Source organism: Streptomyces sp. yr375 (assembly GCF_900110755.1).
GTDB lineage: Bacteria > Actinomycetota > Actinomycetes > Streptomycetales > Streptomycetaceae > Streptomyces.
Map to the genome: position 1 here is coordinate 113,266 of NZ_FOFF01000006.1, position 113,706 is coordinate 226,971.

Here is a 113,706-nt window from a genome sequence, read left to right on the forward strand (position 1 = left end):
CGCCGAGTGGGTCGGCATCGCCGGCACCTCCACCAACTGCGCGGGCGGCAGCACCCCTTGGGACACCTGGCTCACCTGCGAGGAGACCGAGGACAAGGCCGGCCAGAACGGCATGACCAAGGACCACGGCTACGTCTTCGAGGTCGACCCAGCCGACCGTCGCGCGGGCCAGAGCCCCAAGCCCATTAAAGCGCTGGGCCGGTACGCCCACGAGGCCGTCGTCATCGACCCCCGGCGCGGCCACGCCTACCTCACCGAGGACGCCTCCGACCCCAACGGCCTGCTCTACCGCTGGACTCCGCCGGCCGGCTTCCACCACGGGCCCGGCAAGCTGCGCACCCTCGCCGACGACGCGGGCGTCCTGGAAGCCTTCAAGTGCTTCGACTCCGGCGGCAAGTTCGTCGACGACCTCTCCCGCGCCACCAGGATCGGCACGGTGTACGGCGTGGACTGGGTGACCGTCCCCGACCGCGACGCGAGGACCGTGTCCGTCCGCAAGCAGTTCGCCGCCGGGCAGGTCACTCGCGCCCGCAAACTGGAGGGCATGTGGTGGGCCGACGGCGGCACCTACATCGTCTCCTCGTACGCCCGCGCGGAGAGCCCCGGCGCGCAGCACGACGGCGCTGTCTGGTTCTACGACCCGGGGCGCCGCACCCTGACCCTGAAGGTGCTGCTCGGCGTGAACCCCGACCCGTCCGCCGACGGCGCGTTCGACGGCCCCGACAACATCACCGTCTCCCCGTACGGCGGGCTCGTCATCGCCGAGGACGGCGAGGGCGTCCAGCATCTGTTCGGCGCCACCGACAGCGGCCGCACCTACCCCATCGCCCGCAACGAACTCGACATCGGCACCGAACAGAAGCCGGAGTACAGCGAGTTCACCGGCGTCACCTTCTCTCCCGACGGCCACACCCTGTTCGCCAACATCCAGACGCCGGGCATCATGGTCGCGATCACCGGCCCCTGGAAGCGCCAGCGGCGGTAGGCGCTGCGGGCGTCGTTAATTCGCTCGCCCGCGCGATGCGGCGCCTCCTAGAGTGAGATCACGAACAGCGCACCTCCCGGTGCGAAGGCAGCGGCTACTTCTTTGCAACAGAAATCCACGCCGCCGCCGTACTTGATCTCGGGAGGCGCAGCATGCGGTGGGTGCCCGGTGCGCAGGCAACGGTTACTTCATTGGATCGGACGGTCGCGGGTTCGAGTCCCGTCATCGACTCAGGGTCGATGTAGCTCAGTTGGGTAGAGCATCTGGCTTAGTCCGTCGCCGACTCCCGATCTCGGGCACCTTCCCTCTGCTGCGCCTCCCCTTCGGAATCACCATGAATTCGGGGGAATTCACCATGGCACGCTTCAACACCCGTACCGCCAAGGCCAAGACGCAGCCCACCTCGCCCGTGACCACCACGGGCCGGGTGCTCCGTACCCACCAGGGCGGCCGAGGCCATGAGCGGGACGCCCGCTCCGAGCTGTTCCTGCTGGCCGTCGCCAACTTCGTCTCCCAGCAGACCTTTTACGAGTCCGGCGCCGCCCGCGACGACCGTTTCGCGAACCTCGTGCGGGAACTCGCCGTCAGCGACCCGTCCTGGACGGCCGGCCTGCTCGGCTGGCTGCGCGGCGAGGGCAACCTCCGGACCGCCGCGATCGTCGGCGCCGCCGAGTACGTACACGCCCGGCTGGCGGCCGGCGCCACGGACGGCCCGTCGAACCGGCAGGTCGTGGACTCCGTGCTGCGCCGTCCCGACGAGCCCGGCGAGCTGCTCGGGTACTGGACGGCGACGTACGGCCGTACTGTCCCCAAGCCCGTCAAGCGCGGGATCGCCGACGCCGTACGGCGGCTCTACGGTGGGAAGTCGCTGCTGAAGTACGACACCGCGTCCAAGGGCTACCGCTTCGGCGACATCCTCAACCTGGTGCACGCGGCGCCGGACCCGGACAAGCCGTGGCAGGGCGAGCTGTTCCAGTACGCCCTCGACCGCCGGCACAACCCGGACACCGCCGTGCCGCCCGCCTCCAGCAGCGTCCTGACCGCGCACCGCGAGCTGATGGCGCTGCCGGTGGGGGAGCGGCGCGCGGTGGTGACGTCGGCGGGCGGCGCCGAGCGGCTCGCGGCGGCCGGGATGACGTGGGAGGCGCTCGCGGGCTGGTTGCAGGGGCCGATGGACAAGGCGGCCTGGGAGGCCGTGATTCCGTCCATGGGGCCGATGGCGCTCGTCCGCAACCTGCGCAACTTCGACGAGGCCGGGGTCTCGGACGAGGTGGCCGCGCGGGTGGCGGCGAAGATCAGCGACCCCGCCGAGGTCGCGCGCTCGCGGCAGTTCCCGTTCCGCTACCTCGCCGCGTACCGGCACGCGCCGTCGCTGCGCTGGGCGTACCCGCTGGAGCGGGCGCTCGGTCACTCGCTGGCCAACGTGCCCGCGCTGCCCGGCCGCACGCTGGTGCTCGTCGACCGCTCGGGCTCGATGTTCTACTCCCGGCTGTCGGAGCGCTCCGAGCTGAACCGGGCCGACGCGGCGGCGGTCTTCGGCACGGCGCTCGCGCTGCGGGCGGCCGACGCGGACCTCGTCGAGTTCGGCACCACGAACAAGCGCCTGGAGTTCGGCGCGGGCGAGTCGGTGCTGAAGATCCTGGAGCGCTTCGGCGACCTCGGCGGCACCGACACCACGTCGGCGATCCGCGCGCACTACCGGGGGCAGGACCGCGTCCTGATCGTCACCGACGAGCAGTACGCATACCACCACCACGGCGACCCGACCGAGCAGATCCCGGCGAACGTGCCGGTCTACACCTGGAACCTGGCCGGGTACCGCGCGGGCCACGGCCCGTCGGGGGAGACGAACCGCCACACCTTCGGCGGCCTCTCGGACGCGGCGTTCCGGATGGTGCCCCTGCTGGAAGCGGGCCGGGACGCCGACTGGCCGTGGGCCGGGGCCTGAGGATCGACCTGCTGAACCGGATCGGCGGCCGTTGACGTAACGGTGGGTATTGCCGATGTGACGGCTTTCCGCGGTGAGGAACATGGGCGAATCGGAGGAGCCTGTGGAACTCACTGTCAGGCCCTCCGGGGCCCGTCGGAAAGCCTACGGAAGGTCCTATGTCCAGAGCGCGTAATTCATCGACATCCTCCGGTAAACGGCGCATCGGGAAATCGGTCGCACAGGCCGCTCCGATCGCCACGGCGACCGTCGCCTTCTCCTTGTTCCTGGGTGGTTCGGCGGTCGCCGCTCCGGTGACCGAGCAATGGACGGGGAGTTCGTCTCTTTTCAGTCAGACGTGGGCTCCCGGCGGGACGACGCAGGTCGTTTCCGCGTCGGGCGCGAGCGACGGAAAAGCATTGCAACTCCGGCTCAACGCCCGCCCCGGCACCAGTCCCGGCAACGGGGTGGAGATCAGCAGCAATGCCGACACCTACCGTTACGGCACCTACGGCACCCGCATCAAGACGGCGGACTGCACGGGACTGGGCCGGGTGGGCGTCGTCACCGGTACCTTCACCTACTCCAACGACCACGCGGACGGCAACGGTAACGGCTCCCGGACAACGACGAGATCGACGTCGAAATCCTGTGCGCCCAGCCGAACGTCGTCTGGCTGTCGTTGTGGACGGACTACGCCCCCGACGACCCCGACGGCGCGGTCCGGAAGATCTCCCGCGCGATCGACATGCGCAGCGGCCAGGTCCTCTACAACTGCTACAACGTCCAATTGGGCGGTGACTGCGCACCGGCCCAGTCGGGTGAGAACAGCCCGGCAAGCGTGACTCCCAGTCCGGGATTCAATTCCGCCACGCAGTTCCATACGTTCATGTTCGAGTGGCAGCCGAACTCCGTCAGTTTCTGGTCGTACGACGACAGCGGGAACAAGAACGTGCTGTGGAACTACACGGGGCCGAGTTCCCGTATCCCCAAGAAACCGGGCGCGTTCATGCAGAACGTCTGGCACACCCCTGACTGGGACCCGCTGGACGGCCCGGCCCACGACCAGCCGCAGACGGCTGTCTCCGCCTTCATCGACTCGACGACTCTGCCGAACTAGCGCATTCCATGCGTCACGTACCAACCGAACTCTTCGATCACTCGGGAGTAAACGTGGTAAGAAAACGCATCACTGCCTTATTGGTGGCCGTATTCGCCATCGTGGGCACGATATTGCTCGGACCGGCCCCGACGGCCGGTGCCGCAGGCCTCTGTGACACCGCCCCCAACTGGGCGGCCGGTACCACCTACACCACCGGAACCGTCGTGCGGTACACCGACGGCCAGTACTACATCGCCGAGCACGACAATCCCGGCTACGACCCCGTCGTCAGCACCTGGTACTGGGACCCGTACACGTGCGGCGGCTCCAGCGGCGGCGACGCCTGTGCCACCGCGCCCAACTGGACGGCCGGTACGGCCTACACGACCGGGACCGTCGTGCGGTACACCGACGGCCAGTACTACATCGCCGAGCACGACAATCCCGGCTACGACCCTGTCATCAGCACCTGGTACTGGGACCCCTACACCTGCACCGGCGGCGGTGACCAACCGCCCCCCTCCGGATTCGTGGTCAGCGAGGCCCAGTTCAACCAGATGTTCCCCGGCCGCAACTCCTTCTACACGTACAGCGGGCTGGTCTCGGCGCTCAGCGCCTACCCCGCTTTCGCCACCACGGGCAGCGACACGGTGAAGCGGCAGGAGGCTGCCGCCTTCCTGGCCAACGTCAGCCACGAGACGGGCGGTCTGGTCTACATCGTGGAGCAGGACACGTCCCAGTACCCGAACTACTGCGACCGGAACCAGCCCTACGGCTGCCCGGCCGGCCAGTCGGCGTACTACGGCCGTGGTCCGATCCAGTTGAGCTGGAACTTCAACTACAAGGCGGCCGGTGACGCGTTGGGCATCGACCTGCTCAACAACCCGTCCCTCGTGCAGAACAACGCGGCCGTCGCCTGGAAGACCGGGCTCTGGTACTGGAACACCCAGAAGGGGCCGGGCACTTACACCGGCCACAACGCCATGGTCAGCGGTGCGGGATTCGGCCAGACCATCCGCTCGATCAACGGCGCACTCGAATGCGACGGGCACAACCCGGCGCAGGTGCAGAGCCGGGTCGACAAGTACCGCAGCTTCGCCCAGATCCTGGGCGCCACGCCGGGCAACAACCTGTCCTGCTGACGACGCCTCGCCGATCGAGCAAGCACATCCCCACCACCGTACGGGAGGAAGCTTGACCACCAGCTCGAACACCAGCTCGAACACCCGCAGACGCATACTCCACTGGGCGACGGCCGCACTCAGCCTGGTCCTGTTCACCGTGCTCGGCATGGAATCGGCCTTCGCCGCGATCCCCATCGGTCAGTCCCGCACCGGCAAGGCGACCTACTACAACGACGCGGGCTACGGAGCCTGCGGAACACCCATCAACGCCTCCACCGACATGCTCGTCGCGGTGTCGTACCAGTGGTGGACGGCCCCCAACCCCAACAACGACGAGCTCTGTCAGGGCATCTCCGTCGAGGTCTCCTACAACGGCCGGACGATCACCGTCCCGGTCAAGGACAAGTGCATGGGCTGCACGTCGGAGCACATCGACCTCAGCCTGCCGGCGATCCGGTCACTGGGGACGGGCGACGTCCTCAACGGGATCACCTGGAAGTTCGTCCGCAGCGGCGGAGGCGGCGGCGCCTGCGCCACCGCGCGGAACTGGGCGGCCGGCACGCCCTACACCGCCGGAACCGTCGTGCGGTACACCGACGGCCGCTACTACATCGCCGAGCACGACAACCCCGGCTACGACCCCATCATCAGCACCTGGTACTGGGACCCCTACGCCTGCTAGACGGCGGCGCGGGACCACGGTGAACGGGGGCACCGCCGACGGCGGTGCCCCCTCCGGTCTTGTTCGCGGAGCCACTGATATCTAACATTTCAGTTTGTGGAGCCTCTACGACCCGTCCGCCGCACCCTCCTGCGGGACCGCGCCTACGAGACCATCCGGGACGCCATCGTCGCCGGGGACATCGCACCCGGCGCGGTGGTGCGCGACGCCGAACTCGCGGAGCGGCTCGGGCTGTCCCGGGCGCCCGTGCGGGAGGCGTTCACGCGGCTGGTGGACGAGGGGCTGCTCGAGAGCAAGCCGCAGAGCTACACGCGGGTGACCCCGGTCGTGGCCGCCGACGTACGGGACGCTGCGGCCGTGGTCGGGGCGATGCACGAGCTGGCCACCCGGGTCGCGGTGCCCCGGCTGTTCGCGGCGGACGTCGAGGCGATGCGCACGGCCAACGAACGCTTCACCGCCGCCGTCACCGCCGGGGACGTCGACACCGCGCTGCGCGCCGACGACGAACTGCACGACATCCTCGTCCGGGCCGCAGGCAACCGCGCGGCCGCCGCCACCATCGCCCGCTACACCCCCCTCATCCGGCGGCTGGAGCGACGGCGCTTCGGCGAGGGCGGCACCTGCCGTTCGGCCGGACTGCACGGACGGCTGATCGAGGCGTGCGCCGACGGTGACACGACCGAGGCGGTCCGCGTCACGGCCGAGATCTGGCGCACGCTGGCCGAACTGGCCGACCTTGAAGACCTTGAAGACCTCGCAGACCTCGAATGAGCCTGGAGGCGTCATGGCCGTGAAGTCCCTTTCCTCGTACGCGCGTTACCCCCTCCTCTTCGGGCCCTCGCCCGTCCACCCGCTGGAACGGCTCACCGCCCACCTCGGCGGAGCCGCCCTCTGGGCCAAGCGGGAGGACTGCAACTCCGGGATCGCGTACGGCGGGAACAAGACGCGCAAGCTGGAGTACCTGATCGCCGACGCCCTCGCGCAGGGGTGCGACACGCTCGTGTCGATCGGCGGGGTGCAGTCCAACCACACCCGTCAGGTCGCCGCCTGCGCCGCCCGCGCCGGGCTCAAGTGCGTGCTCGTGCAGGAGAGTTGGGTGGAGTGGCCCGACTCCGGGTACGACAAGGTCGGCAACATCCTGATCAGCCGGCTCGCCGGAGCCGACGTACGGCTCGTGCGGGCCGGGTTCGGGATCGGCTTCAAGGAGAGCTGGGAGCAGGCGCTCAGGGAGGTCGAGGAGTCGGGCGGGAAGCCGTACGCCATCCCGGCCGGGGCCTCCGACCATCCGCTCGGCGGGCTCGGGTTCGCCGGGTGGGCCCGCGAAGTCGCCGAGCAGGAACGGGAGTCGGGCGTCTTCTTCGACACCGTGATCGTGTGCTCGGTGACCGGGTCCACCCAGGCCGGCATGGTCGCCGGGTTCGCCGCGCTGGCGGAGGCGGGCGGGAGGCCCCGGCGCGTCATCGGGATCGACGCCTCCGCCAAGCCCGCCGAGACCCGCGAGCAGATCGCCCGCATCGCGCACCGCACCGGACAACTGATCGGTGTGAAGCGGGAGTTGACCGTCGAGGACGTCGAACTCGACGAGCGCTACCACGCCGGCGTCTACGGAGTGCCGGACGAGACGACCCTCGCGGCGATGCGGCTCGCCGCGCGGACCGAGGGCATGATCACCGACCCCGTCTACGAGGGGAAGTCGATGGCCGGGCTCGTCGACCTGGTCGCACGCGGCGAGATCGGCCGCGACGCCACCGTGCTGTACGCGCACCTGGGCGGACAGCCCGCGCTGAACGCGTACAGCGCCCTGTTCTAGACGCCGCAGGGCGTCCGGTCCGGGTGCCCGTCTGGTGTCGCCGCGTGATGTGGTGGACCATGCGGGCAGCACGACGTCGGCGCGAGGAGTAACTGGATGACGCAGGTCAGGGCCATGCGCGCGGACGCCCGCCGCAACTACGAGCGCTTGCTGAAGGCGGCGGCGGAGGCCTTCGCCGCGCATGGGGAGGGGGCCTCCCTCGACGACATAGCCAAGCGGGCGGGCGTCGGATCCGGCACGCTGTACCGGCACTTCCCGACCCGTCAGGCGCTGCTGGAGGCGGCCTACCTCGACCGGATCGAGGCGCTCGCCGCGCGGGCCGGCGAACTCGGCGGGGAACTCCCGCCGGGCGAGGCGCTGGTGGCCTGGCTCAACGAGCTGTGCGTCGGCACGATCCAGGTGCGCGGCATGAAGTCGCTGCTGGGCTCCGCCGTCACGGACGGCGGCGCGGTCGCGGTCACCGCCTGCGGCACCTCCGTGAAGGACGCGGCGGCCCGGTTGGTGGCGGCGGCCCAGCGGGAGGGCACCCTGCGGGCGGACGTCGAGCCGATCGACGTACTGCGCCTCGCGCACGGGGTGGCGACGGCGTCGGAGCTGGCGAAGGACGACGGCAGCTCGATCCGCCGGTATGTGTCGCTGCTGACGGAGGGCCTGCGCCCGCCCGCGCGGTGACGGCGGCGGGCGCCCCCTTGGTGGCGGGCGCCCGGCAGCGGACCGGCTATGTCTACGTCTATGAGCGTCGGGGACGTCTAAAGGCGTCGGGGGCGCGGTTACAGGGCCTGGGCGCCCGGCTTCACCATGTTCCGTACCGTGCGGGCCTTCACGAAGTCGCCCATGGCCGTCATCTCCCACTCACCGGAGAACTGCCGGATCAGCTTGGCCATCAGCACGCCCGTCTGCGGTTCGGCGCCGGTGAGGTCGAAGCGGACGAGTTCCTCGCCGGTCGCGGCGTCCAGCAGCCGGCAGTAGGCCTTGGCGACCTCCGTGAACTTCTGGCCGGAGAACGAGTTCACCGTGAAGACCAGCCCCGACACCTCCTGCGGGAGCCGGCCGAGGTCGACGACGATCACCTCGTCATCGCCCCCGCCCTCGCCGGTGAGGTTGTCCCCGGAGTGCTTGATCGCGCCGTTCACGATGGACAGCTTGCCGAAGTAGCAACTGTCGATGTGGTTGCGCTGCGGGCCGTAGGCGATGACCGAGGCGTCCAGGTCGATGTCCTTGCCGCGGAACGCGGGCTCCCAGCCGAGGCCCATCTTGACCTGCGAGAGCAGCGGGCTGCCGCCCTTCACGAGAGAGACGGTCTGGTTCTTCTGGAGGCTGACGCGGCCCTTGTCCAGGTTGATCTTCCCGGTGCCCGGCGCGGCGGCGGGCGGGGCCGGGGGAGCGGCGGGCGGCGCGGGCGCGGCGAGCCGCGGGTCCATGGGCGGGGCCGGCGGCGCGGGCGGGACGACCGGCTGGGCCGGGGCCGCGGCCGGCGCCGGTTCCTCCACCGTCACGCCGAAGTCGGTGGCGATGCCGGCCAGCCCGTTGGCGTACCCCTGGCCGACCGCGCGGGCCTTCCACGCGCCGTTGCGGAGATAGATCTCCACGACCACGAGCGCCGTCTCGCCGCCGAGCTGCGGGGGTGTGAAGGTGGCCAGGACGCTGTTGTCGTCCGCGCCGCGGATCGTCGCCGTCGGTTCGACGCCCTGGAACGTCTGCCCCGCGCCGTCCGGACTCGCGGTGACGACGATCTTCTCGATGCCGGGCGGGAGCGCGGCGGTGTCGACGACGATCGCGTCGGGCGCCGTACCCCCGCCTGAGCGGTAGGTCACACCGGGGCCGGTGGGCTGGTTGTAGAAGATGAAGTCGTCGTCGGAGCGCACCTTGCCGTCTGCGGTGAGCAGCAGGCCCGAAACGTCGAGCCGCACCGGGGCGGCGACGTCCACCGTCACGCGGGCGACGGGGAGAGGGATGTTCGAGCCGGGGGTCATAGCTGTCATGCCGGGTGAACGAACGACATCACTTTGCCGTTCCCTTACCTGGGCCCGAAGCTGTCGGAGCCGTCGAACCTGCTGCCGAAGCCGCTGTCGGAGCCGTCAGGGCACCACGACGATCTTCCGGCCGACCCCCGCCGCGAACTGCTCCAGCGCCTGCGGGTAGCGCTCCAGCGGGATCCGGTCGCTGATGAAGACGTCCGGGTCCAGGACGCCGTTCGCGAACAGTTCGGCCGCCCGTTCGAAGCTGTGCAGGACCGCCATCGACCCGGTGATGGTGATCTCCTGGTGGTAGATCCGGTACGGGTCGATCGTCACCCGGGTCGCGTAGTCCGCCACCCCGAACTGCAGGAACATGCCCGCCTTCGCCACCCGGTCCAGGCCGTCCTGGATCGCCGCCGCGTTGCCCGTGGCGTCCACGACCAGGTCCCAGCCCTGTGGCCGCTCCAGCTCGTCGGGGTTCGCCGCCGCCCCGGAGACGCCCAGCCGCCGGGCCGTCGCCAGGCGCGCGGGGTTGACGTCCACGACGTCGACGCTCGCCGCCCCTGTGCGCTTCGCCAGCTCCAGCATCATCAGGCCCATCGTCCCGGAGCCGTAGATCAGCACATGGGCGCCCAGGCGTGCACGGAGCACGTCGTAGCCGCGTACCGCGCACGACAGGGGCTCCACCAGCGCCGTGTCCTGGGTGCGGACGTGCTCGGGCAGCCGTGCGCAGTTCGCCACCGGGGCCACCGCGTACTGGGCGGCCCCGCCCGCCGTGGTGACGCCGATCGCGGCCCACCGTTCGCAGAGGTTGTTGTGGCCGGTGCGGCAGTAGCGGCACTCGTGGCAGCACAGGGAGGGGTCGACGGCCACCCGGTCGCCGGCCGACACCTCCGTGACCCGGGTGCCGACCCCGACCACCGTGCCCGCGAACTCATGCCCGGGGACGAGGGGCAGTTCGGGCGCGAACTCGCCCTGGAGGATGTGCAGATCGGTGCCGCACAGCCCGCAGGCGGCGACCTCGACGACGACCTCGCGCGGCCCGGGGGTGGGGTCGGGGACCTCGGTGACGGCGGCGCGGCCCTCGGACTCGATGACGGCGGCCTTCATTTCACGGCTCCCAGGGACAGGCCCTGGACCAGTTTGTCCTGGGCGGCGAACCCCGCGGCGAGCACCGGCAGGGAGACGACGAGCGACGCGGCGCACACCTTCGCCAGGAACAGGCCCTGGCTGGTGATGAAGCCGGTCAGGAAGACGGGGGCGGTCTCGGCGACCACGCCGGTGAGCACGCGCGCGAAGAGGAGTTCGTTCCAACTGAAGATGAAGCAGATGAGGGCCGTCGCCGCGATGCCGGGCAGGGCGATCGGGGCGACCACGCGCGCGAGGATCGTCGGCAGCCGTGCCCCGTCCACCCGCGCGGCCTCGATGATCGCCACCGGGACCTCGGACAGGAACGACTGCATCATCCACACCGCGATCGGCAGGTTCATGGAGGTGTAGAGGACGACCAGCAGCCAGATGTTGTCGAGCAGCCCCGCGTTCTTCGCGAACAGGTAGATCGGCAGCAGGCCCGCCACCACCGGCAGCATCTTCGTCGACAGGAAGAAGAACAGGACGTCCGTCCACTTGCGCACCGGGCGGATCGACAGCGCGTAGGCCGACGGGAGGGCGAGCAGCAGCACCAGGACGGTCGAACCGGCCGACGCCACCGTCGAGTTGACCAGTGCCGGCCACGGGCTCGCGCCGCCGCCGGCGCCGAAGAACTCGCGGTAGCCGTCGAGGGTGAGCGACGCGGTGAAGGACGGCGGGTTGGTCGCCGCGTCCTGCTCGGAGTGCAGGGACGTCAGGGCCATCCAGGCCACGGGCAGGAAGAACACGATCCCGGCCACCCAGGCCAGCAGCCCGAGACCGCCTCGGCGTACGACGTTCATGCGCGGGACACCTCCTCGCGGAACAGCGACGAGACGACCCGCAGGGCGAAGGTCGCGATGACGATCGAGCCGATGACCACCAGGACGCCGGCGGCCGAGGCGAGACCGTTCTCGTGGGCCTGGTAGAAGCTCTGGTAGACGGTGTAGGGGAGGTTCGCGGTGCCCAGGCCGCCGGAGGTGAGGGTGAACACCGCGTCGAAGTTCTGCACGATGTAGATCGAGCCGAGCAGGGCGCCGAGTTCGAGGTAGCGGCGCAGGTGGGGGAGGGTGAGGTGGCGGAAGATCTGCCAGTCGCCCGCGCCGTCCACCCGGGCCGCCTCGATCTGCTGCTGGTCCCGGCCCTGCAGCCCGGCCAGCAGGATCAGCATCATGAACGGCGTCCACTGCCAGACGAGGGAGGCCTCGACTGCGAGCAGCGGGGTGTCGGAGATCCAGTCGGGCTGGGGGCCGCCCACGTAGTGCAACAGCCCGTTGAGCAGGCCGTATTCGGGGTTGTAGAGGACGTGTTTCCAGAGCAGGGCGGCGGCCACCGGGACCACCAGGAAGGGCGCGATCAGCAGCGTGCGGACCACGCCCCGGCCGCGGAAGCGGCGGTCCAGGAGCAGTGCCAGGGCCAGCCCGAGCACCAGGCTGACCAGCACCACGGTCGCCGTCAGCAGGATGGTCGTCCACACCGAGTGGCGCAGGTCGGCGTCGGTCAGGACCTGGTGGTAGTTGTCGAGGCCGGTGAAGCGGCGGGCCTTGGGGTAGAGGGCGTTCCAGTCGAAGAAGGAGATCACCAGCGTGGCCACGAAGGGGAGTTGGGTGACCACGATCATGAAGACCAGAGCGGGGAGCAGCGGGGCGCGGGTCGCCCAGCCGCGCAGCCGGGCGGGGGGCTGCCGCAGGGGGCGTACAGGGGTGGGGGCCGGTGGTGGGGCCGCCGTCGTCGCGGTCATCGTCCCTCGTACTCCTCGGAGATCCGCTCGGCGATCTTCTGGGACTTGCTCAGGGCCGACTCGACGGACTGGCGTCCGGCGATGGCCGCGCTGATCTCCTGGGAGACCTTGGTGCCGAGGTCGGTGAACTCGGGGATGCCGACGAACTGGATGCCGGGCGCGGGCCGCGGTTGCACGCCGGGGTCGTTGGGTTCGGCTTCAGGATGTCCTGCTCGTCGTACGCCGGGTCGGCGGCGACGTAGGAGTCCATCTCGTGCAGCCAGCCGTTGCGGGCGTAGATCGGGATCTCGTAGTTCGACAGGGTCGCCACGTCGTACTGGCCCGCCTGGTTGGCGAAGTCCTGGCTGATCTTGTCGCGGACGTCGTTCTCGGGGAGGACGGTGAAGCTCACCTTGATGCCGGTCTCCTTGGTGAAGTGGTCGGCGGTGAGCTTCTGCAACTCCGTCATCTGCGGGTTGTTGACCATGAGGACGTTGATGGAGTCGCCGCCGGAACCAGCCCCGCCGGCCCCGGCCCAGCAGCCGGAGAGCAGCGGGGCGAGCAGCGTCCCTGCGGCGACCGCGGCGAGCGTGGCTCGCGGCCTCCGTCGGCTCTGGGTTCGCATGGATCGCTCCTGGACGTAAGGGTGCAGGGAGGGACGTATCGTGCGGGTCGGGGCATGGAGGTGCCCCTAGGGTGAGCGAGTTGGTTTTTCAAACCCGGATGACCTGTGGTCCCAGCAGGGAGTACCGGTGGGCCTCGGCCGTTGGGAGCAGGGTGCTCGTCACGATCGTCTCCAGGACGCCGACCTCGGCGAACCGGCAGAAGTTGACCGCGCCGAACTTGGTGTACACGCCCGCGAAGACCACGCGGCGCGCCGCCCGCACCGCCTGTGCCTTGACCTCGCCGACGGCCGGGTCCGGGGTGGTCAGGCCGTGCTCGCGGGAGATGCCGTTGGCGCCGAGGTAGGCGAGGTCGAGGACGAAGCCGGCCAGCATCTTCGTCGTCCAGTGGTCGACGGTGGCCAGCGTGCCGGAGCGGACCCGGCCGCCGAGCAGCAGCACCGACATGTTCGCGGCCGTGGCGAGCGCGCCCGCGACGGGCAGGGACGCGGTGACAACGGTCAGCGGCCGGTCCCTGGGCAGTGCCTCGGCGATGAGCTGCGGGGTGAAGCCCTCGTCGACGAAGACGGTCTCGGCGTCCCCGAGCAGCCCGGCCGCCGCGGCCGCGATCCGGCGCTTCTCGGGGACGTGGCTGGTGGCGCGGAAGGCGAGCGTGGTCTCGAAACCGGCGCTCTCCACGGGGTAGGCGCCGCCGTGCGTACGGCGCACCAGCCCGTGGTCCTCCAGGGCGCGCAGATCCCGCCGTACGGTCTCCTTGGCCACGCCCAGAGCGGTGGCGAGCGTGGCGACGTCGACCGAGCCGGTGGCGCGTGCGGTGCGGACGATCTCGCGCTGCCGGTCCTCCGCCGTTCTCGGGGTCATGCCGTCCCCTCGCTTCCCTGCCCGTTCGGGCCCGTGGCGGCCCGGTCGCGGTCCCTGGGGGAAGTTCTACAGCGGGTGTGCGGCACTGAACAGGCCTGTCGTGGGCCTGTCGGTGCCCGTCTCGGCCCGTTTCCGGAACCGGTCGCCCGCCTCGGACCTGCGGTGCGGGCGCGCGGTGGGTGGGTTCGGGCAGCGCGGCTGCCCGGATGTGGTGCCCGGCGGGCCCGTTCGGTGCCCGCGCGCGTCCCGGACGGACCCTGCGGGCGGGTCAGTACGGCCAGATCGGCGGGTCGTTGACGAAGTGGCCGCCCAGGTGGGCGTGGGCGATGTTCTCCGGGTCCAGTGCGCCCTGCTCGGCGATCAGCTTCTCGGCGTACGGCTCGGAGTCGTCCTGCGGCTCGTAGCCGAGCGACCGCGCGGAGCCGAGGTCCCACCACAGGCGGGTGTTGGCGGAGGAGCCGTAGACGATCGAGTGGCCGACGTCCGGGGCGGTCAGCGCCGCGTGGAAGAGGCGGGCGCCGTCGGCCGGGCTCATCCACAGCGACAGCATGCGCACGTTGGTCGGCTCGGGGAAGCAGGAGCCGATGCGCACCGACACCGTCTCCAGGCCGTGCCGGTCCCAGTAGAGCTGCGCGAGGTCCTCGCCGAAGGCCTTGGACAGGCCGTAGAAGGTGTCCGGGCGGTGCGGGGTGTCGATGGGGATGAGCGCGGCGGCGTCCAGGGGCGCGTCGCCCCGGGGGCGGGGGGCGTAGCCGACCGCGTGGTTGGAGGAGGCGAAGACGATCCGGCCGACGCCCTCCTCGCGGGCGGCCTCGTACAGGTGGTAGGTGCCCTCGATGTTCGCCTTGAGGATCTGGTCGAACGGGGCTTCCAGGGAGATGCCCGCGAGGTGCAGGACCGCGTCGACGCCCCGCACGGCCTCCCGGACCGCCGCCCGGTCGGCCAGGTCCGCGACGATCGCCTCCGGCTCGCCCTCGATCGGGCGCAGGTCGAACAGGCGCAGCTCGTAGCCGTAGGCCGGCAGCAGGTCCCGCATCAGGGTGCCGAGGCCGCCTGCGGCGCCGGTGAGCAGAACGGTGCGGGGAGCGGGCATCCTCGGTCTCCTTGGGGCGACGGCCTCATCTATGGACGGTATTCATATGCGTGGACAAGCTAGGGATCCCTCACCGTGCCCGTCAAGTGTGGCGCGGACCTGCGAGATCCGCCGCCCTGTCGGCCATTTGCCTGCTTGACCCGGCGCGAGGCGGCTCCTTAGGGTGAGCGTGTTCAGAAATGTGGACGCGGATCAGAAGAACGTACGCGCCAGTTCAAGGGAGAGCCCGTGACGCCAGCCCCTCTCGCCGCCCGGCTCGGTATCCCCAGCGGGCCGCTGTTCTTCCCCGTCACCGCGTACGGACCCGACGGCTCGGTCGATCTCGACGTCTACCGCGCGCATGTGCGCCAGGGCGTCGAAGCGGGCGCGGCGGCCGTCTTCGCGTGCTGCGGCACGGGGGAGTTCCACGCGCTCACACCGGAGGAGTTCGAGGCCTGCGTCCGGGCCGCCGTGGAGGCGACCGACGGGCGGGTGCCGGTGGTGGCGGGCGCGGGCTACGGCACGGCGCTGGCCGTACGGTACGCGCGCCTCGCGGAGGCGGCCGGGGCCGACGGGCTGCTCGCCCTGCCGCCCTATCTGGTGCTCGCCGCCCAGGAGGGGCTGCTGCGCCACTACCGGGAGGTGGCCGCCGCGACCGCGCTCCCCGTGATCGTCTACCAGCGCGACAACGCCGTCTTCACCCCCGAGACCGTCGTCGCACTGGCCCGCACCGAGGGGATCATCGGCCTCAAGGACGGCCTCGGCGACCTCGACCTCATGCAGCGGATCGTCAGCGCCGTCCGCACCGAGGTCCCCGGCGACTTCCTCTACTTCAACGGCCTGCCGACCGCCGAACAGACCCAGCTCGCCTACCGGGCGCTCGGCGTCACCCTCTACTCCTCGGCCGTGTTCTGCTTCGCCCCCGAGATCGCCCTCGCCTTCCACCGGGCGCTCACCACCGGCGACGACACCACCGCCCACCGCCTGCTCGACGGCTTCTACCGGCCGTTCGTCGAACTACGCGCGCGTGGCCGCGGTTACGCCGTCTCCCTCGTCAAGGCCGGCGTCCGGCTGCGCGGGCTCGACGTCGGGGAAGTCCGCCCTCCGCTGCACGAACCCGGCGACGATCATGTCAAGCAGCTCGCCCAGGTGATCGACCGCGGCTACGCGCTGCTGGAAGCGGAGGACAAGCGGTGAAGGCGTCGACCTTCGTCTACCCGTGGGACGTCGTCGGCGACCCCGGGGCCCCGGCCCGTATCGCCGCGCTCGGCGTGCGGCAGGCGACCCTCGCCGCCGCCTACCACTCCACCCGCGCGCTCACCCCCCGCCACCCGCGCCACCGCATCGTCACCGCCGAGCACGCGGCCGTGCTGTACCCCACGGACCCGCGGGGCGCCCGCTGGCGGGGCCGCGCCCTGCGCCCGTACCCGGCCGGCGACTGGGCACCCGGCGACGCCTACGGGGAGGCCGCCGACGCGCTCGCGCGGGCCGGTCTCGACGTGCACACCTGGGTGGTCCTCGCGCACAACTCCCGCCTGGGCGCCGACCATCCGGACACCTCGGTCGTCAACGCCTACGGCGACCGCTACCCGTGGGCGCCGTGCATCGCGCAGCCCGCCACGCGCGCGTACCTCGTCGACCTCGCCGCCGAGGCCGCCGTACGCCCCGGCGCGGCCGGCACCGAACTGGAGTCCCTCGGCTGGTACGGCCTCCAGCACCTGCACGCCCACGACAAGACCGGCGGCGTCGGCCTCGGCGACGCCGGCCTCTACCTGATGGCACTCTGCTTCTGCCCCACCTGCCGGACCGGCTACAGCGCCCAGGGCCTGGACGCCGACGCGCTCGCCGCCGCCGTACGGGACGCGCTGGAGCCGCTCTGGCAGGGCGCGCCGGACGACGGGGGCTGGGCGGGCGTCGAGAAGCTGCTCGGGGAGGAGACGGCGGCGGCCACGCGCGCGTGGCGCGACGAGCGGGCCCGCACCCTTCAGGAGACGGCGGTCCGCGCGGTGCGCGCCGCCGCGCCCGACGGCTTCCAGATCCTCCTGCACGCCGACCCCGTGACCTACCACGTGGGCGCCAACCCGGGCGTCGACCCCGCGCACATCCTGTCCGTCGCGGACGGCGTCGTCGTGCCCTGCGCGGGCGGCCCCGGGCTGCTGACGCCCTTCGCCGAACAGGGCCGCGCGGGCGCGGTCCTCGCCGCCAACTTCGGCGTCGTCTCCGGCATGGGCGGCAGCCCGGACACCCTCGCGGCCGACGCGGCCCGGGCCCGGGAACTCGGCGCGACGGAACTGCGGCTGTACCACGCAGGGTTGGCGTCGGACGCCGACCTGGAGGCGGTACGCGGGGCGCTGGCCTCCGGCTGAGGGCCCGGACGGAGCGCCTGGGCAGAAGACCGGGGTGCGATGAGTTTTCGGGGTGCGGGCGGTCTACCCCGTATGACCGACACGATGACGACCTTCGACCTCGGACCCCAGGCCCGGATCATCGCGCGCCTCGCGGAGGGTGTGCGTGACGAGCAGCTCGCCGGCGGTACGCCCTGCCCGGACTACGCGGTCCGCAACCTGGTCGGGCACCTGACCGGCCTCGCCGTCGCCTTCCGCGACGCCGCCCGCAAGGACCTGGGCCCCACCACCGCCACCCCGCCGGGCACCGCCACGCCGGACATCGGCCCCGGCTGGCGCGAGGACCTGCCCAAGGCGCTCGACGAACTGGCCGACGCCTGGCGCGACCCGGCCGCCTGGACCGGCATGACCCGCGCGGGCGGCGTCGACCTGCCCGGCGCGGTCGCGGCGGCCGTCGCCGCCGACGAGCTCGTCGTCCACGGGTGGGACCTGGCGCGGGCCACCGGGCAACCGTACGCGCCCGACCCGGCCGCGCTGCGGGTCTCGCACACGTTCCTGCGGGCCGCCGCCGACGAGGGGGACGACGGGGGCGGCCTCTTCGGCCCCGTCGTGCCCGTCCCCGAAGCCGCCCCGCTGCTCGACCGGACGGTCGCACTGAGCGGCCGCGACCCGGGGTGGACGCCGTAGCCGACTCACCGGGAGCGAACGACTCCTGCGGTTGCTGTAGATAAACGTGAACACGGCACGCCCGGCGGGACCGGACCGTACGCTCCCCACCATGCCCCTCAGCCTCACCATCCTCGGCACCGCCTCTCCGTACCCGGGGCCGGGCCGCCCCTGCTCCGGCTACCTGCTGCGCGGCGCGGGGGCGGAGGTGTGGGTGGACGCCGGGTTCGGGACGTTCGCCGAGTTGCGCAAGCACACGGATCCCGACCGGCTCACGGCGATCTGGATCTCCCACCTGCACGCCGACCACAGCGCCGATCTCCTCGCCGCCGCCTACGCGCTCGTGCACGGCGGGATGACCTCGCCGGCCCCCATCCCGGTGTACGCGCCGATCGACTGCGCCCGACGACTGGCGGGCTTCTTCGGCCGGCCGGACGTACGGTTCCTGACCGGCGTCTTCGACTTCCGCGCCCTGTTCGACGGGCACACCGTGCGGCACTGGAACGTGCGCCTCAGCTCGCGCCGGGTGGCGCACGGCACCGAGGCGTACGGGCTGCGCGCCGAGTGCCAGGGCAGCGTCTTCGCCTACTCAGGGGACAGCGGGCCGTGCGACGCGCTCACCGAACTCGCCTCCGGGGCCGACCTGTTCCTGTGCGAGGCCGACCTCGACCGGCATACCGAAGGCGAACACCATCCGCAGGTCCATCTCACGCCGGAGGACGCCGGCGAGGCCGCCCGCAAGGCGGGGGTGCGGGAGCTGTACATCACCCACGTCGGACCCACGCTGACCCGGCAGGCCGCGACCGCCCGGGCCGCCCTCGTCTTCGAAGGCCCCACCCGCACCGCCCGCGAGGGCGAGACCATCCCCCTCTGAAACATCCCCCGCTGAACCAACCCATTCCGAACCAGCCCCTTCTGAGCCATCCCCTTCCGACCGTCTGTCACGGCCTTTGTCAGAAGCATTGACGAAACACAGGGGCGCTCCTACCTTCAACGCGTCGTACTTCGTACGTCATATATGAGACGCGATATGTGAGATCCGAGAGGCGCGCATGACCTCTGTGCCCACGCCGATCCCCTCCCGCACGCAAGTCGTGCTGGAGGAGATCAAACGCCGCATCCTCACCGGCCGGCTGACGCCCGGTCAGGCCCTGGTAGAGACCGAACTCGCCGCACAGTTCGGGGTGTCCAAGACCCCGGTGCGCGAGGCGCTCAAGACCCTGGCCGGCACCGGACTGGTCGTCATGAGCCAGTACAAGGGCGTCACGGTGCGCATGGTGGACGCGGACATGGCGCGCGAGGTCTACGACGTCCGGCTGCTCCTCGAACCCGAGGCGCTGCGCCGGGCGGTGCGCCGCGGTGCCTCCCTGGACGCCGCCCGGTCCGCGCTGACCAGCGCCGACGAGGCGACCGACACCGCCGAACGGTCCCTGGCCAACCGGGAGTTCCACCGCGCCCTGTACCTGCCGTGCGGCAACCCGCTGCTCGGCCGGATGCTCGACGAGGTCCGCGACCAGGCCGCCCTGGTCTCCGCCGTCGCCTGGGCCGCCTCGCCCTCCTGGGAGCGGGAGGCCGACGAGCACCGCGAGATCCTGCGGCTCGCCCTGGCCGGCGACGCGGACGGCGCGGCCCGCGCCCTGCACGCCCACATCGCCTCCTTCGTCGAGCGGGCGTTCCCCCGAGCGGAAGACCAGGCAGTGAATCCGGCAGCGAATCCGGCAGTGAACCAGGAAGGTCGGGTATGAGCAGCGTGGCGTTCGAGACCCAGCGTGCGGCGCTGGCCGACGTGGTGGCCATCCCGGTGACCCCGTTCGCCGAGGACGGCACCGTCGACCGGGCCGCCCACCGGGCCCTGCTGCGCCGCCTGCTCGACGGCGGGATCACCACCCTCACCCCGAACGGCAACACCGGCGAGTTCTACGCCCTCACCCCCGAGGAGCGCCGCCTGGTCACGGAGTCGACCGTCGAGGAGGCGGGGGACCGCTCGACGATCCTGGTCGGCGTCGGGCACGACGTCCCCACCGCCGTCGCCTCCGCGCGGCACGCCCGTGAGCTGGGCGCGCAGATGGTGATGGTCCACCAGCCCGTCCACCCCTACGTCTCCCAGGGCGGCTGGGTCGACTACCACCGGGCGATCGCGGCGGCGGTGCCCGAACTGGGCGTCGTCCCCTACATCCGCAACGCGCAACTGCCCGGCGAGCGCCTCGCCGAACTCGCCGACGCCTGCCCGAACGTCATCGGCGTCAAGTACGCCGTCCCGGACGCCGCCCGCTTCGCCGCCTTCGCGCGGGACGCCGGTCTGGAACGCTTCGTCTGGGTCGCCGGGCTCGCCGAGCCGTACGCGCCCTCCTACTTCTCGGCGGGCGCGACCGGCTTCACCTCAGGGCTGGTGAACGTCGCCCCGGCCGTTTCGCTGAACATGATCGAAGCGCTTCGATCGGGGGACTACCCGGCGGCGATGAAGGTGTGGGAACAGATCAGGCGCTTCGAGGAGCTGCGCGCCGCCGACGGCTCCGCCAACAACGTCACCGTCGTCAAGGAGGCGCTCGCCTCCCTGGGCCTGTGCCGCCGCGAGGTCCGCCCGCCGAGCCGTCCGCTGCCCGAGGACGAGCGCGCCGAGGTCGCCGCCATAGCCGCCGGATGGTCCATATGAAGCGCTTCGACGATCAAGCCGACGATCAAGCCGAGGATCAGGTCGACGGCCGTGCGGAACAGCGCCCCGAGCAGCCGCGCAAGCGCCCGGAGGAGCTTCGCAGTCACCAGTGGTACGGCACCGACGGTCTGCGCTCCTTCAGTCACCGCGCCCGCACCCGCCAGCTCGGCTACCTCCCCGAGGAGCACCTCGGCAAGCCGGTCATCGCGATCCTCAACACCTGGTCGGACATCAACCCCTGCCACGTCCACCTGCGCGACCGCGCCCAGGCCGTGAAGCGGGGCGTGTGGCAGGCGGGCGGTTTCCCGCTGGAGTTCCCGGTCGCCACGCTCAGCGAGACCTTCCAGAAGCCGACCCCGATGCTCTACCGCAACCTCCTCGCCATGGAGACCGAGGAGTTACTGCGCTCCTACCCGGTCGACGGGGCCGTCCTGATGGGCGGCTGCGACAAGACGACGCCCGCGCTGCTCATGGGCGCGGCGAGCGTCGACCTGCCCACCGTGTTCGTGCCGGCCGGGCCGATGCTGCCGGGCCACTGGCGGGGCGAAATCCTCGGTTCCGGCACCGACATGTGGAAGTACTGGGACGACAAGCGGGCCGGCCTGATCGGCGACTGCGAGCTGGCCGAGCTGGAGAGCGGCCTCGCCCGCTCGCCGGGCCACTGCATGACGATGGGTACGGCGTCCACGCTGACGGCCGCGGCGGAGGCGCTGGGCGTGACGGTGCCGGGCGCGTCGAGCATCCCGGCCGTGGACTCCGGGCACGACCGGATGGCCGCGTCGTCCGGCATGCGGATCGTCGAACAGGTCCACCGGGGGCGCGTCCTCTCCGAGATCCTGACCCGGGACGCCTTCGAGGACGCGGTGACGACCGTCCTCGGCCTCGGCGGCTCGACCAACGCCGTCATCCACCTCATCGCCATGGCCGGCCGCGCGGGCGTCACGCTCACCCTCGACGACTTCGACCGGATCGCCCGCACGGTCCCCGTCCTCGCCAACGTCCGCCCCGGCGGCCGGACCTACCTCATGGAGGACTTCCACTTCGCGGGCGGCCTGCCCGGCTTCCTCTCCCGCATCCCGGACCTGCTCCACCTGGACCGCCCGACGGTGTCCCACGACACCCTGCGCGAACAGCTCGACGGCGCGCGGGTGCACAACGACGACGTCATCCGGACCCGGGACAACCCGGTCGCCGCCGAGGGCGGGGTCGCCGTGCTGCGCGGCAACCTCTGCCCGGACGGCGCGGTCATCAAGCACGTCGCCGCCGAGCCGCACCTGCTCAGGCACACCGGCCGCGCGGTCGTCTTCGACGACTACCGGACCATGCAACGCACCGTCAACGACCCCGAGTTGGGCATCACCGCCGACACCGTGCTGGTGCTGCGCGGAGCCGGCCCCAAGGGCGGCCCGGGCATGCCCGAGTACGGCATGCTGCCCATCCCGGACCACCTGCTCAAGCAGGGCGTGCGGGACATGGTGCGGATCTCCGACGCCCGGATGAGCGGCACGAGTTACGGCACCTGCGTGCTGCACGTGGCACCCGAGTCGTATGTCGGCGGACCCCTCGCACTGGTGCGCACCGGCGACTCGATCACCCTCGACGTCGACGCCCGCTCACTCCAACTCAACGTGGACGACGAGGAGTTGGAGCGGCGAAGGGCGCGGTGGACGCCGCCGCCCAGCCGGTACGAGCGCGGCTACGGGGCGCTCTACAACGAACAGATCACCCAGGCCGACACCGGTTGCGACTTCGAGTTCCTGGCCCGCCCGGGCAAGGTGCAGGACCCGTACGCCGGCTGAACCGGAGCAGCACCACCGCGCACACCCCTGTACGGAGAGAAAGCGCTTCCCGCACGACGTACCGAGAACGGAGAACAGTCATGGCCCAAGCCGCAGCCGTGGCGAAACCGCCCGCGCCACCCCGGCGACGCCGTGCCTCCGCCACGCCGCGCAGGCTGCCGTACCTGCTGATCGCGCCGGCGGCCCTGCTGATGGTGGGCTTCATCGCCTACCCCGTCATCAGCGTCTTCTACTACAGCCTGCAGAACTACAACCCCACCAAACCGTGGCGCAACGGCTTCGCGGGCTTCGACAACTTCGTGCACGCGTTCACCGACGACCCGCAGTTCTGGGACACGCTGACGTTCAGCGCCCAGTGGGTGGTCGTCGAGGTCGGGCTGCAACTGCTGTTCGGGCTGGCGCTGGCGCTGATCGTCAACCAGACCTTCGTCGGCCGCTCACTCGGCCGCGCCCTCGTCTTCTCCCCGTGGGCCGTCTCCGGCGTGCTGACCTCCGCGATCTGGGTGCTGCTCTACAACTCCCAGACGGGCATCACCCGTTACCTCGCCGACCTGGGCGTCGGCCAGTACGGCACGAGCTGGCTGTCGGACACCTCCACCGTGTTCCCGGCGGCGATCGTCGCCGACCTGTGGCGCGGGGTGCCCTTCTTCGCGATCCTCATCCTCGCCGACCTCCAGTCCGTGTCGAAGGACCTGTACGAGGCTGCCGAGGTCGACGGGGCCGGCCGGCTCAAGCAGTTCTGGCACATCACGCTGCCCCATCTGAAGGACGCGATCGTCCTGTCCACGCTGCTGCGCGCGGTGTGGGAGTTCAACAACGTCGACCTGCTGTACACGCTCACCGGCGGCGGCCCGGCGGGGGAGACCACCACCCTCCCGCTCTACATCGCCAACACCAGCGTCGACGCCCACAACTTCGGCTACGCGTCCGCCCTCACCACGGTCGCGTTCGTGATCCTGCTCTTCTGCTCGATGGTCTATCTGCGGCTGAGCAAGTTCGGAGGAGGCGACAAGTGATCACCGAGGAGGCCACCGAGGTCGCGCCCGCCCCCGTGCGCGTGCCCACCGCAGCCGACCGACGGCCGCCCAGGAGGAACCGCGCCTGGGACGAGGCCCCCCGCTGGCAGATCTACCTCCCCCTGTCGATCTACCTGGTCTTCACCCTCGTCCCCTTCTACTGGATCCTGCTCTTCGCGCTCCGCCCGGCCGGTTCGACCTCGCTCGTGCCCTGGCCGATGACCTCCGACCACTTCGAAAAGGTGTGGAACGAGCGGGACTTCGCGGTCTACTTCCAGAACAGCGTGCTCACCGGCGTCGCGACGCTGCTGCTGACCACCGGCGTCGCCCTGGCCGGCGGCTACGCCCTCGCCCGCTTCGACTTCAGGATCAAGCGCGGGTTCATGCTCGCCCTGCTGTGCACCCAGTTCGTGCCGGGCGCGCTGCTGCTCGTACCGCTGTTCCAGATCTTCGCCGAGCTGAAGATGATCAACTCGCTGGGCAGCGTCATCATCGCCGAGACGGTCTTCCAACTGCCCCTGTCGATGATCCTGATCAGCGGGTTCATCCGGAACGTGCCCTACTCCCTGGAGGAGGCCGCCTGGGTCGACGGCTGCAACCGGCTCACCGCCTTCCGTATCGTCGTCCTGCCGCTGCTGCGGCCCGGGCTGATCGCGGTCGGCTCCTTCGCCTTCGTGCACGCCTGGAACCACTTCCTGTTCGCCCTGATGTTCCTCTCCGACCAGAGCAAGCAGACGATCCCGGTCGGCCTCAACACCCTGATGAGCGCGGACAGCGTCGACCTGGGCGCGCTGGCGGCGGGCGGCATCATCGCCGCCGTCCCCGTGGTGATCGTCTTCGCCTTCATCCAGAAGTGGCTGATCACCGGGTTCAGCGCGGGGGCGGTAAAGGGATGAGACTCCATCGGCCGCCTACCCTGCACGAAAAGATCGACAGCGCCGCGACGACCGACAGCGGGACGGCACGCGGCGCGGGCGCAGGGAGGATCCCATGAGCGACGCAGGCACCACAGGTACCGCAGGCATCGCAGACGTCACCGGTATCGCCGGGACCGCCGTCCCCGTGGTGCTCGCGGGGGCGCGCGGGCACGGCCGCTGGCATCTGGACAACATCCGGCGGCTCCAGGACAAGGGGATCGTCCGGCTGGCGGGTGTCTGCGAGCTGACGCCGCTGACCGCTGCCGAGCTCCCGGAGGGACTCGGCGCGCCCGAGCAGTCCGCCGACTTCGGCGCGCTGCTCGACTCCACCGGCGCCCGGATCGCCGTCGTCTGCACCCCCATCCCCACCCACACCGACCTGGCCCTGACCGCCGCCCGCAGGGGAGTGCACCTGCTGCTGGAGAAGCCGCCCGCGCCCTCCTACGCCGAGTTCCGCCGGATGGCCGACGGGGTCGCCGAGGCCGCCGTGGCCTGCCAGATCGGCTTCCAGTCGCTGGGCTCGCACGCGGTGCCCGCGATCCGGCGGCTGATCGGCGACGGGGTGATCGGCGAGGTGACCGGCGTCGGCGGCGCGGGGGCGTGGGCGCGCGCCGAGGCGTACTACCGGCGCGCCCCTTGGGCGGGCAAGCGGCGGCTGAACGGCGTCGACGTGATCGACGGGGCGCTCACCAACCCGCTCGCGCACGCCGTCGCGACGGCCCTCGCGCTGGCCGGGGCCACCCGCGCCGAGGACGTCATTGGCATCGAGACCGAGCTGGCGCACGCCAACGCCATCGAGTCCGACGACACGTCCTGCGTCCGCGTCAGCACGGCCGACGGGCGTCGGATCGTCGTCGCGGCCACGCTGTGCGCCGAGACCCCCGGCGACCCGTACGTCGTCGTGCACGGCAGCCGTGGCCGGATCACGTACTGGTACAAGCAGGACCGCGTCCTGCTCCAGCGCGCCGGGCACGGCCCCGAGGAGTACGAGTACGGCAGCACCGACCTGCTGGAGAACCTCGTCGAGCATCTCACCGACGGGGCCGAACTGTTCGTCCCGCCCGCCGTGACCGAGTCGTTCATGCGGGTCGTCGAGGCGATCCGCACCGCCCCCGACCCGGTCCAACTGCCCGACGACGCCTGGCAGTCGCTGCCCGACGAGGACCGCAGGACGGTCCCCGGCATCGACGGGCTGGTGGCGTCGGCCGCCGACACCCTCGCCCTCTTCTCCGAACTGGGCGCTCCCTGGGCGGCCCCGACCGCGCACCCGCAGACCGCGCACCCGGACGATCCGAAAGGGGTGAGCACCTGATGACGGCCCAGGCACCCGGCGCACCGGTCGTCCTGCGGGTCGCGGGCCGCCCGGTCGGCCGCTACGTCACCCGGCCCGAGCTGCCCGCCCGGCTCTCTCCGCGCCCCTACCTGCACCCCGTCACCACCCTGGCCGGCACGGCGGTCACCGAACTCGGCCCCGCCGACCACCCCCACCACCTCGGCGTCGGTGTCGCCGTACCCGACGTCGAGGGGCACAACTTCTGGGGCGGCCGCACCTACGTCCGCGACCGGGGTCCGACCGAGCTGGACGACCACGGGGCCCAGCGCCACGGCTCCTTCCAGCTCCGCGACCCCGACGGCTTCGTGGCGGAGCTGCGCTGGGTCGCTGCCGGGGCCGAGCTGCTGCGTGAGCGCCGTACCGTCGCCGCGACCGAACTCACCTACACCGCCTGGGCGTTGGACTTCACCTTCTCCCTCACCAACGTCACCTCCGGCCCGCTGTCCATCGGCAGCCCGGCGACGAACGGCCGCCCCGGCGCGGCCTACGGCGGCTTCTTCTGGCGGGCCCGCAAGGAGCCCGAGGCTCCGCGGGTGTTCACCGCCGACGCGGAGGGCGAGGCGGCGGTGCACGGCGCGCGCGCCGACTGGCTGGCCCTGGCCGGCGCCGGCTGGACGCTCGTCTTCGCGGGCGCCACCGACACCACCCGCCGCGACCCCTGGTTCGTGCGCACCGCCGAGTACCCGGGCGTCGGCTCCTCGCTGGCTTCGGCCGAGCGGCTGCCGATCCCGCCCGGCGGGACGGCCGTACGCCGCGTCGTCACCGTCGTCGCCGACGGCCGCCTGGACCGGGACGAGGCGGCGGCGCTGGTCCGGAAGGCGGTCAGCCAGTGACCCGGGAGACGCGCACCGACCCGGCCCTGAACGCCGACCGGTCCGACCCGGACGTCGACGCATCGCCCCCCCACACCGTCATGCCTCCGTTGGGATCCAGAAGAAGAGAGCCGACCATATGAAGAGCAGCAGCATCCGCAGCAGCAGACGTGCCGTGCTGGCCGTCGCCCTGGGCTCCGTGCTCGCGCTGACCGCAACCGCCTGCGGCGACGACGGCAGCGGCGCGGCGGGCGACAAGGGGGGCGAGGGCTCCGGCAAGGGGGAGATCACCTTCTGGGACAACAACGGCGGTGTCCGTACCGACGTGTGGAAGGAGATCATCGCCGACTTCGAGAAGGCGAACCCCGACATCAAGGTCAAGTACGTCGGGATCCCGGCCGCGAGCGCCCAGTCCAAGTACGACACCGCCATCCAGGGCGGCGGGCTGCCCGACGTCGGCGGTGTGGGCACCGCGATGCTCGCCGAGGTCGCGGTCCAGGGCGCGCTGGAGCCGCTGGACGGCCGGCTGGCGAAGAGCGGCCTCAAGGGCAAGCTCAGCCAGAACCTCGTGGACAGCAGCCGCGCGGCGGGCGGCGGAGACGCGCTGTACCAGATACCCACCTCGTCCAACAACGGCACGCTCTGGTACCGCACCGACCTGTTCGAGCAGGCCGGCCTGGACGCGCCGACCACCTGGACGAAGTTCTACGAGGCAGCCGACAAGCTCACCGACAAGGGCAAGAACAGGTTCGGCTTCACCATCCGGGGCGGCGAGGGCTCCATCGCGCCCGCCCTGGACGCGGCGTACAGCCAGTCCGGCGTCGACACCTTCTGGAACGGCGACAAGACCACCGTCGACGACCCGAAACTCGTCGCCGCCCTGGAGAAGTACGTCGCCCTGTACAAGAAGGACACCCCGTCCGCCGACGTCAACAACGACTTCACCAAGATGGTGTCCCAGTGGGACAGCGGCACCATCGGCATGCTGAGCCACAACCTCGGCTCCTACCAGGACCACGTGAAGGCGCTGGGCGCGGGCAAATTCCGGGGCATCCCGAGCCCGACCCGCGACGACGGCAGCCGCGTCCAGGTCTCCAACCCGGTCGACGGGCTGAGCGTCTTCAAGCCCGGCAAGAACAAGGCGGCGGCCTGGAAGTTCGTCGAGTTCGCCGTGTCGCACGCGGAGAACTCCAAGTACAACCGGGCCGCCGGGCAGATCCCGGCCAACACCGAGGCCGCGCAGGACGAGTGGATCCAGCAGGCCGAGCCCACGAAGCTCGCCGCCGAGGCCCTCAACGGGGCCGACACCAAGATCGTGCAGTTCCCGTACTACCTGCCCGACTGGAACACCATCTCCAAGGCCGACAACGAGCCGAACTTCCAGAAGGTCCTGCTCGGCAAGATGAGCGCGAAGGACTTCCTGGGCACGCTGGCCGAGCAGTTGAACGCCGCGCAGGCCGACTGGAAGAAGAACCACGGTTAGTTCGGGGTCGGTTGTGGGGGACCGCGGTTCCCCCCTCCCGCCGAGCCCTTGGGGAATCACCTGAAACCTCTCTCGAAAGGTGCATGTTCGTGGCCCTTACGCGCAGACAGGTCACTTCCGCGGCGCTGGCCGCCGTTCCGCTCGGGGCCATGGCCGCCGAGCCCGCCGAAGCCGGTACGCGCCGGCCCCGCACGCTCTACATCGCCGGTGATTCCACCGCCGCGCAGAAGTACGCCGACGCCGCTCCCGAGACCGGGTGGGGAATGGCGCTGCCGTTCTTTCTGCACGAGGACCGGCCCGTCGCCAACCACGCGGTGAACGGGCGCAGTTCGAAGAGTTTCGTCGACGAGGGCCGGCTCGACGCCGTCCTCGCCGCGATCCGGCCCGGCGACTTCCTGCTGATCCAGTTCGGGCACAACGACGAGAAGAACACCGACCCGACCCGGTACACCGAGCCCTGGACGACGTACCAGGAGTACCTGCGGATGTACGTCGACGGCGCTCGCGCGAAGGGGGCGCGGCCGGTGCTCGCCACGCCCGTCGAGCGCCGCAGTTTCGACGCCGAGGGGACCGCCCGGCCGACGCACGGCGAATACCCCGCCGCCATGCGCGCGCTCGCCGAGTCGGAGCGGGTCGCGCTGCTCGACGTCCAGGCGTGGTCGCTCGCGCTGTGGCAGGAACTCGGGGCCGAGGCGACGAAGACGTACTTCAACTGGACCCCGACCGAGCAGGACAACACGCACTTCAATCCGCCGGGCGCGATCGCCGTGGCCCGGCTCGTCGCGGAGGAGCTGCTGCGGACACGGGTGCTCGAGCCGTGTGACGTCGTCCGGCTGCACGACGAGATACCCACGTCCTGGATCACCTGGCCCGCGCGGCTCTCGGCACCGCTGCCGTAGCCGCTGCCGTACCCGCTCTCGTAGAACCGCACCGCTCTCTCAGCCAGAGGAGACCCGCACAGTGCGTACACAGAGATGTCATGGACGCGTCATAACTACCCTGGTGGGGTGCACCGCGCTGGCACTGACCGCCACCGCCACGGCCGCCACCACGGCCTCCGCCCAGTCCCAGACCCAGTCCCGCACCGCGACGCGCGACCTCGGCCGGCAGGTCCTGGCCACGGGCGACGGCTGGGGCTCGTACGGCACCGGGACGACCGGTGGATCGGCCGCCGACGCCGCACACGTCTACACCGTCACCACCTGGGCCGGTTTCAAGGCCGCCCTCGCCGCCGGCGGCAGCGCGCCGAAGATCATCAAGGTGCGGGGCGTCATCGACGCCGTCGCCGAGGGGTGTGACGCCTTCGCCGCGCCCGGATACGACTTCGACGCCTACCTCGCCAGGTACGCGCCGCAGACCTGGGGCCTGGACACCGACCTGAGCGCCGAGCCCGACGACAGCCCGGAGGGGCTGCGGCGCGCCTCCGCCGCCGCCCAGGACAAGGCCATCAAGGCGAACATCCCCGCCAACACCACCCTCGTCGGCATCGGGAAGAACGCCGGGTTCAAGGGCGCCAGCCTGCAGATCAAGGCCGTCGACAACGTGATCGTCCGGAACCTGGCCTTCGAGTCGCCCCTCGACTGCTTCCCGCAGTGGGACCCGACCGACGGCTCCGGCGGCAACTGGAACTCCGAGTACGACACCGCCGTCGTCTACGGCTCCACGCATGTCTGGCTGGACCACAACACGTTCACCGACGGGACGCACCCGGACAGCGCCGCGCCGACCTACTTCGGCATGCTCTACCAGCAGCACGACGGCGAGTTGGACATCGTCCGGGGCGCCGACTACGTCACCGCCTCCTGGAACGTCTTCACCGAGCACGACAAGACGATCCTCGTCGGCAACAGCGACAGCGAGTCGACCGCCGCCGGCGACCGGGGGCACCTGAAGGTGACGTTCCATCACAACCGGTTCACGGACCTGGTCGAGCGGGCTCCCCGGGTCCGCTTCGGCCAAGTCGACTCCTACAACAACCACTTCGTCGGAGACGACTCCTTCGCCTACAGCTTCGGCATCGGCAAGGAGTCCCAACTCGTCGCCCAGCACAACGCGTTCACGCTGCCGCAGGGGATCAGCGCGGCCAAGGTGCTGAAGCGGTGGAACGTGGCGCCGGTCACCGCCGACGACAACTACGTCAACGGCACGCTCACCGACCTGATCGCCGTGCACAACGCGGAGATCCCCGGAGAGGCCCTCCAGTCCGGCGCGGGCTGGACACCGACCCTGCGCACCAAGGTCGACCCGGCGCGCGCGGTCCCGCGCATCGTCGACTGCGGCGCGGGCGCGGGACGCCTGGGCTGAGTCGCCCCTACGACGGCCGGGGCGGACGGCATCCGCCACCCGCCCCGGCCCCTCAGCAGAGCCGCAGAGCCGCACTGCCAAGGAGCACCCGCATGTCCTCGCCCCAGCACCACCAACTCCCCCTGTCCAGAAGGGGATTCCTGGCAGCGGTCGCCGGTACGGCCGCCGCCCTCACCCTGGCCGCCCCGCCCGCGCGGGCCGCCGCCGCGAAGCCGAGGCGTCCGTTCGGCAGCCACGGCTCGCCGACCGCCCGCCGCACTCCGCAGACCCTGTACGTCGACCCGCTCGGCCGGGGCGACTTCACCTCCGTCCGCGACGCCGTCGCCGCCACCACCGGCAGCGGCTGGACACTCGTCCTCGCACCGGGGGTGTACCGCGAGACGGTCGCCGTCGACGTCACCCGCACCGACGCCACCTGGATCGGCGCATCCGAGAACCCCCGGGACGTCGTCATCGTCTACGACAACGCGGCCGGCACCCCCAAACCAGGCGGCGGCACCTACGGCACCACCGGGTCGGCCACCACCACCGTGCAGGCCGACGGCTTCACCGCCCGCTGGATCACCTTCGCCAACGACTGGCTGCGCGCCGACCACCCGGAGATCACCGGCACCCAGGCCGTCGCCATCAAGGTCCAGGGCGACCGCTCCGCCTTCCACCACTGCCGCTTCCTCGGCCACCAGGACACCCTGTACGCCGACTCGATCGCCCTCGGCACCTTCGCCCGCCAGTACTACGCGCACTGCTACACCGAGGGGGACGTCGACTTCGTCTTCGGCCGGGCGACGGCCGTCTACGAGCACTGCCACTTCCGCACCCTGAACCGCACCGACCTGGCCGCCGCCCCCTACGGCTTCGTCTTCGCACCCTCGACGGCCACCGCCAACCCCCGGGGATACCTGGTCAGTCACGGCCGGATCAGCAGCGCGGCACCCGACGCCGCCTACAAGCTGGCCCGCCCCTGGGTGCCCAGCTCCGACACCACCGCCCGCCCCATGCTCACCGTCCGCGACACCCGCCTCGACGCCGGCCTCGACGCGGTCGCGCCCTACACCGACATGTCGGCCGCCTTCCCCTGGCAGCGCCAGCGGTTCGCCGAGTACCGCAACACCGGGCCGGGAGCCGAGATCACCGTCCCCGACAACCGCCCCCAACTCACCAGCGAACAGGCCGAGTCGGCGACCCGTGAGGCCTACCTCGGCAACTGGGAGCCCTGGCGGGGGGAGTGCTGAGATGCTGCGCCGACGCACCCTCCTCGCCGGACTCACCGGCAGCGCCCTGACCGCCGCGACCAGCGCCGCGCCACCCGCCGTCGCCCACTCCCGCCGCGTCCTGCACGTCCGCCCCGGCGACTCCCTCCAGGCCGCCGTGGACGCCGTAGACGGACCCGGCCGGACGATCGTCGTCCACCCGGGCACCTACCGGGAAGTCGTCGACATCCCCGCCGACAAGGGCGAGTTGACGCTGCGCGGCGCGACCCGCGACGCACGCGCAGCCGTCCTGGTCTACGACAACGCCAACGGGACGCCGAAGCCCGACGGGTCCGGCACCTACGGCACCGCGGGCTCCGCCACCTTCACCTCCGCCGCGCCCGGCCTCACCGTCCGCGACCTCACCCTCGCCAACGACTGGCTGCGCGCCGACCACCCGGAGATCACCGGCACCCAGGCGGTGGCCGCCCATGTCACCGGCGACCGCACGCACTTCGAGAACGTCCGGCTCCTGGCCCACCAGGACACCCTGTTCGCCGACACCACCGCGCTGGACGCCTTCGGCCGGCAGTACTTCCACCGCTGCTACATCGAGGGCGACGTCGACTTCGTCTTCGGGCGGGGCCGGAGCGTCTTCGACGCCTGCCACTTCCACACCCTCCAGCGGGACGTGGCCTTCACCCCCAAGGGCATGGTCTTCGCCCCCGCCACCGCCCGCGCCAACCCCTACGGCTTCCTCGCCCTGCGGAGCCGGATCACCTCCGGCGCCGAGAACGCGGCGTACAAGATCGCCCGGCCCTGGGTGCCGACGTACGAGACGACCGCCTGGCCCTCGCTGGTCGTGCGGGACACCTGGATCGGCCCCGGGATCGACGCGGCGACCCCGTACGTCGACATGCGCGAGGCCTACCCCTGGCAGACGATGCGCTTTCGCGAGTACCTCAACTCCGGTCAGGGCGCGGTGATTTCGGTGCCGGAGAACCGGCCGCAACTGACCGCCGAGGAAGCGGCCACGCACACCCGGCGGACGTATCTCGGCAACTGGAGGCCGTATGACCGCCCGTGACCCGGCGGCGGTGGGGCGGCGGGCGTTCGTGGTCGGGACCGGGGCCGCGCTGCTGGCCGGGGGAGTGGCCGCCGACGCGCAGGCGGCCGTCGTGGACGGGCCGTTGCCCGACTTCCACCCCGCGCTCAAGGCCGAGTTGACCTTCCCGCTCGCCTGGGGGAACTCCCCGATCCGCGACTTCCGCGCCTGGCGCAGGGCCGCCCGCGCCAAGGTCGAGGAGCTGCTGATCGTCGACCAGGAGGAACGGACCCCGTACGCCCCCGAGTTCACCCACCGACACCAACAGGACGGCTACACCGGCGAGTTGGTGACACTCTCCCTCACCCACCACGAACGCGTCAGGGCCGCCCTCCTCACCCCGGACGGCCCCGGCCCCTTCCCGGCCGTGCTCCTCCTGCACGACCACGGCGCGAAGTTCGACATCGGCAAGGAGAAACTCGTCCGCCCCTGGTACGACGACACACGGCTCGCCTCCGCGCAGGCGTGGTCGCAGCGGTACTTCAGCGGCCGGTTCGTCGGCGACGAACTGGCCCGGCGCGGCTATGCCGTGCTGTGCGCGGATGCCCTCGGCTGGGGCGACCGCGGCCCCCTCGCCTACGACCAACAGCAGGCCCTCGCCGCCAACTTCTTCAACCTCGGCTCCTCGCTCGCCGGACTCATGGCCCGCGAGGACACCCGGGCCGCCGGTTTCCTGGCCTGCCTCGACCGCGTGGACGCGGGCCGGATCGCGGCCGTCGGCTTCTCCATGGGTGCCTTCCGAGCCTGGCAGACGGCGGCTCTCAGCGACGACCTCGCCGCCGCGGCGGCCGTCTGCTGGATGACGGGCCTGAAGAACATGATGGTGCCCGGCGACAATACCCTGCGCGGGCAGTCCGCCTACTACATGCTCCACCCCGGGCTTCCCCGGTTCCTCGACTTCCCCGACGTGGCGAGCATCGCCGCACCCAGGCCGATGCTGTTCTCCAACGGCGGGCTCGACCCGCTGTTCCCCGCCGACGGCGTCCGCGCGGCCCACGACAGGCTGCGCACCGTCTGGCGGTCCCGACACGCCGAGGAGCGGTTGCGCCTCACGACCTGGCCCGACCTCGGCCATGTCTTCGTCGACCGCATGCAGGACGAGGTCTTCACCTGGCTCGACACCGTCCTGTGAACCACCCCGTCCCCTGAAACCCAGAAGCACGACGGAAAGGACCCCACTCCATGTCTCGTCGTACCGCTCGTATCGCTAGTACCGTCCGTACCGCTCGTATCGTGCGCACGGCCCTCGCGACCCTGTCGCTGGGCGCCGGACTTGCCGTCGCCCTGCCCACCCAGGCGCACGCGGCCACCGTGGTCGTCAGCAACTCGACCGACCTGTCCAACGCCATCAAGAACGCCACCGCCGGCACCGTCATCCAGGTCCGCGCCGGCACCTACTACCCCACGGCCACCCTCCAGTCCACGGCCAACGGCACCTCCGCCGCGCCGGTCACCCTCACGGCGTACGGCTCGGAGACGGTGAAGATCGACGGCTCGTCGCTGCCCGACGGAGACTGGATCTTCAAGCTGACCGCCGACTACTGGAACGTCTCCAACCTCACCTTCCAGAACTCCCCGGACAGCGCCGTCGTCTGCCAGTCCTGCACCGGGACGGTCTGGAACAACATCAAGACCATCAACGGCGGCGACTCCGGCTTCACCCTCACCGGCGACGGCACCATGAACAACACGGTCAGGAACATCGACAGTTACGGCAACTACGACGCCGCGAACCACGGCGAGAACGCCGACGGGGTGGCCGTGAAGTTCGGCTCCGGCACCGGCAACCTCATCACCGGGGCCCGTCTCTACAACAACGCGGATGACGGGATCGACTTCTGGTCCTTCTCCTCGCCCGTCACCGTCGAGCACACCTGGTCCTTCGGCAACGGCGTCAACCGCTGGTCCGACTCGGCCTTCGCGGGCGACGGCAACGGCTACAAACTGGGCGGCGACGGCGAGGTCGTCGCGCATGTCATCAACAACTCCGCCGCCTGGGGCAACGCCGGGAACGGCTTCACCGAGAACTCCAACACCGGCGCGATCGTCATCAACCGCACCACCGCCTACGCCAACAGCAAGTGGGGCTACTACTTCGCCACCAGCTCCGCGAAACTCGGCAAGAACCTCGCGGTCGGCAGCGGCAGCGGCGCGGTGAGCAAGGGCTCGAAGGTCACCTCCGCCGGCAACACCTGGGACTCCGGCATCGCCACCCCCGCCTTCAGGTCCACGGACGCGAGCAGCGCGTACAACGCCCGCAGCTCCAGCGGCACCCTGCCCGCCACCACGTTCCTGACGACCGGCTCGACGACCATCGGAGCCACGATGGACTGACGGGGCAGCCGCGAAGCTCACGGGTAGTGGACTGACGGGCCGTCTGTCGGGCCGTCACCTGAGCGCCTGATCCGGCCACTTGACCTGATTTTTGCCCGCCGAACGGGTATCGATAGGGCAACGGGTCTCGCGCTCAGCCACGTGACGCGCGTAGAAAACGTGTCATGCATAAGCCACTGCGCATCGCAGCCCTCGCCGCAGCCTGCGCCGTCGTCAGCGCCGCCCTGTACGGCGCCGGCGCGGCGACGGCCGGCCAGTCCACGGCCAACTCCACCCACGAGCCCTACAACATCGGGCTCCTGGTGAAGGACATCGACACCTACTACGGCACCGCGCTCGACGCGAACGGCGTCTACCAGGCGTCGCCGACCTCCCCGTACGCGAAGGACCTCGCGAGCCTCGACAAGGCCGCGCGGAAGTACCTCGACCAGGCCGCCCGCAAGGCGGTCAAGAAGGGCGAGAAGCCCGCGGTCGTCTTCGACATCGACGACACGCTGCTGCTCAGCCTCGACTACGAGAAGAAGACCAACTACACGTACAACTCGACCACTTGGGCCGACTACGTGGCGCAGGCGAACCGTCCGGCGGTCTTCGGCAGCCCCGAGCTGGTGCAGTACGCCAAGTCCAAGGGCGTCACCGTCTTCTACAACTCGGGGCTGAAGGAGTCGCAGCGCGTCTCGGCCGTCGAGAACCTGAAGAAGGTGGGCGCCGACGTGAACCTCGACGCCGCCCACATGTTCCTCAAGGACGCGGTCAACCCGCCGTCCTACCTGAGCGCCTGCGCGACCCCGGGCACCTGGACCTGCACGACCGTCCAGTACAAGGCCGGCACGCGCAAGCACATCGAGGACGACCTCGGATACGAGATCATCGCCAACTTCGGCGACCAGTACTCGGACCTCGAGGGCGGCTACGCCGACAAGAAGTACAAGCTCCCGAACCCGACGTACTTCGTGAGCTGAGCACCGCCGCCTCCCGGCGAAAAGTTTCGACCATTTCCGTCTGGACGCGGCAACCCTTTCTGTCCATGACGGCGACTGGGGTGCAGAAACGGGCCGAGGTGTCTCCTTCGGCCCGTTTCATCCCCTCACTCCCAGTGAAAGGAGCGGCCCCGTGTCTTTGAGTACCGGACGTCACCGCAGGACGCGCACCCTCTCGATCGCCGCCGCGGTGGCCGTCTCGGCAGGGGTGGGAGGTGTCTGCCTCGGCCTGTCGAACGGCGACGCCGAGGCCGCCTCCTCGACGGTCACCGTGTCCACCACCGCGCAACTGGAGTCGGCGGTGAAGAACGCCACCGCCGGCACCGTCATCCAGGTCCGCGGCGGCACCTACTATCCGACGGCCACCATCAAGTCGACGGCCAGCGGCACCAGTTCGGCTCCCATCACGCTCCAGGCGTACGGCAGCGAGAAGGTGCTGATCGACGGCTCCAAGCTGCCCGCCGGCTCCTGGCTCGCCGGGATCTACGGCAGCTACTGGACCGTGCAGAACCTCACCTTCCAGTCCTCCCCGGCGCAGGGCTTCGTCGTCACGTCGTCGACCGGCGGAATCTTCCGCAACCTGGTCACCGCGAACAACGGCGACTCCGGTTTCACGCTGCGCGGCGACAACACGGTCAACAACCTCGTGCAGAACCTGGACAGTTACGGAAACTACGACGTCGCCGGGCACGGGCAGAACGCGGACGGCATCGCGATCAAATTCGGCTCGGGATCGGGCAACAAGATCACCGGCGCGCGGCTGTACAACAACTCGGATGACGGCCTCGACCTGTGGCAGTTCTCCACGCCGGTCACCATCGAGCATTCGTGGGCCTTCGGCAACGGCAAGAACCGCTGGAACGACTCCGCTTTCCAGGGCAACGGGAACGGGTTCAAGCTGGGTGGTGGGGGAGTCGCGGTGGCGCATGTCGTCAACGACAACGCCTCCTGGGACAACTCGCTGAACGGTTTCACCGAGAACTCCAACACCGGCGCGATCGTACTCAACCGGAACACCGCCTACGCCAACGCGCAGACGGGTTTCTACTTCGCCACGAGCAAGGCCAAGCTCGCCCGGAACCTCGCGGTGGGCAACAAGGGCGGGCTGGACAAGCTCGGCTCCGCCGCCGTCTCCGCCGCCAACAACTGGGACAGCGGGGTGTCCACGCCGGCGTTCAAGTCGACGGACGCGACCTCCGCGTACGGCGCCCGGCAGGCGAGTGGCGCGCTGCCGGCGACCACGTTCCTGACGACGGGGTCGACGACCATCGGCGCCACCATGAACTGACGCCGGCCCTCGAAGGTGCGGGTCCGCGCGTGACCGACCGCACGAAACCCGCGCCTTCGAGTAAGCGAATAAGCGAATGAATAAGCGAACGCAAAGCCCGCAGAGATCGCTGCGGAGGTTTTCTACGAGTCGCCCTCGTCGCCGCTGTGGGCGGCGAAGTCGCCGCCCACGGAGCCCTGTTGCTTCGCCGACCGGCCCGTGATCGCGTAGCTGTCGCGCTTGGCGTCCCGGCCGCCGCGGTCATGGTCGTACTGCCCGGCGAACACCCACTCGCCCTTGGCGATCGTCCGGCCCGGCTTGAGCACCCAGGTGTAGACGAGGAAGCCGTTGCGCTCGGCGACCGTGAGGGTGAAGTAGTCCTCGGGCAGCGAACGCCAGGCGCCCGCCGACGAGACCCCGCCGGTCTGCGCGATCTTCAACTGCACGGTGAGCGCGGTGAGCGGCTCGGACGTCTTCAGTGTGACGTCGCTCTGCGCCCAGAAGTCGTTGCTGTGCGGGTCGACCGAGCCGTCCGACCACAGCGGGCCGTCCTCGGTGTCGCTCGTCGCGGGCAGCTCGGCGACCGGCGCGGTGGACGCGGTGGGCGTCGTCTGCGAGGAGCGGGGCGGGGAGGTGCTCGGCTTCGCCGGGTCCTGCGCGCCGCCGCCGGAACTCGGCGTGGCCTTCGGCGAGGCCGGCGGTCGGCTTGTCGCGCCCGGGGACTCGACCGGCGGCGACGACACGGAGACCGTCTGCTGCGCCGGGTTGTCGTCCTTCACCGCGGACGCCACCGCGTAGCCGCCGGCCCCGAGCATGCCCGCGACCGCGGCCGTGGCCCCCACGATCCGCACCCAGCCCCACACCGGCGGGTGGGTCGCCCGGTGATCGGACCACTCCTGCCCCTGCCCCGCCATGCCGCGCTCGACCCGGGCCAGGATGCGCGCCCGGTCGGGCTCGTGCGCTCCGGCCGCCTCGCGCAGCCGGGCACGCAGCTCGTCGTGCCCGTCCCGCCGCATCCTCATCGGTCCCTTCCCGAGGCCTCACCGGTGCGCACCATCGCAGGCATCGTGAGCGCGGCCCCCTTGGCGCCGAGCAGCCTCTGCAACTCGGCCATCCCCTTGGAGGTCTGGCTCTTCACGGTACCCACCGAAACCCCCAGGGCGAGCGCGGTGTCCTTCTCCGAGAGGTCGAAGGCGTGCCGCAGCACCACACAGGCCCGTTTGCGGAACGGAAGTCTGCGCAGCGCCGACTGGACGTCCACCGTGCCCGCTATGTCGGGATTCTCCGTCTTCTCCTCGCGCTGCGACCAGAACAGGGCGATCCTGCGGCGCTCCCGGACGGCGCTGCGGATGCGGGTGCGGGCCAGGTTGGCGACGACGCCACGGGCGTACGCCACCGGATGGTCGGCCGCGCGCACCCGGTCCCAGCGGTGCCACAGCGCGAGCAGCGCGTCCGCCGCCAGGTCGTCGGCGGCGTCCGCCTCGCCGGTCAACAGGTGGGCGAGACGCGACAGTTCGGCGTAGTGACGGTCGAAGAAGGCATGGAATTCCACCGAGGCGGCGTCGTCGACGACTGTGCCCACGGGTGACCTCTTCTCGATGCGTCTGTGCGTTTTCTGTGACCGAAATGCGGATGTCCCGAGGAGGTGGCCGGGATGAGACCGGGAAGCGTAGCAGTGGTTCATCGCTCGCTTTAGTACAGGGGTTCGAGCATCCTGTGGCAGGCGGATCGAAAGCGGAACCCGATTCCGTAACACGGCGAAAACCTGAAGACGGTTCAACGCAGGAACAATCCAGCGAGCATCCGCACACGATCAGCCGCGCACGATCAGCCAGTCGGCAGGCAGCAGGGAGCAGTACACGTGGAAACCGTCGACCGGTTTTTCAAGATCTCCGAGCGGGGGTCGACCTTCGGCCGGGAGATACGCGGCGGCTTCGCCACGTTCTTCACCATGGCCTACATCCTCGTCCTGAACCCGATCATCCTGGGCAGCGCGAAGGACAAGTTCGGGCACCAGCTCGACACCGTCCAACTCACCACCGCCACCGCCCTGGTGGCCGCCGTCATGACGATCGTCATGGGCGTCGGCGGCAACCTGCCCCTCGCGCTCGCCGCGGGCCTCGGCCTGAACGCGGTCGTCGCCTTCCAGATCGCCCCGCTGATGAGCTGGGACGACGCGATGGGCCTCATCGTCATCGAAGGCCTGCTGATCTGCGCCTTGGTGGTGACCGGGCTGCGCGAGGCCGTCATGCACGCCATCCCGCAGCCGCTCAAGCAGGCGATCAGCGTCGGCATCGGCCTGTTCATCGCCTTCATCGGCTTCGTCGACGCCGGTTTCGTCAGCCGGATCCCCGACATCGCGCACACGACCGTGCCCGTGCAGCTCGGCGGCACCGGCACCCTCTCCGGCTGGCCGGTCCTGGTGTTCTGCCTCGGCGTGCTGCTGACCGTCGGACTGCTCGCCCGCAAGGTCAAGGGCGCGATCCTGATCAGCATCGTCACCATGACGCTGCTCGCGATCGTCATCGACTCGACCGCCGACATCAAGTCCTGGGGCCTGACCACGCCTTCGTGGCCGGACCGGATCGTCGACGCCCCGGACTTCGGGCTGATCGGTCACTTCAGCCTGTTCGGCGCCTTCGGCCAGACCGGCGTCATCACGGTCGTCCTGCTGATCTTCACCCTGATCCTGTCCGACTTCTTCGACACCATGGGCACGGTCGTCGGCATCAGCGCGGAGGCCGGGCTGCTGGACGACAAGGGTCAGGTGCCCCATCTGGGCCGGGTGCTGCTCATCGACGGCGCGGCGGCGGTCGCGGGCGGCGTGGCCTCGTCGTCCTCGGCGACCTCCTACATCGAGTCGGCGGCCGGCGTCGGCGAGGGCTCGCGCACCGGCTTCTCCAACGTGATCACCGGCGGCCTCTTCGCGCTCGCCCTGTTCCTGACCCCGGTCCTCACGATCGTCCCGCTCCAGGCGGCCGCCCCGGCTCTCGTCGCCGTCGGCTTCCTGATGATGACCCAGGTCAAGGGCATCGACTGGGACAAGTACGAGATCGCCATCCCGGCGTTCCTCACCATCGCCGTCATGCCGTTCACCTACTCGATCACCAACGGCATCGGGGCGGGCTTCGTCTCCTACGTCCTCATCAAGACGGTCCTCGGCAAGGCGAAGGACGTGCACTGGCTGCTGTGGGGGGCGTCGGCGCTGTTCGTCGTGTACTTCGCCATCGACCCCATCGAGCAGGTGCTCGGCGTGAAGTGAGCAGTCACGTCGGCTACTTCAGCTACTTCAGCGCTGCTTTCATCATCGCCCTTGCGACCGGGGCCGCCAGGCCGTTGCCGCTGACCTCGGAGCGGGCCGCGTCCGACTGCTCGACGACCACCGCCACGGCGACCTGCTTGCCGGTGGCGGATGTGCCGTAGGACGTGAACCAGGCGTACGGGGCCTTGCTGTTGTTCTCGCCGTTCTGGGCCGTGCCCGTCTTGCCGCCGACGGTGACGCCGTCGATGAGCGCGTTCGTGCCCGTGCCCTTCTCGACGACCGTCTGCATCGCCGAGCGCAACTGCTCGGCGGTGCCGGCGCTGACGATCCGCGTGGTCGACGCCTCGTCGTCGTAGTCCTTCAGGACGTCGCCGCCGCTGTCGGTGATCTGCGCGACCATGTGCGGCGAGACCAGCTCGCCACCGTTGGCTATGGCGGCCGACACCATGGCCATCTGCAGCGGCGTCGCCGTCACGTCGAACTGGCCGATGCCGGTCAGCGCCGTGGACGACGCGTCCATGTCGGACGGGTACACGCTCGGGTACGCCCGCACCGGCATGTCCTGGCTGTCGTCGTTGAAGCCGAACTTCTCGGCCATCGCCTTCAGCTTGTCCTGCCCGAGCTGCACGGCCATGTGCGCGAACACGTTGTTGCAGGAGTACTGGAGCGCGACCCGGATCGTGGCGTTCGTACAGGGCGCGGACGTGTTCTCGTTGCGCAGGACCCTCTCCGTACCCGGCAGGGTGTACGGGGCCACGCTGTCGGTCTTCTCGTCCACCGACGAGTACAGCCCGTCCTCCAGCGCGGCGGCCGCGACGACCAGCTTGAACGTGGAGCCCGGCGCCAGCGGCTGGCGCAGCGCCCGGTTGGTGAGCGGCTTGTCGGAGTCCGCGTTGAGCTTCGTCCAGGCCGTGCCGGCGGTGTTGGCGTCGGTCAGCGACGACGGGTCGTACGACGGCGTCGACACGACCGCGAGTATCTGGCCGGTCTTCGGATCGATCGCGACGGCCGCGCCCTTCTTGTCGCCGAGCGCGGTGTACGCCGCCTTCTGCACGGCCGGATCGATCGTGGTGAGCACGTCGCCCGGGTCGGCCCGCTTGTTCGTGACCGTGTCCAGCGCCGTCTTCAGGCGGATGTCCGTGCCGTTGAGCAGGTTCGCGTAGATGCCCTCGAGCTGCGTCGGGGCGTAGCTCTGCGAGGCGTAGCCCGTCACCGCCGCGTACAGCTCGCCGTCCGTGTACGTGCGCTTGTATCTGAGGTCGCCGTCCGACGTGACGGCCGAGCCGGTGATCGCCTTTCCGGCCACGATGATGTTCCCGAGCGGCTCCGCGTACGTCTCGATCGCGTTGCGCCGGTTGCCCTTGTCGTCTGCGAGTGCCTGGCCCTCGTAGAACTGCACCCACGTCGCCCGGATCAGCAGGGCGAACACGAGCAGCAGCGCGAAGACCGAGGCGCGCCTGATCGTCTTGTTCATTGCCTCAGAAAGACGAACGGGAAGCGATCGATCGTTCCCATCCACCCGGATTTCTCATCGTCTGTTCATCCGGGCCTGTTCATCCGGGCCTGTTCATCGGGGCCTGTCCATCTGGACCTCTTCATCCGGGCCTGTCCAGCCGGTTCAGAGCCTGCGGGTCGCCAGGGTCAGCCGGTCGCGGGCGTCGAACAGCGCGTCCTTCACCATCTGCTCGTGCGCGGGCGTCAGCCGCGCCACCGGCACCGAGCAACTGATCGCGTCCCGGGCCGGCGTGCGGTACGGGATCGCCACGCCGAAGCAGCGCAGGCCCAGCGTGTTCTCCTCGCGGTCCACCGCGAAACCCTGCTCCCGGACCTGGTGCAGCTCCTCGATGAGCTGCTCGCGGTCCGTGATCGTGTGCTCGGTCAGCGTCGGGAGCGTCTCCGGGAGCATCTTGCGGACCTGCTCGTCGGGGTAGGTGCTCAGCAGCGCCTTGCCGAGGGAGGTGGAATGGGCGGGCAGCCGCCGGCCGACCCGGGTGAAGGGCCGCAGATAGTGCTGGGACTGGCGGGTCGCGAGGTACACGACGTTCGTGCCGTCGAGCCGGGCCAGGTGGATCGTCTCGGTGGTGTCGTCCGAGATCCGGTCCAGGGTCGGCCGGGCCGCCGCGACGACCTCGTCGCCGTCGATGTAGGAGGTGCCGACGAGCAGCGCCCGCACGCCGATCCCGTACCGCGTGCCCGTCGCGTCCGTCTCCACCCAGCCCAGCTCCACCAGCGTGCGCAGCAGCATGTAGAGGCTGGACTTGGGATACCCGACGGCCTCCTGGACCGCCGCGAGGGAGTGCATGCCGGGGCGTCCGGCGAAGTACTCCAGCAGCTCAACCGTCCGCACCGCGGACTTGACCTGCGCCCCGCCCCCCGTTTCGCCAGCCGCCATCGCCCTTGACCCCTTCGTTCGACGAGAAGCTGAAGTTATAGTCTCGGCAGCGTATTCACCATCCGAGACAGCGTTCAGCATATCGAACACGGCTGATGCAGAGCATGTGAAGGGACCCGCGGTGGCAGCAGCACCAGTCTGGAGTGTCGACCCCCGTAACGGGAAGCAGCGGGAACAGGTCGCGGTGGAGGCCACGGCCGAGGAGGTCGACACCGTCGTCCGCGCCGCGCACGCCGCCCGCGGCTCCCTCGCCGACCGCAGCGTCCGCGCCGCGTTCCTGCGCTCCGCCGCCGACCGGCTCCAGGCAGCCAAGGACACGCTGGTCGAGGTGGCCGACGCGGAGACCGCGCTCGGCCCGGTCCGGCTGACCGGCGAGCTCGCCCGCACCTGCTACCAACTGCGCTCGTTCGCCGACATCGTCGACGAGGGCGCCTTCCTCGACGTCGTCATCAACCACCCCGACGCCGCCGCCACCCCGCCCGTCCCCGACCTGCGCCGCTACAAGGTGCCGCTCGGCGTGGTCGCCGTGTACTCGGCGTCCAACTTCCCCTTCGCCTTCTCCGTCGCGGGCGGCGACACCGCGAGCGCGCTCGCGGCCGGCAACCCGGTCGTCGTCAAGGCCCACCCCGACCACCCGGCGCTGTCCGAGCTGGTCGCCAAGGTGCTGCGGCACGCCGCCGCCGAACACGGCATCCCGCAGGACGTACTCGGACTCGTGCACGGCTTCGAGGCCGGCGTCGAGCTGATCAAGCACCCGCTGGTCACCGCCGCCGGATTCACCGGTTCCATCCGGGGCGGGCGGGCGCTGTTCGACGCCGCCGCGGCCCGGCCGGTACCGATCCCCTTCCACGGGGAACTGGGCTCCCTCAACCCCGTCGTGGTGACCGAGGCTGCCGCCGTCGAGCGCGCCGAGGAGATCGGCGCCGGGCTCGCCGGGTCCATGACCATGGGAGTCGGACAGTTCTGCGTCAAGCCCGGACTGGTCCTGGTGCCGTCCGGCGCGGCCGGCGACGGCCTGGTCAAGTCGCTGACCGACGCGGTGAGCGACACCGACGCGGGCGTGCTGCTCGACCACCGGATGCGGGACAACTTCATCGCCGGTGTCGCCGAGCGCGCCGAACTGGCCGACGTGGACTCGCCGGTGACGCCCGGCGCGGGCGGGGAGCACACCGTCAGCGCGGGCTTCCTGACGGTGCCCGCGGGGCGGCTCGCCGCCGAGGGGGCGCACGACCTGCTGCTGGAGGAGTGCTTCGGCCCGGTCACCGTCGTGGCCCGCTACGAGGACGAGGCCGAGGTCAAGGCCGTCCTGTCGCGGCTGCCGGGCAACCTGACGGCGACGGTCCAGCTCTCCGACGGCGAGGCCTCCGGCGAGGGGCGCGGCGCGGAGATCCTCGCCGAGCTGACTCCGCTCGCCGGGCGCGTGCTGGTCAATGGGTGGCCGACGGGCGTCGCCGTCGCGCCCGCGCAGCATCACGGCGGTCCGTACCCGGCCACGACGTCCACGTCCACGTCGGTGGGCGGTACGGCCATCGAGCGGTGGCTGCGGCCGGTCGCGTACCAGAACACGCCTGCTGCGCTGCTGCCTGTGGAGCTTCGGGACGAGAACGAGTTGGGGCTTCCGCGTCGGTTCAACGGGCGTCTCGAGCGGTAGCGCTCCGCTTGGGCGCCGTAGGGGTGCGGGTTTTTGCGGCTGCCAGTCCGCTGTGGCTGGTCGCGCCCACGCGGCGGAGCCGCATATCGATACAGTCCCGCGCCCCTACCGTGCGTCGCCCACCCCTAATAATTGGGTCATGGACGTTTCGCTTCCCGAACTGCCCTTTTCCCTCCGTACTTATGGGCCCTCTGGGCACTGGTCGTATGAGGACGGGGTGTTGACCGGTTGGGCCGGGGCTCGGCAGGACCGGTTCGTGCCGCCGACGGGGGAGGCGTTGGACCCCGCCGCTGACGCGCCCCGGCTGCTGGGGTCGCCCGAGGGGGACTTCCAGCTCATCGCCCGCGTCACCGTGGGGTTCAACTGGGCCTTCGACGCGGGGGCGTTGTACGTCCATGTCGGTGAACGGGCCTGGGCCAAGCTGTGCTTGGAGTACTCCCCGGATGTGGCGACCGTCTGCACGGTGGTCACCCGGGGACACTCCGACGACGCCAACTCCTTCACCGTGGAGGGAAGTTCGGTCTGGCTGCGGCTGAGCCGCACCGGGCGCGCCTTCGCTTTCCACGCCTCCCGCGACGGCAAGCGCTGGACCTTCGTCCGGCTGTTCACGCTCGGCGAGGAGAAGGAGACAGGCGCGGCCCTCATCGGCTTCATGACGCAGTCGCCGATGGGAGAGGGGTGCGTCGTGACGTACGACCACCTCGAGTTCAGGACCGAGTGGCCGGACGACCTGAGAGACGGCAGCTAAGCACACCCGTCACCGCGAACAGCGCCGCGCTGATCGCCAGGCCCGCCCGCATGCCCCCGGTGAAGCCGTCGGACACCAGCGCCCCGAACACCGCGATGCCCAGCCCCCCCGCCACCTGCCGGGCCGCGTTCAGCACACCCGCCGCCTAGCCTGCCCGCTCGGCCGGCACCGCCTCCATCATCGCCGCCGTCAGCGGCGGCACGGTCGGCGCCGTGGTCGGCACCGGGCACCGGTACACGCCCGACCCGCGCACGGTGACCGCCCTGCGGACGGCCGCCGCCGCGGGCAAGCGGATCGCGTCCATCTGCAGCGCCGCGTTCGCCCTGGCCGAGGCGGGCCTGCTGGACGGCCGCCGGGCCACGACGTACTGGAACCAGGCCGGGGAACTGCGCAGGCGCTACCCGGCGGTCGACCTCGCCGACGACGTCCTCTACGTGCAGGACGGCCAGGTCCTCACCTCCTCCGGGTACGCCGCCGGCATCGACCTGTGCCTGCACATGATCCGCACCGACTACGGGGCCGCCGTCGCCAACCGGGTCGCCCGCGGTGCCCTCGTCGCCCCCGTCCGGCCCGGCGGCCAGACCCAGTTCACCCAGACCCAGTTCACCCAGACCCAGTTCACCCAGACCCGGTTCACCCAGACCCCGCTGCCGCCCGAGCGGGGCACCGCCTGCGCCGACACCCGCGGCTGGGCCATGCGCCACCTCGACCAGCCGCTCACCCTCACCGACCTGGCCCGGCACGCGGGCGTCAGCGTGCGCACGCTCACCCGGCGTTTCCACGCCGAGAGCGGGGTGAGCCCGCTGCAGTGGCTGCTCCACCAGCGCGTCGAGCGTGCCAAGGAACTCCTGGAGACCACCGCCCTGCCCATGGACCAGGTGGCCCGCGCCTGCGGTCTGGGCACCGCCGACTCCCTGCGCGCCCACCTGGTCCGCCGCACCGGACTCACCCCGAGCGCCTACCGCGTCCAGTTCGGCCGCCTCGGAACCGGGGCGGCCGACGACACGTCCTCCGTTGCATGATCGGAGAACGTGTCACGGAGGAACGGGACGACCGGGTGATCCGTACCGCCGTGCCCGCCGAGGCGGAGGCGATCGCCGCGCTGCACGCGCGCGCCCGGGCGACGTACTACCCGGACGGGGTCCCGCAGGACGGCGCGGACTGGCTCGCGAACTGGCGCACGGCCATCGAGCGGCCCGACGGCCAGGTGCTCTGCGTCGTCGAGCGGGGCCGGATCGTCGGCCTCGCCTCGTTCCGTACGCCGGAGGGCTCGGCCCCGGACACCGTCAAGCTGTTCCAGTTCCACGTCGACCCCGACCACTGGCGCGGCGGCATCGGTACGGCCCTGCACGCGGCCTGCGTGGCGCGGTGGCGGGCGGCCGGCCGGCGCACCGCCGTGCTCGACGTGCACGTCGACAACCGCCGCGCCCAGGCCTTCTACGCACGTCAGGGCTGGTTCCCGGACCCGCACAACCCACCCGCCGAGGACGATCACCATCTCTTCCTGTGTTTCTCCGTGAGCGGGGAGTGAAGCCGACGGGCGGGGAATGAACCCGACCGCTTGAACGTTCACACACCAGGCGGAGGGAGTCTCCGTACCCGTACGACCTGGAAAGAGCCGAGACATGCGCGTCGAGATCTGGAGCGACATCGCCTGCCCCTGGTGCTACGTGGGCAAGGCCCGCTTCGAGAAGGCGCTCGAGGCCTTCCCGCACCGTGACCAGGTCGAGGTGGTGCACCGCTCCTTCGAGCTGGACCCCGGCCGCGCCAAGGGCGACGTCGAGCCCGTGCTGGCCCTGCTCGGCAAGAAGTACGGCATGAGCACGGCGCAGGCGCAGGCCGGCGAGGAGAACCTCGGTGTCCAGGCCGCCGCTGAGGGCCTCGCCTACCGCACCCGCGACCGCGACCACGGCAGCACCTTCGACATGCACCGCCTGCTGCACTTCGCCAAGGAGCACGGCCGGCAGGACGAGCTCATCCAGATCCTCTACCGGGCGAACTTCGCCGAGGAGCGGTCCGTCTACTCCGAGGGCGACGAGCGGCTCGTGGACCTGGCCGTCGAGGCGGGCCTCGACGCGGACGCCGCCCGCACGGTCCTCGCCGACCCCGCCGCCTACGCCGACGAGGTCCGCGCCGACGAGCGCGAGGCCGCCCAACTCGGCGCGAACGGCGTGCCCTTCTTCGTCCTCGACCGTGCCGTCGGCGTCTCCGGCGCGCAGCCCGCCGAGGTCTTCACCCGGGCCCTCACCCAGGCCTGGGGCGACCGCTCCCCGCTGAAGCTGATCGACGGCGGCGGTGACGGTGACGCCGGCGCGGAGGTCTGCGGCCCCGACGGCTGCGCGGTGCCCCAGCAGGGCTGAGAAACCGCAGGTCGGGGCGGACCCATAAGCGTCACTTGGCGAATCCACGTAGGAAATCGCGATGGACGACGAGTCCAAACGCCCGCACAGTGGATCCATGGAGCCCACGCAGCCCACGGAGACCACAGGGACCCCCGACACCCCGGAGATCCCGGAGACCTTCGAGAATCTCGTCCGCGCCGAGTTCACCCCGAAGACGACGTATCTCAACACCGCGAGCAACGGCCTGCTCCCGGCCCGCACCGTCGCCGCCCTGCACGAGGCGGCGCTGCTGCGGGCCGAGGGCAGGCCGTTGACTCCGTTGCATGAGGACATCGAGGCGTGCCGGGCCGCGTACGCACGGCTGGCCGGTGTCCCGGTGGGCCGGGTGGCGCTGGGCGCGTCGGTCGCCGCGCACACCGGCGTGATCGCCGCCTCGCTCCCGGCGGGAGCCGAAGTCCTCACCGCCGAGGGCGACTTCACCTCCGTGCTGAACCCGTTCCACGTCCGCGGCGACCTCAAGGTGCGCGAGGTACCGCTGGAGCGGATCGCCGAGTCCGTCCGCCCGGGGACGGCGCTGGTCGCGGTCAGCGCCGTGCAGTCCGCCGACGGCCGGATCACCGACCTGCCCGCCCTGCGCGAGGCGGCCCGCACCCACGGGGCGCGTACGTACGTCGACTTCTCGCAGTCCGCCGGCTGGCTGCCGACGGACGCCGACGCCCACGACTTCTCCGCCGCCGTCGCCTACAAGTGGCTGCTCGGCCCGCACGGCGCGGCCTTCCTCGTGGTCCCGGAGGACTTCGGCGGACTGTCACCGATCCTCGCGGGCTGGGTCGCGGGCGAGCGGCCCGAGGCGAGCTGCTACGGCCCGGTCGCCGAACTCGCCCACTCCGCACGGCGGTTCGACCTGCCGCCCGCCCTCTTCGCCTACGCCGGACTGCGCCGCTCCCTCGAACTGATCGAGGAACTGGGCGTGGTGGCGATCCGCGCCCACAACCTCGCCCTCGCCGACCGCTTCCGCGCGGGCCTCGCGACCCTCGGCCACGAACCAGTCCCGGCACCCGGTTCGGCGATTGTCTCCGTACCCGGACTGGGCCACCGCCAGCCGGAGTTGGCAGCCGCAGGCATCGCCGTCTCCGACCGCGCGGGCAACCTACGGGCGTCCTTCCACCTGTTCAACACCCCCACCGACACCGACCGCCTGCTGGACGCACTGTCCGACCGAGTCCACGTCTCACCGCACCGGCGTGAAGTCCCGCGCGCCGATGAACTCCGGGCGTCGGAGCGGCGCGGCGAACGGCTCGACGGCCGTGTTCTCCACGCTGTTGAACACGATGAAGACATTGCTGCGCGGGAACGGTGTGATGTTGTCGCCGGACCCGTGCATGCAGTTGCAGTCGAACCAGGTAGCCGAACCGGGCTTCCCGGTGAACAACTTGATGCCGTGGTCGCCCGCCATCGCGGTCAGCGTCTCGTCGGACGGCGTGCCCGCGTCCTGCATCTGCAGCGACTTCTTGTAGTTGTCCTCGGGGGTGGCCCCGGCGCAGCCGAGGAACGTCCGGTGCGAGCCCGGCATGATCATGAGCCCGCCGTTGGTGTCGTGGTTCTCGGTCAGCGCGATCGAGACGGACACCGTACGCATGGTCGGCAGACCGTCCTCGGCGTGCCAGGTCTCGAAGTCCGAGTGCCAGTAGAAGCCCCCGGCCCCGAAGCCCGGCTTGACGTTGATCCGCGACTGGTGGACGTACACGTCCGAGCCGAGGATCTGCCGCGCCCGCCCGACGACCCGCTCGTCGCGCACCAGGGCGGCGAACACGGGGCTCAGCTTGTGCACTTCGAAGACGGACCGGATCTCCTTGGACCGCGGCTCGACGATCGACCGCTCGTCGGCCCGGATCTCCGGGTCCGCGACGAGCCGCTCCAGCTCCCGCCGGCAGACGGTGGCCTCGTCGTCGCTGATCAACTGGTCGACGGCGAGGAAGCCGTCGCGCTCGTACGTCTGGAGGCCGGCTGTCGGGATCGGGCCGGGGGCGTCGGGGGAGCCCCAGACGACGGGGTCCCGGCGGGGGACGGACACCTCGGTGGTGCCACGGGTGGGATACAGATCGGTGAGCGTGGTCACGGTGCTCACACCTCCTCGGGCTCGGTCAGCAGGGGGTAGACGCCGTTCTCGTCGTGGTCCTCCCGTCCGGTCACCGGCGGGTTGAACACGCACAGACAGCGGAAGTCCTCCTTGACGCGCAGCGTGTGCCGCTCGTGCCCGTCGAGGAGGTACATGGTCCCGGACGTGATGCGGTGCGTACGCCCGGTCTCGTGGTCGGTCAGCTCGGCCTCGCCCTCGACGCAGACGACGGCCTCGACGTGGTTCGCGTACCACATCGACGTCTCGGTACCCGCGTACAGAATCGTTTCGTGCAGCGAGAACCCGACCCGTTCCCGGGCGAGCACGATGCGCTTGCTCTCCCAGGTGCCGGACGCCGCCCGCACATGCCGGTCGGTGCCTTCGATGTCCTTGAACGAACGGACGATCACGGCTGCGATGCCTCCTTGATAGGTGTCAGATGTCAGGTGTGGGATGTGAGGGCGTCAGGCGGTTTCCCGTACGGCGCGGGCGACGATGCTCATGCCCTCGTCCAGCTCCTCGGGGGTGATGGTGAGGGCCGGCAGCAGCTTGACGACCTCGCTCTCCGGGCCGGACGTCTCGATCAGCAGCCCGAGTTCGAAGGCGCGCCGCGCGACCCGCTCGGCCCGCGCCTTCTCGTGGAACTCCACGCCCCACACCAGCCCGCGGCCCCGGTACTCCTTGACGTCGGTGAGGTTCTCCTCGGCGATCGAGATGAGCCCCTGCTCGATCTGCTCGCCGCGCGCCCGGGTCTGCTTCTCCATCGCGGACCCGTCGGCCCAGTACGTCTCGAGGGCGGCGGTGGCGGTGACGAACGCCGGGTTGTTGCCGCGGAAGGTGCCGTTGTGCTCGCCCGGCTCCCACACGTCGAGCTCGGGACGCAGCAGGCACAGCGACATGGGCAGCCCGTAGCCGCTGATCGACTTCGACACGGTGACGATGTCCGGGACGATCCCGGCCTCCTCGAAGGAGAAGAAGGCCCCGGTGCGCCCGCAGCCCATCTGGATGTCGTCGACGATCAGCAGCATGTCCTGCCGTTCGCACAACTCCTTCAGCGCCCGCAGCCACTCCGGACGCGCGACGTTGATGCCGCCCTCGCCCTGCACGGTCTCGACGATCACGGCGGCAGGCTTGTTGAGCCCGGACCCCTGGTCCTCCAGCAGCCTCTCGAACCACAGGAAGTCGGGGATCCGGCCGTCGAAGTAGTTGTCGAACGGCATGGGCGTGCCGTGCACCAGCGGGATCCCGGCGCCGGCCCGCTTGAAGGCGTTGCCGGTGACGGCCAGCGATCCGAGCGACATCCCGTGGAAGGCGTTGGTGAACGACACGATGGCCTCGCGCCCCTTCACCTTCCGCGCCAGCTTCAGCGCGGACTCCACGGCGTTGGTGCCGGTCGGGCCCGGGAACATCACCTTGTACGGCAACTCGCGCGGGCGCAGCACCAGATCCCGGAAGGTCTCCAGGAAGGACCGCTTGGCGACGGTGGACATGTCGAGCCCGTGCGTGACGCCGTCCCGCAGCAGATAGTCGACCAACGCCCGTTTCAGTACGGGGTTGTTGTGGCCGTAGTTGAGAGACCCGGCACCGGCGAAGAAGTCCAGATACCGATGACCGTCCTCGTCGTACATACGGCTGCCCTGTGCCCGGTCGAAGACGACGGGCCAGCCGCGGCAGTAGCTGCGCACCTCGGACTCGAGAGTCTCGAACACGCTGAGGTCGGGCTGGGTGATGGTCAAGGGAATAGCTCCTTACTGACTACTGACTACTGACTACTGACTACTGACTACTGACCACTGATTGCTGATTGCTGATTACTGCGAAGGTGTGGTCAACGGGCCTATGCGGTACAGCACTTCGGGGTCGTGCGGGCCGTCGGGGAACAGCCCGGCCCCGAACAGCACCTCGCGGCTGACGGCCGCCCCGTGCCGCTCGGCGTACGAGGTGAACAGCCGCTCGGAGGCGGTGTTGCCGGGCGTGATGGTGGTCTCGACGGTGGTGATCGGGCTGAGCGGGCGTTCGGCGGCGAGCCGTGCGGTCAGTCCGTCGAGCAGCGCGGCGGCGAGACCGCGACCGCGGTACGCGGCGTCGACCGCCACCTGCCAGACCAGCAGGGTGCGCGGGTCCTCCGGCCGTACGTACCCGGTGACGAACCCGACCGCCTCGCCGCCGCCCTCCGTGCCCGCCGCCCGCACCACGGCCGAGGTGCCGGCGAAGTCGCGGCACCACAGCAGATAGCTGTAGGAGGAGTTCAGATCGAGCGTTCCGGATTCCTTGGCGATGCGCCAGAGTGCGGTCCCGTCTTCCATCGACGGGCGGTCGATACGTAGGTCTGCTTGTGCGGCAGTCATGCGGATTGAACCTACCCAGGGAAATTCAATAACGCATGGAGAGGCCGTGGTGATTCCGTGATGCCGCAGAGACAGGAGACCGGTTTGCCCACTTTCATGCCCCGCAAAAGAGACATACAGCCCCGCTTGTGCAATACGTCACGGGCTCGTAATCGCCCGGAAATCCCCTGCGTTTAGCGGCAGGGAATCCGGGCAGAAGAACACGGAAGGCTATGCTGGAGGAGATTCCGAAATCACCGTGAATTCGGAACTGGAATCAGATTCCCGCGACTCCGTCGATGCGCTCCCGAAGAATGTCCGCGTGACCGTTGTGCCGGGCGTACTCCTCGATCATGTGAATGAGCACCCAGCGCAGACTGACCGCGAGGCCGGCCATCGGCCCGTCGACGATCCGCCCGGTGTCCTCCAGCGACCGCCCGGCGATCAACTCCCGCCCCCGAGCGATCTCCCGCCGCCACACGGCCAACGCCTCGTCGATCCCCCGCCCGGCGTCGAGCCCGTACCCGGTCTCCTCCTCGAACACCGGAGGCACGTCCAGCCCGGCGAACGCCCGCTGGAACCAGTTCCGTTCAACCTCGGCGAGATGCTGCACCAGCCCGAGCAACGTCAACTCCGACGGCGCGGCAGACGCCTTCCGCACCTGCTCGTCATCCAGCCCCGCACACTTCAACTCAAGCGTCCCCCGATGAAACGCCAACCAGCTCTCCAACATGGGAAGTTCATCACCGGTCATGAGGGGGATGGCCCGACCGTCGGGGAGCGTCTGGGGCTGGGGCTGGGGCTGGGGCTGGGGCTGGGGCTGGTTCTGGGGTGTGTTGGTGGTCATGCGGGGAGGATGGCACGGGGGCCGACATCGGGGCGGCAAGTCGTAGCCCTACCGGGGCAGTTCGATCTGGTAGCGGAGGAAGCCGCGGTTTTCTGCCACCTTGTCGTAGAGGTGGCGGGCCGTGGTGTTGGACTCGTGGGTGTTCCAGTAGACGCGGCAGCAGCCTTGGGTCTGGGCCCAGTCGGAGACCGCGGCGATCAGTGCGCGGGCCGCGCCCTTGCCGCGGGCCTCCGGTGCGGTGAAGAGGTCCTGGAGGTAACAGACGTCCGGACCCGACGTGTTGGGGTGGACGAAGAAGTGCGTGATGCCGACGAGCCTGCCGTCCAGCCGCGCACCGAGGGCGTGCAGCCGGGTGTCCGCCTGGAATGCGCGCCACGCCCTGTCGTACATCTCGGGCGGCTCGACGCGCTCGTAGAAGTCGATGTACGCGCCGAACAGGGCCTCCCAGTCGGCCCTGTCGGACGGTACGAGCTTGTTGATGCTGATCATTCGGTACTCCCCCAAGCCTGCTCCGCCGCACGTACCGCGCCCGCCACATCCACGGTCAGGCCCTTTTCCTCCAGGGCCGCTCCCAGGGCCGTCAGGCTTTCGCGTACGACGTTCTGCGTGGCGTCCGTCCCGTAGTGGTTGACCCGGATCATCTCCTTGGCCAGTGCGCCCCCGCCCCCGCCCGCGGCCAGCGGCAGTGTCGGGGCGGTTTCCAGGGCGCGGGCCGCCAGTTCCGTCGCCGCCACGCCCGACGGTGCCCTCAGGGTGGTGGCGACCGGTGCCGCGTCCGTCGCGGTGTGGACGTACGGCTCCAGGCCGCCGCCCAGGGCCAGTACGCCCGCGCGGGTCGCCGCCGCGGCGGCGGCGTGACGGGCCGTCACCGTGGCCAGGCCCTCCGCCTCGATCCGCTCGACGCAGGCCTCCAGCGCCAGCATCTCCAGTTGGGCCGGGGCGTGCAGGAGGGTCTTGCGGCCGCCGTCGAGCCAGCGCTCCTTCCAGTCCAGGAGGGAGAGGTACGAGCGGCGCGGGGCCTGCGGGTTCGCGGACATCCGAGCCCAGGCCCGCTCGCTCACCGACACCGCCGACACGCCAGCCGGGCCGCCCATCGCCTTCTGCGCGCCGATCACGCACAGGTCCACGCCCCACGTGTCCGGCAGCACCGGCTCCGCGCCGATCGAGGCGACCGCGTCCAGGTAGAACAGCGCGCCGTACTCCCGTACCACCTCGCCGATCTCCGCGACCGGGTTGGTGTTGCCGGTCGCCGCCTCCGCGTGCACCAGCGAGACGAAGTCGATCTCGGGGTGCTCGGTGAAGGCCTCGCGGATCTGCGCCGCCGTCACCGCCGTGTGGAAGGGCACCGCCAGGTCGATGACGGTCGCGCCGCAGTCCCGCAGCCAGTCGCCGAAGGTCTGCCCGTAGGGGCCGGTGATCACGTTCAGCGCCACCGTGCCCGGACCGGCGGTCCCCCTGATCGCGCCCTCCAGCGGCAGCAGCGCCTCGCCCTGGGTGATCACGACGTCCTGCCGGGTGTCCAGGAGCCGGGCCACCCGGTCCTCGATCGAGGCGAAGTGCGCTGCGCTCAACGGGGCGAGATCCAGGAACGGGTGTGTCACGGGGGTGCTCTCTCTTCACTCACGGGGTAGAGGTGTCGAGAGTAACCGCATGTGCTTCCTCCCTCTCTGTTGGCTACTTCTTAGGTCGGGCGGCCCGGTAACCATCGGTTTAATTTGAGAGCCTCAAACTTCTCCTTATAATCGGAGTCGCAGTTCCCTCAGTTCCATCCGTTCCCTCCAGTCCCTCAGTCCTCTTTTAGGAAGGCCCGCCTTGAACACCCTTCCCGGGCGCAGGATCCGCGTTCTGGCCGCCACCACCGCGACGGCCGGGCTGCTGCTCGTCGCCGCCTGCACTTCCACCGATGACGGCGGCAGCGGCTCCAAGACCGCCGCCGGCGGGGTCGAGCTCGTCAAGGCGGGCCAGCTCACCACCTGCACCCATCTGCCCTACCCGCCCTTCCAGTCGGAGATCGACGGCAAGGTGCAAGGGTTCGACGTGTCCCTGATCGATCTCGTCGCCAAGAACCTGGGCGTGCGGCAGGAGATCGTCGACACGCCCTTCGAGAACTTCAAGACCGGCGCGTTCCTCAACTCCGGCCAGTGCGACGTGGCCGCGGCCGGCATGACCATCACCGCGGAGCGGAAGAAGAACGTCGACTTCTCCGACCCCTACTTCGACGCCACGCAGGCCGTCCTGGTCGACAAGAGCGCGGCCGTCACCTCGCTCGCCGACGTGAAGGCCAAGAAGCTCAAGCTCGGTGCCCAGGCGCAGACCACCGGCGAGGACTACGCCACGAAGCAGGGCTTCGACCCGGTCTCCTTCGAGTCCTCCGACGCCGTCCTCAACGGGCTGCGCACCGGGCAGGTCAAGGCCGTCATCATCGACTACCCGGTCGTCCAGGGCTGGTTGAAGGACAAGGCCAACGCCGCCGCCTTCAAGGTCGTCGACAACCTCAACACCGGTGAGCAGTACGGCTTCACGGTGAAGAAGGGCAACGCCAAGCTGCTCGCCGCCGTCAACAAGGCGCTGGCCGAGGCGAAGTCGGACGGGACCTACAAGACGCTGTACGAGAAGTGGATCGGGCCGTACGACGCGTCCGTCGCCGCCGCCTCCCCGGCCGCTACACCTTCAGCTTCCGCCTCCGTATCCGCTTCCGTCTCGGCCTCCTGACCCCATGGCCGATACGGACGTACAACTCCAGCTCCGGCGAAAGGGGTTGACCCGGCGTCAGAAGCGCAGTCTGTCGCGTGGGGCGCAGTACGCGGTGTTCGTCGCGGCGGTGATCGTCTTCGCGGTCACGGCCGACTGGGGGCGGTTGAAGAACCAGTTCGCCCAGTGGGGCATCGCGAAGGAGATGTTCCCCGACGTCATCACGCTGGCGCTGAAGAACACCGTGCTGTACACGCTGTCCGGCTTCGTGCTCGGGCTGCTGCTCGGCCTGGTCATCGCGCTGATGCGGCTGTCCTCGGTCGGCCCGTACCGCTGGCTGGCCGGCGTGTACATCGAGATCTTCCGCGGCCTGCCGGCCCTGCTGATCTTCGTCTTCATCGGCGTCGCCGTACCGCTGGCCTTCCCCGGCACGGAGATCATCGGCGGGACCTACGGCAAGGCCGCCCTCGCGCTCGGCCTGGTGGGGGCCGCGTACATGGCGGAGACCTTCCGCGCGGGCATCCAGGCGGTGCCCAAGGGGCAACTGGAGGCGGCGCGTTCGCTGGGCTTCTCGCCCGCGCGGGCCATGGTCTCCATCGTCATTCCGCAGGCGTTCCGCATCATCCTGCCGCCGCTCACCAACGAACTCGTGATCCTCTTCAAGGACTCCTCGCTGGTCCTGCTCCTGGGCGTGACCCTGGCGGAACGCGAACTGTCCAAGTTCGGCCGGGACTTGGCCAGCGAGAAGGCCAACTCCACGCCGATCCTGGTCGCCGGCCTCTGCTATCTGCTGGTGACCATCCCGCTCGGCTTCGTCGTGCGCCGTATGGAGGCCAAGGCCCAGGAGGCCGTGAAATGAGCCGACCCGAGATCGAAGTCCGCGACCTGCACAAGTCGTTCGGCGACAACGAGGTGCTGCGCGGCATCGACCTGGAGATCGGCCAGGGCGAAGTCGTGTGCGTGATCGGCCCGTCCGGCTCGGGCAAGTCGACGCTGCTGCGCTGCGTGAACCTGCTGGAGGAGCCGACCAAGGGCCAGGTCTTCGTCGGCGGCACCGAACTCACCGACCCCGACGTCGACATCGACGCCGTACGCCGCCGTATCGGCATGGTCTTCCAGCAGTTCAACCTCTTCCCGCACCTGTCGGTGACCGAGAACCTCACCCTGCCGCAGCGCCGGGTGCTGCGGCGCGGCAAGGCGGAGGCGGCGCGGGTGGCCGCCGAGAACCTGGCGCGGGTGGGCCTGTCGGAGAAGGCGAGCGCCTACCCCGCCTCCCTCTCCGGCGGCCAGCAGCAGCGCGTGGCGATCGCCCGCTCCCTCGCCATGGGCCCCGAGGTGATGCTGTTCGACGAGCCGACGTCGGCGCTCGACCCGGAACTGGTGGGGGACGTCCTGGCCGTCATGCGCAGGCTCGCGCACGAGGGCATGACGATGATGGTGGTGACCCACGAGATGACGTTCGCCCGCGAGGTCGCCGACCGGGTCGTCTTCATGGACGGCGGCGTCGTCGTCGAGGACGGCACCCCGGCCGACGTCATCGGCGCTCCACGCCACGCACGCACCCGCCACTTCCTCTCCCGCCTCCTCGACCCGGCGATGGCCGAGGTGGAGGAAGAGGTTGAGGAAGAGGCCCAAGAGTCCCCGGACCAGGTGGGCGGCCCCGAGAAGTAGCGCACCACGCGGCTCACTAAGGTGCGGTGCATGAGCGATCACGCGGTGCTGCACGTGAAAGGGCGGGTCGTCGTCGGCCCCGAGGACGTCCGCGACGAGCTGTGGGTCGTCGACGGCCGGATCTCCTACGACCGTCCCGGCGGCGCTCGCGACGTCCGGACCGTCGAGGGCTGGGCGCTGCCCGGTCTGGTCGACGCCCACTGCCATGTGGGCCTGGGCGCGCACGGGCCGGTCGAGCCGGACGTCGCCGAGAAGCAGGCGCTGGCCGACCGCGAGGCGGGCACGCTGCTGATCCGCGACGCCGGCTCGCCCTCGGACACCCGCTGGGTCGACGCCCGCGACGACCTCCCGAAGATCATCAGGGCGGGCCGGCACATCGCCCGCACCCGCCGCTACCTCCGCGGCTACGCCCACGAGATCGAGCCCGCGGACCTGGTCGCGTACGTCGCCCGAGAAGCCCGGCGCGGCGACGGCTGGGTGAAGCTGGTCGGCGACTGGATCGACCGCGAGGTGGGCGACCTGGCCCCGAGCTGGCCCCGGGACGCGGTCGAGGCGGCCATCGCGGAGGCCCACCGGCTGGGCGCGCGGGTCACCGCCCACTGCTTCGCGGAGAACTCGCTGCGCGACCTGGTGGAGTCGGGCATCGACTGCGTCGAGCACGCCACGGGCCTCACGGACGAGCTGATCCCGCTGTTCGTCGAGCGCGGCGTCACGATCGTGCCGACGCTCGTCAACATCGCGACGTTCCCCGGCCTCGCGGCCGGCGGCGAGGCCAAGTTCCCGCGCTGGGCGGCCCACCTCCGCAGGCTGCACGCCCGCCGCTACGACACCGTGCGCGCCGCCTACGACGCCGGCATCCCGGTCTTCGTCGGCACGGACGCCGGCGGCACGCTGCCGCACGGTCTGGTGGCGGCGGAGGTCGCCGAGCTGGTGACGGCCGGCATCCCCCCGCTGGAGGCGCTTTCGGCGACGACTTGGGGCGCACGCGCGTGGCTCGGACGCCCCGGTCTGGACGAGGGCGCTCCGGCGGACCTCGTCGTCTACGACACGGACCCGCGCGCGGACGTACGGGTACTGGCGGCCCCGCGCCGCGTGGTGCTCAACGGGACGGTGGTGAGCTGAGCCGAGCGGAGCTGACCTGAGGGCGGTGCGGGCACACGGGATCCAGGAGTCACGGGATTGTGGAGAACGTACGTGCTGCGTGATTCGAAGATGTGCACGGAAAACTCACGTTGGAGTGAACTCGCGTCAGCATGCTGACCGTTGACCGCTTGTACGTAATTCTTACGGGGTCCCGAAGCGTCTCTTCTGGGGGTCCCACCCTTGAACGGCAACACCTTCCGCATGCCCGCACGCCGCGTCGCCACCGTCCTGGCGACCACGGCCCTGGCCGCAGGTCCCGCGGCCCTGGCCGGCGCGGGCTCCGCCCACGCGACCGACGGCCAGGGCCGCGCGAGCGCGTCCGTCCTGCGCACCGGGCTCGACGTGGCCCTGCTCAACAAGACCGTCGGCATCCCGCTCACCGTCTCCCTGAACGAGGTGCAGGCCCCGCAGAGCGCCGAAAAGACCGCGCTCACCGCGGAGTTGAACGGCGTCGACGGCGGCAGGCCGTTCAGCGTCCTGCGCGCGGACGTCGCCGAGGCCAAGGCGACGGTAGACGACACGAAGGCCGAGGCGTCCACCCGCCTCGCCCACGCCAAGCTGCACGTCCCCGGCCTCCCGCTGCTCTCCGTCATCGAGATCGGCGCGGTCACCTCGAAGGCGACCTGTGAGACCGGCAAGACCCCGGTCGCCGCCTCCAACGTGCTGGGCTCGGTGACGGTCCTCGGCAAGAAGGTGTCGGTGAGCGCGGGCGGCACGACGGAGGTTAAGGCACCCGGCGTGGGCGAAGTCCGCCTGGACCTCTCGCAGCGCAAGGTGACGTCCCGCACGGCAGCCGCCACCGCCCTCGAACTCACCGTCTCCGTCAACCCGTTGAACCTCAACGTCGCCGAGGTCACCGGCACCCTGACCCTCGCGAAAGCCACCTGCGAGACACCCGCGGCACGCGAACAGGGCGAGGAACAGGGGACGGGTGAGGAGCCCCAACAGGGCGAGGAACAGGCCCAGTCCGCCGAGTCCGCCGAGCCGAGCACCGCCGCCCCGGCCGCCGACGTGAAGGCCCAGGGCGCACCCGCACAGGCGGACCTGGCCCAGACCGGCGGCAGTTCGACGACCCCGTACCTCGCGGGCGGCGCGGTGGCCCTGCTGGCGGCGGGCGGGGGAGCGGTGGCGCTGGCCCGCCGCAACCGGGGCTGACGAGACCGGAAGCCGGGACGCCGGGAGGGGCGAGGGGTACGGACCCCCTCGCCCTCACCTCCGCGTCAGTGCCAGCGCCTGGTCCAAGGCTTGGAGGAAACGGTTCACCGTCACCCGGTCGCGTACGGCCAGCCGTAGCCACTCCGTGTCCAGTCCGGGGAAGGTGTCCCCGCGCCGGACCGCGAACCCCAGGGTGCGCAGCCGGTGCCGGACGGCGGCGGCCCGGGGGATCCGGACGAGGACGAACGGTCCCTCCGCAGGCCCCGCGATCCGCACCCCGTCCGAGGCGAACTCCTCGAGCCCGGCGACGAGATGGGCCCGGTCCGTGGCGACGCGGTGCGCGGCGTGGGCGGCTTCCGCCAGGGCCCGCGTACTCATGCACGCCTCCGCCGCGGCCAGCGCCGGGGTGGACACCGGCCACAGCGGCTGGGCCCGTTCCAGCTCGGCGATCGTCTCCGGTGCCGCCAGGACGTAGCCGATGCGCAGCCCCGCCAGCCCCCAGGTCTTCGTCAGGCTGCGCAGCACCACCAGGCCGGGTACGTCCGTCCGGTCGGCGAGCGCCTCCTGCTCTTCGGGCACCGCGTCCATGAACGCCTCGTCGACCACCAACGTCCGCCCGACCCGCGCGAGTCGGGCGATCGCCTCGGCCGGGTGCAGTACCGACGTCGGGTTGGTCGGGTTGCCGATCACCACCAGGTCGGCGTCCTCGGGAACGGCCGCCGGATCCAGCCGGAAACCGTCCTCCGCCCGCAGGATCAGCCGGTCCACACTGTGCCCGGCGTCCAGCAACGCCGCCTCCGGCTCCGTGAACTGCGGGTGCACGACCAGGGGTTGACGGACCTTCAGAGCACGCGCCAGCAGTACGAACGCCTCCGCCGCGCCCGCCGTCAGCAGCACCCGCTCCACCGGCAGCCCGTGCCGCGCCGCGACCGCCGCCCGCGCGGCCCGCCCGTCCGGGTAGGCCGCGAGGCCGGTCAGGGACGCGGCGACGCGCTCGCGCAGCCAGCGCGGCGGCGTGTCCGCGCGGACGTTCACGGCGAGGTCGACCAGCTCCGCACCGTCGTCCCGCACCTCGGCGTCCCCGTGGTGGCGCAGGTCGTGCCCGTCAGTGTGCATGGGAGTGCGCGTGCCCTCCGTGGTGATGATGCCCGTGACCGTGGTGTCCATCGTGGTCCCCGTCGTCGTCCGGGTGGAAGTGCGGCTGCTGCGGCAGCCCCACCTTGTCCTCGAACCCCGGCAGCGCGATCCGGTACACGCACGAGTCGCAGTTCATCCGCAGATCGCCCTTGACGGCCTCCGCGTACCGCTCCATCACCAGGTCGAGCAGCTCCGGCTCGGGGCCGATGACGTCCGCCGACCGCACCTCCACCCCCGGGTGCGCCGCCGCCCAGCCCTCGGTCTGCTGCCGCACCCGGTCCGGCAGGATCCCGGTGAACAGGAAGTACGGCAGGACGACGATCCGCCGCGCGCCCAGCTTCACGCACCGGTCGAGCCCGCTCGGCACGTCCGGCGCGGCCAGCGACACGAACGCCGTCTCCACGCCCGCGTACCCGCGCCCCTCCCACAGCAGCCGCGCCGCCTTGTACACCTCGGCGTTGGCGTCCGGGTCCGTCGACCCGCGCCCCACCAGCAGCACGGTCACGTCGGCCAGATCCTCGGGCGTACGCCCCTCCGTGCCGAGCGCCTCCTCCAGCCGCCGCTCCAGCACGTTCAGCAGCGCCGGGTGCGGGCCCAGCGGACGCCCGTACGTGTACGAGATCCCCGGGTGCCGTTCCTTCTCGCGGGACAGGGCCGCCGGGATGTCCCCCTTGGCGTGCCCGGCGGACACCAGCATCAGCGGAACGGCGGCGAAACGGCGTACGCCCCGCTCCACCAGGTCGGCGACGGCTTCGCCCAGCGGCGGCGGGGACAGCTCGATGAAGCCGCCCGCGACGGGCAGTTCGGGGTGACGACGCCCCAACTCCCGTACGAAGTCACGGAACGCCTCGGCCCCGGCCTCGTCCCGGGTGCCATGGCCGGCGATGAGCAGGGCGGGCGGCGGGGTGGTCACTGTTTCTCCTCGAAGGACGAAGCGGGGGACGATGCAGAGAGTGATATCGCGGGTGCCGCGGGGGCTGAAAGGGGGGTGTACAGCAGGGCGTTGAGCGCGGCGGCGGCGACCGCCGAGCCGCCCTTCTCGGACACGTTGCTCACGGCGGGCAGCCCGCTCTCGCGCAGCGCGGCCTTCGACTCGGCCGCGCCGACGAAGCCGACGGGCAGCCCGATGACGAGCGCGGGGGAGGCGTCGAGCGTCAGCAGCTCCTCCAGGGCGGTCGGCGCACAGCCGATCACCCAGATCGCCCCCGGGCCGACCTCGTCGTACGCCAGTCGCACCGCGTGCGCCGAACGCGTCAGCCCCGCACCGGACTTGGCGTCCTTGAGCCGGCAGACGGTCTCGCGGCGCGTGATGCCCGCCGCGACCATCTCCACGTCCACGACGACGGGCGCACCGGCGTGCAGCGCGGCCTGCGCCGTCGCCAACTCGCCCTCGTCCAGGACGAGATCGCGGGCGTACTCCAGATCGGCGGCGGAGTGGATGACCCGCTCCACCACCGCCCGGGTCAGCGGCGGAAGGTGCGAGGTGTCCAGGCGGGCGCGCAGCCGCCGGAACGACTCCTGCTCGATCGGATGGACCACACGGGCCGAGGGATTCACTTCGCCTCCTCCTGTTCCTGCTGCTGCGTGCTCTCCTGCCAGCGGTAGCCGCGCGGGGTCACCATGCGCCCCGCGATGTTCCGGGTGGCGGTGTTGCCGACGGTCACGACGGTCATCATGTCGACCCACGCCGGGTCGAGTTCCGCGAGCGTGGTCAGCCGGCTGCTGCCGTCCGGGCGGGAGGCGTTGCGTACGACGCCCACCGGCGTCGTCGGCTCCCGGTGCCCGGCGAGGATCGACAGCGCCTTGGGCAACTGCCAGTCGCGGCCCCGGGAACGCGGGTTGTAGAACGTGACGACGAGGTCCGCCTCGGCCGCCGCCCGCACCCGCCGCTCGATGACCTCCCACGGCGTGTGCAGGTCGGACAGGCTGATCGACACATGGTCGTGGCCGAGCGGCGCGCCGAGGATCGCCCCGGCCGCGAGCGCGGCGGTCACCCCCGGCACCCCGACCACGTCGATGTCGTCGGACGCCTCGGCGAGCGCCGGGGAGGCCATGGCGTACACGCCCGCGTCCCCGCTGCCGATCAGCGCGACGGCCTGCCCGCGCCGGGCCTCCGCGACGGCCGTGCGGGCCCGCTCCTCCTCGGCCCCGAGCCCTGACTCCAGGATCCGGGTGCCGGGCCGCAGCAGGTCGCGGATCTGGTCGACGTACTGGTCGAGCCCCACGAGCACGGCGGCGCGCCGCAGTTCGGCGTGCGCGCGCGGCGTGAGCAGGTCCCGCGCGCCGGGCCCGAGCCCGACCACCGCGAGCCGCCCACGCCCCGGCCGCCGTACGACGGCGCAGGTCGCCATCGCGGGCCGCCCGTCCGCGCGCTCCGACTTCCGCTTGGGCACGAGGAGTTCACCCCCGCCGACGAGCGCGGCGGCCTCCGCGACGGACGGCGTGCCGACGGCGGCGAGCGGCGCGGCGGAGGGGTTCGGCACCTCGACGGCCGCCAACTCCCCGGCGGAGTACGTCACTACGGGCACCCCGAGCCGCGCGGCGGCCCCCGCGATGCCGGGCTCCGCCGCCTTGGCGTCCACGGTGGCGAGTTCGGCGACGCTCCGCGCGGACAGACCGGCCTCTCGCAGCGCACCCTCGATCACGTCGAGCACCTCCTCGACCGGCGCGCCCTTGGAAGCGCCGACGCCGACCACGAGCGTCGGCGGCCGCAACAGCACCTCGCGCTCACCGGGTTCGACGGCCCGGTCGGTCAACCGCACGGTGTACGCGCCCTGTTCGGCGAACGGCACCGGCGGCAGCGGCCACGCCACCTCCGCGTCCAGCGCGACCGGCTCCCCGTCCAGCAGGGCCCGCGTCACGCCTGCCACATCGCCCTCCACCGGGAGGCCGAGGGTGTCCAGACCGGGGATGCCGACGGCGTCCGTCGCCGTGGTCACCACGGGCTCGGCCCCCAGCAACTCACCCACCGCGAGGGCGAGTTCGTTGGCTCCGCCGCCGTGCCCGCCGACCAGCGACACGGCGAACCGCCCGGCCTCGTCGACGCACACCACACCCGGGTCGGACGCCTTGTCGCCGAGCAGCGGCGCGACGAGCCGGACGACCGCGCCCGTCGCCAGGAAGCACACGAGCTGCTCGCACTCCGCGAACGCCCGCCGTACGGCGTCCCCGACGGGCCCGTCGTACGCGCGCGTGCGGTCCGGCCAAGCCGCGGCCAGCCGGTCGCGCGCCGCCGCCCCCGCCGCGGTGGCGGAAATGAGGCCGATCACAGAGCAACTCCTTCGTGCGGAACTTCTTGACGGACGGGGGCTTTGGTCCCCCAGAGCAGGAAAACGGGATTGGTCGCCGCGAGCCGGGTGACGTCCCCCGGCAGCGGCGCGAGGCGCGAGGACTGGAGCAGTACGCCGTCGACGTCGAACCCGGCGTCCGTGAGCGCGCCGCGCACGGCCGGGACCCGGTCCAGCGCGGCCATCGCGACCACCACCGTCCGCCGCGCCCGCCGCGCGCACGCGGCGACGATCCCGGGCAGTTCACGTCCGCCGCCGCCGACGAACACGGCGTCGGGGTCGTCGAGTTCGGCCAGCGCGCCGGGCGCGCCGCCGTGCACGACATGCACGTCGACGCCGTGCGCACGGGCGTTGGCGCGGATCCGCGCCACCCCGTCCGCCGCCTTCTCGACCGCGCTGACGGCCGCGCCCAGCCGCGCGCACTCCACGGCCACGGAACCGGAGCCCGCGCCGACGTCCCAGACCAGGTCGCCCGGGCGCGGCCCGAGGCGGGCCAGCGCCAGTGCCCGTACCTCGAACTTGGTGATCATCGAGTCGCGGTGCGCGAAGTCGTCCTCCGCCAGCGCCCACCCGGCGGGCCGGGGCGCGGGCCCCGCGAGGGTGCGCGGGCCGCCCGCCGGACGCGTCTCGTCCAGGCACAGGACGACGCTCACCGCCGTACCCCAGTCGCGGCCCGCGGCCTCGGCGGGGGAGACCCGCTCCACCCGCTCGCGCACCGGGTCGCCGAGCGCGACGGCGACCACCAGCACCCGGTCGGGCGCGCTGCGGGCGAGCGCCGCGCCCAGCTCGGCCGGCCCGGCGCCCGGCCCGGTCAGCACGCCGACCTTCGGATACGCCCGGCAGACATGCACGGCGGTCCGCGGATCCCGCCCGTGCGCGCTGACGACGACGGCGTCGTCCCAGGTCAGCCCATGCCGCGCAAAGGCGGCGGCCACCGAGGACACCCCCGGCCGGACGTCCAGCAGCCCGGCCCCGAACTGCTCGGCCAGCACCCGCACGATCCCGAAGAACCCCGGATCACCGGACGCCAGCACGACCACCGGCCGCTCCTTGCCGACGTACTCCTCGACGACGTCGAGGGCGGGCGCGAGCGCCCCGAGGACGATCCGCTCCACGCCGTCGGGCAGCCGTACGGCGTCCAGATGCCGACGCCCGCCCACGACGAGAGCGGCCCCCGCGAGGACGTCCTCGGGCGGCGGCGCACCGGTTCCCGTACCGACGACCGTGATCAGGCGACTCGGGTGACTCGGGCGACTCACGTACTCGCACCCCGTTCGCGCAGCGCCCGGCGGGCCGCCGGGTCGGCCTTGCGGTAGCCGTGGAAGTGGCCGGGGTGGTACAGGTGCGAGCGGGTGCCGTGCGCGTCGAGGGCCGGGCCGACCAGGAAGAGGGTGTGCTTCCAGAGCTTGTGCTCCTTCACCGTCTCCTCCAGCGTCTCGATCGTGCACTTCACGACCAGTTCCTCCGGCCAGGTCGCCTGGTAGGCGATGACGACCGGGGTGCCCGTCGGATAGCCGCCCTCCAGCAGCTCCCGCACCAACTGCCCGCTGCGGGCGGCCGACAGGAAGATCGCCATGGTCGTGCCGTGCCGGGCGAACTCGCGGACCTCCTCGCCGGGCGGCATCGGCGTCTTGCCGCCGCCGAGCCGGGTGAGGACGACGGACTGCGCGACCTCCGGGATCGTCAGCTCGCGCCGGGCGAGCGCGGCGACGGCGGAGAACGAGGAGACGCCGGGGACGATCTCGGTGTCGACGCCGATCTCGTCGCACCGGTCGAGCTGCTCCTGCGTACCGCCCCACAGGGCCGGGTCGCCGGAGTGGATCCTGGCCACCTTGAGCCCCTCCCGGCGCGCCCGCTCGTACACGGCGACGACGTCCTCCAAAGACATCGTGGCCGAGTCGAGGATCTCCGCGCCCTCGCCCGCGTGCTCGAGAACCTCGGCCTGCACCAGGCTCGCGGCCCAGATCACGACGTCGGCCTCGGCGATGGCGCGCGCGGCACGGAACGTCAGCAGGTCGGCGGCGCCGGGGCCGGCACCGACGAAGGTCACCTTGCCGGTGGGGGCATCGGCCATGGGTTCAGGTCCTCTCACAGCGGTTCACAACAGGTCATGACGGGGATATCGACGGCGGTCAGGGCAGGGGCCGGATGTGCGCGGCCGGGGGTCGATCGGATACGAAGGGCGTATGGCGGTCTTCGTCGCGCTCGGCGCGTTCCTCATGACGCTGGCCGGCGGCTGGACGGCGCAACGCGTGACCGACCGTCGCCACCTGGTGCTGGGCCTGGCAGGCGGCCTGATGCTGGGCGTGGTCGGCCTGGATCTGCTGCCGGAGGCCCTGCACGCGGCCGGCACGGAAGTCTTCGGCGTCCCCGCCGCGCTCCTGCTCTTCGTGGCGGGCTTCCTGCTGGCCCATCTGGTGGAACGCCTGCTGGCCCTGCGCCAGGCCGCGCACGGCGCGGCGGAGGACCGCGGCGGCCCCCGCGACACCGGCGCGCCCCAGGGGATCCGCGACGGCCGGACCCCCGAGGTCGGCCTGACGGCGGCCGCGGCGATGGTCGGCCACAGCGCCATGGACGGCGTCGCGATCGGCGCGGCCTTCCAGGTGGGCGGCGGCATGGGAGCCGCGGTGGCCCTCGCGGTGATCGCCCACGACTTCGCGGACGGCTTCAACACCTACACGATCACCAGCCTGTACGGGAACGCCCGCCGCAAGGCCGTGGCCATGCTGTTCGCGGACGCGGCGGCCCCGGTGCTGGGCGCGCTGTCGACGTCCTTCGTCACCATCCCGGAGCAACTGCTCGGCGGCTATCTCGGCTTCTTCGGCGGCGCGCTGCTGTATCTGGCGGCCGCCGAGATCCTGCCCGAGGCCCATCACGACCACCCCGCCCGCTCGACCGTGCTGTGCACGATCGCGGGCGCGGCCTTCATCTGGCTGGTGGTGGGCCTGGCGAGCTGACGTCCGGCGGCGACTCACAGCTTGCCGCCCCGGCCGCCCGCGCGCCGCGCGGGAGCGATGAGCGTCGACAGGTAGGGCAGCGGCTCGCCGTCCAGCTCGGCGGCCGGCCGGACGGACTCCTCCGGCAGCCCGAGCGCCGACCCCCACACGGCGTCCCCGATCCGCCCGGTCTCCCGCAGCGCCTCGGCGACCTCGGCGGCCTGCCGCCCGAACTTGTAGGCGACGACGGTCCCCGGCCCGGCGAGCGCGTCCTTCAGCACGGCGGAACCGGCGGTCACCGGCACGAGCGTCAACGGCTCGGTGCCCTCGGTGAGGACGGCCCCCGACCGGGCGGCGAGATCCTGCATGGCGGTGATCCCGGGCACGGTCTCGATCACGGTCCCCGCCACCGTCTCCACGATGGTCTGCGCGAGATAGGTGAAGGTGGAGTACACGTTGGGATCCCCGATGGTCGCGAAGGCGACTGTCCCGTGCTCCCGCAGCAGCTCGGCGACCCGCTCACCGGCGGCGTCCCAGGCGGCCTCCCGGCGCGCCCGGTCGGTCCGCTCGTTCAACGCGAACACCACCCGGACGACCTTGTCCTCGGGCACGTAATGCAGAACGGTGGCCTCGGCCCGCCCCCGCTCACCGCTGTCCATCACGGGGACGACGACGACATCGGCGGCCCGGAGCGTGTTGACGCCCTTGACGGTCACCAGCTCGGGATCCCCGGGACCCACCCCGACTCCGACCAGCTTGCTGCTCATGACGTCCGGCACCTCTCCACGAACCGACGGGCCACACCGGGCTCGGACGCCCAGTGCGTGTGCAGATAACTCGCGTGCACACCGCGCTCCACAAAACCTTCGACCCGCCGCTGCGGGGTCCGCATCCCCCAGGCGGGCGCCGCCCCCGAGCCGGGCTCGACGACGGTCCGGTGAAACTCGTGCCCCCGCATCCGCGTCCCGGTCACGGCGAGCACACTGTCGCTCACGGCGACGGCGTCCCGATACCCCAGCGTCAGCCGCCCCGTCATCCGGGCACCGGCGTCCAGCACCCCGCACATCGGCTGCCCGTCCAGCTCGCGGCACAGATACAGCAGCCCCGCACACTCGGCGGCAACGGGCGCCCCGCTCAACGCCAACTCGGCAACGGCCTTACGAAGCGCCTCGTTGCCCGCCAACTCCTCGACATACACCTCGGGAAACCCACCCCCGATGACCAACCCCCGCGTACCATCAGGCAGTTGCTCATCCCGCAACGGATCAAAAACAACGACATCGGCCCCGGCGGCACCAAGCAACTCACTGTGCTCGGCATAGGAGAACGAAAACGCAGCCCCACCGGCGACGGCAACGGTGACTTTGCAGTCCGGGCCGGTTGTTCTCAGCCCGTCCGGCGTTTGAGGACGAGGCCCTTCGGGCCGAAAGCGGGGGTCTGGGGGCGCAGCCCCCAGGGACGGGACGGGAAGGGGCGGCGGGGGCGAAGAAACAAGCGCCTCCCCCGCATCCCAAGCCGCACAGGACAACCCCCCCGCCCCCCGAGCCAACCCCAACAGCCCCTCAAGATCACACCCTTGGGAAACCTGCGCCCCCATAGCCGCAACGGCCTCCACAGCGGCAGCGCCCCGCTCGGCGACCGGCACCAACCCCAGATGCCGCGAAGGCGTATCCACCTGAGCCACCCGCCGCAACACCCCGAACACCGGCACCCCGGCCGACTCCAACGCCTCCCGCAACAACTCCTCATGCCGATCCGACGCGACCTTGTTCAAGATCACGCCCCCGACCCGTACCTCCGGATCCCACGAAGCGAACCCGTGCACCAGCGCGGCGACGGACCGCGACTGCGACGAGGCGTCCACGACGAGCACCACCGGCGCCCGCAGCAACTTCGCCACATGGGCGGTGGACGCCAGTTCACCTTCCCCGGCGGCCCCGTCGAACATCCCCATCACACCCTCGACGATCGCCAGATCGCACCCGCGCGCCCCATGCGCGAACAACGGCCCGACCAACTCCGGCCCGCACAGATACGCGTCGAGGTTGCGCCCCACCCGCCCGGTCGCGAGCGCGTGGTACCCGGGGTCGATGTAGTCCGGCCCGACCTTGTGCGGGGACACGGCGAGCCCCCGCGCGGCGAACGCGGCCATCAACCCCGTGGCGACGGTGGTCTTGCCGCTGCCGGAGGACGGCGCGGCGATGACCAGCCGAGGGACGGAGGACGAGGACGGGGAGGAGGACGGGGAGGAGGACGGGGAGGAGGACGGGGAGGAGGACGGGGAGGAGGACGGGGAGGAGGACGGGGAGGAGGACGTCATGACGGATTCACCACTCGATCCCCCGCTGCCCCTTCTGCCCGGCGTCCATCGGATGCTTGACCTTGGACATGTCGGTCACCAGATCCGCGAGTTCGACGAGCTTCTCGGGCGCGTTCCGCCCCGTGATGACCACGTGCTGCGTCCCCGGACGGTCCCGCAGCACGGAGACGACCTCATCGACATCGACCCACCCCCAGTGCATCGGATAGGCGAACTCGTCCAGCACGTACAGCTTGTAGGTCTCGGCGGCAAGATCCCGCTTGACCTGCTCCCAGCCCTCGCGGGCCTTCTCCTCGTTGTCCATCTGGGAGTCGCGCTGCACCCACGACCACCCTTCGCCCATCTTGTGCCAGTCCACGGTCCCGCCCTCACCGCTGGCCCCCAGCACCCGCAGGGCGTTCTCCTCGCCGACCTTCCACTTCGCCGACTTGACGAACTGGAACACCCCGATCGGCCACCCCTGGTTCCAGGCGCGCAGCGCGAGCCCGAACGCGGCGGTGGACTTCCCCTTGCCGATCCCGGTGTGCACGACCACCAGCGGCCGATTACGCCGCTGACGAGTCGTCAGGCCGTCGTCGGGTACGACACTCGGCTGTCCCTGCGGCATTACGCGGCCCTCCTGGAAGTCCCCTGCACGTTCCTGACCAGCCCGGCGATGGAGTCCGCCCGCAACTCGTCGAGCGTCACCGCCGTACCCTCCAGCTCACCCGCGAGCTGCCCCGCGAGCCCCAGCCGCACCGGCCCGGACTCGCAGTCCACGACCACCGACGCGACCCCCTCGGCGGCGAACAGCCGAGCCGCCCGCCCCGCGAGCGCGACGGGCTCGGGCCCACCGGTGGCCCGTCCGTCCGTCACCACGACGACCAGCGCGCGCCGCGCCGGATCCCGCAGCCGTTCCACCCGCAGCACATCGTGCGCCTTGAGCAGCCCGGCGGCGAGCGGCGTCCGCCCCCCGGTCGGCAGCGACTCCAGCCGGACGGCCGCCGCGTCCACCGAGGACGTCGGCGGCAACGCCACATCGGCCGCCGCCCCCCGGAACGTCACCAGGCCCACCTTGTCCCGCCGCTGGTAGGCGTCGAGCAGCAGCGACAGCACGGCGCCCTTCACGGCGCTCATCCGCTGCCGGGCGGCCATGGACCCCGAGGCGTCGACCACGAACAGCACGAGGTTCCCCTCCCGCCCCTCCCGGGTCGCCTGCCGCAGATCGTCCCGGCGGACGACCAGCCCCCGCCCGGAACGCCCCCGCGCCCGCTGATGCGGCGCGGCGGCCTGCACGGTCGCCGCCAGGTGCAGCTTGGTCAGGGCCCCTCGGGGCCGCCGCGCACCCGTCGTCCGCCCGTGCTCGGTGCGCGCCCGCGAACGCCGCCCGGCGGCACCCTCACCGATCCCGGGCACGCTGAGCACCTTCGTACGGTACGGCTCGGCGGCCCGGGCGGCGGGCCGCTCCCCGGCACCGGAGGCCTGCGGCTCCCCGTCCTGCCCGGCCTCGGGCCGCGCGGCGGTGTCGCCACCCCCCTGCGGACCGGAGTCCGGAGCGGGCTGCCCACCGTCACCGGGCCCGTCGGGATCCGGATCCTCGTCACCCTCGCCCTCACTGCCGCCCCCGCTGTCGCCTTCGCCGGGGCCGGCGAACTCCTCCAGCGTCTCGTCGAGCTTGTCCTCGTCAAGTCCCGGCGCGTCAAAGGGATTACGACGCCTGCGGTGCGGCAGCGCGAGCAGCGCCGCCTGCCGTACGTCCTCGGCGAGCACGTCGGTGCGCCCGGCCCAGGCCGCCAGCGCGGTCGCCGTCCGCGCCATGACGATGTCGGCGCGCATGCCGTCCACCTCGAACGCGGCGCAGGTGGCCGCGATCTGCCGCAGCGCCCCGTCCCCGAGCCGCACGGACGGCAACAACTCCCGTGCGGCGACGATCCGTTGCCGTACGGCGCTCTCCTCGTCGGCCCATCGCTCGGCGAACCCGCCCGGATCGTCGTCGTAGGCGAGCCGCCGCCGTACGACCTCCACCCGCTGGTCGGGCTCCCGCGAGGCGGCGACCTCGACGGTCAGCCCGAACCGGTCGAGCAACTGCGGCCGCAGCTCGCCCTCTTCGGGGTTCATCGTCCCGACGAGCAGGAACTTCGAGGCGTGCCGTACGGAGACGCCCTCGCGTTCGACGTACGAGGCACCCATCGCCGCCGCGTCCAGCAGCAGGTCGACCAGGTGGTCGTGGAGGAGGTTGACCTCGTCGACGTAGAGGATGCCCCGGTGCGCGTCGGCGAGCAGCCCCGGCTCGAACGCCTTGACGCCTTCCGCGAGCGCCCGCTCGATGTCCAGCGCGCCCACGAGCCGGTCCTCGGAAGCCCCGACCGGCAGTTCGACCATCCGCGACGCCCGCGTCTCGAACGCCCGCTCGTGCGGCCCGTCCGGGCACGCGGGGTCCGGAGAGGCCGGGTCGCACGAGAACCGGCAGCCCGCGACGACCTCCAACGCGGGCAACAGTGCCGAAAGCGCCCGCACCGCCGTCGACTTGGCGGTGCCCTTCTCGCCCCGCACCAGCACACCGCCCACCGCAGGCGACACGGCGTTCAGCAGCAGCGCGAGCCGTAGATCGTCCTGACCGACAACGGCCGTGAACGGGAAAGGAGTACTCACTTCTCGTCACCCTCCAAGTCGCCTTCGAGCTCCAGGTAGGTGGCGCGCAGCCGCTCGATCGTGTCGGCGTCCGGCTCCGCCCACAGCCCGCGGTCGGCGGCTTCGAGGAGCCGCTCGGTGATGCCGCGCAGCGCCCACGGGTTGGACTTCTTCATGAAGTCCCGGTTCTCCGGGTCGAACACGTACTCCGCGCTGAGCTTCTCGTACATCCAGTCGTCCACGACCCCCGCCGTGGCGTCGTACCCGAAGAGGTAGTCGACCGTCGCCGCCATCTCGAAGGCGCCCTTGTAGCCGTGCCGTCGCATGGCCGCCATCCAGCGCGGGTTGACCACCCGGGCGCGGAACACGCGGTGCGTCTCCTCGCCGAGCGTGCGCGTCTTCACCTGGTCCGGGGTCGCCGAATCACCCACGTACGCCTCGGGGTTGGCGCCCGTCAGGTGCCGCACCATGGCGACCATGCCGCCGTGGTACTGGAAGTAGTCGTCGGCGTCGACGAGGTCGTGCTCGCGCGTGTCCACGTTCTTCGCCGCGACCGCGATCCGCTTGAACGCCGTCTCCATGTCCCCGCGCGCCGCCCGGCCGTCCAGCCCGCGCCCGTACGCGTAACCGCCCCACACCGCGTAGACCTCGGCGAGGTCCGCGTCGCTGCGCCAGTTGCGGGCGTCGATCAGCGGGAGCAGGCCGGCCCCGTACGCCCCCGGCTTGGAGCCGAAGATACGGGCGCTCGCGCGCCGCCGGTCGCCGTGCTCGGCGGTGTCCTCGTCGACGTGGGCGCGCACGTAGTTGGAGTCCGCGGGTTCGTCCAGCTCGGCCACCGCCCGCACCGCGTCGTCGATCAGCCCGACCACGTGCGGGAACGCGTCGCGGAAGAACCCGGAGATGCGGACCGTGACGTCGATACGCGGGCGGCCCAGCTCCGCCACCGGCACCACCTCGAAGCCGGTGACCCGGCGCGAGGCGTCGTCCCACACCGGGCGGCAGCCCAGCAGCGCGAGGATCTCGGCGATGTCGTCGCCCTGGGTGCGCATCGCGGACGTGCCCCAGACCGTCAGACCGACGGACTTCGGGTACTCCCCGTTGTCCTGGAGGTAGCGCTGCACCAGCGAGTCGGCGAGCGCCTGGCCCACCTCCCAACTCAGCCTGGACGGGATGGCCTTGGGGTCGACCGAGTAGAAGTTGCGGCCGGTCGGCAGGACGTTGACCAGACCGCGGGTCGGGGAGCCCGACGGGCCGGCCGGGACGTAACCGCCGTTCAGGGCCTTGAGGATGTGGTCGATCTCGTCGGTCGTCTTCGCGAGCCGCGGTACGACCTCGGTGCAGGCGAACTCCAACACCGCGACGGCGTCCGGGAGTTCGGTACCCACGACCTCGCGCACCAGCGCGGGCACGGCGGCCGTCTGCCAGCCCCGCTGCTCCATGCCCTCCGCGAACCGGCGGCACAACTGCTCCAGCAGGTCGATCGCGTCGGCCGCCGACCGGGCCGGCCCGTCGACCAGGTCGGTCAGCTCCACCGGCGCCTTCACCGGCGCGCCCGGCTCGGCGAGCAACTCCTTCTCGACCAGGCCGAAGTGCTCGGCGAGGCAGGCCCGCAGCCCCGGCAGGGCGTTCGCCGCGCCGCCCCACACCTGCGAGGCGCGCAGCACGGCCAGCACGAGGTTGACCCGCGCCTCGTCGACCGGACCGCCGCCGAGGATGTGCAGCCCGTCCCGGATCTGCACGTCCTTGATCTCGCACAGATAGCCGTCGATGTGCATGACGAACTCGTCGAACGCCTCGTCGTCCGGCTGGTCGTCGACGTGCAGGTCGTGGTGCAGCTCGGCCGCCTTCACCAGCGTCCAGATCTGCGCGCGCACCGCCGGCGCCTTCGTCGGGTCCAGGTCGGAGACGAGCGCGTACTCGTCGAGGAGCTGCTCCAGCTTGGCCAGGTCGCCGTAGGTGTCGGCGCGCGCCATCGGCGGGACGAGGTGGTCGACGACGGTGGCGTGCCCGCGCCGCTTGGCCTGGGTGCCCTCGCCGGGGTCGTTGACGATGAACGGGTAGACGAGCGGGAGTTCGCCGAGGACGGCGTCCGGCGCGCAGCCGCCGCTCAGCCCGAGGCCCTTGCCCGGCAGCCACTCCATCGTGCCGTGCTTGCCCATGTGCACGATCGCGTCCGCGCCGAAGCCGCCGTCCGACGGCGCGGCCTCCAGCCACCGGTAGGCGGCCATGTAGTGGTGCGACGGCGGCATGTCGGGGTCGTGGTAGATCGCGATCGGGTTCTCGCCGAAGCCGCGCGGCGGCTGGATCATCACGACGACGTTCCCGAACTGAAGGGAGGCCAGCACGATGTCGTCGCCGTCGACGTAGAGGGTGCCCGGCGGCTCGCCCCACGCCTCCAGCATGCCGTCCCTGAGCTGCGGGTCGAGCCGGTCGAACCAGGCCCGGTAGTCGGCGAGCGGCACCCGCGCGGGCGCGGCGGCCAACTGCTCCTCGGTGAGCCATTCGACGTCGTGGCCACCGGCGTTGATGAGCCGATGGATCAACTCGTCGCCGTTGTCGGGGTGTTCGGTGACGCCGTACCCCGAGTCGCGCAGCGCGTCCAGCACCCGGATCGCCGAGGCGGGCGTGTCCAGGCCGACCGCGTTGCCGACCCGTGAGTGCTTGGTCGGGTAGGCGGTGAAGACGAGCGCGAGCTTCTTCTCGGCGTTCGGCTTGTACTTCAACCGGGCGTGCCGTACGGCGATTCCGGCGACCCGGCCGGCCCGCTCGGGGTCGGCGACGTACACCGGGACGTCGTCCGGGCCCTGCTCCTTGAACGAGAACGGGACGGTGATGATCCGGCCGTCGAACTCCGGGATGGCGACCTGCATCGCCGCGTCCATGGGGGAGACCGCCGCGTCGGACGCCTCCCACGTGCTCTTCGACGACGTGAGGCAAAGCCCTTGCAGCACCGGCACGTTGAGGTCGGCGAGGGCCCCGATGTCCCAGGCCTCCTCGTCGCCGCCCGCCGAGGCCTGCGAGGCGTGCGTGCCGCCGGCCGCGAGCACCGTGGCGACCAGCGCGTCCGCCTTGCCGAGGATCTCGTACAGCTCCGGGTCCGCGCCGCGCAGCGAACCGCAGTACACGGGAAGGGCGTTGGCGCCCTTCGCCTCGATCGCGTCGCACAGCGTGTCCACGAAGCCGGTGTTGCCGCTCAGCTCGTGGGCCCGGTAGAACAGCACCCCGATGGTCGGCCGCCCCTCGACGGCCGCCCGCTCGCCGTGTACGCCGTACTCGGGCATCTTCTGCGGCTCGACGAACCCCTCGCCGGTCAGCAGCACGGTGTCCGAGAGGAACCGGGCGAGTTCGGTCAGGTTGGCCGGCCCGCCCTCGACGAGATACCGCAGCGCCTCCGCCACCACCCCGGCGGGCACCGACGACTCGGCCATCAACTCCGCGTCCGGGACGCTCTCGCCGCCCAGCAGCACCGTCGGCACACCGGACGCCTTCAGCGCGGCGAGCCCGTCCTCCCAGGCCCGCTTCCCGCCGAGCAGCCGTACGACGGCGAGGTCCGCGCCGTCGAGCAGACCGGGCAGCTCCTGTGCCACGTCCACTCTGGTCGGGTTGCCGATCCGGTAGTCGGCGCCGGTGGCGGCGCGGGCCGCCAGCAGATCGGTGTCGGCGGTCGACAACAACAACACAGTGCTCATGCGGGCGCTCCCGGTGGAATGAAAGGCAGTCCTTGCGGCGCGCCCGACTCGATGAGCCGCCAGAGCGCGTCGGTGTCCGCGTGCTGTTCGATGAGGTCGCCGAGCCGGTCGAGCTGCTCCTCGCGCAGCGCGGCGAACGAGGTGTCGGCGGCGGGCACGAAACGCCGGCCCGCGGCGGCCGCCACCTCGCGCAGAAACGCCCGCCGGAAGCCGTCCGACTCCAGCGAGCCGTGCCAGTGCGTGCCCCAGACGGAGCCGACCCGGCAGCCGTCCAGGAAGGCCTCGCCGCCGGTGACTTCGGCGACCCCGTGATGGATCTCGTACCCCTCGACCGGCTCGCCGAGGGCTTCCCCCACGGGCCGGGTGAGGGTCTTCTCGCGGGCGAACCGCACCCGCACGGGCAGCAGGCCGAGCCCGTCGACCTGCCCGAGCCGGCTCTCGACGTCGTCCTCGATGTGCTCGCCGAGGATCTGGAACCCGCCGCAGATGCCGAGGACGGGCCGCCGCTCGGCGGCCCGGCGGCGCAGGGCGTCGGCGAGGCCGCGCTCGCGCAGCCACTCCAGGGCGCGCACGGTCCCCCGGGTCCCCGGTACGACGACCAGGTCCGCGTCGGCCAGTTCCTCGGGCCGGTCCACGAACCGCACGACGACGCCCGGTTCGGCGGCCAGCGCGTCCACGTCGGTGAAGTTGGACATCAGCGGGACGGCGCAGACCGCGACCCGCAGCACGTCCTCGCCGACGGGCGGGGCGGTGTTCGACTCCCGCACGGTCCCGCGCAGCGAGACGCGCAGGCCGTCCTCCTCGTCGATGCCGAGACCGTGCCGGAACGGCAGCACCCCGTACGTCCGCCGCCCGGTGAGCCCGAGCAGCATGTCGAGGCCCGGCTCCAGCAGCGAGACGTCCCCGCGGAACTTGTTGACGAGGAACCCGGCGACGAGTTCCTGGTCCTCGGGCGAGAGCAGCGCGACCGTCCCGAAGAACGACGCGAAGACCCCGCCGCGGTCGATGTCGCCGACGACGAGCACGGGCAGCCGCGCGCCCCGCGCGATGCCCATGTTCACGATGTCGGTCCGCCGCAGATTGATCTCGGCGGGAGAGCCGGCCCCCTCACAGATCACCGCGTCATACGTGCCCCGCAACTCGGCGAGGCAGTCGAGAACGGTTCCGAGGAGTTTCTGCTGCCGCCCCCCGTGATACCCCCGGGCACTGAGCTCCCCGACGGGCTTCCCGAGCAGCACGACCTGGCTGCTCTGCTCGCCGCCGGGCTTGAGCAGCACCGGGTTCATCAGCGCGGTCGGCTCGACCCGGCAGGCCTGCGCCTGCATGGCCTGCGCACGCCCGATCTCGGCGCCCTCACGCGTCACGAACGAATTCAGCGACATGTTCTGCGCCTTGAACGGCGCGACCTTCACCCCCTGCCGCACCAGCCACCGGCAAATCCCAGCCGTGACAACGCTCTTACCGGCATCAGAGGTGGTACCGGCCACCAACAGCCCACCACCACCCGTCATGACGCACGCCCCTTCGCGAGCAGCCGCCCGGCGATTCCGACTCCGAGCGCGAGCAGTCCGACGCGTCGGGAGAGTCGTACGGCGCGTTCGATGTCGGGTACGGCCACGGGGCGGCCCGGGGCGTTGAGCACCGGCCGGTGCTCAACGCGCCCGCCGTAGGACAGCGTTCCGCCCAGTCGTACGCCGAGGGCGCCCGCGAAGGAGGCCTCCACGGGGCCGGCGTTGGGGCTCGGGTGCTTGGCGGCGTCGGCGCGCCAGGCGCGTACCGCGCCTCGCGGATCGTCGCCGGAGGCGGCTGCGAGGACGGCGGTGAGGCGGGCGCCCGGCCAGCCGGCCAGGTCGTCGAGGCGGGCGGAGGCCCAGCCGTAGCGCCGGTGCCGGGGCGACTTGTGCCCGACCATGGCGTCGAGCGTGTTCACGGCCCGGAACCCGACCAGCCCCGGCACCCCGGCCACGGCACCCCACACCAGGGCTCCGACCACGGCGTCCGAGGTGTTCTCGGCGACGGACTCGACGACCGCGCGGGCGACGCCGTCGGCGTCGAGCGCCTGCGGGTCCCGGCCGCACAGATGCGGCAGCCGCGCCCTGGCCCCTTCGACGTCCCCGGCCTCCAGCGCCCGCCCGACGGCCCGCGCCTCGCGCGCGAGCGAGGTCCCGCCGACGACGGCCCAGGTGGCGGCGGCGGTGAGGGCGACGGAAGCGGCACGGGAGGACCGTACGCAGTGCGCGGCACCCGCCGCGAGGGCGACGGCGCCGCCCACGCACACCCCGGTGTGCAGCGCCCCCCACCCGCGATGGTCCCGCCACAACACCCGCTCCACGGCTTCCGCGGCACGCCCGAACACGGCCACCGGATGGCCGCGGCGCGGGTCGCCGAGCAGGTGGTCGCCGAGAAGGCCGGCGGCGGCGCCGTACGCGAAGACGCGATCGGCACGCATCGGCTCAGCCGGTCGCTGAGTCGGAGGGTGTACTGGTACTGAACCTCGATCGGCAGCCGAGCATGGCGATATGTCCTCACTCAGGGTGTCCACGCCCTGGTTCGACGAGACCGGCGGCGAGAGTTCCTGGCTCCCGGGGTTTCCTCCCCGGTGACAGTGGCGGGACCGCGCCGGATTCGCACCGGCTTCCTCTCCTGCCGCCGTATATGGCTCGGGCAGTCCACCACGGGCCCGGAAGACCCGTCAACTTGCCGTTGACCTGCGAGGCTGGAGTGTGCAGAAGCCCACACAGAGGCGGTCGGCGCGGTCCGGGGAACCACGAGAACGGGGTGCGGGACGGTGATCCGTCCCGCACCCCGGGGGTGTTCGGGTGGCGCGTCAGGCGACGATCAGGGAGATCCCGTACGCCACCGCCGCCGCGCAGGCCGCGAAGCACGCGTACGCGCCCGTCACCGCGAGGGCGGCCGAACCGCCCTCGGCCGTGGCCCGCTCCTGGCGGGACAGGCCCATGATGCCGAGGGTGAACAGGGTCACGAGGCCCACGGTGACCACGAGGCTGACGCCGAAGACGGAGCCCAGGGCCGCCCAGTCGATCTTCATGCTGTTTCTCTTCCTTCGTACGGACCGGGTCGGCGGGCTCAGACGGCCGTGGGCTCGGTGGACGTGGCGGCCGGGGACGGGATGGTGGCCGTCAGGCCGTCGGCGACCGGGCCGGCCGGCGGCGGCGTCACCGCCGCGATGGCCGCGGTGACCACACCCGGCGACTCCTCGGCCTCGTCGCGCTTGCCGCTCTCGTCGGTCTCGTTGACGTTCGACGCGTCGACGACCTCGCGCCGCGAGATCTTCCAGATCGCCGCACTGGAGGCCACCAGGAACACGGCCACGACCGCCGTACCCCAGTCGCCCAGGTCGGTGACCGACTCGGCCAGCGCGCCCACCAGGGCCGCCGCCGGGAGCGTCAGGCCCCACGCGACGAACATGCGGGTCGCCGTCGACCAGCGGACCACCCCGCCCTTGCGGCCCAGGCCCGCGCCCATCACCGCGCCGGACACCGAGTGGGTGGTGGAGAGGGAGAAGCCGAGGTGGGAGGAGGCCAGGATGACCGTGGCCGCGCTGGTCTGGGCGGCGAAGCCCTGCTGCGGCTGAAGGTCGGTCAGGCCCTTGCCCATGGTGCGGATGATGCGCCAGCCGCCGAGGTAGGTGCCGAGCGCGATCGCGAGACCGGCGGAGAGGATGACCCAGGTGGGCGGGTCGGAGTCGGGGGCCACGGCGCCGCCGGCGACCAGGGCGAGGGTGATGATGCCCATCGTCTTCTGCGCGTCGTTGGTGCCGTGCGCGAGGGAGACCAGGCCGGCCGAGGCGATCTGGCCCGCGCGGTAGCCCTTCGCCGCGGCCTTGCCGTCGGCCTTCTTGCCGAGGGTGTAGGACAGGCGGGTCGCGAGCAGCGCCGCGACGCCCGCGACGAGCGGCGCCGCGATCGCCGGGATCAGCACCTTGGTGACCAGCGCGTCGCCGTGCACCGCGCCGGCGCCGGCCGAGGCGATGGTGGCGCCGATCAGGCCGCCCATGAGGGCGTGCGAGGAACTGGAGGGCAGGCCCACCAGCCAGGTCAGCAGGTTCCAGAGGATCGCGCCGACCAACGCCGCGAAGATGACCTCGGGACGGATGCCGGTCTCGTCGACGAGACCCTTGGAGATCGTGTTGGCGACCTCCACGGAGAGGAAAGCGCCCACAAGGTTCAGTACGGCGGACATGGCCACCGCGACCTTGGGCTTGAGAGCACCGGTCGAGATGGTGGTCGCCATCGCGTTCGCGGTGTCATGAAAACCGTTCGTGAAATCGAACGCGAGTGCGGTGACGACCACAATCGCGAGGATCAGCGAGAAGTTTTCCATTTACCCAGGCAATCGTTCGAGGTCATTGGCCGGTTGACCGTAGGCAACCTGAATGAACGGAAGATGAACTGAGGTGGACGTAGGAGTGTCTGTCCGCCGCCCGTGCCGTCTCCCTGGTGCCCTGACAGGATCGTGACATGGCTGAGCAGCGAAACGAGCGGCGACATCGGCAGGGACGGCGGGCTGCTCCCGAGGAGGCGCGAGCCTGGGAGGCGCTCGTGGCGACGGCCCGCCGCACAGTGGCCGACGGGCTGGTCGTCGGCACCTCCGGCAACGTCTCCGTGCGCGTCGGCGACACCGTGCTCGTCACACCGTCGGGCGTGCCCTACGACCGGCTCACCCCCGGCGACGTCACCGGCGTCGACCTCACCGGCCGTCAGGTGCTCGGCGCCCTGGTCCCGACCAGCGAACTGCCCATGCACCTCGCCGTGTACCGCAGCACCGACGCCGGCGCGGTCGTCCACACCCACGCCGTGCACGCCACGGCCGTCTCGACCCTCGTCACCGAACTGCCCCTCGTCCACTACATGGTGGGCGCCCTCGGCGGCCCCGTCAGGGTCGCCCCCTACGCGACGTACGGCACCGAGGAACTCGCCGCGAACATGCTCCGCGCCCTCACCGACCGCACCGGCTGCCTCCTGCAAAACCACGGCACCCTCACCTACGGCACCACCCTCGACCAGGCCTACGACCGCACAGCCCAACTGGAGTGGATGTCCCGACTCTGGCTCACAGCCTCGTCCCTCCCGGGCCGAACCCCCACCCTCCTGACGGAGGAACAGGTCACGGAGGCGGGCAAGCGACTGCGCGGCTACGGGCAGCGGCCGGCCTCCCCGGGGGAGTGAGCGCGGCGGTAGCGCGTCGCCGCAGGTCACCGGCCCGGCCGCAGCCCCGCCCTCCTGGCGGAGGAACGGGTCGCCGAGGCGGGGGAGCGGCTGCGCGGCTACGGGCAGCAGCTCGGCTTCCCGGGTGAGTGCGCACCGCCGTCACGCGGTGCGCACGTCACCGGCCCGGCCGCACCTCCACCCTCCTGCTGACGGAGGAGCAGGTCGCCGAGGCGGGCGAGCGGCTGCGCTGCTGCGGCCAGCACCCGGCCTCCCCGGGGGAGTGAGCACCGCCGTCACGCGTCGGGTGAGCGCCGACGTCACGCGTCGCCGGGCGTCACCCAGCCGGCCGCAGCGCTGGCCGGGTGGGCACGCGGCCGGGAGACTGGGCGGGTGCGCACTGTCAAAGCGGCGGCTGCCGCCGTCACCGCAGTTCTGGCCGCCGGCGCCGCCGGTGTCGCCGTCGGCCGGTTCGCCGGGGACGCCGCGCTGAAGGCGCCGCCCGGCAGGCCGCTGCCGACCGAACCCCGGCTCACCGTGCACGGCACGGCCGCCGGCCGGATCACCCTCACCCGTGACCTGGCCGCCCTGCGCCCCGGCGTCCACGGCCTCGCAGGCAACGGCTCCCACGCGGTCGTCGGCGCCGTCCTGCCCACCGCCGCGCGCTCCGCCGACACCGTCGTACGCCGCCTGGAACGGGTCACCCACGGCACGCTGAACCGCGGCGACGCGGTCTGGCTCACCCCGAACCTGTACGTCGGCGACCCCGGCAGCGCCCTCGGCCTCGACCACGCCGACGTCGACATCCCCGGCGAACTGGGCAACCTGCCCGCCTGGTTCGTCCCCGGCGACCGCCGCACCTGGGTGATCGCCGTGCACGGCCTGGGCGCCACCCGCGAACACGCCCTGAACCTCATGGGCTTCCTGCACCGCCGCCGCTTCCCCGTGCTCGCCCTCGCCTACCGCGGCGACCTGGGCGCACCCCGCCCCCCGGACGGCCTGAACCACCTCGGCGCGACCGAGTGGCGCGACCTGGACGCGGCGATGCGCCACGCCGCGCGCCACGGCGCCGAACGCGTCGTGCTGCTCGGCTGGTCCACCGGCGCCACCATGGCCCTGCGCGCCGCCGCCGACTCCGCTCTGCGCGACCTCGTCTCCGGGCTCGTGCTGGACTCCCCGGTCCTCGACTGGCGGACGACCCTGCGCGCCCTCGCCGCCGCCCGGCACACCCCCGGCGCGCTGCTGCCGCTCGCCGTCCGCGCCGCCGAGGGCCGCACCGGCCTGCACGGCGGCCCCGGCGGATCCGGCGGCTCCGGCAACTCCGGCGGCGATCCGGCCGCCGACCCGGCCCGGCTGACGGTCCCGACGCTGATCCTCCACGGCCCCGACGACACCGTCGCCCCCTGGAGCCTCTCCCGCCGCCTCGCCGACCGCCGCCCCGAGCTGGTCGCCCTGCACACCGTCCCGCACGCCGCGCACGGCGCCATGTGGAACGCCGACCCCGCGGCCTACGAGGAAGCCCTCCGCCGCTTCCTCACCCCCCTGATGTGAGCCGCCGATCCGGCCTGCCCGGGTACGCCCGGGACGGGGCGTCAGGACCGGTCCCGACCATTCCGTTTAAGCCCGTACCACTGGCCTGAACACGCCTCCGCACCCCTCTGCGCACCCCGTGCGTTGGCCAGTCCCGTAGCCCGCCGTGACATTCCGTTTGGGTTTTCGGACCGTCAACCGGAAGACTGCACCCGTGACGTCCCGTATCCCGCGCGACTCCAGGCTTCGACTCGTCCGCCCGCGACCCCTGGCCGCCGCCCCCTCAGCCGTGAACGAGCGGCGCCCGCGCCGCCCCGCACCCCGCCCGCCGGAGGGCACCCCGGCACCCGCGGAGCTGGCCAGAATGGCGCGCTCCGGACTGGCCGCCGCCGCGCGTGTCGCCCGCTGGGCCGACAACGCCCTCGGCCCCGGCCGCGACGCCGCGACCACCGACGGCAAGGCCACCCTGTCCGACCCGACCGCCGAACGGGCGGCCGCCGACCTGGGCCTGACCGTCGACCGGATCCGCGCCGACTGGGACACCGCCCGGCTCGCCGGCCTCGTCGAGGTGCACGGCGACAGCGCCCGCCCCGGCTGGCGGCTGCGCGCCTGGGACCGCGACGACAGCGCCGTACTGCGCGGCTGGGTCGCCCTGTTCGACGCCTGGTCGCTCGCCTCCCCGGAACCCGGTGACCAGGAGCCCGCCGCCGTCGCCGAGGTCGTCTCGGCCATGCCGCAGGTGCTCTCCTTCCTCCAGTTGTCCGCCGGGCCCGTCCCCGTGGAACAGCTCCTGGACCTGCTGCGCCAGCGCGTCACCGAACTGCGCACCGAACGCTGCGAGGTCCCCTACAACGCCGGCGCCGAACCCGCGACCCCCCTCGCCCCGGTCCTCGCCGCCGACGCCGACCCGGCGGAGCCCGCCCAGGACGCCGAACTCGCCCCCCTCCTCGACTGGGCCCTGCACGCCCTCGCCGCCGTCGGCGCCCTCACCTGCGGCGCCGGACAGGCCACGCTCACCCCGCTGGGCAACTGGGCGGTGTGGGTCAAGCTGGAGCAGATCTGCGTCGCCGCGCAGAGCCCCGCCGGGAACATCGAGCAGTCCGCCGAGGGCATGCTCCGCGGCTGCGCCCAGCTCCGCCCGAACGCGGCCCGCTCCGAGTACCGCGCCTGGCTCGCCGCCCGGACCGTCGGCAGCGCCGTCACCGAACTGCTGCTCGCCGCCCGCGGTGACGACGCCCTGCTGCGCGGTCTCGCCTTCGAGGCGCTGCGCGTCGTCGGCGCTCCCGCCGAGCCCGACGTCCGCGCGGTCGTCGACGAGCCGGCGCTGCGGCCGTACGCGCTGCTGTGGCTCGCCGAGCACGACGGCATCGACCCGGAGGACGCCCACGAGGTGCTCACCCGGGAGGAGGCCACCTGGCTGTGGGTCGACACCGCCGCGGCCGTCGCCGACCACGGCGAGGCGCCGATGCTCGTACGCCACCTGGAGTCCGCGCTGCAGCCGACCGTGCCCGCCCTGCTGACCGAGGTGCGCGCCGTCGGACACCCGCGCACCGTGCAGGTGCTGGTGGCGCTCGCCGCCGCGCACCCCGACCCGGCGCTGGCCAAGGCCGTCCGCCGGGCCGCCTTCCAGGTGCACACCGGGGGTAGCTGAGCCCCCGGCCGCCCGGCCCCTGCCTTCGGGGCCCGGCCGTCAGCCCTGTATCTCCGGCGCGTACGTGCCGAAGCTCCAGAGGTTGCCCTCGATGTCCCGGGCCATGTAGTCCCGGGAGCCGTAGTCCTGGTCGGTCGGGGGCATCAGGATCTCCGCGCCGTGCTCCACGGCCCGCCGGTGGTGTGCGTCCACGTCGTCCACCACGACGTACACCCCGGCCGGGCCCGCGCCCTTCATCGCCGTGTCGAAGACACCGCCGCGGCCCTTCGAGCCGAGCATCACCGCGCCGTTGCCCTGCACCAGCTCGGCGTGCATCACCGAGCCGTCCTCGCCCTCGTACACGGACAGCTCCGTGAACCCCAGAGCCTCCGTGAGCTGCCGGATCGCCGCCTTCGCGTCGGTGTACAACACCGTCGGATAGATGCTGGGACGCCCGCCGTTCGTGCCTGCCATGCCGACCACTCCCTCGTGACCACTGCCGAACCCGTCAGCCGTACCTGTCAGCCGTACTTACCTGCCGTATCTGTCATCCGCGTTCCAGTCTCGCAGCGACCACTGACAACGGCCCCTGCCTTGCCCCCAGGGCGTCCCGGGGCGACGCATCGCACACCCGTACGCGCAGATCGAACACCCGAACGTAGAAGAAGTGCTTGCACGGTCCCGTTAGACTGGGGCCCATGGCCCTTCTCCTCGCGCATTAGACGGCGGGAACGTCCTCAGCCGCCCATCCCGCCAACGACCCCGCCTGGAGTCTGTCCGTGATCTCCGCCTCCGGCATCGAGCTGCGCGCCGGTGCCCGCATCCTCATCGAGAACGCCTCCTTCCGTGTAGCCAAGGGCGACCGCATCGGCCTGGTCGGGCGCAACGGCGCTGGCAAGACCACGCTGACCAAGGTCCTGGCCGGCGAGGGCATTCCCGCCGGCGGCCAGGTCACCCGCTCCGGCGAGGTCGGCTACCTCCCGCAGGACCCCCGCACCGGCGACCTCGACGTCCTCGCCCGCGACCGCATCCTCTCCGCGCGCGGCCTCGACGTCCTGATCCGCAAGATGCGCGAGAACGAACAGCGGATCGCCAACGGCAGCGGTGCCACCCGCGACAAGGCCATGCGCCAGTACGAGCGCCAGGAGACGGAGTTCCTCACCAAGGGCGGCTACTCCGCCGAGGCCGAGGCCGCCACCATCGCCGCCGCGCTCAACCTGCCCGACCGGGTGCTCGGCCAGCCCCTGCACACGCTCTCCGGCGGCCAGCGCCGCCGCGTCGAGCTGGCCCGCATCCTGTTCTCCGACGCGGACACCCTGCTCCTCGACGAGCCGACGAACCACCTCGACGCCGACTCGATCGTCTGGCTGCGCGACTACCTCAAGACCTACCGCGGCGGCTTCATCGTCATCAGCCACGACGTCGACCTGGTCGAGACGGTCGTCAACAAGGTCTTCTACCTGGACGCCAACCGCTCCCAGATCGATGTCTACAACATGGGCTGGAAGCTCTACCAGCAGCAGCGCGAGGCCGACGAGAAGCGCCGCAAGCGCGAGCGGCAGAACGCCGAGAAGAAGGCCGCGGCCCTCCACTCGCAGGCCGACAAGATGCGCGCCAAGGCCACCAAGACGGTCGCCGCGCAGAACATGGCCAAGCGCGCCGACCGGCTGCTCGCAGGCCTCGAGGCGGTCCGGGCCTCCGACAAGGTCGCCAAGCTGCGCTTCCCCGAGCCCTCGCCGTGCGGCAAGACCCCGCTCATGGCGGAGGGCCTGTCGAAGTCGTACGGCTCCCTGGAGATCTTCACCGACGTCGACCTGGCCATCGACAAGGGCTCCCGCGTCGTCATCCTCGGTCTGAACGGCGCGGGCAAGACGACCCTGCTGCGCCTGCTCGGCGGCGCCGAGAAGCCCGACACCGGCGAGGTCATCGAGGGCCACGGCCTCAAGCTCGGCTACTACGCGCAGGAGCACGAGACCCTCGACCCGGAGCGCACGGTCCTGGAGAACATGCGCTCCGCCGCCCCCGACCTCGACCTCGTCGAGGTCCGCAAGACGCTCGGCTCGTTCCTGTTCTCCGGGGACGACGTCGACAAGCCGGCCGGTGTCCTGTCCGGCGGCGAGAAGACCCGCCTCGCCCTCGCCACCCTGGTCGTCTCCTCGGCGAACGTCCTCCTCCTGGACGAGCCCACCAACAACCTCGACCCCGCCAGCCGTGAGGAGATCCTCGGCGCGCTGCGTACCTACAAGGGCGCGGTCGTCCTCGTCACCCACGACGAGGGCGCTGTGGAGGCCCTCCAGCCCGAGCGGATCATCCTGCTGCCCGACGGCGTCGAGGACCTGTGGGGCTCCGACTACGCGGATCTGGTCGCCCTCGCCTGACCGAACAGGCGATCCAGCATCTGATCCACAACCTGATCCACAACCTGATCCGCTAGCTGATCCACGCGTGATCCACGGCATTGGATCATTCGTCTGGATCATTCGGCCTACCGGTGATCCATCATCTGTGTGAGATCTCCTCGTACCGGGGTGTGTCCTACATCCATTTCGCGGTGGATCCCTGGCTCCACCAGGAATCCACCGCCGCGCGTCTCTGACCTGCTAGGACACACGACAACCCGTTCGGCCCCACGTACGCCATCGAGCGGAATTCCAGATTCCACTTGTGGGGACGTGCTCCTGTCGTCATAACCCTGTTGCACGGACCTTGCCGAATGGGTGGCCATCCCGCCCCGGAGGGGTGATCATGAGGAGACCAGAGCGCACTTCCCATGAGGAGGCACGGGTGGCCGAGACTCTGAAGAAGGGCAGCCGGGTAACCGGCGCCGCGCGCGACAAGCTCGCGGCAGACCTGAAGAAGAAGTACGACTCCGGTGCGAGCATTCGAGCGCTGGCCGAGGAGACCGGCCGCTCGTATGGCTTCGTGCACCGGATGCTCAGCGAGTCGGGCGTCACGCTTCGTGGGCGTGGCGGGGCGACTCGAGGCAAGAAGGCCGCCTCGTCCTGAACTTGGGGCGGCCCATCGGCTTCGATGGTGGCCACCCGGTCGGTCTTCCGATCGGCCGGGTGGTTACTGTGCAGTCACTTAGCTGACGCTAGCTGACCGCACCGCACCATCGGAGGCGCCCCATGGCCACGCCCGACCAGGAACTCGTTCCCCTGCTCGACAAGGACGGCGTACGGCTCACCGTCGACGACACGCTCGCCACGGTGACGCTGGCCAACCCTGCCAAGCGCAATGCGCAGAGCCCCGCGATGTGGCGGGCGCTCACCGAGGCCGGGCGGCTGCTGCCGGGCTCCGTCCGCGTGGTCGTCCTGCGCGGCGAGGGCAAGTCCTTCTCCGCGGGGCTCGACCGGCAGATGTTCACGCCCGAGGGGATCGAGGGCGAACAGTCCTTCATCGACCTCGCGCGCAGTGGTGACGCCGAACTCGACGCCACCATCGCCGGCTTCCAGGAGGGCTTCACCTGGTGGCGACGCAGCGACCTCGTGTCCATCGCCGCCGTCCAGGGCCATGCCGTCGGCGCGGGCTTCCAACTCGCCCTCGCCTGTGACCTGCGCGTCGTCGCCGACGACGTGCAGTTCGCGATGCGGGAGACCAGCCTGGGCCTGGTCCCGGACCTGACCGGTACGCACCCCCTCGTCTCCCTCGTCGGCTACGGCCGCGCGGCCGAGATCTGCCTGACCGGCCGGTTCGTGCACGCCGAGGAAGCGGTGAGCTGCGGGCTCGCCAACATCGCCGTGCCCGCCGCCGAACTCGACACGGCGACCCGCGAACTGGCCGCGGCGATCCTGGCCGCCCCCCGCGAGGCCGTCATCGAGACCAAGGCCCTCCTGCGCGGCGCCACCGACCGCACCTACGACGACCAGCGCGCCGCCGAACGAGCCGCCCAGGCCCGCCGCCTACGAGACATGGCAGGCATCGGCGAGTAACCGCCGAGGCCGACCGCGGTCCTCAGCCGACCGCCGTCACCAGTACGGCGACCGTCGGGTGGTCCGCCAGGGCCTCCGACACCGCGCCCCGGACCGCGCGGGCCACCTCCACGGTGGGGTGGGCCGCGCCGACCGTGATCTCCACGCGCGCGTGGCGACGCGGCAGGGTCGCCGTCACGTCCTGCCGCTCCTCCAGATGCACCGCGCGTCCGAGGACGCCGCTCGTGCCCGTCACCCCCGGCACCGACAGCGCCGCCGCGGCGGCCAGGGCCTCGTCCCCGAACAGCGCGGGGCCGCCCGGCACCGGCTCAGTCGCCCGCTCGGGGTGGTGCGGGGCCGGCGGGTCCTCGTCGAGCAGGTCCGTCACCCGTACGTCCACCTCCGTCACCACCAGCCCGAGCCGCTCCGTCGCGGCCGTCGCCAAGGCGCTCCGCAGCCGGTCCGCCGCCGTCGGCAGCGGCTCGGACGTCGCCGCCGCGCACTCCGCCGTCACCCGCAGCGGCCCCGGCGCGAGCGCGCTCGGCGGGGCCGGCACGGCGGGCTCGTACGCGCCCTCCGGATCCGCCGGACCCAGCCGGAGCACCCCCAGCCGCACGCCCCTCACACCCCGTACCGCCCGCCGCAGCGCCTCCTCGGCCGCCGCCTCCGTGATCCACGCGCCGTCGCGCGGCCCGCCCAGGGGGAGCAGCCTGCCGAGGCCCAGTCCGTGCCGTACCGCGCTCGTCCATCCGTCCGCCGTCATTCCTCCAGCCTGCCGCATCCCCGGGGCGCGGTCGGGCAACCGCGCTTACGGTGGTCGAAGGGACGACGAACGACACCGGACGTGAGGACCTACGGCGATGACCGAGTCGACACAGCAGAACCGGACGCAGACCCCCGAAGGCGGCAGCGAGCCGCTCCAGGTACGCAAGGCCGCCCGGCGCGGCGGCGGGGCCGCGGCGACCCGCGGGCGGACCACCATCGCCGACGGCGTCGTGGAGAAGATCGCGGGCCTCGCCGCCCGGGACGTACTCGGCGTCCACGCCATGGGCAGCGGCTTCAGCCGCACCTTCGGCGCCGTCCGCGACCGGGTGCCCGGCGGTTCGAAGTCGGTGACCCGGGGCGTGAAGGCCGAGGTCGGCGAGGTGCAGACCGCGCTCGACCTGGAGATCGTCGTCGACTACGGCGTGGCCATTGCCGACGTCGCCCAGGCCGTGCGGGAGAACGTGATCGCGGCCGTGGAGCGGATGACCGGGCTGGAGGTCGTCGAGGTCAACATCGCGGTGAGCGACGTCAAACTGCCCGACGAAGAGGACGAGGAGCCGGAACCCCGGATCCAGTGACGAGGCAGACGAGCCAGACGACGAGGCAGACGACGAGGCAGTGAGAGCACTGCCGAGAGGAGAGCACCTTGAGCATGGCCTTGGTCGGCATGATCGCCGGCATGGCGCTGGGCTTCGCCGGATACTTCGGCGGGTTCGGGGCCTTCCTGCTGGTGGCGGCGCTCGGCGCCATCGGGTTCGTCGTCGGCCGGCTCCTGGAGGGCGACCTCGAACTCGGCGACTTCTTCCGCACCCGCACCCGCACCCGTGACGACCGGCGCCGGTGACGGTGCCGGTGACCGCGATGTCCGTACCCCCGGGTGAGCGCGGCGCGACCCGGATCGCCGACCGGGTCGTGGCGAAGATCGCCGCGCAGGCCGCCCGCGAGGCGGTGGGCCCGCTGCCCCCGGGGGCCGGGATCCCGCACGCCACCGTCGTCGTCCACCATGACGCAGCGCACGTCGGAGTCCACCTGGAACTCGACTACCCGACCGATATCGGCGCCCGCTGTCACGAGGTGCGTCGTCAGGTCACTCAGCGGGTAGGCGCGTTGGTGGGAATGGCGGTCCCGGAGGTCGCCGTCCAGGTGGAACGGCTGCACCTGGCAGCGGCCCCCGGCCTGGCACACGGGAGGACGCGATGAGCGAGCCCGGCGGCTTGCAGGGCACCGGCACGGCACCCGTTCTGGACAAGTCCACGGACAGCACGGACAGCACGGACAGCACGGACAACACGGGCGGCACAGGCGGCACGGGCAACGCCGATGACGTGGGGGGTGTCGACCGCGGGCAGGGCGGCGGCACCGGCTCGGCCGGTCACCGGTTCTGGTCGGCGCGCCGCGTCCCGGCCGCCGTCGTCGCGGCGCTGCTGGCTGGCGTCGCGGGCGTCTTCCTCTACGACGTCGTCGCCGTCCGCGCCCACCGGCCCGCCATGGCCTGGCGGCGCGGACTCGCCCGGCAGCTCGCCGAACGCCCCCTCGACGACATCTGGGTGCTGGTCGGCGCCGGGATCGCGGCGGCCCTCGGCCTGTGGCTGATCGTCCTGGCCGTCACCCCGGGCCTGCGGGACGTCCTGCCGATGCGCCGCACCCACCCCGACGTCCGCGCCGGTCTGCACCGCGGCGCAGCCGCGCTGGTGCTGCGCGACCGGGCCATGGAGGTCGCCGGCGTGCAGTCGGCACGCGTGCGTGCGGGCCGGCGCAGGGCCGACGTCCGCGCGGTCTCGCACTTCCGCGACCTGGACGACGTACGCGAGGACCTGGAAGCCGTCCTCGCCGACGCGGTCCGCGGCCTCGGCCTGACCCGGCCGCCCGCGCTGTCGGTGCACGTGCGGCGGCCCGGGAAGAAGGGGTGAGGGCGATGCTCGGTACCGTCAACCGCGTGCTCATCGCAGTCGCCGGACTGGTGCTGCTCGCCGTCGGCGGCGCGGTGCTGGCCGTGGGCCTGGGTGCCTCCCCGCCGTCCTGGTGGCTGCACCAAGGCCCCCACGACAGCCTCCTCAGTACCGCCGAGCGCACCCGCTGGCGCGACGAGGCCTGGTGGTGGCCGACGGTCATCGCCGTCCTCGCGCTCGTCGTCCTGCTCGCCCTGTGGTGGCTGACGGCGGCCTCGCGCCGCCGCCGGCTCGGCGAGGTCCTCGTCGACACGGGCGACGGCGCGGGCGCGCTGCTGCGGGGCCGCGCCCTGGAGGGCGTCCTCGCCGGCGAGGCGGGCCGGCTGGACGGCGTCGCCGACGCCCACGTCCACCTGACGGGCCGCAGGGAGGCGCCCGAGACCCGCGTACGCCTGCTCCTGGAACCCCACGTGGACCCGGCGACGGCGCTGGAGCACCTGACGACGCAGGCCCTGACCCACGCCAGGGAGTCGGCCGCGCTGCCGGCACTGCCGGCGGAGGTGCGGATGAAGGGCGCCAAGCACAAGGCGGAAAGGGTCAGTTGAGCGGTTCGCGGCGGCGGGGCGTCAGAAACCGTGCCGCATACCGCCGTCGACCGGCAGCATGATCCCCGTCAGGTAGGAGGCGGCCGGAGACAGCAGGAACGCCGCCGCGCGACCGAACTCGTCCGGAGTCCCGTAGCGCCGCAGTGGGATCCGGGACTCGTTCGCGACCCGGGTGGCCGCGGGGTCGGCCGACAGGCCGTCCAGTTCGCGCACCCGGTCCGTGTCGATCCGGGCCGGCAGCAGCCCCACCACGCGGATCCCCCGGGGCCCCAACTCGTCGGCGAGCGACTTCGCGAACCCGGCCAGTCCCGGCCGCAGCCCGTTGGAGATCGTCAGCCCGGGAATCGGCTCGTGCACCGACCCCGACAGCACGAACCCGATGACCCCGCCCGCCGTCAGCTCGGCCGCCGCGGCCCGCGCGAGCCGCACCGCGCCCAGGAACACCGACTCGAACGCGGCCTGCCACTGCTCGTCGGTGGCGTCGGCGATGAACCCGGGCGGCGGACCGCCCACGCTCACCAGCACCCCGTCGAACCCGCCGAACGCCTCCCGCGCGGCGGCGATCAGCCGGGCCGCCGCCTGCGGTTCGGCGTTGTCGACGGCGACCCCGACCGCGTTCGGCCCCAGCTCGGCCGCGGCGTCGGCGACGCGCTTCTCGTCCCGCCCGGTGAGGACGACCTTCGCGCCGTCCGCGACCAGCTCACGCGCGGCGGCGTTGCCCAGGCCGCGGGTGGCCCCGGTGACGACGTACACCCGGTCCTTCAGTCCAAGATCCATGCCCCCATCCTCCCCTACCCGCCCCCGCCCCCCTCTCCGCCCTCGGCGCCGAACAGGGCGAGGGCGGTGTTCACCAGGCCGATGTGGCTGAAGGCCTGCGGGAAGTTGCCGAGGTGCCGGCCGGCCACCGGGTCGTACTCCTCCGCCAGCAGCCCCACGTCGTTGGCCAGGCCGACGAGCCGCTCGAACAGCTCCCGCGCCTCCTCGGTCCGGCCCGTCATGTGCAGCGCGTCCGCGAGCCAGAACGAGCAGGCCAGGAACGCGCCCTCGGCGCCAGGCAACCCGTCGACAGCCGCGCCGTCGGTGCTGTAGCGGCGCACCAGACCACTGTGGCCGAGCTCCTCGCGGACCGCGTCGACGGTGCCGATCACCCGCGGGTCGTCCGGCGGCAGGAACCCGACGCGCGGGATGAGCAGCAGCGCCGCGTCCAGCTCACGGGAGCCGTAGTACTGGGTGAAGGTGTTACGGACCGGGTCGTAGCCCCGCGCGCAGACCTCGGCGTGCACCTCGTCGCGCAGCGCGCGCCAGCCCGTCAGGTCGCCGTGCAGACTCGGGTCGTCCTCCATGCCGCGTACCGCGCGGTCGGCGGCCACCCACACCATCACCTTGGAGTGCACGAAGTGCCGTTGCCCGCCGCGCACCTCCCACAGCCCCTCGTCCGGCTTGTGCCACTCCGTGCGCAGGAACTTCAGCAGCAGCGCCTGGAGCGACCACATGTGCGGCTTGCTCGGCAGCCCGGAGCGCCGGGCCAGCGCCAGTGAGTCCAGGACCTCGCCGTAGACGTCGAGCTGCCGCTGCTTCACCGCGCCGTTGCCGATCCGGACCGGCGCCGAGCCGGCGAAGCCCGTCAGCCACGGCACCTCGTACTCAGGCAGCCGCCGCTCGCCCGCCAGGCCGTACATGATCTGCAGCTCCGCCGGGTCGCCCGCCACCGCGCGCAGCAGCCAGTCGCGCCACGCCTCGGCCTCCTCCTGGTAGCCGACGGCCAGCAGGGCGTTCAGGGTGAGCGTGGAGTCCCGCAGCCAGCAGTAGCGGTAGTCCCAGTTGCGCACCCCGCCCAGCTCCTCGGGCAGCGAGGTGGTGGCGGCCGCGGCGATGCCGCCGGTGGGGGCGTAGGTGAGGGCCTTGAGGGTGATCAGGGAGCGCAGCACGGCGTCCCGGTACGGCCCCTGGTAGCGGCACCGGGCCGACCACGCCTGCCAGTCGGCGACGCTGGTCTCCAGCGCCTCGAAGGGGTCGCACAGCGGTGGGCGGGTGTGGTGCGAGGGGTGCCAGGTCAGGACGAACGCGACCCGCTCGCCGGGCCCGACGGTGAACTCCGAGAGCGTGGAGAAGTCCTGGCCCCAGGTGTGCACGGGCGGTTCGCTGCGCAGCCAGGTCGCGTCCGGTCCGGCGACCGCCACCCGATGGCCGTCGACCCGGCGCATCCACGGCACGATCGAGCCGTAGTCGAAGCGCAGCCGCAGCGTGCTGCGGACGGTGACCCGGCCGCGCAGCCCTTCGACGATGCGTACGACGTCCGGGGCGGCCTCGCGCTGCGGCATCAGGTCGGTGACCCGGATCGCGCCCTCGCCGGTCTCCCACTCGGTGTCCAGGACCAGGGTGTCGGGGCGGTAGGCGCGCCGGGTGCAGCGACCCTGCACGCCCTTGGGGGCGATGCGCCAGTGCCCGTTCTCCTCGTCGCCGAGAAGGCGGGCGAAGCAGGCCCCGGAGTCGAACCGGGGCAGGCAGAGCCAGTCGACGGAACCGTCCATGCCGACCAGCGCCACGGTCTGTTCGTCGCCGATGACGGCGTAGTCCTCGATACGGGGGTGCACGGGGTGCGAGTTCCCGGCGGACCCGACCTGCAATCAGAGGTACGGCCGCGCGGGTGACACCGTGCCGAGCGGGCCTCGGCTTCACCATCCCCCCCCCGACCAGCTCACCCGGGCGGCGAGGCGCGGTGGACGACGGGTGTGCGTCCGTCCGCTACACCGGCGCGGGCTCGGCCTGTTCCGTCTGTTGGGCTGCTGCCTGTGCCCGGTCGCGGGCCTCGCGGCGCGCCTGTACCACCCAGCCGAACGGGACGCCCGCGGCGAACAGCCACCACTGGAGGGCGTACGCGTAGTTCAGCGCGGCGTCCTCCTTGCCGGGGGCCCCGACCAGCTCCGGGGTGTCGCCCTTCGGCTCGGGCGCGGTCTGCGCGATGTACCCGCCGAGCACCTTCTCGCCGAGCCGCCGGGCCTCCTGCTCGCTGTTGATCAGCATGACCTGCCGGTCGGGCAGCCCCTTGAGGTCCTTGATGCCGCTCGCCGCGGTCGTCTCGTCGGGCATCAGCCGCCCGGTGACGGTGGTCGTGCCGCTCGGCGGCGCGGGAACCTTGGGGAACGCGGTCTGGGTCGGCGCGTCCGAGGGGATCCAGCCCCGGTTGACCAGCAGCACCGAGCCGTCCGCCAGGACGAACGGGGTGAGGACGAGGAAGCCGACCGTCTCGTCGGAGTTGACGCGCCGCCGCACGACGACTTCCCGCGCGGTGTCGTACCTGCCGGTCGCGGTCACGCCGCGGTACCGCTGGTCGGTGGTGACGGTGTGTCCGGGGGAGGTCAGCCGCTCCACGGGCACCGGCTCGGCGCCCAGCGCGTCGGAGACGAGCTGGTTGCGCGCGGTGCGCTCTTCGTAGCGGTGCATCTGCCAGAAGCCCAGCCTGATCATCGTGGGGATGAGGAGGAGCGCGACCAGCGTGAGGATCACCCACTGCCGGGACAACAGGAAGCGGTACACCCCACTGACGGTACAACTCGGTCGTGGGGCGCATTCGGGCGGGTACCGGAAGGGTGCCTTCCGGGCCCGGCTCACCCCTGTCGCCTCACATCTCTCGCCTCACACCCGGCGGCTCACATCTCTCGCCTCACACCTTGTCGACGATCCCCGACCTCCCCTCCGCCCGCGCGCAGTGGCCGCCGCAGTACCAGTGCCCCTCGACCTCGACGCCCTGGCCGATGATCTGCACCCGGCAGTGCTCGCAGATGGGCGCCATCCGATGGATCGCACAGGAGAAGCAGTCGAAGACATGCACCGCGCCCTGCGCGTGCACCTCGAAGCTCATTCCGTAGTCATTGCCGCAAACTTCGCATCTCGCCATGCGCCACAGGGTGGGCCGTCGCCCCCGGGCGGGCGAGCGGACGGCGGGCGAGTCGCGCGCCAATCACCCGTACGTACGGGTCACCGCATACGGGGTCGCCGCGCGCGGCTCACTCGTCGGCGCCCTCGACGTCCCGCAGGAGCTGCCCGAAGGCGGCCTCGTCCACGACGGGCGTCCCGAACTGCCGCGCCTTGACCACCTTCGACGTGTGCGAGTCGGGGTCGTTGGTGACCAGCAGACTGGTCACCCGGGACAGACTCGTCGCCACATGCAGCCCCGCCTCGGTCGCGCGGTCCTCCAGCAGCTCGCGCTCGACCGACGTGTCCCCCGAGAAGGCGACCCGCATGCCCTGCTTGAGCCGCCTGCCGTCCTCGTACCGCCCGGGGTTGGGATACGGGCACGCGGGCCGCTTCCGCGAAGGCCGCCAACTGCTCGGCCGATAACCGCCGCCGTACCCGCCGTACCCGCCACCCGCACCGCCCGAGCCGCTCGCCTGCTGTCCGATCAGCGGCGCGGGCCGGTCGGTCCACTCCGTCAGCGGCCGGCATTCGAGCAGCGGCAGCCGGATCCCGCCCGCCGCCGCGGCCCGCAGACTCGGCCGGAACGCCTCCGCGAGCACGCGCGCGTCGTCGAGGGCGTGGTGCGCCCGCTGCTGTACGACGCCGAAATGGGCGGCCAGCGACTCCAGCTTGTGGTTGGGCAGCGGCAGCGCCAACTCCTTGGCGAGCGCGATGGTGCACAGCCGCTGCCGCACCGGCGCCTCGCGCTCCGCGCGCGCGTACTCCCGCGCGATCATCTGCCAGTCGAAGACCGCGTTGTGCGCCACGAGCACCCGCCCGTCCAGCCGCGCCGCGAACTCCTCGGCGACGTCCCGGAAGAGGGGCGCGCCCGCCAGTACGTCGCTCGTCAGACCGTGTATCCACACCGGCCCCGGATCGCGCTCCGGATTGACCAGCGTGTACCAGTGGTCCTCGACCTCACCGCGCGCGTCCAGCCGGTAGACGGCGGCGGAGATGATCCGGTCGTCCCGGGCCAGGCCCGTCGTCTCCACGTCAACAACCGCGTACCCCTGGGGATACGCGGTCGGCCACTCCGTGGGGGACGACGCCGTCGTCATGTGGTCTTCGAGCATGGTCACTGAGGATACGGGCCACCACTGACACCCCGTCGCACCTGCCCCGGGAAGAAGCCGGGAAGTGGGGCGGGGAAGACCCCTGGAACCCTTTCGTCCCGTACGGGAGTTCGTGGGGCGCACGCGCGCGTGTGCGCGGCCGTCGGCTGACGGCGGGCCAACTCCAGGGCGGCGACCCGAGGTTCACGCCCGCCTGTGCCATCCTCCGTCCTGTGACGGAACCCACGCCCGAAGACACCCCCGAAGACACCCCCGAAGGCACCCCCGCAGACAGTCACTCGGACGCCCACTCCGAGGCGCACGACGGCTCGCTCGGATCCCGGCTGAACTGGCTGCGCGCCGCCGTCCTCGGCGCCAACGACGGCATCGTCTCCACCGCGGGCCTCGTCGTCGGCGTGGCCGGTGCGACGGACGACCGCTCGGCGCTGCTGACCGCCGGCCTCGCCGGTCTGCTCGCCGGGTCGATGTCCATGGCCGCGGGGGAGTACGTCTCCGTGTCGACGCAACGGGACTCCGAGAAGGCCGCCCTCGCGCTGGAGCGACGCGAACTGCGCGAGCAGCCGGAGGCCGAACTGGAGGAACTGACCGAGCTGTTGGAGGAGCGGGGCCTGTCCAGGGAAGTGGCCAGGGAAGCCGCCGTGCAGCTCACGGAACGCGACGCCCTGAAGGCCCACGCGCGCGTGGAGCTCGGCATCGACCCCGACGACCTCACCAACCCCTGGCACGCCGCCTGGGCCAGCTTCCTCGCCTTCACCGCCGGCGCCCTGCTGCCCCTCCTGGCCATCGTCCTGCCCCCGCCGGACTGGCGGCTCCCGGTGACGGTCGCGTCGGTCCTGGTGGCCCTGTCCTGCACCGGCTGGAGCAGCGCCCGCCTGGGCTCGGCGGCACCGGCCCGCGCGGTGCTGCGGAACGTGGGAGGCGGCGCGCTGGCGATGGTGGTGACGTACGCGGTGGGGGCCTTGTTGGGGGCGGCGGGGGTGTGAGGGTCAGCCGCAGTCGGTCGGTCGGCGGCGGTTGGCGGACCTGGCCAAGAAGCAAGCGCGTACCGTCGGCAATACTTGTGGGTAACAACGTCTAGCCGCAGGCCACCAGCGGTTCTACGGTGCCTGCATGCCGAACCCGCCCGATGTCGTGCTGTGGTCGATACCCGCCTTCGTGCTGCTCACCGTGGTCGAGGTGATCAGCGTCCGGATCCATCCCGACGAGGACGCGGCCGGATACGACACGAAGGACGCCGTCACGAGCGTCGGCATGGGGCTCGGGAGCGTCGTCTTCGACTTCCTCTGGAAGATCCCGATCGTCGCGATCTACACGGCCCTCTACGAACTCACGCCCCTGCGCGTCCCCGTCCTGTGGTGGACGCTCCCGCTCATCCTCCTCGGGCAGGACTTCTCCTACTACTGGTCGCACCGCGGCCACCACGTCGTCCGCGTCCTGTGGGCCTGTCACGTCGTCCACCACTCCAGCGAGAAGTTCAACCTCACCACCGCGCTGCGCCAGCCCTGGACCACGCTGACCGTCTGGCCGTTCTACGTCCCCCTCGTCGCCCTCGGCGTGCACCCGGCCGTGCTCGCGTTCTGCTCCTCGGCCAACCTCGTCAACCAGTTCTGGATCCACACCGAGCGGATCGGCACACTGCCCCGGTACGTCGAGTTCGTGTTCAACACGCCCTCCCACCACCGCGTCCACCACGCCTCCCAAGGCGGCTACCTGGACCGCAACTTCGGCGGCATCTTCATCCTCTGGGACCGGCTGTTCGGTTCGTTCGCGTCCGAGGTGGACCGGCCCGTCTACGGGTTGACCAAGAACATCAACACGTTCAACCCGATCAAGGTGGCCACTCATGAGTACGTCGCGATCGTCAAGGACGTGAAGGCGGCGAACAGTTGGCGCGAGCGGACGGGCCGGGTGTTCGGCGGACCGGGCTGGCACCCGACCCCCGCCACCCCTCCGACCCCCGGTACGGTCGCCCCGGCATCGGCCGAGGAGAGCACAGCCGCGTGAGACCCCGCCTCCCACTCGGCTCCCTCAGCCTCGCCCTTTTCGGCCTCGCCGCCGCCGTCGACCTGGTCTCCCTCGCGGTGGGCTTCGGCCCGGGGCACGTCCTCGCCAAGCCGCTGCTGATGCCGCTCCTCGCCGTCTGGGCCGCGCTGCGCGGCGCACCCCGGCCGCTCGTCGCCGCCCTGCTGTGCGGCTGGGGCGGTGACGTCCTGCTCCTCTCCGACGCCGACCCCGCCTTCCTCGCCGGCATGGCCGCCTTCGCCGCCGGGCACGTCTGCTACCTGGTGCTCTTCGCACGCGCCGGCCGCCCACGCGCGCGGGGTGCCCTCCTCCTCGTCCCCTGCTACGCCACCGCCCTGATCGCCGGCGTCGCCCTGCTGTGGCCCGGCCTCCCCCCGGACCTGCGCCTCCCCGTCGCCGTCTACAGCACCCTGCTCACGGCCATGGGCTGCTGCGCCGCCACCCGGCTGGGCCCGGTCGCCGGTGCCGGCGGCGCGCTGTTCCTGCTGTCCGACACGCTCATCGCGACCGGCGTCGCCGACTGGCCGCAGCCCCCGCGCCCCGACCTCTGGATCATGCTCACCTACGTCGCCGCACAGTTCCTGCTGGTCATCGGCACCCTAGGCACCCTCGGTGGGCACCGCGCGGGGACGTCGTCGTACCGTGAAGTGCGCTCGACCACCCCCTGAGCGCACGTACACCAGAGCCGGAACCGAGAAGGACCCTCGTATGCGCGCCACCACCATCCACGCCCCCTTCGACATGCGCGTGGAGGACGTACCCGAGCCCGTGGTGCGACGGCCCACCGACGCCGTGGTCCGGGTGCTGCGCGCCTGCATCTGCGGCAGCGACCTGTGGGCGTACCGCGGTGAGGCGACCCGGCAGCCGGGCCAGCGCATCGGGCACGAGTTCCTCGGCGTGGTCGAGGAGACCGGCTCCGAGGTGACGACGCTCGGGCGCGGCGACCTCGTCGTCGCGCCCTTCATGTGGTCCGACGGCGTCTGCGACCACTGCCGCGAGGGCCTGACGACGTCCTGCGAGCACGGCGGCTTCTGGGGCTCCGTCGGCCACGACGGCGGCCAGGGCGAGGCCGTGCGCGTGCCCTTCGCCGACGGCACCCTCGTCCGGCTGCCCAAGGAGGCGGCCTCCGACGACCACCTGCTGGCCGCCCTGCTCACCCTGTCCGACGTGCTGGGCACCGGCCACCACGCCGCCCTCGGCGCGGGCGCCCGGCCCGGCGCCACCGTCGCGGTCGTCGGGGACGGCGCCGTCGGCCTGTGCGCGGTGCTCGCCGCCAAGCGGCTCGGGGCCGAGCGGATCATCGCGCTGGGCCGCCACGAGGCGCGTACGGACATCGCGCGCCGCTTCGGCGCCACCGACGTCGTCGCCGAACGCGGGGAAGCCGCCGTCGAGGCCGTCCGCGAGCTGACCCGCGGGCAGGGCGCGCACGCCGTCGTCGAGGCGGTCGGCACCGAGCAGTCCATGCGTACGGCGGTCGGCGTCACCCGCGACGGCGGCGCGATCGGCTTCGTCGGCGTCCCGCACGGCAGCGGTACCGGCCTCGACCTCGACGTCCTGTTCGACCGCAACATCGCGCTGCGCGGCGGCGTCGCCCCGGTCCGCGCCTACATCCCCGAGCTGCTGCCCGACGTCCTGGACGGCACGATCGACCCGTCGCCCGTCTTCGACCTGACCGTCGACCTGGAGGGCGTCCCGGACGGCTACAAGGCGATGGACGAGCGCACCGCCCTCAAGGTCATGATGATCAACTGACCCCCGTCAACAGTTGAGCCGCACCCTTTGATCGGCTTGATCAGCTTGATCGGTTGATCTGCGCTCAACCATTGATCGGCAGCGGCAACGCCGTCAACAACCCCGACACCGCGACCACCACACCCAGCGTGACGACTTCCACGCGCGCGGGGGAGCAGGCGGTCAGCGGGTCGGGGGCCCGGCGCAACCGGGTCCGCGCCCACAGGGCGAGCAGTGCGACCGCGCCCACCAGGAGTACCTTGGCGAGCAGCACGCGCCCGTACGCCGTCGTCGTCAACTGGTCGAGCGCCGTCGCCGACGGCATCCGGCGCAGCGAACTGCACAGCCCGGTCGCGGTGACCCCGGCGAACAGGACGGCCGCCACGCGCGCGTAGAGCCCGAGCAGCGCGGCGCCCGCCTCGCCGCCGCCCCACCGGCGCAGCGTGCGCAGCACGTTCAGCAGGCCGCCCGCCCACAGCGCCGAGCACGTCAGGTGGACGACCGTCAGCCCCGAGCCGATCAGCGGCGTGTGTTCGGTCGGCGGGTGCGCGCGCAGCGCCTCCGCCAGGACGACCGCCGCGAGCGGCCACACCCCGTGCTCCGGCCGGCGCGAGAGCGCGCACAGCCCCGCCACCGCGAACGCGATCGCCTCCAGCAGCGCGAGGATCCCGGCCCGAGAGCCGTGGCCGTGCGCCGCCAGCTCGCCGACCGCCGCGGCGGCGGCGAACCCCGCGACGGCCGCGTACGGCGCCCAACTGCCCGGCCGGTCGGCCGGGGCGGCGGGCACCCGCCGGGCGAGTCCGGCCACGAACAGCTCGCCGACCTGCACGCACAACGCCGCGAACAGCACCGCCCGCAGCAGCGCGACCGCACCGGAGTCCGGCGCCGCGGCCTCGCCGGTGCCGTGTGCGGCGACGGACGGTCCGATCAGGGGGACCAGCGCACCGAGCCCCACCAGGACGAGCAGCCCCACTGCCCGCCCGACGCCGCCACCGGGACCGGTGCGGCGTGGGGAGTCGGTTGCGTCGGTCGGTCGTATGAGGGCCATGAAGGATCTTCACCACGCCCGACAAAACCCGGCAAGTCGCAACAAAAAGACCAAGGGCTCGCGATACCTGCGCGGCACCCGCGCGGGAGTGAACCGTCGGCGGCTCAGAACCGGCGCGCCATCGCCCCCCAGGCCCCGTCCCGCCGCTCCCCGCCCTTGGGCATCCCTTTGCCGTCCCCTTCGCCCATCCGGACGCCGTTCCCGTCACCCACCCATCCACCCGGGCCCGCGCGAGCTCCCGCACGGGAAGGCGCCCTGGGAGAGCGCCTTCCCGGCATGGATCAATAGGTGGACCCGGTTGATGGACTACTTCTTGACGGCCCTCAACGCATTGACGACACCGGAGCCGAAGAAGCCGTTGAGCCGCTTGCCGCCCACGCACGTCGCGTCCACGACGCCGTCGCCGTCACCGTCGTACGGCCCCGCCGGGCAGGCCGTGCTGTCGGCCTGCAGCTTGAGCAGCGCCTGCAACTGCGCCGGGCTCGCGTGCGGGTGCGTCGACTTCAGCAGCGCGGCCACCCCGGCCACGTGCGGGGACGCCATCGAGGTGCCCTGGAGGTAGCCGTACGTGTTGTTCGGCAGCGTCGACAGGATGCGGCCGTTGGCCGACGGGGTGTCCGGTATCTGGAACTTGTCGCCGCCCGGAGCCGCGACGTCGATGACGCCCAGGCCGTAGCTGGAGTAGTACGACTTGGTGCCCTTGACGCCCGTCGCGCTCACCGTGACGACGCCCGGCAACTGGGTCGGCACGTCGAAGCACTCGTGCGGGTCGACCGTCCGCGTCACCGGCGTGGAGTCGTCGGGGCTGGAGTCGTCGACCAGGGCGTCGGAGTCCAGGTCGTCGTTGGAGTTGCCCGCCGAGGCGACGTTGAGCGTGCCCTTCTTCTGGGCGTACAACTGAGCCCTGTTGACCGAGTCAACAATGGCCTTCTGATCGGGGTCGTCCATGCAGTTGTACAGCCACGGGTCAACGTAGTAGCTGTTGTTCGTGATCTCGACGCCGTGGTCGGCGGCGAACACGAAGGCGCAGACGACGTTCTCCGGGTAGAACAGGCCGTCCTTGGGGTCGCTCACCTTGATGCCGGCGACCTTCACACCGGGCGCCACGCCCGCCACACCGATGCCGTTGCGGGCCGCGGCGATCTCACCGGCGACATGCGTGCCGTGGTAGTCGTCCGCGGTGTACGGACGCCACGCGCCCGCGCTGGTGTCCGCGACGCCGCCGACGCAGTTCGCCGACTGGGACGCCGAGAAGTTCGGCGCGAGGTCCGGATGGGTGTCGTCGACGCCGGTGTCGATCACGGCGACCGTCACGTTCCTGCTGCCCGGGTTGATCGAGGCGGCCTGGTCGGCGCCGATCGCCCGCAGGTCCCACTGGTCGGCCTCCAGCGGCTCGCTCTCGCCCGCCGCGCCGGACGCCTTCGCGACCTTCGCCGCCTGCGCCTTCGACAGGACCTGCGCCGCACCCTCGTCGGTGGTCCCGGCGGGGCTCAGCGGCGCGGTACGGGTCGCACCCGCCGACTGCACGCCGCGCACCGCGCGTATCCGCGGGCCGAAGTCCGGGTTCGCCGAGTGGACGACGAGCACGCCGATCCTGTCGTACGCCGCGACGACGGTGCCGCCGGCCGCGGCGATCGCCTTCGTCACCGACTTGATCGTGCGGTGGTCCACCTTCGTGTTGACGACGTACGCCAGGGTGCCGGCGTCGGTCGTCTGCGAGGCGGAGGCCGTGGCCGGCGCCGCGGTGGCCGCCGTCGGCAGGAAGCCGAACGAGGCGGTCAGCGACAGCACGACGGGCACCGCGAGAGCGAGGCGGCGTCTGGAAGGCAGATGAGCCATGGGGTCTCCACATCATCCGGAAACGAGACCTGTCCAAGCGCGACTGCTGCTTGGACAGGTACATGACGGGTGGTTCTGGCCCCGAAGCTATCTCCCCGACTCACCGGCCAGCAACGGCCTTTGACGCCGACTTCGACGAACCCGCCCGAAAGAACCCGAACGAGTTGAACCGGCCCGAGCGTGCCGCCGTGCCCTTGGACAGAGAGCCCATGCACGATCGAGCTCCCGCCCGACCCGCCACCCGCAATACGAGGAGACTCCGTGGCCACCGAGACACCGCCCCCCTCGAAAACCTCCCCCCGGCTCCCCTCCACGGAGGAGTTCGCCGCGGTCCAGGAGAGCGCGGAATTCGGTGAACTGCGCAGCTCCTACCGAGGCTTCGCCTTCCCGCTGACCGTCGCCTTCATCGCCTGGTACCTGCTGTACGTCCTGCTGTCCAACTACGCGGGCGACTTCATGGGCACCAAGCTCTTCGGCAACTTCAACGTGGCCATGACCCTAGGCCTCGCCCAGTTCCTCACCACGTTCCTCATCGCCTGGTGGTACGCGCGCGTGGCCGCCACCCGGTTCGACCCCAAGGCCGAGGCGATCAAGTCCCGGATGGAGGGCGGCGCATGAGCCCCGCACAGCACACCACCCTGCTCGCCGCGGGCGAGGCGAGCGAGCACCGCACACTGATCATCACCCTGTTCGCGGTGTTCGTCGTCGCGACCCTCGTCATCACCGTCTGGGCGGGCCGCCAGACCAAGGACGCCGCCGACTTCTACGCCGGCGGCCGCCAGTTCACCGGCTTCCAGAACGGCCTCGCCGTCTCCGGCGACTACATGTCCGCCGCGTCCTTCCTCGGCATCGCGGGCGCCATCGCCCTCTTCGGCTACGACGGCTTCCTGTACTCCATCGGCTTCCTGGTCGCCTGGCTGGTCGCCCTGCTCCTGGTCGCCGAACCGCTGCGCAACTCCGGCCGCTACACGATGGGCGACGTCCTCGCGTACCGCATGCGCCAGCGCCCCGTCCGCACGGCCGCCGGCACCTCCACCATCGTCGTCTCGATCTTCTACCTGCTGGCCCAGATGGCGGGCGCGGGCGTCCTCGTCTCGCTCCTCCTCGGCATCACCAGCGACGGCGGCAAGATCGGCATCGTCGCCCTGGTCGGCGTCCTGATGATCGTCTACGTGACGATCGGCGGCATGAAGGGCACCACCTGGGTCCAGATGGTCAAGGCGGTCCTGCTCATCGCGGGCGCCCTGCTGCTGACCTTCCTGGTCCTGCTGAAGTTCGACTTCAACGTCTCGGACCTGCTCGGCTCGGCCGCCGAGAACAGCGGCAAGGGCGCCGCCTTCCTGGAACCCGGCCTCAAGTACGGCGCCACCGGCACCACCAAGCTGGACTTCATCTCCCTGGGCATCGCCCTGGTCCTGGGCACCGCGGGCCTGCCGCACATCCTGATCCGCTTCTACACCGTGCCCACCGCCAAGGCCGCCCGTAAGTCGGTCCTCTGGGCCATCGGCCTGATCGGCGCCTTCTACCTGATGACCCTCGCCCTCGGCTTCGGCGCCGCCGCGCTGATCAAGCCGGACGAGATCATCGCCTCCAACAAGGCCGGCAACACCGCCGCGCCCCTCCTCGCCCTCCATCTCGGCGGCGTCGACTCCAACTGGGGCGCGATCCTGCTGGCCACCATCTCCGCGGTCGCCTTCGCCACGATCCTCGCGGTCGTCGCCGGCCTCACCCTGGCCTCGTCGTCGTCCTTCGCGCACGACATCTACGCCAACGTCATCAAGCGGGGCCAGGCCACCGAGAAGCAGGAGATGAGCGCGGCCCGCTACGCCACGGTCGGCATCGGCGCGGTCTCCATCCTGCTGGGCGCCCTCGCCCGCGACCTGAACGTCGCCGGCCTGGTCGCCCTCGCCTTCGCGGTCGCCGCCTCCGCCAACCTCCCGACGATCCTCTACAGCCTCTTCTGGAAGCGGTTCACCACCGCCGGGGCCCTCTGGTCGATCTACGGCGGCCTGGCCACCGCGGTCGGCCTGGTGCTGTTCTCGCCGGTCGTCTCCGGCAAACCCAGCTCGATGTTCCCGGACGTCGACTTCCACTGGTTCCCGCTGGAGAACCCCGGCATCATCTCGATCCCGGTCGGCTTCCTGCTGGGCGTCGTGGGCACCCTCCTGTCGAAGGAGGAGGCCGACAAGAACAAGTACGCCGAACTGGAGGTCCGCTCCCTGACCGGCACCGGAGCCCACTGACCACCCGCTGACCATGCTGCCCCGCGGCCGCGTCGTAGCTCCCTACGACGCGGCCGCGTCCTGCCTCGTGGGATCGGGCCCTGGTGTTGTCAGTGGCGTCACGTAGGCTCGCACGTGACGGGAAACCACTGCGATCCACTGTGAGGGAGGGGGCCCACGTGCTCATCGACACCTATGGCCGAGTGGCCACCGACCTGAGGGTCTCGCTGACCGACCGGTGCAACCTGCGCTGCACCTACTGCATGCCCGAGGAGGGCCTGCAGTGGCTGGCCAAGCCCGACCTCCTCACGGACGACGAGATCGTCCGCCTGATCGACATAGCGGTCTCCACGCTCGGCATCGAGGAGGTCCGCTTCACCGGCGGCGAGCCCCTGCTGCGCCCGGGCCTGGTCGGCATCGTCGAGCGGGTCGCCGCCCTGACGCCCCGCCCGCAGACGTCCCTGACGACGAACGGCATCGGCCTGCGCCGCACCGCCGCCGCCCTGAAGGCGGCGGGCCTGGACCGGGTCAACGTCTCCCTCGACACCCTGCGCCCGGACGTCTTCAAGACCCTCACTCGCCGCGACCGCCACAAGGACGTCCTCGAAGGCCTCGAAGCCGCCCACGAGGCGGGTCTGACCCCGGTGAAGGTCAACTCGGTCCTGATGCCGGGTCTGAACGCGGACGAAGCCCCCGACCTCCTGGCCTGGGCCGTCGAGAACAGCTACGAGCTGCGCTTCATCGAGCAGATGCCCCTCGACGCGCAACACGGCTGGAAGCGCGAGGGCATGGTCACGGCCGACGACATCCTGGCCTCCCTGCGCACCCGCTTCGACCTCACCCCCGAGGACCAGGGCGAACGCGGCTCGGCCCCGGCCGAACGCTGGCTGGTGGACGGCGGCCCGCACCGCGTCGGCGTCATCGCCTCCGTCACCCGCCCGTTCTGCGCCGCCTGCGACCGCACCCGCCTCACCGCCGACGGCCAGGTCCGCACCTGCCTCTTCGCCCGTGAGGAGACCGACCTGCGAGCGGCCCTGCGCTCCGGCGCCCCCGACGAGGAGATAGCCCGCGTCTGGCGCCTGGCGATGTGGGGCAAGAAGGCCGGCTCGGGCCTCGACGACCCGAGCTTCCTCCAGCCCGACAGACCGATGTCGGCGATCGGCGGCTAGGAACGCTCCGGGGCCGAGGACCCCGGCCCGGCCTCCCACTCGGTCAGCGGGACGACGTCCTTGAGGAAGCCCCGCACCCCGAGGAACTGCGACAGATGCTCCCGGTGCTCCTCGCACGCGAGCCACGTCTTGCGCCGCTCCGGCGTATGGATCTTCGGGTTGTTCCACGCCAGCACCCACACCGCGGCGACACGGCAGGCCTTGGCGGAACAGATCGGCGTCTCGTCACTCACAGCTTCGTCTCGCACAGCTTCGTCCCGCGAAAAACCCCGCACACAAAGGCGACGCCGAGCAGCCACGGGGGGAGCTGCCCGGCGTCGGTCCGTCGCTCCGACGGGGGATGCGGAGCGCGTACGAAGTATGTCACGGCGGACCGCTCCCACGGCACTGGAACAACGTGATTGATCTGAGCTTTTCCTGAGCTTGGCGCACAGCCCGTTCACCGCCGGTTCATGGCCGCCGCTCAGCGGGACCGGGCGCCGGCTTCTCCCGGAGAGGTTCCGCGAAGCCTTCCCTTTCCGCCCTTTCCGACCCTTCCGGAACGGATTCCGCGGAGCCGCTTCCGCCGCCCGGCGGAGCCACCATCGGCCGCACCGGCGTGGTCAGAAACGTCGACGGCAGCGAAGGCACGTTCTCCCGCCCGGCGTTGGCGATCACCACCGACACATAGGGGAGAACCACCCCCAGGACCAGCGCCACGATCGCCACATGCCGTTCCACGTTCCACAGCGTCGCCGCCAGGATCACCGACACCGTACGGACCGACATGGAGATGATGTACCGCCGCTGTCGCCCCCGCACATCGTCCTGGAGGCCCTGCCGGGCACCGGTGATCCGGAACACCTCGACGCTGCCGCCGCCACCCTGCTTCCGCATCACATTCCACCGTCCGCCCGCATCGGCCGCTCCGCGGCTCTCCTCGCTTTTCCACCGTACGCCGCGACTGCGCCGCCTTCGAGACCGGGTCGCACCCCGCCCGGGTGACCGTTCTGCGCCGTCCCGCGTACGGCCGTACCCGACATGCGCCGTACAGCGACCGGACCGACACTGAGGGCAATGCTCACGTAGAGCCGTACGAGGAGGCAGCCATGGGCTGGTTGTGGGCGATCATCGTGGGATTCGTGCTGGGCCTGCTCGCGAAGGCGATCATCCCGGGCAAGCAGCACAGCCCGCTCTGGCTGACCACCATTTTCGGCATGCTGGGCGCGGTCGCGGGCAACGCGATCGCCCGCGCGCTGGGCGTCGAGGTCACGTCGGGCATCGACTGGAGCCGCCACGTGTTCCAGTTGATCGCCGCGATCATCATCGTCGCCCTGGGCGACATGCTCTACATGGCGACCCTGGGCAAGAGAAAACAGCGCGCCTGAGCAGACAGACGTACACCGAAGGGCGGCCTCCCGAGCTCGGGAAGCCGCCCTTCGCCGCATGCGTCAGCAGTCAGCAGGTGACGGTCAGCCGGTGACCTGGACTGCGGCCAGGTTCTTCTTGCCCCGCCGCAGCACCAGCCACCGCCCGTGCAGGAGGTCCTCCGGCACGGGGACCGCGTCCTCGGCCGTGACCTTGACGTTGTTCACGTAGGCCCCGCCCTCCTTCACGGTCCGCCGCGCGGCGGACTTGCTGGCCACCAGGCCGACCTCGGCGAACAGATCCACGACCGGCCCCAGCTCGGCGACCTTGACGTGCGGCACCTCGGAGAGCGCCGCGGCCAGCGTCCGCTCGTCGAGGTCGCCCAGCTCGCCCTGGCCGAAGAGGGCCTTGGACGCGTCGATCACCGCGGCCGTCTGGTCGGCGCCGTGCACCAGCGTCGTCAGCTCCTCGGCCAGCGCCCGCTGCGCGGCCCGCGCCTGCGGCCGCTCCGCCGTCTGCCGCTCCAGCTCCTCCAGTTCCGCGCGGGACTTGAAGGACAGGATCCGCAGGTACGTCGAGATGTCCCGGTCGTCCACGTTCAGCCAGAACTGGTAGAACGCGTACGGCGTCGTCATCTCCGGGTCGAGCCAGACCGCGCCGCCCTCGGTCTTGCCGAACTTGGTGCCGTCCGCCTTGACCATCAGCGGCGTCGCCAGACAGTGCGCCTCGGCCTCGGGCTCCAGCTTGTGGATCAGGTCCAGGCCCGCCGTGAGGTTGCCCCACTGGTCGCTGCCGCCCTGCTGGAGCGTGCAGCCGTAGCGGCGGTACAGCTCCAGGAAGTCCATGCCCTGGAGCAACTGGTAGCTGAACTCCGTGTAGCTGATGCCCTCCTGGGACTCCAGCCGCCGGGCCACCGAGTCCTTGGTCAGCATCTTGTTGACGCGGAAGTGCTTGCCGATGTCCCGCAGGAACTCGATGGCCGACAGCCCGGCCGTCCAGTCCAGGTTGTTCACCATCACCGCGGCGTTCTCGCCCTCGAAGGACAGGAACGGCTCGATCTGCCCGCGCAGCCGGGTCACCCAGTTCGCGACCGTCTCCGGGTCGTTCAGCGTGCGCTCCGCCGTGGGGCGCGGGTCGCCGATCTGTCCGGTCGCCCCGCCCACCAGGGCCAGCGGACGCAGACCCGCCCGCTGGAGCCGGCGCATGGTGAGCACCTGCACCAGGTGGCCGACGTGCAGACTGGCCGCGGTGGGGTCGAAACCGCAATAGAACGTGACGGGACCGTCCGCGAGCGCCTTGCGCAAAGCGTCCTCGTCGGTGGACAGGGCCCACAGGCCGCGCCACTTCAGCTCGTCGACGATGTCCGTCACGGTTCTCGTATCTCCTCGATTTGAACGGCCTCGTAATCAGGTACGAGGTTATACGCCCTGACTGACAGAGCTCATATTGAAGTCCGGCACCCGCAGCGCGGGCATCGCGGCCCTGGTGAACCAGTCGCTCCACTCCCTCGGCAGCGTCTTCTCCGTGCGCCCCGCCTCCGTCGCCCGCCCCAGCAGGCCGACCGGCGACTCGTTGAACCGGAAGTTGTTCACCTCGCCGACGACCTCGCCGTCCTCGACGAGGTAGACGCCGTCCCGGGTCAGACCGGTGAGCAGCAGCGTCGCCGGGTCGACCTCGCGGATGTACCACAGGCAGGTCAGCAGCAGCCCGCGCGTAGTGCTCGCGACCATCTCCTCCAGGGAGCGGTCCGCGCCGCCGTCCAGGATCAGGTTGTCCGCCCCCGGAGCCGCCGGCAGGCCGGTCAGGGCCGCGCTGTGCCGGGTGGTCGTCAGATGCTTCAGCTCGCCCCCGGCGATCCACTCGGTGGGCCGGACCGGCAGCCCGTTGTCGAAGACCGACTGGTCGCCGCCGGAGGAGTGCGCGATGACGAACGGCGCCGACTCCAGGCCCGCCTCGTACGGGTTGCTGCGCAGCGTCAGCGGCAGGTCGCTCAGCTTCTCGCCGAGCCGGGTGCCGCCGCCGGGCTTGGAGAACACCGTCCGGCCCTCGGTCGCGTCCCGGCCCGACGCCGACCACATCTGGTAGATCATCAGGTCGGCCACCGCGGTCGGCGGCAGCAGCGTCTCGTACCGCCCGGCGGGCAGCTCGATCCGCCGCTCGGCCCAGCCCAGCCGGACGGCCAGCTCGGCGTCGAGCGACGCGGGGTCGACGTCCTTGAAGTCCCGCGTCGAGCGCCCCGCCCACGCCGAGCGCGTACGGTCCGGCGACTTGGCGTTGAGCTCCAGCGTCCCGTTCGGCTGGTCGTGCCGCAGCCGCAGCCCGGTCGACGTGCCCAGATACGTCGAGACCAGCTCGTGGTTGGCGAACCCGTACAGTTCCCGGCCGCCCGCACGCGCGCGTGCGAACGCCTCGCCCAGGGCGGGCGCGAAGTCCGCGAACACCGCCGACGACGTCTCCGCGGGCGCCTCCGTGAACTCGGGGGACTGCGCCACCCCCGTGACGAGCGGCTGCGCGTCCTCGGCGGGGCCCGCACCGCGCGCGGCGGCCTCGGCGGCCCGCACGAGGGACTCCAGCTCGTCCACGGTGACCGCGGCCCGCGAGACGACACCGGTGGCGGTGCCCTCCTTGCCGTCGACCGTGGCGATCACGGTGAGGGTGCGCCCGCGGGTGACGCCGTTGGTCGTCAGCGCGTTGCCCGCCCAGCGCAGGTTGGCCGTCGACTGCTCGTCGGCGATGACGACACATCCGTCGGTCCGCGACAGCTCGAGTGCCCGCTCGACGACCTCGTGCGGCTTGATGCTACGGGCGCTCATCGACCGGCCTCCTGCGTGGTGTTGAGGATGTTGACGCCCTTGAACAGGGCCGACGGGCAGCCGTGCGACACCGCCGCGACCTGGCCCGGCTGGGCCTTGCCGCAGTTGAAGGCGCCGCCGAGGACGTACGTCTGCGGGCCGCCCACCGCCGCCATCGAGCCCCAGAAGTCGGTCGTCGTCGCCTGGTAGGCCACGTCCCGCAGTTGCCCGGTGATCCGCCCGTTCTCGATCCTGAAGAAGCGCTGGCCGGTGAACTGGAAGTTGTAGCGCTGCATGTCGATCGACCACGAGCGGTCCCCGACGACGTAGATGCCCCGGTCGACGCTGCCGATCAGATCCTCGGTCGACATCCCCGCCGGATCCGGCCGCAGCGACACGTTGGCCATGCGCTGCACCGGCACATGGCCGGGGGAGTCGGCGAACGCGCACCCGTTGGACCGCTCGAACCCGGTCAGCTTCGCGATCCGCCGGTCCAACTGGTAGCCGACGAGCGTGCCGTCCTTCACCAGGTCCCAGGACTGACCCGCGACGCCCTCGTCGTCGTACCCGACCGTCGCCAGGCCGTGTTCGGCGGTGCGGTCACCCGTGACGTTCATCAGGTCCGAGCCGTAACGAAGCTTGCCGAGCTGGTCGAACGTGGCGAAGGAGGTGCCGGCGTAGGCGGCCTCGTAGCCGAGCGCCCGGTCCAGCTCGGTGGCGTGCCCGATGGACTCGTGGATGGTCAGCCACAGGTTGGACGGGTCGACCACCAGGTCGTACAGCCCCGCCTCGACGCTCGGCGCGCGCATCTTCTCGGCGAGCAGCTCCGGGATCCGCGCCAGCTCGTCGTCCCAGTCCCAGCCGGTGCCGGTGAGGTACTCCCAGCCGCGGCCGACGGGCGGCGCGATCGTGCGCATCGAGTCGAACTCGCCGCTGGACTCGTCGACCGACACCGCGGTCAGCGCCGGATGCAGCCGCACCCGCTGCTGGGTGGTCACCGTCCCGGCCGTGTCGGCGTAGAACTTGTTCTCGTGGACGGTGAGCAGCGAGGCGTCCACATGGTTGACGCCGTTCGCCGCCAGCAGCCGCGCGCTCCAGTCCGCGAGCAGCGCCGCCTTCTCCTCGTCGGGCACGGTGAACGGATCGATCTCGTACGACGACACCCACGTCTTCTCGGCGTGCACCGGCTCACCGGCCAGCTCGACCCGCTCGTCCGACCCGGCCGCCTTGATGACCTGCGCGGACAGCTTGGCCATCGCCACGGCCTGCGAGGCGACCTTGGCCGCCGCGTCCATCGTCAGGTCCACGCCGGACGCGAACCCCCACGTCCCGCCGTGCACCACCCGCACCGCGTACCCGAGGTCGGTGGTGTCCGACGACCCGGAGGGCTTGGCGTCCCGCAGCCGCCAGGACGCGCTGCGCACCCGCTCGAACCGGAAGTCCGCGTGGTCCGCCCCGAGCGCACGCGCGCGTGCGAGAGCGGCGTCGGCGAGGGCGCGCAGGGGTAGGGCCGTGAAACTTTCATCGATGCTATGGGGCACCTACGTCTCTCCCTGGTGTCGTCATGTGTGTCATCTGTGTCATGTGTCTGGAGTCGTCCGGTGTGAAGGCCTCGATCATGTCGCGCCCGGCGGCCCCCGGACCACACCTTTCCGCCCCGCGTCCGCAAACATTCTGTAGAGACCCCACAGACTGGCCCGTGCGCCACTGTCGGTGCCCGAATGTCCGCGGCCCGACGCGGACCGATAGGTTTCGAGGGAAGCCGCCTGCCGTCACGCGTCCGGGCGGGTGTGTCAGACCCCAATCGAAAGGGTGATCCGTTGAGCCGCTCGGTTCTCGTCACCGGAGGAAACCGGGGCATCGGCCTCGCCATCGCCCGTGCGTTCGCCGACGCCGGCGACAAGGTCGCCATCACCTACCGCTCGGGGGAGCCGCCGGCCGGCTTCCTCGCGGTGAAGTGCGACATCACCGACACCGAGCAGGTGGAGCAGGCCTACAAGGAGATCGAGGCCGAGCACGGCCCCGTCGAGGTCCTGATCGCCAACGCCGGCGTCACCAAGGACCAGCTCCTGATGCGCATGTCCGAGGACGACTTCACCTCGGTCATCGACACCAACCTCACCGGCACCTTCCGCGTGGTCAAGCGCGCCAACCGCGGCATGCTGCGCGCCAAGAAGGGCCGCGTCGTGCTGATCTCGTCGGTCGTGGGCCTCTACGGCTCGCCGGGGCAGGCGAACTACGCCGCCTCCAAGGCCGCCCTGGTCGGCTTCGCGCGCTCCCTCGCCCGTGAGCTGGGATCCCGCAACATCACCTTCAACGTCGTCGCGCCCGGTTTCGTCGACACCGACATGACCAAGGTGCTCACCGACGAGCAGCGCGCGGGCATCGTCTCGCAGGTCCCGCTCGGCCGGTACGCGCAGCCCGAGGAGGTCGCCGCGACGGTGCGGTTCCTCGCCTCGGACGACGCCTCGTACATCACTGGAGCCGTCATTCCCGTTGACGGCGGACTGGGAATGGGTCACTGATCACCATGAGCGGAATTCTCGAGGGCAAGCGCGTCCTGATCTCCGGTGTGCTGATGGAGTCCTCCATCGCCTTCCACGCCGCCAAGCACGCCCAGGAGCAGGGCGCGGAGATCATCCTGACCGCGTTCCCGCGGCCCACGCTGACCGAGCGCATCGCCAAGAAGCTCCCCAAGCCCACCAAGGTCATCGAGCTCGACGTGACGAACGCCGAGCACCTCGCGCGTCTCGCCGACGTCGTCGGCGAGGAACTGGGCGGCCTGGACGGCGTCGTGCACTCCATCGGCTTCGCGCCGCAGGACGCCATGGGCGGCAACTTCCTCAACACGCCGTTCGAGTCGGTCGCCACCGCCATGCACGTCTCGGCGTTCTCCCTGAAGTCGCTGACCATGGCCTGCCTGCCGCTGATGCAGAACGGCGGCTCGGTCGTCGGTCTCACCTTCGACGCGCAGTACGCCTGGCCGCAGTACGACTGGATGGGCCCGGCCAAGGCCGCTCTGGAGGCCACCAGCCGCTACATGGCGCGCGACCTGGGCAAGCAGAACATCCGCTGCAACCTCATCTCCGCGGGCCCGATCGGCTCGATGGCCGCCAAGTCCATCCCCGGCTTCGCCGACCTGGCCGCCGTGTGGGACGACCGCTCCCCCCTGGAGTGGGACCTCAAGGACCCGGAGCCGGCCGGCAAGGGCATCGTCGCGCTGCTGAGCGACTGGTTCCCGAAGACCACGGGCGAGATCATCCACGTGGACGGCGGTCTGCACGCCATCGGAGCGTGACGCTGCCGCACACCCGGCACCACCCATCACCCGTCCGGCCTATCTGGCCGGGCGGGTGACGTCTGCGACCAGGCACGATGAAGTGCGCGTTCACCCACGCGCAGCCCTCCCCAGCCCTGCCGAGGAGGTTGTCTTGTGCGCCTGTTCCGTTTCCTCGCCCCAGTGACCGTCGTCGTCGCGCTCGCGC

At 71.5% G+C, this 113,706-nt stretch carries 108 protein-coding genes, 4 pseudogenes and 1 riboswitch (2 of these 113 cut by a window edge); of the genes and pseudogenes, 65 read left to right on the forward strand and 47 right to left on the reverse strand.

Annotation, left to right across the window (positions count from 1 at the left end):
- The 9 genes and pseudogenes from BMZ82_RS09150 to BMZ82_RS09185 form a co-directional block, all read left to right on the forward strand.
- Positions 1 to 985: the 3' portion of an alkaline phosphatase PhoX gene (locus BMZ82_RS09150; protein ID WP_093773612.1), read on the forward strand. 500 nt of this gene lie to the left of the window's left edge; the window shows 985 of its 1,485 coding nt (coding positions 501-1,485); its start codon lies beyond the left edge, outside the window; the stop codon is at positions 983 to 985.
- A 355-nt stretch (positions 986 to 1,340) separates the two neighbouring features.
- Positions 1,341 to 2,933, forward strand: coding sequence for a TROVE domain-containing protein (locus BMZ82_RS09155; protein WP_093773614.1), 1,593 nt, complete (start codon positions 1,341 to 1,343; stop codon positions 2,931 to 2,933).
- A 661-nt stretch (positions 2,934 to 3,594) separates the two neighbouring features.
- A complete protein-coding gene (locus BMZ82_RS09160) occupies positions 3,595 to 4,032 on the forward strand; it encodes a family 16 glycosylhydrolase (RefSeq protein ID WP_093773616.1) in 438 nt (145 codons plus the stop codon).
- 101 nt (positions 4,033 to 4,133) lie between these two features.
- The gene (locus tag BMZ82_RS09165; RefSeq protein ID WP_256251825.1) at positions 4,134 to 5,156 is read left to right on the forward strand and encodes a chitinase; all 1,023 of its coding nucleotides are present in this window, start codon (positions 4,134 to 4,136) and stop codon (positions 5,154 to 5,156) included.
- 52 nt (positions 5,157 to 5,208) lie between these two features.
- A pseudogene (locus BMZ82_RS42655) lies at positions 5,209 to 5,598 on the forward strand (cysteine/serine endopeptidase inhibitor); the annotation flags it as partial.
- Between the two features lie 87 nt (positions 5,599 to 5,685).
- Positions 5,686 to 5,817: pseudogene (locus tag BMZ82_RS42660) on the forward strand (chitinase); the annotation flags it as partial.
- Positions 5,818 to 5,916: 99 nt separating this feature from the next.
- A complete protein-coding gene (locus tag BMZ82_RS09175; protein ID WP_093773618.1) occupies positions 5,917 to 6,591 on the forward strand; it encodes a GntR family transcriptional regulator in 675 nt (224 codons plus the stop codon).
- Between the two features lie 13 nt (positions 6,592 to 6,604).
- On the forward strand, positions 6,605 to 7,630 hold the full coding sequence (locus BMZ82_RS09180; protein WP_093773620.1) for a 1-aminocyclopropane-1-carboxylate deaminase: 1,026 nt from the start codon (positions 6,605 to 6,607) through the stop codon (positions 7,628 to 7,630).
- 96 nt (positions 7,631 to 7,726) lie between these two features.
- Positions 7,727 to 8,302, forward strand: coding sequence for a TetR/AcrR family transcriptional regulator (locus BMZ82_RS09185; protein WP_093773622.1), 576 nt, complete (start codon positions 7,727 to 7,729; stop codon positions 8,300 to 8,302).
- 98 nt (positions 8,303 to 8,400) lie between these two features.
- Here the strand turns inward: BMZ82_RS09185 and BMZ82_RS09190 are convergent, their stop codons facing one another.
- The 7 genes and pseudogenes from BMZ82_RS09190 to BMZ82_RS09220 form a co-directional block, all read right to left on the reverse strand.
- Positions 8,401 to 9,603, reverse strand: coding sequence for a TerD family protein (locus BMZ82_RS09190; RefSeq protein WP_093773624.1), 1,203 nt, complete (start codon positions 9,601 to 9,603; stop codon positions 8,401 to 8,403).
- Between the two features lie 105 nt (positions 9,604 to 9,708).
- Positions 9,709 to 10,698 carry a zinc-dependent alcohol dehydrogenase family protein gene (locus BMZ82_RS09195; RefSeq protein ID WP_093773625.1) on the reverse strand — a complete coding sequence of 330 codons (990 nt, stop codon included), beginning with the start codon at positions 10,696 to 10,698 and terminating at the stop codon, positions 9,709 to 9,711.
- Complete coding sequence (locus BMZ82_RS09200) at positions 10,695 to 11,519, reverse strand: carbohydrate ABC transporter permease (RefSeq protein WP_093773627.1); 825 nt, start codon at positions 11,517 to 11,519, stop codon at positions 10,695 to 10,697. Before BMZ82_RS09200 ends, BMZ82_RS09195 begins: the two co-directional genes overlap by 4 nt.
- Complete coding sequence (locus BMZ82_RS09205; protein ID WP_093773629.1) at positions 11,516 to 12,457, reverse strand: carbohydrate ABC transporter permease; 942 nt, start codon at positions 12,455 to 12,457, stop codon at positions 11,516 to 11,518. Before BMZ82_RS09205 ends, BMZ82_RS09200 begins: the two co-directional genes overlap by 4 nt.
- Positions 12,454 to 13,061, reverse strand: a pseudogene (locus BMZ82_RS09210) (extracellular solute-binding protein). Before BMZ82_RS09210 ends, BMZ82_RS09205 begins: the two are co-directional and overlap by 4 nt.
- Before the next feature lie 88 nt (positions 13,062 to 13,149).
- Positions 13,150 to 13,920, reverse strand: coding sequence for a DeoR/GlpR family DNA-binding transcription regulator (locus BMZ82_RS09215; protein ID WP_093773631.1), 771 nt, complete (start codon positions 13,918 to 13,920; stop codon positions 13,150 to 13,152).
- A gap of 268 nt (positions 13,921 to 14,188) precedes the next feature.
- On the reverse strand, positions 14,189 to 15,013 hold the full coding sequence (locus BMZ82_RS09220) for an NAD-dependent epimerase/dehydratase family protein (protein ID WP_093773633.1): 825 nt from the start codon (positions 15,011 to 15,013) through the stop codon (positions 14,189 to 14,191).
- A gap of 228 nt (positions 15,014 to 15,241) precedes the next feature.
- Here BMZ82_RS09220 and BMZ82_RS09225 point away from each other — a divergent pair, with 228 nt between their 5' ends.
- The 20 genes from BMZ82_RS09225 (at position 15,242) to BMZ82_RS09320 (ending at position 37,217) form a co-directional block, all read left to right on the forward strand.
- Positions 15,242 to 16,189 carry a 5-dehydro-4-deoxyglucarate dehydratase gene (locus BMZ82_RS09225; protein ID WP_093773635.1) on the forward strand — a complete coding sequence of 316 codons (948 nt, stop codon included), beginning with the start codon at positions 15,242 to 15,244 and terminating at the stop codon, positions 16,187 to 16,189.
- The gene (locus BMZ82_RS09230) at positions 16,186 to 17,358 is read left to right on the forward strand and encodes a hypothetical protein (protein ID WP_093773637.1); all 1,173 of its coding nucleotides are present in this window, start codon (positions 16,186 to 16,188) and stop codon (positions 17,356 to 17,358) included. The genes BMZ82_RS09225 and BMZ82_RS09230 overlap by 4 nt, the downstream gene beginning before the upstream one ends.
- Before the next feature lie 72 nt (positions 17,359 to 17,430).
- Positions 17,431 to 18,024, forward strand: coding sequence for a TIGR03086 family metal-binding protein (locus tag BMZ82_RS09235; protein ID WP_177244435.1), 594 nt, complete (start codon positions 17,431 to 17,433; stop codon positions 18,022 to 18,024).
- A 91-nt stretch (positions 18,025 to 18,115) separates the two neighbouring features.
- Positions 18,116 to 18,877, forward strand: coding sequence for an MBL fold metallo-hydrolase (locus BMZ82_RS09240; RefSeq protein WP_093773861.1), 762 nt, complete (start codon positions 18,116 to 18,118; stop codon positions 18,875 to 18,877).
- Positions 18,878 to 19,055: 178 nt separating this feature from the next.
- Complete coding sequence (locus tag BMZ82_RS09245) at positions 19,056 to 19,748, forward strand: GntR family transcriptional regulator (RefSeq protein ID WP_093773639.1); 693 nt, start codon at positions 19,056 to 19,058, stop codon at positions 19,746 to 19,748.
- Positions 19,745 to 20,656: a dihydrodipicolinate synthase family protein gene (locus BMZ82_RS09250; RefSeq protein ID WP_093773641.1), complete on the forward strand. Its 912-nt coding sequence runs from the start codon at positions 19,745 to 19,747 to the stop codon at positions 20,654 to 20,656. The genes BMZ82_RS09245 and BMZ82_RS09250 overlap by 4 nt, the downstream gene beginning before the upstream one ends.
- Positions 20,644 to 22,455 (forward strand): L-arabinonate dehydratase, encoded by a 1,812-nt coding sequence (gene araD, locus BMZ82_RS09255; protein WP_256251827.1) that lies wholly within the window; start codon positions 20,644 to 20,646, stop codon positions 22,453 to 22,455. The genes BMZ82_RS09250 and araD overlap by 13 nt, the downstream gene beginning before the upstream one ends.
- An 80-nt stretch (positions 22,456 to 22,535) precedes the next feature.
- Positions 22,536 to 23,471 carry a carbohydrate ABC transporter permease gene (locus tag BMZ82_RS09260; RefSeq protein ID WP_093773643.1) on the forward strand — a complete coding sequence of 312 codons (936 nt, stop codon included), beginning with the start codon at positions 22,536 to 22,538 and terminating at the stop codon, positions 23,469 to 23,471.
- Entirely contained in the window at positions 23,468 to 24,367 is a 900-nt protein-coding gene (locus tag BMZ82_RS09265) for a carbohydrate ABC transporter permease (protein ID WP_093773645.1), read from the forward strand. The genes BMZ82_RS09260 and BMZ82_RS09265 overlap by 4 nt, the downstream gene beginning before the upstream one ends.
- Before the next feature lie 94 nt (positions 24,368 to 24,461).
- The gene (locus BMZ82_RS09270; protein WP_093773647.1) at positions 24,462 to 25,700 is read left to right on the forward strand and encodes a Gfo/Idh/MocA family protein; all 1,239 of its coding nucleotides are present in this window, start codon (positions 24,462 to 24,464) and stop codon (positions 25,698 to 25,700) included.
- The gene (locus BMZ82_RS09275; protein WP_093773649.1) at positions 25,700 to 26,554 is read left to right on the forward strand and encodes a DUF6807 domain-containing protein; all 855 of its coding nucleotides are present in this window, start codon (positions 25,700 to 25,702) and stop codon (positions 26,552 to 26,554) included. Before BMZ82_RS09270 ends, BMZ82_RS09275 begins: the two co-directional genes overlap by 1 nt.
- Positions 26,555 to 26,672: 118 nt before the next feature.
- Entirely contained in the window at positions 26,673 to 28,016 is a 1,344-nt protein-coding gene (locus BMZ82_RS09280) for an ABC transporter substrate-binding protein (RefSeq protein WP_093773651.1), read from the forward strand.
- A gap of 89 nt (positions 28,017 to 28,105) precedes the next feature.
- Positions 28,106 to 28,915 carry a rhamnogalacturonan acetylesterase gene (locus BMZ82_RS09285; protein WP_093773863.1) on the forward strand — a complete coding sequence of 270 codons (810 nt, stop codon included), beginning with the start codon at positions 28,106 to 28,108 and terminating at the stop codon, positions 28,913 to 28,915.
- 61 nt (positions 28,916 to 28,976) lie between these two features.
- On the forward strand, positions 28,977 to 30,320 hold the full coding sequence (locus BMZ82_RS09290; RefSeq protein WP_177244436.1) for a pectate lyase family protein: 1,344 nt from the start codon (positions 28,977 to 28,979) through the stop codon (positions 30,318 to 30,320).
- 92 nt (positions 30,321 to 30,412) lie between these two features.
- Positions 30,413 to 31,552: a pectinesterase family protein gene (locus tag BMZ82_RS09295; RefSeq protein WP_093773653.1), complete on the forward strand. Its 1,140-nt coding sequence runs from the start codon at positions 30,413 to 30,415 to the stop codon at positions 31,550 to 31,552.
- 4 nt (positions 31,553 to 31,556) lie between these two features.
- Positions 31,557 to 32,597: a pectinesterase family protein gene (locus BMZ82_RS09300; protein ID WP_093773867.1), complete on the forward strand. Its 1,041-nt coding sequence runs from the start codon at positions 31,557 to 31,559 to the stop codon at positions 32,595 to 32,597.
- The gene (locus BMZ82_RS09305; protein ID WP_093773655.1) at positions 32,584 to 33,747 is read left to right on the forward strand and encodes a dienelactone hydrolase family protein; all 1,164 of its coding nucleotides are present in this window, start codon (positions 32,584 to 32,586) and stop codon (positions 33,745 to 33,747) included. The genes BMZ82_RS09300 and BMZ82_RS09305 overlap by 14 nt, the downstream gene beginning before the upstream one ends.
- A gap of 50 nt (positions 33,748 to 33,797) precedes the next feature.
- Positions 33,798 to 34,949: a right-handed parallel beta-helix repeat-containing protein gene (locus tag BMZ82_RS09310; protein WP_256251828.1), complete on the forward strand. Its 1,152-nt coding sequence runs from the start codon at positions 33,798 to 33,800 to the stop codon at positions 34,947 to 34,949.
- Between the two features lie 164 nt (positions 34,950 to 35,113).
- A complete protein-coding gene (locus BMZ82_RS09315; RefSeq protein ID WP_093773657.1) occupies positions 35,114 to 35,911 on the forward strand; it encodes an HAD family acid phosphatase in 798 nt (265 codons plus the stop codon).
- A 151-nt stretch (positions 35,912 to 36,062) separates the two neighbouring features.
- Positions 36,063 to 37,217, forward strand: coding sequence for a right-handed parallel beta-helix repeat-containing protein (locus BMZ82_RS09320; protein ID WP_093773659.1), 1,155 nt, complete (start codon positions 36,063 to 36,065; stop codon positions 37,215 to 37,217).
- Between the two features lie 122 nt (positions 37,218 to 37,339).
- Here the strand turns inward: BMZ82_RS09320 and BMZ82_RS09325 are convergent, their stop codons facing one another.
- Positions 37,340 to 38,218, reverse strand: coding sequence for a hypothetical protein (locus BMZ82_RS09325; RefSeq protein WP_093773661.1), 879 nt, complete (start codon positions 38,216 to 38,218; stop codon positions 37,340 to 37,342).
- On the reverse strand, positions 38,215 to 38,778 hold the full coding sequence (locus BMZ82_RS09330) for a SigE family RNA polymerase sigma factor (RefSeq protein WP_093773663.1): 564 nt from the start codon (positions 38,776 to 38,778) through the stop codon (positions 38,215 to 38,217). The genes BMZ82_RS09325 and BMZ82_RS09330 overlap by 4 nt, the downstream gene beginning before the upstream one ends.
- 279 nt (positions 38,779 to 39,057) lie before the next feature.
- On the opposite strand from BMZ82_RS09330, the gene BMZ82_RS09335 reads away from it, so the two are divergent.
- On the forward strand, positions 39,058 to 40,458 hold the full coding sequence (locus BMZ82_RS09335; RefSeq protein ID WP_093773665.1) for an NCS2 family permease: 1,401 nt from the start codon (positions 39,058 to 39,060) through the stop codon (positions 40,456 to 40,458).
- A gap of 22 nt (positions 40,459 to 40,480) precedes the next feature.
- Here BMZ82_RS09335 and BMZ82_RS09340 read toward each other — a convergent pair whose 3' ends face one another.
- Both BMZ82_RS09340 and BMZ82_RS09345 read right to left on the reverse strand, forming a co-directional pair.
- Positions 40,481 to 41,932 (reverse strand): peptidoglycan D,D-transpeptidase FtsI family protein, encoded by a 1,452-nt coding sequence (locus BMZ82_RS09340; protein WP_093773667.1) that lies wholly within the window; start codon positions 41,930 to 41,932, stop codon positions 40,481 to 40,483.
- A gap of 144 nt (positions 41,933 to 42,076) precedes the next feature.
- Positions 42,077 to 42,850, reverse strand: coding sequence for an IclR family transcriptional regulator (locus BMZ82_RS09345; protein ID WP_093773669.1), 774 nt, complete (start codon positions 42,848 to 42,850; stop codon positions 42,077 to 42,079).
- A gap of 121 nt (positions 42,851 to 42,971) precedes the next feature.
- Between BMZ82_RS09345 and BMZ82_RS09350 the strand changes: the two genes are divergently transcribed.
- From BMZ82_RS09350 to BMZ82_RS09380, 6 genes and pseudogenes are all read left to right on the forward strand, one after another.
- Complete coding sequence (locus BMZ82_RS09350; RefSeq protein WP_093773871.1) at positions 42,972 to 44,501, forward strand: aldehyde dehydrogenase (NADP(+)); 1,530 nt, start codon at positions 42,972 to 42,974, stop codon at positions 44,499 to 44,501.
- 139 nt (positions 44,502 to 44,640) lie between these two features.
- The gene (locus BMZ82_RS09355; RefSeq protein ID WP_093773671.1) at positions 44,641 to 45,249 is read left to right on the forward strand and encodes a DUF1349 domain-containing protein; all 609 of its coding nucleotides are present in this window, start codon (positions 44,641 to 44,643) and stop codon (positions 45,247 to 45,249) included.
- 212 nt (positions 45,250 to 45,461) lie between these two features.
- On the forward strand, positions 45,462 to 46,271 hold the full coding sequence (locus BMZ82_RS09365; protein WP_256251829.1) for a GlxA family transcriptional regulator: 810 nt from the start codon (positions 45,462 to 45,464) through the stop codon (positions 46,269 to 46,271).
- Positions 46,268 to 46,780 carry a GNAT family N-acetyltransferase gene (locus BMZ82_RS09370; RefSeq protein WP_177244437.1) on the forward strand — a complete coding sequence of 171 codons (513 nt, stop codon included), beginning with the start codon at positions 46,268 to 46,270 and terminating at the stop codon, positions 46,778 to 46,780. Before BMZ82_RS09365 ends, BMZ82_RS09370 begins: the two co-directional genes overlap by 4 nt.
- Before the next feature lie 94 nt (positions 46,781 to 46,874).
- On the forward strand, positions 46,875 to 47,609 hold the full coding sequence (locus tag BMZ82_RS09375) for a DsbA family oxidoreductase (RefSeq protein WP_093773673.1): 735 nt from the start codon (positions 46,875 to 46,877) through the stop codon (positions 47,607 to 47,609).
- A 97-nt stretch (positions 47,610 to 47,706) separates the two neighbouring features.
- Positions 47,707 to 48,807: pseudogene (locus BMZ82_RS09380) on the forward strand (aminotransferase class V-fold PLP-dependent enzyme); the annotation flags it as partial.
- Positions 48,808 to 48,822: 15 nt separating this feature from the next.
- Here the strand turns inward: BMZ82_RS09380 and thpD are convergent.
- From thpD to BMZ82_RS09415, 7 genes are all read right to left on the reverse strand, one after another.
- Positions 48,823 to 49,710 (reverse strand): ectoine hydroxylase, encoded by an 888-nt coding sequence (thpD, locus tag BMZ82_RS09385; RefSeq protein ID WP_371271180.1) that lies wholly within the window; start codon positions 49,708 to 49,710, stop codon positions 48,823 to 48,825.
- Positions 49,711 to 49,715: 5 nt separating this feature from the next.
- The gene (locus BMZ82_RS09390; protein ID WP_093773677.1) at positions 49,716 to 50,120 is read right to left on the reverse strand and encodes an ectoine synthase; all 405 of its coding nucleotides are present in this window, start codon (positions 50,118 to 50,120) and stop codon (positions 49,716 to 49,718) included.
- 54 nt (positions 50,121 to 50,174) lie between these two features.
- Entirely contained in the window at positions 50,175 to 51,446 is a 1,272-nt protein-coding gene (ectB, locus tag BMZ82_RS09395) for a diaminobutyrate--2-oxoglutarate transaminase (RefSeq protein ID WP_093773679.1), read from the reverse strand.
- A 75-nt stretch (positions 51,447 to 51,521) separates the two neighbouring features.
- Positions 51,522 to 52,058 carry a diaminobutyrate acetyltransferase gene (ectA, locus tag BMZ82_RS09400; RefSeq protein ID WP_093773681.1) on the reverse strand — a complete coding sequence of 179 codons (537 nt, stop codon included), beginning with the start codon at positions 52,056 to 52,058 and terminating at the stop codon, positions 51,522 to 51,524.
- 256 nt (positions 52,059 to 52,314) lie between these two features.
- Complete coding sequence (locus BMZ82_RS09405) at positions 52,315 to 52,884, reverse strand: DinB family protein (RefSeq protein ID WP_093773683.1); 570 nt, start codon at positions 52,882 to 52,884, stop codon at positions 52,315 to 52,317.
- A gap of 48 nt (positions 52,885 to 52,932) precedes the next feature.
- Positions 52,933 to 53,373: a GNAT family N-acetyltransferase gene (locus BMZ82_RS09410; protein ID WP_093773685.1), complete on the reverse strand. Its 441-nt coding sequence runs from the start codon at positions 53,371 to 53,373 to the stop codon at positions 52,933 to 52,935.
- The gene (locus BMZ82_RS09415; RefSeq protein WP_093773687.1) at positions 53,370 to 54,485 is read right to left on the reverse strand and encodes a pyridoxal-phosphate-dependent aminotransferase family protein; all 1,116 of its coding nucleotides are present in this window, start codon (positions 54,483 to 54,485) and stop codon (positions 53,370 to 53,372) included. Before BMZ82_RS09415 ends, BMZ82_RS09410 begins: the two co-directional genes overlap by 4 nt.
- Before the next feature lie 211 nt (positions 54,486 to 54,696).
- On the opposite strand from BMZ82_RS09415, the gene BMZ82_RS09420 reads away from it, so the two are divergent.
- The 5 genes from BMZ82_RS09420 to BMZ82_RS09440 all read left to right on the forward strand — a co-directional run bounded on the left by BMZ82_RS09420 (position 54,697) and on the right by BMZ82_RS09440 (position 59,544).
- A complete protein-coding gene (locus BMZ82_RS09420) occupies positions 54,697 to 55,596 on the forward strand; it encodes a transporter substrate-binding domain-containing protein (protein WP_093773689.1) in 900 nt (299 codons plus the stop codon).
- Between the two features lie 4 nt (positions 55,597 to 55,600).
- Positions 55,601 to 56,434, forward strand: coding sequence for an amino acid ABC transporter permease (locus BMZ82_RS09425; RefSeq protein ID WP_093773691.1), 834 nt, complete (start codon positions 55,601 to 55,603; stop codon positions 56,432 to 56,434).
- Positions 56,431 to 57,246, forward strand: a complete 816-nt coding sequence (locus tag BMZ82_RS09430; RefSeq protein ID WP_093773693.1) for an amino acid ABC transporter ATP-binding protein — start codon at positions 56,431 to 56,433, stop codon at positions 57,244 to 57,246. The genes BMZ82_RS09425 and BMZ82_RS09430 overlap by 4 nt, the downstream gene beginning before the upstream one ends.
- A 30-nt stretch (positions 57,247 to 57,276) precedes the next feature.
- The gene (locus BMZ82_RS09435) at positions 57,277 to 58,368 is read left to right on the forward strand and encodes an amidohydrolase family protein (protein ID WP_093773695.1); all 1,092 of its coding nucleotides are present in this window, start codon (positions 57,277 to 57,279) and stop codon (positions 58,366 to 58,368) included.
- Between the two features lie 201 nt (positions 58,369 to 58,569).
- Positions 58,570 to 59,544: an SCO1860 family LAETG-anchored protein gene (locus BMZ82_RS09440; protein ID WP_093773697.1), complete on the forward strand. Its 975-nt coding sequence runs from the start codon at positions 58,570 to 58,572 to the stop codon at positions 59,542 to 59,544.
- A gap of 54 nt (positions 59,545 to 59,598) precedes the next feature.
- Here the strand turns inward: BMZ82_RS09440 and cobC are convergent, their stop codons facing one another.
- From cobC to cobM, 6 genes are read right to left on the reverse strand one after another with little or no spacing between them, the layout of a single operon-like run.
- On the reverse strand, positions 59,599 to 60,660 hold the full coding sequence (gene cobC, locus BMZ82_RS09445) for an Rv2231c family histidinol phosphate aminotransferase CobC (RefSeq protein ID WP_256251831.1): 1,062 nt from the start codon (positions 60,658 to 60,660) through the stop codon (positions 59,599 to 59,601).
- The gene (locus BMZ82_RS09450) at positions 60,650 to 61,594 is read right to left on the reverse strand and encodes a sirohydrochlorin chelatase (protein WP_093773701.1); all 945 of its coding nucleotides are present in this window, start codon (positions 61,592 to 61,594) and stop codon (positions 60,650 to 60,652) included. The genes cobC and BMZ82_RS09450 overlap by 11 nt, the downstream gene beginning before the upstream one ends.
- Entirely contained in the window at positions 61,591 to 62,238 is a 648-nt protein-coding gene (locus BMZ82_RS09455; protein ID WP_093773703.1) for a precorrin-8X methylmutase, read from the reverse strand. Before BMZ82_RS09455 ends, BMZ82_RS09450 begins: the two co-directional genes overlap by 4 nt.
- On the reverse strand, positions 62,235 to 63,950 hold the full coding sequence (gene cobJ / locus BMZ82_RS09460) for a precorrin-3B C(17)-methyltransferase (RefSeq protein ID WP_093773705.1): 1,716 nt from the start codon (positions 63,948 to 63,950) through the stop codon (positions 62,235 to 62,237). The genes BMZ82_RS09455 and cobJ overlap by 4 nt, the downstream gene beginning before the upstream one ends.
- A complete protein-coding gene (gene cbiE, locus BMZ82_RS09465; protein WP_093773877.1) occupies positions 63,947 to 65,200 on the reverse strand; it encodes a precorrin-6y C5,15-methyltransferase (decarboxylating) subunit CbiE in 1,254 nt (417 codons plus the stop codon). The genes cobJ and cbiE overlap by 4 nt, the downstream gene beginning before the upstream one ends.
- 23 nt (positions 65,201 to 65,223) lie before the next feature.
- Positions 65,224 to 66,042, reverse strand: coding sequence for a precorrin-4 C(11)-methyltransferase (gene cobM / locus BMZ82_RS09470; RefSeq protein ID WP_093773707.1), 819 nt, complete (start codon positions 66,040 to 66,042; stop codon positions 65,224 to 65,226).
- Positions 66,043 to 66,154: 112 nt separating this feature from the next.
- Here cobM and BMZ82_RS09475 point away from each other — a divergent pair, with 112 nt between their 5' ends.
- Positions 66,155 to 66,925 carry a ZIP family metal transporter gene (locus BMZ82_RS09475; RefSeq protein WP_093773709.1) on the forward strand — a complete coding sequence of 257 codons (771 nt, stop codon included), beginning with the start codon at positions 66,155 to 66,157 and terminating at the stop codon, positions 66,923 to 66,925.
- A 14-nt stretch (positions 66,926 to 66,939) separates the two neighbouring features.
- Here BMZ82_RS09475 and cobI read toward each other — a convergent pair whose 3' ends face one another.
- The 9 genes from cobI to BMZ82_RS09520 form a co-directional block, all read right to left on the reverse strand.
- Positions 66,940 to 67,671 carry a precorrin-2 C(20)-methyltransferase gene (cobI, locus tag BMZ82_RS09480; protein ID WP_093773879.1) on the reverse strand — a complete coding sequence of 244 codons (732 nt, stop codon included), beginning with the start codon at positions 67,669 to 67,671 and terminating at the stop codon, positions 66,940 to 66,942.
- Positions 67,668 to 69,224 carry a cobyrinic acid a,c-diamide synthase CobB gene (locus tag BMZ82_RS09485; protein ID WP_093773711.1) on the reverse strand — a complete coding sequence of 519 codons (1,557 nt, stop codon included), beginning with the start codon at positions 69,222 to 69,224 and terminating at the stop codon, positions 67,668 to 67,670. Before BMZ82_RS09485 ends, cobI begins: the two co-directional genes overlap by 4 nt.
- A gap of 7 nt (positions 69,225 to 69,231) precedes the next feature.
- The gene (gene cobO, locus BMZ82_RS09490) at positions 69,232 to 69,831 is read right to left on the reverse strand and encodes a cob(I)yrinic acid a,c-diamide adenosyltransferase (RefSeq protein ID WP_093773713.1); all 600 of its coding nucleotides are present in this window, start codon (positions 69,829 to 69,831) and stop codon (positions 69,232 to 69,234) included.
- Complete coding sequence (locus tag BMZ82_RS09495; protein WP_093773715.1) at positions 69,831 to 71,855, reverse strand: putative cobaltochelatase; 2,025 nt, start codon at positions 71,853 to 71,855, stop codon at positions 69,831 to 69,833. The genes cobO and BMZ82_RS09495 overlap by 1 nt, the downstream gene beginning before the upstream one ends.
- On the reverse strand, positions 71,852 to 75,523 hold the full coding sequence (gene cobN / locus BMZ82_RS09500; protein WP_093773717.1) for a cobaltochelatase subunit CobN: 3,672 nt from the start codon (positions 75,521 to 75,523) through the stop codon (positions 71,852 to 71,854). Before cobN ends, BMZ82_RS09495 begins: the two co-directional genes overlap by 4 nt.
- Positions 75,520 to 77,034, reverse strand: a complete 1,515-nt coding sequence (locus BMZ82_RS09505; RefSeq protein WP_093773719.1) for a cobyric acid synthase — start codon at positions 77,032 to 77,034, stop codon at positions 75,520 to 75,522. The genes cobN and BMZ82_RS09505 overlap by 4 nt, the downstream gene beginning before the upstream one ends.
- Positions 77,031 to 77,972, reverse strand: coding sequence for a cobalamin biosynthesis protein (locus tag BMZ82_RS09510; RefSeq protein WP_093773721.1), 942 nt, complete (start codon positions 77,970 to 77,972; stop codon positions 77,031 to 77,033). Before BMZ82_RS09510 ends, BMZ82_RS09505 begins: the two co-directional genes overlap by 4 nt.
- 97 nt (positions 77,973 to 78,069) lie before the next feature.
- A riboswitch (cobalamin riboswitch) is annotated at positions 78,070 to 78,212 on the reverse strand.
- Positions 78,213 to 78,350: 138 nt separating this feature from the next.
- The gene (locus tag BMZ82_RS09515) at positions 78,351 to 78,572 is read right to left on the reverse strand and encodes a hypothetical protein (protein WP_093773723.1); all 222 of its coding nucleotides are present in this window, start codon (positions 78,570 to 78,572) and stop codon (positions 78,351 to 78,353) included.
- A 38-nt stretch (positions 78,573 to 78,610) separates the two neighbouring features.
- Positions 78,611 to 79,867 carry an inorganic phosphate transporter gene (locus tag BMZ82_RS09520; RefSeq protein ID WP_093773725.1) on the reverse strand — a complete coding sequence of 419 codons (1,257 nt, stop codon included), beginning with the start codon at positions 79,865 to 79,867 and terminating at the stop codon, positions 78,611 to 78,613.
- A 137-nt stretch (positions 79,868 to 80,004) separates the two neighbouring features.
- On the opposite strand from BMZ82_RS09520, the gene BMZ82_RS09525 reads away from it, so the two are divergent.
- The 4 genes from BMZ82_RS09525 (at position 80,005) to BMZ82_RS09535 (ending at position 83,872) form a co-directional block, all read left to right on the forward strand.
- Complete coding sequence (locus BMZ82_RS09525; protein ID WP_093773727.1) at positions 80,005 to 80,712, forward strand: class II aldolase/adducin family protein; 708 nt, start codon at positions 80,005 to 80,007, stop codon at positions 80,710 to 80,712.
- Positions 80,713 to 80,840: 128 nt separating this feature from the next.
- Positions 80,841 to 80,978 carry a hypothetical protein gene (locus tag BMZ82_RS40620; RefSeq protein ID WP_177244438.1) on the forward strand — a complete coding sequence of 46 codons (138 nt, stop codon included), beginning with the start codon at positions 80,841 to 80,843 and terminating at the stop codon, positions 80,976 to 80,978.
- A 106-nt stretch (positions 80,979 to 81,084) separates the two neighbouring features.
- Complete coding sequence (locus tag BMZ82_RS09530; protein WP_093773729.1) at positions 81,085 to 82,242, forward strand: alpha/beta hydrolase family protein; 1,158 nt, start codon at positions 81,085 to 81,087, stop codon at positions 82,240 to 82,242.
- Between the two features lie 193 nt (positions 82,243 to 82,435).
- Positions 82,436 to 83,872 (forward strand): hypothetical protein, encoded by a 1,437-nt coding sequence (locus BMZ82_RS09535; protein WP_177244439.1) that lies wholly within the window; start codon positions 82,436 to 82,438, stop codon positions 83,870 to 83,872.
- A 39-nt stretch (positions 83,873 to 83,911) separates the two neighbouring features.
- Here the strand turns inward: BMZ82_RS09535 and BMZ82_RS09540 are convergent, their stop codons facing one another.
- Positions 83,912 to 84,325 (reverse strand): VOC family protein, encoded by a 414-nt coding sequence (locus BMZ82_RS09540; RefSeq protein WP_093773881.1) that lies wholly within the window; start codon positions 84,323 to 84,325, stop codon positions 83,912 to 83,914.
- Positions 84,326 to 84,630: 305 nt separating this feature from the next.
- Here BMZ82_RS09540 and abc-f point away from each other — a divergent pair, with 305 nt between their 5' ends.
- The 3 genes from abc-f (at position 84,631) to BMZ82_RS09555 (ending at position 87,783) form a co-directional block, all read left to right on the forward strand.
- On the forward strand, positions 84,631 to 86,229 hold the full coding sequence (gene abc-f, locus BMZ82_RS09545; RefSeq protein ID WP_093773733.1) for a ribosomal protection-like ABC-F family protein: 1,599 nt from the start codon (positions 84,631 to 84,633) through the stop codon (positions 86,227 to 86,229).
- Positions 86,230 to 86,635: 406 nt separating this feature from the next.
- The gene (locus BMZ82_RS09550; RefSeq protein ID WP_004002281.1) at positions 86,636 to 86,857 is read left to right on the forward strand and encodes a helix-turn-helix domain-containing protein; all 222 of its coding nucleotides are present in this window, start codon (positions 86,636 to 86,638) and stop codon (positions 86,855 to 86,857) included.
- Positions 86,858 to 86,979: 122 nt separating this feature from the next.
- Positions 86,980 to 87,783, forward strand: a complete 804-nt coding sequence (locus BMZ82_RS09555; RefSeq protein ID WP_093773735.1) for an enoyl-CoA hydratase/isomerase family protein — start codon at positions 86,980 to 86,982, stop codon at positions 87,781 to 87,783.
- Between the two features lie 22 nt (positions 87,784 to 87,805).
- Here BMZ82_RS09555 and BMZ82_RS09560 read toward each other — a convergent pair whose 3' ends face one another.
- Entirely contained in the window at positions 87,806 to 88,525 is a 720-nt protein-coding gene (locus tag BMZ82_RS09560; protein ID WP_093773737.1) for a nucleopolyhedrovirus P10 family protein, read from the reverse strand.
- Between the two features lie 97 nt (positions 88,526 to 88,622).
- Here BMZ82_RS09560 and BMZ82_RS09565 point away from each other — a divergent pair, with 97 nt between their 5' ends.
- From BMZ82_RS09565 to amaP, 5 genes are all read left to right on the forward strand, one after another.
- Entirely contained in the window at positions 88,623 to 89,105 is a 483-nt protein-coding gene (locus BMZ82_RS09565; protein ID WP_093773739.1) for an Asp23/Gls24 family envelope stress response protein, read from the forward strand.
- A gap of 68 nt (positions 89,106 to 89,173) precedes the next feature.
- On the forward strand, positions 89,174 to 89,371 hold the full coding sequence (locus BMZ82_RS09570) for a hypothetical protein (protein ID WP_093773741.1): 198 nt from the start codon (positions 89,174 to 89,176) through the stop codon (positions 89,369 to 89,371).
- Positions 89,372 to 89,388: 17 nt separating this feature from the next.
- Positions 89,389 to 89,727 (forward strand): Asp23/Gls24 family envelope stress response protein, encoded by a 339-nt coding sequence (locus BMZ82_RS09575; RefSeq protein ID WP_093773883.1) that lies wholly within the window; start codon positions 89,389 to 89,391, stop codon positions 89,725 to 89,727.
- Positions 89,724 to 90,437 carry a DUF6286 domain-containing protein gene (locus BMZ82_RS09580; protein ID WP_093773743.1) on the forward strand — a complete coding sequence of 238 codons (714 nt, stop codon included), beginning with the start codon at positions 89,724 to 89,726 and terminating at the stop codon, positions 90,435 to 90,437. Before BMZ82_RS09575 ends, BMZ82_RS09580 begins: the two co-directional genes overlap by 4 nt.
- Entirely contained in the window at positions 90,434 to 91,021 is a 588-nt protein-coding gene (amaP, locus tag BMZ82_RS09585; protein WP_093773745.1) for an alkaline shock response membrane anchor protein AmaP, read from the forward strand. Before BMZ82_RS09580 ends, amaP begins: the two co-directional genes overlap by 4 nt.
- A gap of 21 nt (positions 91,022 to 91,042) precedes the next feature.
- Here amaP and BMZ82_RS09590 read toward each other — a convergent pair whose 3' ends face one another.
- The 5 genes from BMZ82_RS09590 to BMZ82_RS09610 all read right to left on the reverse strand — a co-directional run bounded on the left by BMZ82_RS09590 (position 91,043) and on the right by BMZ82_RS09610 (position 96,051).
- Positions 91,043 to 91,798 (reverse strand): SDR family oxidoreductase, encoded by a 756-nt coding sequence (locus BMZ82_RS09590; RefSeq protein ID WP_093773747.1) that lies wholly within the window; start codon positions 91,796 to 91,798, stop codon positions 91,043 to 91,045.
- 14 nt (positions 91,799 to 91,812) lie between these two features.
- Positions 91,813 to 93,615, reverse strand: a complete 1,803-nt coding sequence (locus BMZ82_RS09595; protein ID WP_093773749.1) for a glycoside hydrolase family 15 protein — start codon at positions 93,613 to 93,615, stop codon at positions 91,813 to 91,815.
- A gap of 151 nt (positions 93,616 to 93,766) precedes the next feature.
- On the reverse strand, positions 93,767 to 94,558 hold the full coding sequence (locus BMZ82_RS09600; protein WP_093773751.1) for an SURF1 family cytochrome oxidase biogenesis protein: 792 nt from the start codon (positions 94,556 to 94,558) through the stop codon (positions 93,767 to 93,769).
- A gap of 127 nt (positions 94,559 to 94,685) precedes the next feature.
- Positions 94,686 to 94,919, reverse strand: a complete 234-nt coding sequence (locus tag BMZ82_RS09605) for a hypothetical protein (protein WP_093773753.1) — start codon at positions 94,917 to 94,919, stop codon at positions 94,686 to 94,688.
- Positions 94,920 to 95,028: 109 nt separating this feature from the next.
- Entirely contained in the window at positions 95,029 to 96,051 is a 1,023-nt protein-coding gene (locus tag BMZ82_RS09610; RefSeq protein WP_093773885.1) for a DEDDh family exonuclease, read from the reverse strand.
- A gap of 323 nt (positions 96,052 to 96,374) precedes the next feature.
- Here BMZ82_RS09610 and BMZ82_RS09615 point away from each other — a divergent pair, with 323 nt between their 5' ends.
- The 4 genes from BMZ82_RS09615 to BMZ82_RS09630 all read left to right on the forward strand — a co-directional run bounded on the left by BMZ82_RS09615 (position 96,375) and on the right by BMZ82_RS09630 (position 99,825).
- Entirely contained in the window at positions 96,375 to 97,034 is a 660-nt protein-coding gene (locus tag BMZ82_RS09615) for a VIT1/CCC1 transporter family protein (protein WP_093773887.1), read from the forward strand.
- 127 nt (positions 97,035 to 97,161) lie between these two features.
- Positions 97,162 to 98,055, forward strand: a complete 894-nt coding sequence (locus BMZ82_RS09620) for a sterol desaturase family protein (protein ID WP_093773755.1) — start codon at positions 97,162 to 97,164, stop codon at positions 98,053 to 98,055.
- A complete protein-coding gene (locus BMZ82_RS09625; RefSeq protein ID WP_093773757.1) occupies positions 98,052 to 98,741 on the forward strand; it encodes a lysoplasmalogenase in 690 nt (229 codons plus the stop codon). The genes BMZ82_RS09620 and BMZ82_RS09625 overlap by 4 nt, the downstream gene beginning before the upstream one ends.
- Before the next feature lie 40 nt (positions 98,742 to 98,781).
- Positions 98,782 to 99,825, forward strand: coding sequence for a zinc-dependent alcohol dehydrogenase family protein (locus tag BMZ82_RS09630; RefSeq protein ID WP_093773759.1), 1,044 nt, complete (start codon positions 98,782 to 98,784; stop codon positions 99,823 to 99,825).
- A 64-nt stretch (positions 99,826 to 99,889) separates the two neighbouring features.
- Here the strand turns inward: BMZ82_RS09630 and BMZ82_RS09635 are convergent, their stop codons facing one another.
- Entirely contained in the window at positions 99,890 to 100,852 is a 963-nt protein-coding gene (locus BMZ82_RS09635) for a CopD family protein (protein ID WP_093773761.1), read from the reverse strand.
- Positions 100,853 to 101,158: 306 nt separating this feature from the next.
- The gene (locus BMZ82_RS09640) at positions 101,159 to 102,691 is read right to left on the reverse strand and encodes a S8 family serine peptidase (protein WP_093773763.1); all 1,533 of its coding nucleotides are present in this window, start codon (positions 102,689 to 102,691) and stop codon (positions 101,159 to 101,161) included.
- A 261-nt stretch (positions 102,692 to 102,952) separates the two neighbouring features.
- On the opposite strand from BMZ82_RS09640, the gene BMZ82_RS09645 reads away from it, so the two are divergent.
- The 3 genes from BMZ82_RS09645 to moaA all read left to right on the forward strand — a co-directional run bounded on the left by BMZ82_RS09645 (position 102,953) and on the right by moaA (position 106,082).
- On the forward strand, positions 102,953 to 103,309 hold the full coding sequence (locus tag BMZ82_RS09645) for a DUF485 domain-containing protein (RefSeq protein ID WP_093773765.1): 357 nt from the start codon (positions 102,953 to 102,955) through the stop codon (positions 103,307 to 103,309).
- The gene (locus BMZ82_RS09650; RefSeq protein WP_093773767.1) at positions 103,306 to 104,934 is read left to right on the forward strand and encodes a solute symporter family protein; all 1,629 of its coding nucleotides are present in this window, start codon (positions 103,306 to 103,308) and stop codon (positions 104,932 to 104,934) included. The genes BMZ82_RS09645 and BMZ82_RS09650 overlap by 4 nt, the downstream gene beginning before the upstream one ends.
- A 158-nt stretch (positions 104,935 to 105,092) precedes the next feature.
- The gene (gene moaA, locus BMZ82_RS09655; RefSeq protein WP_218159024.1) at positions 105,093 to 106,082 is read left to right on the forward strand and encodes a GTP 3',8-cyclase MoaA; all 990 of its coding nucleotides are present in this window, start codon (positions 105,093 to 105,095) and stop codon (positions 106,080 to 106,082) included.
- Here moaA and BMZ82_RS09660 read toward each other — a convergent pair.
- Positions 106,079 to 106,315: a hypothetical protein gene (locus tag BMZ82_RS09660; RefSeq protein WP_093773769.1), complete on the reverse strand. Its 237-nt coding sequence runs from the start codon at positions 106,313 to 106,315 to the stop codon at positions 106,079 to 106,081. The two genes, moaA and BMZ82_RS09660, sit on opposite strands and share 4 nt — an antisense overlap.
- Before the next feature lie 217 nt (positions 106,316 to 106,532).
- Positions 106,533 to 106,958, reverse strand: coding sequence for a DUF3099 domain-containing protein (locus BMZ82_RS09665; RefSeq protein ID WP_093773771.1), 426 nt, complete (start codon positions 106,956 to 106,958; stop codon positions 106,533 to 106,535).
- Between the two features lie 212 nt (positions 106,959 to 107,170).
- Between BMZ82_RS09665 and BMZ82_RS09670 the strand changes: the two genes are divergently transcribed.
- On the forward strand, positions 107,171 to 107,449 hold the full coding sequence (locus BMZ82_RS09670) for a GlsB/YeaQ/YmgE family stress response membrane protein (RefSeq protein ID WP_093773773.1): 279 nt from the start codon (positions 107,171 to 107,173) through the stop codon (positions 107,447 to 107,449).
- Positions 107,450 to 107,533: 84 nt separating this feature from the next.
- On the opposite strand, the gene tyrS is transcribed toward BMZ82_RS09670, so the two are convergent.
- The 3 genes from tyrS to BMZ82_RS09685 are packed head-to-tail and all read right to left on the reverse strand — an operon-like array spanning position 107,534 to position 111,762.
- Complete coding sequence (tyrS, locus tag BMZ82_RS09675) at positions 107,534 to 108,799, reverse strand: tyrosine--tRNA ligase (protein ID WP_093773775.1); 1,266 nt, start codon at positions 108,797 to 108,799, stop codon at positions 107,534 to 107,536.
- A 48-nt stretch (positions 108,800 to 108,847) separates the two neighbouring features.
- Complete coding sequence (locus BMZ82_RS09680) at positions 108,848 to 110,242, reverse strand: metallopeptidase TldD-related protein (RefSeq protein ID WP_093773777.1); 1,395 nt, start codon at positions 110,240 to 110,242, stop codon at positions 108,848 to 108,850.
- A complete protein-coding gene (locus BMZ82_RS09685) occupies positions 110,239 to 111,762 on the reverse strand; it encodes a TldD/PmbA family protein (protein WP_093773779.1) in 1,524 nt (507 codons plus the stop codon). Before BMZ82_RS09685 ends, BMZ82_RS09680 begins: the two co-directional genes overlap by 4 nt.
- A gap of 279 nt (positions 111,763 to 112,041) precedes the next feature.
- Here BMZ82_RS09685 and fabG point away from each other — a divergent pair, with 279 nt between their 5' ends.
- The 3 genes from fabG to BMZ82_RS09700 form a co-directional block, all read left to right on the forward strand.
- Positions 112,042 to 112,746, forward strand: coding sequence for a 3-oxoacyl-[acyl-carrier-protein] reductase (gene fabG / locus BMZ82_RS09690; RefSeq protein WP_093773781.1), 705 nt, complete (start codon positions 112,042 to 112,044; stop codon positions 112,744 to 112,746).
- A gap of 5 nt (positions 112,747 to 112,751) precedes the next feature.
- A complete protein-coding gene (fabI, locus tag BMZ82_RS09695) occupies positions 112,752 to 113,519 on the forward strand; it encodes an enoyl-ACP reductase FabI (RefSeq protein WP_093773783.1) in 768 nt (255 codons plus the stop codon).
- A 135-nt stretch (positions 113,520 to 113,654) separates the two neighbouring features.
- Positions 113,655 to 113,706, forward strand: partial view of a hypothetical protein gene (locus tag BMZ82_RS09700; protein WP_093773785.1) — the 5' portion only. Its footprint extends 284 nt past the window's final position; the window shows 52 of its 336 coding nt (coding positions 1-52); the start codon lies at positions 113,655 to 113,657; its stop codon lies off the right edge, out of view.

Bases quoted from the DNA above. Each gene is read 5' to 3' on its own strand.
- BMZ82_RS09325 (WP_093773661.1), bottom strand. From the start codon at position 38,218: ATGAGGATGCGGCGGGACGGGCACGACGAGCTGCGTGCCCGGCTGCGC.
- BMZ82_RS09260 (WP_093773643.1), top strand. From the start codon at position 22,536: ATGGCCCAAGCCGCAGCCGTGGCGAAACCGCCCGCGCCACCCCGGCGA.
- araD (WP_256251827.1), top strand. From the start codon at position 20,644: ATGGTCCATATGAAGCGCTTCGACGATCAAGCCGACGATCAAGCCGAG.
- BMZ82_RS09355 (WP_093773671.1), top strand. From the start codon at position 44,641: ATGGACGTTTCGCTTCCCGAACTGCCCTTTTCCCTCCGTACTTATGGG.
- BMZ82_RS09155 (WP_093773614.1), top strand. From the start codon at position 1,341: ATGGCACGCTTCAACACCCGTACCGCCAAGGCCAAGACGCAGCCCACC.
- BMZ82_RS09580 (WP_093773743.1), top strand. From the start codon at position 89,724: ATGAGCGAGCCCGGCGGCTTGCAGGGCACCGGCACGGCACCCGTTCTG.
- BMZ82_RS09250 (WP_093773641.1), top strand. From the start codon at position 19,745: ATGAGCAGCGTGGCGTTCGAGACCCAGCGTGCGGCGCTGGCCGACGTG.
- BMZ82_RS09200 (WP_093773627.1), bottom strand. From the start codon at position 11,519: ATGAACGTCGTACGCCGAGGCGGTCTCGGGCTGCTGGCCTGGGTGGCC.
- BMZ82_RS09370 (WP_177244437.1), top strand. From the start codon at position 46,268: ATGATCGGAGAACGTGTCACGGAGGAACGGGACGACCGGGTGATCCGT.
- BMZ82_RS09525 (WP_093773727.1), top strand. From the start codon at position 80,005: ATGGCTGAGCAGCGAAACGAGCGGCGACATCGGCAGGGACGGCGGGCT.
- BMZ82_RS09650 (WP_093773767.1), top strand. From the start codon at position 103,306: ATGAGCCCCGCACAGCACACCACCCTGCTCGCCGCGGGCGAGGCGAGC.
- BMZ82_RS09435 (WP_093773695.1), top strand. From the start codon at position 57,277: ATGAGCGATCACGCGGTGCTGCACGTGAAAGGGCGGGTCGTCGTCGGC.
- BMZ82_RS09215 (WP_093773631.1), bottom strand. From the start codon at position 13,920: ATGACCCCGAGAACGGCGGAGGACCGGCAGCGCGAGATCGTCCGCACC.
- BMZ82_RS09565 (WP_093773739.1), top strand. From the start codon at position 88,623: ATGACCGAGTCGACACAGCAGAACCGGACGCAGACCCCCGAAGGCGGC.
- BMZ82_RS09630 (WP_093773759.1), top strand. From the start codon at position 98,782: ATGCGCGCCACCACCATCCACGCCCCCTTCGACATGCGCGTGGAGGAC.
- BMZ82_RS09205 (WP_093773629.1), bottom strand. From the start codon at position 12,457: ATGACCGCGACGACGGCGGCCCCACCACCGGCCCCCACCCCTGTACGC.
- cobO (WP_093773713.1), bottom strand. From the start codon at position 69,831: ATGCCGCAGGGACAGCCGAGTGTCGTACCCGACGACGGCCTGACGACT.
- BMZ82_RS09270 (WP_093773647.1), top strand. From the start codon at position 24,462: ATGAGCGACGCAGGCACCACAGGTACCGCAGGCATCGCAGACGTCACC.
- BMZ82_RS09425 (WP_093773691.1), top strand. From the start codon at position 55,601: ATGGCCGATACGGACGTACAACTCCAGCTCCGGCGAAAGGGGTTGACC.
- BMZ82_RS09190 (WP_093773624.1), bottom strand. From the start codon at position 9,603: ATGACCCCCGGCTCGAACATCCCTCTCCCCGTCGCCCGCGTGACGGTG.
- cobC (WP_256251831.1), bottom strand. From the start codon at position 60,660: ATGCACACTGACGGGCACGACCTGCGCCACCACGGGGACGCCGAGGTG.
- BMZ82_RS09670 (WP_093773773.1), top strand. From the start codon at position 107,171: ATGGGCTGGTTGTGGGCGATCATCGTGGGATTCGTGCTGGGCCTGCTC.
- BMZ82_RS09235 (WP_177244435.1), top strand. From the start codon at position 17,431: ATGACCGACACGATGACGACCTTCGACCTCGGACCCCAGGCCCGGATC.
- BMZ82_RS09275 (WP_093773649.1), top strand. From the start codon at position 25,700: ATGACGGCCCAGGCACCCGGCGCACCGGTCGTCCTGCGGGTCGCGGGC.
- BMZ82_RS09665 (WP_093773771.1), bottom strand. From the start codon at position 106,958: ATGCGGAAGCAGGGTGGCGGCGGCAGCGTCGAGGTGTTCCGGATCACC.
- BMZ82_RS09295 (WP_093773653.1), top strand. From the start codon at position 30,413: ATGTCCTCGCCCCAGCACCACCAACTCCCCCTGTCCAGAAGGGGATTC.
- BMZ82_RS09505 (WP_093773719.1), bottom strand. From the start codon at position 77,034: ATGACGGGTGGTGGTGGGCTGTTGGTGGCCGGTACCACCTCTGATGCC.
- fabI (WP_093773783.1), top strand. From the start codon at position 112,752: ATGAGCGGAATTCTCGAGGGCAAGCGCGTCCTGATCTCCGGTGTGCTG.
- BMZ82_RS09590 (WP_093773747.1), bottom strand. From the start codon at position 91,798: ATGGATCTTGGACTGAAGGACCGGGTGTACGTCGTCACCGGGGCCACC.
- BMZ82_RS09430 (WP_093773693.1), top strand. From the start codon at position 56,431: ATGAGCCGACCCGAGATCGAAGTCCGCGACCTGCACAAGTCGTTCGGC.
- BMZ82_RS09280 (WP_093773651.1), top strand. From the start codon at position 26,673: ATGAAGAGCAGCAGCATCCGCAGCAGCAGACGTGCCGTGCTGGCCGTC.
- BMZ82_RS09610 (WP_093773885.1), bottom strand. From the start codon at position 96,051: ATGCTCGAAGACCACATGACGACGGCGTCGTCCCCCACGGAGTGGCCG.
- BMZ82_RS09540 (WP_093773881.1), bottom strand. From the start codon at position 84,325: ATGGCAGGCACGAACGGCGGGCGTCCCAGCATCTATCCGACGGTGTTG.
- BMZ82_RS09315 (WP_093773657.1), top strand. From the start codon at position 35,114: ATGCATAAGCCACTGCGCATCGCAGCCCTCGCCGCAGCCTGCGCCGTC.
- BMZ82_RS09510 (WP_093773721.1), bottom strand. From the start codon at position 77,972: ATGCGTGCCGATCGCGTCTTCGCGTACGGCGCCGCCGCCGGCCTTCTC.
- cobI (WP_093773879.1), bottom strand. From the start codon at position 67,671: ATGAGCAGCAAGCTGGTCGGAGTCGGGGTGGGTCCCGGGGATCCCGAG.
- BMZ82_RS09375 (WP_093773673.1), top strand. From the start codon at position 46,875: ATGCGCGTCGAGATCTGGAGCGACATCGCCTGCCCCTGGTGCTACGTG.
- BMZ82_RS09195 (WP_093773625.1), bottom strand. From the start codon at position 10,698: ATGAAGGCCGCCGTCATCGAGTCCGAGGGCCGCGCCGCCGTCACCGAG.
- BMZ82_RS09180 (WP_093773620.1), top strand. From the start codon at position 6,605: ATGGCCGTGAAGTCCCTTTCCTCGTACGCGCGTTACCCCCTCCTCTTC.
- cobM (WP_093773707.1), bottom strand. From the start codon at position 66,042: ATGGCCGATGCCCCCACCGGCAAGGTGACCTTCGTCGGTGCCGGCCCC.
- BMZ82_RS09305 (WP_093773655.1), top strand. From the start codon at position 32,584: ATGACCGCCCGTGACCCGGCGGCGGTGGGGCGGCGGGCGTTCGTGGTC.
- BMZ82_RS09680 (WP_093773777.1), bottom strand. From the start codon at position 110,242: ATGAGCGCCCGTAGCATCAAGCCGCACGAGGTCGTCGAGCGGGCACTC.
- BMZ82_RS09620 (WP_093773755.1), top strand. From the start codon at position 97,162: ATGCCGAACCCGCCCGATGTCGTGCTGTGGTCGATACCCGCCTTCGTG.
- ectA (WP_093773681.1), bottom strand. From the start codon at position 52,058: ATGACTGCCGCACAAGCAGACCTACGTATCGACCGCCCGTCGATGGAA.
- BMZ82_RS09560 (WP_093773737.1), bottom strand. From the start codon at position 88,525: ATGACGGCGGACGGATGGACGAGCGCGGTACGGCACGGACTGGGCCTC.
- cobN (WP_093773717.1), bottom strand. From the start codon at position 75,523: ATGAGCACTGTGTTGTTGTTGTCGACCGCCGACACCGATCTGCTGGCG.
- BMZ82_RS09345 (WP_093773669.1), bottom strand. From the start codon at position 42,850: ATGGCGGCTGGCGAAACGGGGGGCGGGGCGCAGGTCAAGTCCGCGGTG.
- BMZ82_RS09635 (WP_093773761.1), bottom strand. From the start codon at position 100,852: ATGGCCCTCATACGACCGACCGACGCAACCGACTCCCCACGCCGCACC.
- BMZ82_RS09475 (WP_093773709.1), top strand. From the start codon at position 66,155: ATGGCGGTCTTCGTCGCGCTCGGCGCGTTCCTCATGACGCTGGCCGGC.
- BMZ82_RS09410 (WP_093773685.1), bottom strand. From the start codon at position 53,373: ATGATCAGCATCAACAAGCTCGTACCGTCCGACAGGGCCGACTGGGAG.
- BMZ82_RS09340 (WP_093773667.1), bottom strand. From the start codon at position 41,932: ATGAACAAGACGATCAGGCGCGCCTCGGTCTTCGCGCTGCTGCTCGTG.
- BMZ82_RS09520 (WP_093773725.1), bottom strand. From the start codon at position 79,867: ATGGAAAACTTCTCGCTGATCCTCGCGATTGTGGTCGTCACCGCACTC.
- BMZ82_RS09310 (WP_256251828.1), top strand. From the start codon at position 33,798: ATGTCTCGTCGTACCGCTCGTATCGCTAGTACCGTCCGTACCGCTCGT.
- BMZ82_RS09575 (WP_093773883.1), top strand. From the start codon at position 89,389: ATGTCCGTACCCCCGGGTGAGCGCGGCGCGACCCGGATCGCCGACCGG.
- BMZ82_RS09640 (WP_093773763.1), bottom strand. From the start codon at position 102,691: ATGGCTCATCTGCCTTCCAGACGCCGCCTCGCTCTCGCGGTGCCCGTC.
- BMZ82_RS09245 (WP_093773639.1), top strand. From the start codon at position 19,056: ATGACCTCTGTGCCCACGCCGATCCCCTCCCGCACGCAAGTCGTGCTG.
- BMZ82_RS09515 (WP_093773723.1), bottom strand. From the start codon at position 78,572: ATGAAGATCGACTGGGCGGCCCTGGGCTCCGTCTTCGGCGTCAGCCTC.
- BMZ82_RS09240 (WP_093773861.1), top strand. From the start codon at position 18,116: ATGCCCCTCAGCCTCACCATCCTCGGCACCGCCTCTCCGTACCCGGGG.
- BMZ82_RS09185 (WP_093773622.1), top strand. From the start codon at position 7,727: ATGACGCAGGTCAGGGCCATGCGCGCGGACGCCCGCCGCAACTACGAG.
- BMZ82_RS09220 (WP_093773633.1), bottom strand. From the start codon at position 15,013: ATGCCCGCTCCCCGCACCGTTCTGCTCACCGGCGCCGCAGGCGGCCTC.
- BMZ82_RS09605 (WP_093773753.1), bottom strand. From the start codon at position 94,919: ATGGCGAGATGCGAAGTTTGCGGCAATGACTACGGAATGAGCTTCGAG.
- BMZ82_RS09485 (WP_093773711.1), bottom strand. From the start codon at position 69,224: ATGACGTCCTCCTCCCCGTCCTCCTCCCCGTCCTCCTCCCCGTCCTCC.
- BMZ82_RS09555 (WP_093773735.1), top strand. From the start codon at position 86,980: ATGGCCACGCCCGACCAGGAACTCGTTCCCCTGCTCGACAAGGACGGC.
- BMZ82_RS09405 (WP_093773683.1), bottom strand. From the start codon at position 52,884: ATGACCACCAACACACCCCAGAACCAGCCCCAGCCCCAGCCCCAGCCC.